This is a genomic window from Mesorhizobium sp. WSM4822 (genome assembly GCF_055811155.1).
The window spans coordinates 53949-169291 of sequence record NZ_JBVVQM010000012.1; the positions used below are offsets into that span (position 1 = coordinate 53949).

Genomic DNA, 115343 nt, shown 5'->3' on the forward strand with positions numbered 1-115343 from the left:
TGCGCTTCCAGATCATGGCCGACGGCCTCTTCCACTTGTTCATGTACGTGTTCGCCGTTGCCGGCACGGTGCTACTGGTGGCGGCGAGGGCAGCAGGCGGGCGGGCCGGAACGACGACCGAGATCCTTCGGCTAGCCTTCATCGGGTTCGGCGTCTGGCATCTGGTGGACGCCATTGTGTTCCATTGGCTGCTCGGCCTGCATCGGATCAAGATGAACAGCGACATGCCGCTCGCCTGGGATATTGGGTGGCTGGTCATCTTCGGAATCGTGCCGCTGCTGTTGGCGCTGGTGCTGCCCAACCGCGATGGACCGGCACGCGGTGCCTCGGCGGCTCTGACCAGCATCGTCCTGCTTGCAGGACTGGCTGCGGGCGCCGGCCCGCTCTTCAACGGTGCCGCCACTTCCGTCATCGTCTTTCGAGCTGGGATGCAACCGGACGCGATGATGCGGGCGGTTCAAGCCGCCGACACCGACCTCAAGTGGGTCGACGCCAGCGGCACCATCTGGGCGGTCGATAGGGTCTCATGGCGCGGGTTGATGACCCTGCACGCGCGCGGCGCCCTGGTCGTCGGCACAACGCCTGTCATTGCCGGATGCCTCGCCTGGACCGATGCCGCTGGTGCGAGCAGTCGCTCCGGCCAGCAGTGAGGCATCCTAGCCCGCTTCCGGAAGGTGGCGGGCTTTTTGTCGGCCGATTGCCACGACTGGTCGAAGGCAAAGAGTGGTACATTGCGGATTGGCAAAGGGTAGATCGAAGAAGAAGAGCTATCAGAAGCCCGCATTCACGAAACGTGAGCGGCTGTCGTCGGTGACGGCTTCGCGCAGCTCATCCGGGGTCTCCGGGATTATCGATTATCAAGAGAATTGCAGCTTGGAAGCCCGCTGCTGAAAGGTGGCGGGCTTTTTAGTGCATTAGTGGAACCTGACATGTCGAGGCAGGTTGGAAACGGCGGCAGCGTCCCCCGCTGCCGGGCCGAGGCCCCAAGCCTTGGCCGGGTCCGCCTCTGCCCGCCAGTAGGGGCGGACCCACTGCAACCTCCGAAAAGGAAGTTTGGATCGCTCTCGATTTCCCTGGCCGAGGATAACACCGGGAAGGCCCGTTACTGCTCCCTCAGTGGCGGGTTTTTCAATGGCAGGCCGGTGAAGCATCACGTCCCGGTTCTCAGCAACCCGTAATGCTACCCTGAATTGCTGGATTTCGCTGCCCTTTGGCATCGCAGACCGTGCATATCAGATCGAGACGGGAGCCAGCCCCAGAACGGGCCAGCTCTGCCAGGATCTCGGTCGGCACTGCGGTGTCGGAAAGGTCGAAGACATAGCCAGCCATCCCACATGAAGTCGAACAGACCGGAAAGGGTTGCTGTACGGTTTTTTGCCAAATGGCGCGAAGCTGATCACGGACGGTGGAACAAAATCGCGCTGTCAAACTTCGGCCGTTGCACTGTTCCCATTCAGTGCTTTCCCCATGAGAACTGCCCGCTGGCCTGGCGGCCGGCGGGCTTTTTTATGTCATGTGCTGCGCGACGGTCGGACCCTATTCGTTTGAACGGCCGCTTCGGTGGCTCAGAGACAAAACGGGTAGCTGTCGAAATAGGCAAGCGCCGACGACAGCGCCGGCACCGGCGAGCCGGCTTCGGCCGCCCTTGCCACGACACGCCGAAGCGACGGGTGTTCCTCCTGCATCAAGGAAACGAAAGCCGACGCCATCAACAGGTTGGTGGCTGCGGCCCCAGTGCCGAATGCTTCTGCCATCGTATCCAGCAGTTGCGAACAGATGATGCAGCCGGCCCGCCAGATCTCGGCGATGACCGGCATCGGCAGGTTCCGGTTGAATTTTTTCGACGCGCCGCTCATCACCGCGAAGCCTTGGGCATAGGCGGCGATCGTGCCGGCAAACAGCGCCAACTCGAGATCCCCAACCGGGCGTCCCTGTCGCCGGAGATTTTGCCCACGCCGCGGCCACAGGACTTTTCGGCGACCAGCCGCTCGTCCTTGATCGACGACAGCACGCGCGCCGCCACCGCCCCCTCAGAACCTGACCGACCATCGCTGCGCCAACTACCGCAACCCTGCCGCTGGAGACCTTTATGGCTGGGAGTTGAAAGATGGGAGAGAGCTGAGTGTCCGGGTGGATGGTCCGCTCGCATGCTCTCGGCGCTGAAAGTTGCAGGCTGCCGCGCCGATAGCGGAGATTGCTGACAGGCGATTCGCCAGATCAGAATCAAGCTCGCCTTCCGTCATCCACTCTTTGGATGATAAAAGGTGCTGGGAGACGAGAAGGTCGGTTAACAAGGCGAACTGAAATTCGCCGAAGATCGGAGAATGTGCATGTCGAAGACCGATGCAGTCAACGCATGCGGTGAAGTCGCCAAATGATAGGCGGTTGTTTCAGGCCGCGGGCGGGCGGTTGGCTTGCCATTGCGCTCCTGGCCCTCTTGCCTGACGGTCCGGCCTTCGCTTTTGAAAGCCCGGATGAAGTTGGCGCAGCTAATCCCCTGAACTGCGGAGCACCTGACGATTATTCCGGGTCGAGCGAACGGGTCAGCAACTTCAGCATCAGCGACAAGCGTCAACCCGTCGGTCCGGTCTTTCGGCAAACTAGAAGCAACGTTCCTGATCGTAGGGTTGCGCTTCTACAGAGCGTACTCACGGACAGATCTGTTTACGCCTCAGCGATTGATGGAGTGTTTGGTTCGCAGACAGCCAGCGCTGTGAAGTCCTTCCAGAGCACATATGGAATACCCGTTGACGGCACAGTGGGGATGCAGACCGGCATTGCACTCGGGCTGCCGTTTTGGGAGGCGAACAAAGCGCGCAGTCTAGCCCCGCCATTTCGCGACGATGCGAAATATCCTGAAGGTACTGAATTCAACTTCAGAAGTCTGGTCGGGATTGGCAATTTCTTTAGCAGCCTACCGGACGCTGCCTATAGTTCCTCAAATGCGCTTACTCGGAGGGCCCTTCGAACAAACAATCCCGGCGCCATCAACATCTCGAAATGGCAGCGAGACAGCATGAGAGGATATGTAGGTTGCACTCTGCCAGACCGGTACGGCAACCAAACTGCCATTTATGAAACCCCAGAGCATGGGGTAGCTGCTTGGGGTTTTCTCCTCCGCAAGATCTATTTCCAGGGAAACAAGGCTAAGGTCACCGTCGGCGACGTTGTGGATAAGTATAGAGGCCACAATTCCCGCGATCCTTATATTGACGGATATAAGAAATATTCGGATGGCGAATTGGTCGAATATTATGAAATCGACCTGTATAGCAATCGTGAACTGGCGCGGCTGGCTATTGCCGCCTACTCGCACGAACTCGGCTCCTGGTATCCTCTCACGGACAAACAGCTTCTGGCAGGCTTTTCAATTACTGATGATTATATTGACTCTGGCGTCAATGACGAAGTCATCGTGTCTTCTGAAGAGATGAATCCGGATCTCTATGTAAAACATCCTGATAGCGAAGGTCCGGCACAGTCGACGGGCTTAACCGCGGCTCAGTTGAGAACGGCGATGCAAAAGTACAGGCCGGCCTACAGGAGCTCGTCGATGCAGAGGATGGACCTCCCGGCGCGATCGCCACGCTCTACCGCGCCGGCCGCATGACCGTACTCACAGCGGGGCGCGCCGATGTCATATCGGGTGAGGCGCTGGGGGTCGATCAATATATGCGCATCGCCAGCATCTCAAAAGCATTCAACGGCGCCATTGCCCTGCACCTCGTCCAGAAGGGCCGGCTCGGCCTCGACGACACCATCGGCCAGCACCTGCCTGATCTGCCGGCGGCATGGTCGGGCCGTCACGGTCCGCCAGATGCTGAACCACACCAGCGGCCTGCCCGACTACTTGCAGTCCAAGGGCTTGGCCGAGCAGGTCGCGACAAATCCTCAAGGCTACGTGCAGCCCATTGAGATCATCGGCTGGGTTCGCAACGACCCGCTCGAGCTTACGCCCGGCACCCAGTATACCTACTCCAACACGGACAACGTCGTCGTCGGGCTGATCGCCGAGGCGGTCACAGGAACGCCCTACGGGACGCTGCTGAAGAACATCGCGTTTGGTCCTGCCGCCCTCGCCCGGACGAGTTTCCCGACGCGCGACATCGCGCTGCCTGCGCCCGCCATCCACGGCTATGTCGTCGCGCCCGGATCCGAGCCGAAAGACGTCACGACCTTCGTCAGCCCAAGCGGTGCGTGGGCGTCGGGCGCGATGGTGTCGACGCCTGATGATTTGTCGACGTTCATACGGGCAGATCTCGGACTGAAGTTCTTCGGCGCTGTCGAGCAGATTGAACAGATGAAGTTCGTGGCCGGCAATTCCAGTCCGCCCGGACCCGGGACGAACGATGCCGGTCTCGGACTGTTCCGCTACACCACGCCGTGCGGTGTCGTTTATGGCCACACAGGCAGTTTCCCGGGCTACACGCAGTGGGCGGCGTCAACCGCCGACGGGACGCGCTCGGTCACCACCACGCTGAACATCGCTGAGCCGGCTGGCGCTTTGATCGAACGCTTGCGGGAGGTTCAGGCTCAGTCGGTCTGCGCTTTGTTGGGGCACTGACGCGTAAGCTTTCGCGGGATGACGGACCCCAACATATTTGCTAATTTGCTAATTTGAGTTTCGAGCAATCCTTGATCTACCCTACCACGACATGTCCGCGAGTTTGATTGATGCCTCTTCGCAAGGCGCTGTCTCAGTGGTTCGACGCAGTACGTCGCGTGTCCATCTGTCTTGCAATCAGTGCCTTCATGGTCGGACCGAGCCTTAGCCAGACGGTCCCCGAGCAGATCGATTCGGTGGTTTCGGATCAGAACGAGATCATCCGACGCTATTCCGCTCCGCGGAAGCCCACCGGCGCCGTCGCAACGACGGCACCCTCGCCAATCGTCACCGTCATGTCGGCGCCGATGACCGCGAAAAACGCCGTGATCTCGTGGAAATGCGAGCCGGAACCGCCGCGCCGTCCGCAAGCACGACATGCAGAAAGATGACGGCGAACTGATAGGCGGCCAGCTCGCGGGTTTCGTTGCCGCGGCTTGCGCCCGGCGTGACGTGCGTGGCCAATTCATCCGGGCCGAGTTCTGCAAGCGGTGCTCCGCTGTCGGCCTCTACGACCTCGAGCTTCTCGAATCGGACATTGCCGCCGGTGACGTTCGTCACTGCAAGTTCGTAGACGATGTGAAGCCTGCCGTCGGAGCCTGGAACCACATGCGGGGGAGCGATGATCTCCGCAACGAGTGGCGTGAGCTTCGGATTGTCGCTGGCCGCGTGCACCCCGGATGGAAATGTTGCCAACAACAGCACAAAGGTCGAAAGGAGCCAAATTGGAACCCGCATTCGAACGCGCCCTCCTGTGCACACGCTGACTTTGCGACGTGAGGTTACGACAATGAAGGCCGGGAGCCAAGGTGGCGTGCGGCACATGGAAGTTTCGCGGACCTGGGCAACCGCGGCCTGAAGTGCTATCGTCGGCATGTCTGCTTTACGGGGACAAAGCTGCCTACGGCCTCCGATGACAGGCAAAACAGCTGCCCCCTACGACTCGTCCCTCTCATCGCGCAAATTAGACACAACGCGGCGGTTCTGCGACCTGCAGGCGGCGTCGGGGCAGTCGCGGACGAGCCTGTCCTTGCCGTAGCCCTTGGCCCACATGCGATTGCGGTCTATGCCGCCCGCGGCGAGGTAGTCCATCACCGCATCGGCGCGCTGCTGCGACAGCGCCGTTTCACTTGCGCCGGGATCGTCGGCGAAACCCTGCAGCTTGAGCAGCCAGCGCGGATGCTTTGCTAACCAGGCGATCTGGGTGTCGAGGGTGGCCTTGGCGACAGAATCGAGCGCAACCGAACCTTGTGTGAAATAGGTGCGGCGGCCGACATTGAGGATAAAATCCTCCTCGCTGCCCGGCTGCACGTTCTGGAAGCCGGCAATCTCGGCGTTGGTGACGTCTGGCGTGGAAGGGGCCAGCGTGTTGCTGGTCGAGCAGGATGCGACAAACACCAGCAGGCTGGCAGCGAGCAGCCGGCGCGTGTTTTCAATCATGCGGTTCATCAGGCGCCAATCATTCGACAGTTGTGGAAGCGGGCGCCTGGTCGGCGATGTGCGGCAGCACCTCCACCGCGGTGCCGATCGGGCACCGCTGGTAGAGGTCGATGATGTCTTCCGGGAACATGCGGATGCAGCCGCTGGAAGCGTCGGTGCCGATGCTCCATGGCTCCAGGGTGCCATGCAGGCGGTAGCCGATGTCGGCGCCGTCGCGGTACAGATAGAGCGCGCGCGGCCCGAGCGGATTGTTGGACGCGCCGCCTGCGACCATCGGCGGTAGGTCCGGCTTGCGCTTACGCATTTCGGGGGGCGGGACCCATCGCGGCCACAGCGCGCGGCGGTCGATCGTCGCGCGGCCGTACCATTTGAAGCCGTCCTTGCCTACGCCGACGCCGTAGCGGATGGCGGTCTTGTTTTCCATGATGAGGTAGAGGAAGTGGTGGCGGGTATCGACCACGACGGTGCCGACCGGCTCGCTGCTGAAATATTTGACGATCTGGCGATGCCACCTTTTGTCGATCTTGGTGAAGTTGGTCTTGCGATAGACAAAATTGTTGTCGCTGGCGGTACCGGCGAAAAAGGATTTCTCCGTCGCGGCTCGAACAATATTGCCGGTTGCACCGACCGCGACCAGCGCCAGGCCGCCGAGCGCCACACCCCTGCGTGATAAAACCATCGGCAATCCCCCATGCCTTAAGTCTGGCGGACCTTAGTTGAGAATGATTTCGCCTCAAAGTGGAAAATGCTGCAGCGGGCCGGATGCGACCCGAAGCCGGACCTTCGATACGCCTCGGATTCACGGGCCGAAGCCAATCCTTGCGACTTCGAGCCTCGAACCTGCCACGCAGTCAGAAGCCGTATAAAGCGATGGCGATTCCGAAGACGATGACGACCAAAATGCCGATGAAGGTCGGTGCGGTTACGATGAAAGCTGCCGGGACCAGGTATAGGTTGCGCCAAGCTAGCGTTGCCGTAACGATCGCGATGATGGGGGAGACCACGAAATAGACCGGGGTACCCCAGTCGTCACCGCCAAAGTCGAGCCCTTGCTCAGCGACCGAAGGCAGCATCGAAAACCAGCCCAGCATGATGCTGCCGGCTAACGCCAGGTTAGTGCCGCGAAGATCGCCTCGAAGAGCCAGCACAAAGGCCGCCATGGCCGCAATCGTCTGGAGCCCGCCTGTCATGGCCGCTGTCCATCCGGCCATCCCGGAGCCCGGGTTTGACACGCCCATGAACACATAGGCTACCAACGACAGACCCAGATACGCCTGCAGCGCCGCCGTTAGAAAGAGAAGCGGCCATACTGCCTTTTCCGCCGCTGATTTGTCTTGCTGCTCCCCGCTTGCCATGTTCTGGTCTCCAAATTCTGGGGCTGCCTCGCCTATCCTGCGGCCTGGTCGGAGCCTGTCTGAAGAAGCGGCTCTCTGCGGGGAGTTCTCACCCGGAGGAGGCGTTTTGCAACCTCACTCCCACGCGAGTCTGGTTCAAAGCGTCTTCAGCAACTATGTCCACATATAGGATCGCAGGAGTTCGCCTCAACGACCGAAACAAGGCGCTTAGCATACGCGGCTCCACTCGGAAATGGAGCTGCATCTGTAGGTTTCCGTAGCCTCAGCAGTTCCAGGGCATCTTCTACCGCGTCGCTCCAGCCATGCGAGAAGGCTGGAGCGTGCGTCGCTCATCAACTCGAACTGAACAGGTCGGCCGGTGTTCTGTTGGATGACCGCTGCGCGCCGGCAGACGGTTGATGAGCGTGGGACCGCAACTAGAATGGCAGCTTTCAGGAATAGATGGGCTACTTTCAGCTCCGGTATTTTGCGGCCGACCAAATTGGCCTAATCCTGCAGGCGTGCGAGACGCCCGCCGTCAAAAACAACGGCTGCGCAGGCCGGATGCCGCCTGATGGCACCTAGGCCCTCCCCAGCGGTCTTAGTTCACGATGCAGGACGGCACCCCTGCGATCGGCTGAATCTGGTCAGCGTGTGCTTCGGGTTCAGGGCGCAAAATCAGGCGGTGTCATTTGCACGGATGGCGGCGAACCAACCACCGCGCCAGGGGCGCCAGATTGTTGGATCTCTACTTCGCGGCTCACACCTTGGTGAGCAGCTTGCATCTCCGGAACAGTGAAAACCGGCACCTCGCCCTTGAAACCCTGGAGCTCAAAGGCGCCCGCCTGGACGACCGGCATCGATGCTCCTGCCGCAAAGCCGGGTCCGAGCACCAGGGGGATGCCCAGCTTCTTGGTCGTGGACTCTAGACGTGCCACGCGGTTCACCGGGGAGCCGATTGCGGTGTAATCGAAGCGTCGTTCGGAGCCGAAATTGCCTACCGAGCAGATGCCGGTCTCGATGGCGACGCCGATTTCGATCGAGCGATGGCCATCCGCAGTGAAGGCGGCATCTTCGCGCTTCACCCGCTCGATCAGGGCAAGACCCGCGTCGAGCGCACGCTCGCGATGATCGGGTTGATCAAGCGGCGCGTTCCAGAAGGCCAGCACCGCATCGCCCATGAACTTGTCGATGGTGCCGTCGCGCTTGAGTATCTCATCGGTCGCAATACCAAGGAAATGGTTGACTACCTTGGCGATCTCATGGGTATCGAGCTGTTCGCTCATCGTCGTGAAGCCGCGTATGTCGCTGATCAGGATTGTGATCTCGCGCTTCTCGCCAGACAGGATTGCCTCGGTGTCCGAGCTTGCGAGGCGCTGCACCACGGAGGGCGACAGATATTGGGAGAACTGTCGCGCCAAGGTGGACCGGCGCTGCTCGCTGCGCCTGTAGAGGACATAGCCTTCGAAGCCCGCAACCATGATCGTTGCAAGCGCCGGCTGCAGCGGGTCATAGAGTGCACCCTGCATGCTGTACTCGAGAGCGCCGAACACAAACGGCGTGACGGCCAGCAGCGCCAGTGCGAGGGCGCCAAGCACGACACGCCCGGCGAGCACTCCGGACAGCCCGATGAAAACGACGGCACTGAGGAGAAACCAGAGCCGCTCAAGCATACGCGCGTGCGTTGGCTCGGCCAGGTAGCGCCCGGCAAGCATCTGGCCAACCGCATCGGCGTGGATGTCCGCTCCTGATCGTGCTGGACTCCTTGGCGTGGGCAGGTACTGCGTCAGTCCCACAGCCGACAGGTCGACAATGGCGATGGCGTCGCGCAGCCGCGGATCGCCATGGCCCGAGAGGATAGTGCTGGCAGACAGGCGGGGCGCATCGGTGGCGGTTTGCCAGAGGCGGATGCTCCCCTCCGGCTCGAGCGGCACAATGGCGCCGGCCATCCTGAGTGCGTCGAACCCGGCTGCATTCATCCGGGCTATGTACCCGTCCTGTCCAGCGTAAAGGCGCAGGAGCTCGAGTGCGAAGGACGGCCACAGCTGCACGCCTTGAGCGGTGTTGCGAAGCCAGAGCAGCGGCACATGGCGCAGTACGCCGTCGGGATCGGGCAAGGTGCGAATCACGCCAAGGCCCGCGGCAGTGTTCGAGAATTCGGCAAGCGAGCCGGTCAAGCCGGTGAAGCCGGGAAGTGTATCGGGTACTTGCCCGACGATCGACCAGCCGGCTTTGGGTTCTGCTTCTGAAACTGTCGCCTCATTGCCTAGGCTGACGGCAAGCGCCGTTCGATTTTTGGCCAGCGCCGCTGCTAAGTGCTTGTCTCCGGCGATGCCTTCAGGCGAGTTGTCGGCCTCGGGGAGTACCAGCGCAAGCCCGACCGCCGCGCCGGATTCGGTGATGCCATCGACCAGATCGGCCAAGAGGCCACGATTCCAGGGCCATCGCCCATGTGCCTTGAGGCTGGCGTCATCTATCGAGACGATCACGACAGGATTGCTCGTCGTCTGGCGTGGGGCGAGAAACTGATAGAAGTCGTACGTCCGCTCACGCAGACGCGACAACGGTGCGTCAAAAGCCAAATGGCAAGCGAGCAGCAGGAGCACGACCACAAGGCCGGATATTTTGCGCCTGCCAGCTTGCCGCCAATCAGCCCAGGGACTACCGACCAAGCGGCTCATCGTGGGGCCAGTCTAATCGCAGTAGTAACAGCAACGCTCACCCTCACACTCGCCCCTCCGCCCCCCGCTGCCCGCAGGTGGCATTGGGCTGTCAGGGAATTCCAAGACCACTCCTGGCAATGCGCCGTCCGTGGACCCGCAGACTTCGAGCGAGCCGCCGAGTGCCGATGCACAAATTGCGCTTACGTCCAACCCAGGACCCGGTGCCCCTGGCAGGCCGGTGCCCGCTATCCGGTCAATACTGTCCAATATCGGGAAGGTGTCGATGCCACCGTAGCCGGTCAGCAGCTTGCCATCTGCCGACGTGCAGGCGTAGCCCGGGTTTGTGATGACCAGCCGTTTGCCACTGATCGTGCAGGTCATGCGGCCGGCGCGCAATATGCCGACAGTCTGGCCGGCTGCCACCAGCACTTCGATGATGCCGCCTCTCGCCCCGAGCACCATGTGCGGCGTCGCAACCTGCATGACGCCCCCTTTAGAAACCTGGCCGCCATAAAAACGTGCCAGGCCGCTGTTCATCCCGATATCGATCTTTCCGGAACCGGAGCCCGGATTGTAGACGAATTCATCGATTGTCAGGCTGGTGTTCGGACCAATCTTGGCGCTCGATTCATCCCGGAACACCAGCATTCCAAGACCGGTGGGGTCACTGCGCAACTGGTCGCCGAGTTCGACGCCAGCACCAACGTTCATTGTCCCACCGTTGTTGCGGACGATGTTGGTCTGATAGGCTGTCATCGACCCGACTGTCTCAGCGGCGGATGGTACCGTGAAAGCAAGGCAGGCGATAAAAAGAGCGATCTGACGGTACCTCATCGAGGCCTCTTTCAATTGAGCGTCAACGTATAGCTCATGAGCATTTCGAACGATTTTCGGTCGCGGTTGGCGATGGCGAAAGTGGTTTCTCGATAGGCGAGATCAACGCTGATCTTCTGGGCTTCAGTCAGCTGAAAATCGCTTTCCGAGGCAATGCGCCAGAAGTCGCTCTTAATATTTGTGCCGATGCCGACCGAGAGATCGGGAATGTCGCTGTGGCCGGCCGAGAAGGCGATCTGGTGTGACCATGCGAAAAGATCCGGTACGTTCATCAACAGGCCGCCATAGCGGACCTCGCCTGAGTAGCTGCGGCCGATTTCTCCAGATCCGGAAGCGAAGTCGTTCGAGCCGACAAAGCGCAGTCCGAGCGCCTGGCCATTGCGGAAGCGGTAGCTGCCGCCTGCCTCATAGAAGACCCTGCTGTCGGCGAAAATGCCTTGCGAGGCGCTTAGATCGATGTAGCCGCCACCGGCGAAGAGCGTCGTTTCGACCGTCGGTCGAACGAGGAAACGTCCACCAAGGCCAATGCCGGTTTCCTGAATATCGCTGTCGAAACGGTCTGTAACGGTAAATGCGGAGAGCAGCAGGCGAAGCGAATCGATCCCACTATTGGGCAGCCCCTTGTCCCAGGTAATCGCTGCGTTGCCGTGGACAAAAGTCTTATCGCTACCCGGAACCGACAGGTCTTCCGTGAAAAAACGCTCTGTCGCCGTCAACGACCCTGAAAGCACCAGCGCGTCGGCACTTGGCGTGCCGAGGTCCCACCGGACAAAGCCTTCCGCCCGCCCGTAGGGCGAGACGAAGCTTTCCTCGTCCTGCGCCCCGCCCGGCGCAAAATTGGTGAATGCGCTGAGTACGCCGCCGGTCAGGGCGAGTTCCCAGGTGACGCCACGCAACGCACGATCGATCCGGCCGAGGAGGCGAACAGCTTCCTGCTGCTCACCCGCGGTCAGACCACCGACTTCGATGCCGTACTGCACCTGCCGCCGGGCCAATTCATAGGAGCCGACATGATAGTACAACCGGCTGGCGGCAAGCCGGGCGCGCGCATCGCGGGGGTATTGGATCAGATACTGCTCGATTGAGGAGATCGCCTGATCGTATTGGCCCGCGTTGACCGCAACCGTGACGAATTGGGCGAGCGTTCCATTGTCGGCCGGACTGGCGATGCGGGCCGAAAACGCATCGTCATAGGCCGTAAAAAGACCTTGTGCGCCGGCCGGCAATACCCCGCTAAAAAGCAGCGCTGCGGCGAAGCCGAAAATCGTGCGAGACGAAGATTGCATGCCGAGAACCCACCCCGACCGGACTAGTGCGAAGGAATCGCATGACTACAAGAAAAAAGGCGACTGAACTGCCACCAGATCACGCGAGCCTCAGCAGCTGTTGCAGCTGCGCAACAAGCTAACAGGCTTATTCCTATTTTTGGCTGCGCTGGTCGCAAAAACGTCTGCTTGGAGTTGCTGGACGTAATTGAAGGATTCGGCACCAGTAGCAAACAACCAGATCCTGAGTGGCGGATCGCAAACCGACGAGGTTAATATTGCTTGCGCGATTCTGCGCGTGTTCTGGTCACTGAATAGGCTTCAAGGTCATCCACGGCCTATCCAAAGGTCTTCCGGCGCGTTGCGCAAGGGGTCAGAGAGCTGCCGGAGGGTGCTTCTCACGATGCGTGCGCGATGCGGCCTGGCTCTCGCAATTCGCTGAACGCGACGAGATCAGCTTGTTGCCCCAATTTCCCAGGAACGTACCTCGCTACAGCACGAGTATGGTGGCCAGCCCCAGCATCAGGCCCATGCCTACAATATCGGTCAAGGTGGTGAGGAAGATCGCCGAAGCGACCGCCGGGTCGGCGCCGACCCGGCGCAGGCCCAACGGGATCAGCACGCCGGAGATTCCAGACATGAGGCACGATCCGGACATGGCAAGCAGGATCACAAGTGCTAACATGGGCGCTTGGGCCGCCGACTCCGGTTGCCTCGAGGCGTAGAACCACATCGCCGCAGCCGCAAGAAGGCCGACAAGCAAGCCGTTGGCGATCCCGAGCGCGCCCTCTCTCACCACCAAGTGCAGCTTCGGTCGTTTGTCCACATCCCCCAGCGCAAGGCCACGCAGCGTCATAGCCAGTGCTTGGCAGCCCGTGTTTCCGCTCTGCCCGGCCAAGACCGGGAGGAATGCCGCCAGCGTGACGATCTTCTCGATGGTTCCTGTGAACGAACTGACCACGAATGCGGCCATGAAGGCCGTCAGGAGGTTCAACTGCAGCCACGGATGACGCTTCAAGAAGGCTGAAAACAGCGGCGTGAAAGAGCGCTCCTCCTTCTGGACACCTACCATTTGGCCAGACTGAGCGGAAATCTCAATGACTTGCTGCTCGAACAAGCGCCAGCCGCGAACCTGCCCGAGCAGCCGGTTCTCCGCGTCCACCACCGGATAGACAGGGTAGTGACGCCGTACCGCTGCCTTGCAGGCGTTGCTCAAAGAGAGACCTACATCAAGAGCGAACGGCTTGGGCAGCATGATCTGGTCGACAATGGCGTCCGGTTCGCTCAGCATCAGATCGCGCAGGACCACCAGGCCAACCAGTTTATTGCCCTCGTCCGTGACGTAGAGATAAGTGAGTTCGGTCGGCACCTGGGCGCGTCTGACAGCTTCCACCGAGGCAGCAACCGTCGTCCCGACAGGAACGCTGGCGGAAATCGGGTCCATTACCTCGACAAGCGACTCGGGGATCGCGAAATCCTCGCCATCGTCAGGGGGCCTGATGGGCCGCATATGCGATGGCAAATGCTCGGCCACCTTGCGGGCGTGCCCCTCTGGCAACAGCTCTAGTGTGTCGCGGATGAACTCGGGAGACTCTCTGGCCAGCAATTCAGCTGCGTCGTCGGGTGCTCGGGCACGCAGTGTGCGCACCAACTTTTGAACGCCGGTCTCATCTTTCATTCGCTATAACCCCCAGTTGAAGGTCACATAATATGTTAAGTACCGGATCGCACCAGTGTGGAAATACCCAGCTTCTTCCTGCCCCAGCAGTCCGCCTTGGCTCTCGAAGTTACTGCGGCCTAAAACGAGTTGACATACGCCGCCTGACGCAAGCGTCGACCCGGCAGACGCCATTTCACCTGGGTGATCCGGACCGGTCCGGAATTCCTGCCTGAGCGATCAATGGCCGTCCTGGGAAATGCATGTGGGCAATGGCGGGTTGGAGAATCTGATATCGTTGCGCATCGAGAGCTATGGCGCGGTCACTGATGTCTGCTTCTTGGAAGCGGCTGCTAATATCTCAATGACCGAGACGAAGCGCAAAGACGCCATTCGCAAAAGTCTGGTCAGACTGAATGTCTGAGATACGCTTAAGCCAACATCAGGATTCGGCGTGCCGAACGCTCGGCGGTAAGCTGCCGTTCTAGCTTGGCGTCCTCGGGCAAAGTTTCTCTCGTCAGCTCACGACTCCATCCCCCGTCGTTCGCCAGCGAACGGCACTATTCTGATACCCGCCGTCCACCAGGCGGACGACGAACTGGGCTCGAAGTCGACCTGGGACCTGTGCTGCGGTTAAGCATCCCACGTGATGATCGCGGTCGACAACTAGGTCGGCGAATTGGAAACGACCGCCACTCCAGCAAATCTGCTTTAGAGCAAAATTGCACGCCGGCTTACAGGCTGTGCGCAGCAGAGCCAATTCTCTTGCGATGCCGCCCCGCTTACGACAGGATTGCCGCAACTGGAGGTTAGCCTATGACGCCAGACCCCTTGCGGCCCGACCAGCTGCCACTCGACACTCCGCCTGTGCAATACCTGAACCTGGACCCGTCGCTTTATGTACGCGATGATATCTGGCAGCAGGAACGGTGCAGCATCTTCGCGCACACCTGGCAGTTCATGGGGCCTGTCGCCTCGGTCGCGACGTCCGGTCAATACCTTGCCATCGACATCGCCGGCACGCCGATCTTTGCCATCCGGGGCCGGGACGGGACCTTGCGCGGATTTAAGAACGTCTGCCGCCACCGGGGGGCGAAACTTCTGGCCGATGGCGCGGGCAAATGTGGGCTGATCGTTTGCCCCTATCACAAATGGTCCTTTGCCGACACCGGACGGCTGGTGCAGGCCCCATGGTATGGCAAGGATCCCGCGATCATCGCCGAAGACTGGCCGCTGGAGACGGTGCACTTGTCGGAATGGCGCGGGCTGCTCTTCGCGGCACTCGACCCGAAGGAAAGTCTTCTGGATCAACTTGGCTCTCTGCCCGACGAACTGGCGGACGAGCCGTTGGAGACCTATGCCGCCACCGATCAGGCCACCGTCAGCTTTACGGCGAACTGGAAGATCTACACCGACAATTTCGTCGAAGGCTACCACATCCCTGGCACACATCCCTCGTTCTACGCTGCCATCGACTTCGAAGCTTTCCAGACCACCGCCCATCCCGGTTATGTCCGGATGACCGCACCGCCGAAAGACGGTCTGTTCTATCGCGGCAAATGGCTTTGGATGTGGCCGAATTGGACGCTATCGCTTTTCGATGGCGGCATGAACGTTAGCCGGATCAACCCGACCTCACCGCATCACACAGACCAGCATTACCATTTCTTCTTTGCCGATATCGCTGCAGAAGCATCCGAGAGCAGGGCGAAATCTGTGCAAGGCACTCTGGCCGTGGTACGCGAGGACTACGCCATCTGCGCCGATACGCATCGCAACTATGCCGCAGGAGCCTATAGCTCCGGCCCGCTCTCGGGGCGGCATGAGCGGGGAGTGCAGTATTTCCAGGAACGTGTCGCTGCGGCACTGGGGCTGTGAGCGCCCCTGGCGTCCTTGTCCGCCGGATAGCTCGGCGCCGGCACGAGAGCCCTCCGGCCAGTCGAATAGGGCGGGCACGGTAAGACGAGTTACGAGCGTCGTGGCAATCGGAGCTCGCTCAATGCGGAGAGCAGATCGGCGCACGCGGCTTTGACGACCAAGTTTAGCAGGCTGGAGCTGATTGGCCCGATCGGCACCGATTCCGTGAGGCGCGGCTGCTGCTCCGGCAACCCCTGCGTTAAACCAGTCGCACGGCCGGCCGAGCACAGCTATCCGGTGATCTTCTGGCCCGGGCGATCAAGGTTTCGTGGTAAGCGACCAAGGACTTGGCATGAAGTCGCGTGCGATAAGAATGGTAAGCTGGCCGGCCGTGCAACACACCCGAAAACGGCGACTTTGGAACGATACCGGCACAAGCTACGTTACAGCTGGTTGAATTGATATCGGGGCCAGAAATATGAATGAACTGCCGCAGGCGAACGTTGTCGCCTTCAAGAACCCGGAAATGTCCGGCACTGACAGTCCGAATTTTGATTATCAGGATTTTTTCGAGAACGGCGCGGTTGCTCTCCATCTGGTGAGCGAGGATGGCATCATTCTGCACGCCAACACAGCTGAGCTCGACCTCCTCGGTTATCCCGCAGAAGACTATGTCGGCCGGCACATCGCCGACTTCTACCCCGACCGGCCGGTCATCGAGGACATTCTGGAACGCCTCACCAAGGGCGAAAAGATCGCGAGATATCCGGCGCGTCTGAGAGCCCGCGACGGAGCCATCAAGCATGTCGAAATCACCTCGAGCGGCCATTTTCGTGACGGCAAGCTAATCAACACCAGATGCTTCACAGTCGATGTGACCGACTTGGAGCGAGCCCGCACCGAACTGAGGCATCAAGACAATACTTATCACCAGATCCTCGACGCCCTTCCGGTCGCCATCTACACAACTGACCAAGACGGTACGATAACCTATTATAATCGCGCTGCTGCCGAGCTGGCAGGACGGGAGCCTAACGTCGGCAAGGACAAATGGTGCGTGACGTTCAAGCTGTTCACTGCCGACGGCAAGGAACTGCCCCACGACGAGTGCCCAATGGCGATCGCTCTCAACGAAAACCGGCCGGTCCGCAACCAGGAGGCCGTGGCGCAGCGACCGGACGGATCTTTTTTCCCGTTCCTGCCCTATCCCACGCCGCTGCGGGATGAGCACGGCACCCTGATAGGTGCCGTGAACATGCTATTGGACCTGACGGACCGCCAACGTGCCGAAGAGGCCAAGCAGCATCTGTCAGCGATTGTGGAATCCTCGTTCGACGCTATTGTCAGCAAGGATCTCAACACCATCATCAAGAGCTGGAACCAGGGCGCCGAACGGCTGTTCGGCTATACCGCTGACGAAGCGATCGGTCAGTCGGTGACGATGCTGATTCCGGATAACCACCAGGACGAGGAACCTCGTATCCTCGAACGCATTCGGCGTGGCGAACGCGTCGAACCGTTCGAAACCACACGGCAGCGCAGGGATGGCAGCCTGGTTCCGGTTTCGCTGGCGATATCGCCCGTGCGTAACGCAGCCGGGCAAATCGTCGGCGCGTCGAAGATTGCCCGGGACATCACGTTGGCGAGGGAAAGCGAGCAACGCATCCACATGCTGATGCGCGAGGTCAATCACCGGGTGAAAAACCAGTATTCAGTCATCCTGTCGATGATCCGTGAGACCAACAAGCGATCGGAGACGCCAAAGCAATTTGAATACCAGGTGCGCGAGCGCATCATGGCGCTGTCGCGCTCCCACGACCTGCTGGTTGCGGCGGACTGGAAGGGCGCCACGATCAGTGACCTTTTGGCGGCGCAAGCCCAGCCATTCCCACGGGGAGACGTTATCGCCATGTCGGGCCCATTGTTGGTCCTCAATGCCAATGCGGTGCAGTATCTCGGGATCGCTTTCCATGAACTGGCTACCAACTCGGCCAAATATGGCGTCCTCTCAGCGGATAAGGGCCAGATCTCAGTCATATGGACCATTACCGGGTCCGGTGCTTCGAGGCTCCTCCATCTCACCTGGGCTGAAACCGATGGGCCGGAAGTTCAGAGCATCGGACAGGGCGGCTTTGGAACCGTGGTATTGAAGCGGGTGGCACCTGCGGCAGTGGGGGGACAGGGAAAGCTTGAGCACGGCCCGCATGGGGTCACCTGGAGCTTGGAAGCCCCGTTGACCGCCGTGGAGCCGGCCGTTGCAAACAGGGGCTAGCCGTCAACGTTTCGACCTCGGCCGCCTTTGCCTTCATCTGTGGCGCCCTGGTCGGGCGGTCACCAGTAGATTCGCTTGCTGCGACCTTTATCGAGGCGGGAAACCCCAGTGTTGCCGCCCTGACCTTCAAATCGGTCATGTCGTCCCATGCCTGAGGCGACTTGTCACAAAAAGCCGGCGTTACTTCCGATGTTAGATCAGTCACCTGAGCTCGTTGTCATGGGCCGCGGGCTGACGGTCAGCTTCTTGCTTACTAGAAAGTGACCTGTTATCGCAGGCAGGCGAATGGATCTCTGCCTCGCCTTAGGTCCCTCAAAACTTGACCATCAGATTTGCATCGAAGCCGTTTTGCTTCATGGCCGATGCGAACTGGCCCTGATAGGCGAAGCCAAGCTTCGCATAGGGGCTGAGTGCGACGTCGATGCCGGCCTCGATCAACGCTGCATTCCTTGCGATCGGGGCGCCGGCGATGGCAAACGTGTCGGAGCCAGCGAAGGCGAAGGTGGAGATCGGTGTAACGTCGCCAAATGCATGGCGCCAGGCAAGTGTACCGCGCGCCGTGACAGTGGTGCCGCCGAGATCGAAGTTGCTGGATGCCCTAAGGCCGAGGGTGGTGAACGTCACATCGGTGTTGGTGCTGGACGCCGTCAGGGCCGCGGCACCGCCTGTCTCGCTGAAGCCGTCGGTGTGGAGTGTCACGTAAGAAAGTCCGGCGAATGGTTCGAAACCGAACTGCCCGGCCTTCAGGTCATAGGCGATCTCACCAAAGGCCTGTGCGGTGGCGGCATCATAATCGGCGCTCAGACTGTTATCCAAGCCGGCGAAGGCGACGTGGCGGCCCATTGAGATGTCGTGCCAGGTGTAGGCCGCGCCGGCGCGAAGGCCAAAAGCGCCCCATTGGCCACCGCCATAGAGGCCGAGATGCCAGTTCTGGCTGTCGCCCGAGGACGCGCGATCATCGACATTGAAGCTCGAATGGCTGAAGCCGGCGATGACGCCTGCCCGCCAGTTATCGCCGAAGGCGCTGTCGATGCCGGTGAGGAAACCGCCGGTGGAAGACGAGATCGGCGCAGCATTGCCATCGCCGTCATTGTCGCGCCATGAGCCGAAGGCGGTTGCCCAGGCGGCGGCGCGATCCGTGGTGGCCGGCAACAGCATGCCATGGATGGCTTCATTGGATTTGCTGCCTCCCTGCGCCACCTCGCCATAGGCGATGACAGGCGCATCGCTGGCCGCGACCGTGCCGAAGGCCGAACGGATGCGCGCATTGACGGCCTCGGCAACGTGCTGGCTATCCTCCACCAGGACGCCATTGGCACTGGGATATCCATCGCCCGACAACTGGTCGAAGATCTGGCGTACCGTTTCGTCGTCATTGGCTAGAACAACGACGGCCTGGTAGAGCGCGCTCAGCGATCCGAGCGTCTCGAGCACGCCGGCCGTGCTCTTCTGGTTGAATGTCTGGGCAAAGTCGGTGAAGGCAACGTTGTTGCGATTTAGGGTCAGATTCACGTCGTCGCCATCATAGGCCAGGAACGGATCAAGGAAGGCAAAGTCCGAAGTCACGCTGTCGAACTGACCCGAAACGCCACCGTCGGCCGTGAGGATCGTATAGGTCGAAGACGGCTTGTAGCCGCCGTCGACACCAATATGGGCGACAGAGCCGCCGCCGATGGTCGCCGCGCCGGTTACGTGAACCAGATCGCTGGAACTGCTGGCCGGGTCGACCTCGACCTGCAAGCTGGCGCCAGCGTTGAAGACGAGATCCCCGTCAAGCGTTAGTGTGCCGATAGAGGCGCCTGGCGCCAGTGTGCCGCCACTTTGAACAGTCACCACGCTGCCAGCCCCGGAGCCGACCGTCCCGTGGCCGCCAAGCACGGCACCATTCGTCACATCAAGGTTGCCGCCGAGCCTTGCCCCGGAATGTACGTCGTCCGATCCGATGAGGAGGGTACCGCCGGCCACGGAAGTGGTGCCGGTGAAGCCGGAACCGTCGCCATCATAGGAAAATGTCGCACCCGTCTTGATGAACGTGCCGGTGCCCGAAAGGATGCCGCCATAGCTGCCATCCTGGTCCTGGACAATCGTCAAGGCCTTGGTGCCCAGTTGGACAGTGCCGCCGGAGCCGCTAAGATTGTGGATCGTCATGTCGAGAGCGCCAATACCACTGATGTCGAATACGCCGGCATCGATCTGCAGCGAACCCGGTCCGATCGAGCCCGCTCCCGAGAGCGCAAGCGTGCCGGCCTCGATGGTAGTGCCGCCCGAATAGATGTTGGTTCCGGAAAGCACCAGCGTGCCCGCGCCGGTCTTGCGCAATCCATCGGTGCCCGCGATCACATTGGAGATGGTCGACACATAACCGTTGCTTGCGGCGCTGCCATCGCCGACGCGCACTTCGACCGGCGCCGGATGATCGGCGTCGGCCACCAGCGTCAGCGTGTCGCCGGTTAGCACGTAGCCGCTGGACGCGAACTGCATGCCGGTGGTCTGGACTGCGCCGGCGCTGCCGTCCACCGTTACGGTGCCTGCCTCGCCGCCGAAGACGGCGAAACCGGGCTGCGGCTGCATGGCCGCCGTGAGCGCACCCGTCGCATCGGTCCAATTCGGCGCCATGTTCGACCAACTGCCAGCGCCGCCGCCCATGTGGGTGGCGTCGGCCTGGCCGTTGGCGTTCCAAAGGTTCAGCGTCAGGCCGGTGGTGTTGATGAGATTGATCTGCTTGTCGGCCGTCAGCATTTGGATCGACAGCGTCGATGCGGGCGGAACGGCGCCCAGAGTGAGTCCGCCGTTGCTCTCGGTGAGTGTGCCCGTGTAGTCGACGATACGGTAAAGACCGGGGCCGAAGCCGCCAGCATTGGCGACATCGAGCACGGCTCCGTTGAGCGTCACGTTTCCGTTGACCATGACGCTATCCGCCTGACCGGTCGTAAAATCCGCGCCCGGTGCTGCCGCCTCGTAGGCCAGACGACTGCCCTGCTGCAGGGTCATGTCGCCGTTCACCGTCATCGTCCCGATCGAGGTGCCCGGTGCGATCGTGCCACCCGAAGCGACTGTCGTCGTGCCCACCGTGCCCGAGCCGCCGAGCGTGCCGCCCGTCAGGACGTCGATCGAGGAACTCGAATCGCCAAGCGTTCCGTTTACCAGCAGCACGCCGCCCGAAATCGTCGTCGTCCCGGTGAAGCCGGAACTGTTTCCGGTCAGGATCGTCGTGCCGGCGACCTGTCCGATGGCCCCCGCGCCGGTGATCGCCGGAGAGAACGTGTAGCCCGTCCCGGTATGGTTGAAGGTGAGAGTTCCCGCTCCCGCGCCGAAGCGAACCTCCGCAGCCTGCAGCGTGCCTGGCGCGACGGCCGGCTGCCCAGCGGCCGCACCGATGTTGAGGGTGCCAGTCGAGCTACTCTGAACGGCGATATGGGCAATGCCTGCCCCATTGCCGGTGCTCACTGCGCCGCCATCCGCGACGGTCAGCGTGCCAGTGCCCCCATAACCGACATAGAACGTGCCGCTGTTCTTCCAGGTGGAGCCGGCGCCCGTTACAATGGCCGTGCCGCTCGAGGTCACTCCGATAGCCCCTGTAGCATCGCTGACCAGGCCACCGTTCGCGACGGTCAGCGTGCCGGTGGCGAAATCGCCGACATAAAGGTCGCCGCTGTTGGTCCAGGTGGAGTTCGCGCCCGTTACCGTGGCCGTGCCCGTGGAACCCGGCTGAAATCCGAGGCGGCCGACCGTGTTGGTGACGGCGCCGCCATCCTCGACGTTCAGCGTCCCGTTGCCGGAACGACCGATAAGAAGCTCGCTGCTGTTCGCCCAGGTGGAGCCAGCGCCCGTCACAGTCACCGTGCCGGTGGAGCCAGCGAGGTATCCGATGTAGCCGACCGTGTTGGTCACGGCGCCGCCGTGCTCGACGTTGAGCGTACCATCACCGCTACTGCCTATGTAGAGTACGCCGCTATTCGACCATGTGGAGCCGGTACCCGTCACAGTCGCCGTGCCGGTGGAACCTGCGTTAAATCCGATGTAGGCAACCGTGTTGGTGACGGCGCCGCCATCCTCGACGTTGAGCGTGCCGGTGCCGGAACGGCCGACATAAAGTTCGCTGCTGTTCGTCCAGGCGGAGTCCGCGCCCGTCACCGTCGCCGTGCCGGTGGAGCCAGCGTCGTATCCGATGTAGCCGACCGCGTTGGTGACGGCGCCGCCCTCCTCGACGTCGAGCGTGCCGGTGCCGGAACGGCCGACATAAAGGTCGCCGCTGTTCGTCCAGCTGGAGTCCGCGCCCGTCACCGTCGCCGTCGCCGTGCCGGTAGAGCTTGCGAAAACCCCGATGTAGCCGTCCGTGTTGCTGACAGCGCCGCCGGCCTCCACGTTCAGCGTCGCGGTGCCGGAACTGCCGACATAAAGTGCACCGCTGTTCGTCCAGGTGGAGTCCGCGCCCGTCACCGTCGCCGTCGCCGTGCCGGTGAAGCTTGCGAAAGTACCGATATAGCCATTCGTGTTGCTGACAGCGCCGCCGTCCTCGACGCTCAGCGTCGCGCCGCCGTTAAAGCCGACATAAAGTTCGCCGCTGTTCGTCCAGGTGGAGCCGGTGCCCGTCACCGTCGCCGTGCCGGAGAAGTCCGAGCCATTGCCGATAAAGCCCTGCTTGTTGGTTACGGCACCACCGGCCGCGACGTTCAGCGTGCCGTTGACAGTAAGATCGAGGCTGCTCGTCCAGGTGGAGCCGGCGCCCGTCACCGTCGCCGTGCCGGAGTCGATGGAGCCCGCCGTGTTGGTGACCACGCCGCCGGCCGCGATGGTCAGTGTGCCGGCGCCACCGGCATAGCCGATAAAGAGCCAGCCGCTGTTCGTCCAGGTGGAGCCCGCGCCGGTTACCGTCACCGTGCCGGTAGAACCCGAGTGATATCCGATGTAGCCGTTAAAGTCGGTGACCTTGCCTCCGTCCTCGACGTTCAGCGTGCCGTTGCCGAAAAGGCCGACAGTGAGCTCGCCGCTGTTTGTCCAGGTGGAGCCGGTGCCCGTCACAGTCGCCGTGCCGATGGAGCCAGGGTCACGACCGACAAAGCCGAATGTGCTGGCGACCGTGCCGCCGGCTTCGATGTCCAGCGTGCCGGTGCCGGATTTGCCGACAAACAGCTGGCCCCCTACGTTCCAATTGGGCGATGCGGCGGGGGTCGGATCCACGTCGCCGGAGATCGACACGGATTGGGCCGAAGCGGGAATGCCTGTCGCCAGCGTTGCGAGACTGGTCGCGACCGCCGTGGAAGCCAGAAGCATCCGGATCCGCCTGGTCGATGCCAGGCCGCCCAACAGGGTGACCTTCCTGGAACCGTATTCCATTTCACCCCACCCCTAAATTAGCTACAACTTACACGTTCGCATGGCCAACACAACCCAGGCCACAGGGCACAACATGGCTCAATTTAGCGGCGGGGAGGTGTCGCGATCCAGCTTGCCAAGCACCTCGGCGCAACCGTTGCGACTACGGCGAGCGCCGATTTGGTCAAAGGTCCGCGCGAGGCCGACATCGGACCCGAATTTGCCAACGGACCGATCCGTTGCCCAAGCTGATTCTGCTCTGCCGAAGGCTTGCAATGCTGTCTCTTGAGGCTGAAAGGCAGCGACAAGGTCTCTTTCTAAGGCCAAAGGCGCATGAGTGCGCTCACCGCATCAGGTATCGAGAAAGCCTATGGCACGGTCCGAGTTATTCATGGCGTGTCAGTCGACATTAGGTCAGGTGAATTCGTCATCCTGGTCGGCCCGTCGACGTTGCGCCGAAGTCGCGCGACCTCGCCATGGTGTTCCCGAACCATGCGCTCTACCCGCACATGCCAGCGCGCGAGACCGTGGTCTTCGCGCTGACGTTGAAGAAGACCGACAAAAGCGAGATCGGCGAAGTGGTGCTTGGCCACATTCGAGTGGCTTTAACACGATGCTAATCTAGGTGGCGGCGCTCGACGCCGAATCCTGCCGGACCGCTCGATGTTTTGGGCCACCATCTTTTCCGAGCGCTCAATCGCGAGTTCGTCCCGTTTGAGGCGCTGCTTGACACTTGCGACTTCGGCCGCCATCGCGATTCGGCTTTTCGTGATGTTTGTCATGAGATTGAAACACCGGGAGGGCGGAATCGTTCCTTGACGCCGGCCAGGTGGCGCTCCAGCGATTGCAGCCGCTGGATCAAGATGACGCTCCTCAATGTGCTCCGGAGCTGCCCAAGCGTCTGGTGCGTTCCTTTGCAACCATTTTAGCTTAATCTAATTTAAACTCGGTCAGTCCGAGTTTGCGTATGTTGAAGTTCATCCGGCCGATGTTCCCCACGCTTGTCGAGGTGCCGCCGACAGGGGACAACTGGATTCACGAAATCAAATATGACGGCTATCGTACCCAGGTGATTGTTGAGGACGGCAAGGCCAGAGCGATCACGCGAAGGGGCTACGACTGGTCATCGACGTACAAGACGATTGTCGAGGCGGCGGCAACCATTCCGAAGTCGGCAATCATCGACGGCGAGGCAATCGTCCTTAACGAGAAAGGCGTGTCGGATTTCCATTCGCTGCGATGCGATGGGCGCCGGATCGGATCATCTTCGTTGCCTTCGATCTGCTGCACCATGACGGCATCGATCTGCGTCGCGAACCGTTGCTGGCACGTCGGGAAAAGCTGCTCGAACTCGTCGGCACCGCTAAAGGCGTGATCCAGTACAGCCACCATGTGCATGGCGGCGGGGCTGACTTTTATGCCGCGGTTGATCGGATTGGCCTAGAGGGCATGGTGTCGAAGCGGGAAGAGAGCAGCTATCGGTCAGGCGACACCGAAGCCTGGGTGAAAACGAAATGCTGTGAGGAAGTCGACTTTGAAGTTGCAGGCGTGCAGCGAACGCCCGGTTCGGCTCCACTCGCCTTGATGGCAACCCGCGATGCGGAACGCCGCTACGCCGGCTCGGCAAACATCGCCCTGACCAAAGCCATGCGGGAACGCCTCTATGCCAAGGTGCAAGAGGGGAAAGGCTCGCCACCGAGGGGCGCCGACAAGCCCGATGCCGAATGGATCAAACCTGGCCTTGTCGGACGCGTGAAGACCCTTAAGCGCGAAAATAAACTACGCCACGCCACGCTGCGGGCGATCCGGGAGGCAAAGGCATGACGCATCGCCCACGATGCACATCTCGGGAATCGACCGGTGCGAGGGGTGGCCGGCGCCTGTGGCGGGTTCGACTGTCGGGATGTAGCGATCATCCCAGGCATCTTTTTCGGCTCACGTCTTCGATCTGACGTAGGCGGTAAGAGTGGGGATGCTCAAGTCACTCCAATCGTAGCTCCTACGTGCTACATGTCGCCTCTCCATTTGCCGTTGGACAAAAGGATGGCAATATTGACACCATCGGCATCGCCAGATCTGGCACACTACGAGTGTTGCGAGCAGCACATGAAGCGAAGGTTAAACGGCTGGTGATCACATCGTCATTCGTTGCCATGAGTTACGCTCGCGATATGGACACCGCTGAATTCACTGAGGCTACCGGCGGCGGCATCATCCCAACCGGGATCGGCACTCCAATCTGCCTCGATGAAGGAAAGAGAAGCGCCAATTGATGATGCGCCCATCTGCTCGAGTGTACGACGACTTCTGGTTCGCGTGTCAGCGAGCGTACAGTGCATCTAACCCGGTATCCAAGATCGAGCAGCTGCAAAATACAGTACATACCGAGGAAGCCGGAACCTCCCGTAACCAGCACTTGTTGGGATTGCGTAGAACGTTTGAGAGGTCTGATCATCGGCCATCTGAAGTTGCGGGATTTCCATCGCAGTTTGAGCACTGATTCGATAGCCGACCACGCCCTTCCCGATAGCTTGGTCCTCTCCCCGGAAAAGTACAATCTCATATAGCTGGAAGACATGCTGTCTTCCTTGGCCGAAATGATCTCGCCGTTCAGACTTCCAGGTTCCGGCTCGGTGTGCGCTCTGGAGAAATCCGGCGAAGGCATCCGGGCAAAGTCCTGCTGTGGCTGACAGTCTGCGTTGTGCTTGTCGGCGGCGTCGGCGCTTTGGCCGCAACGACCTCGCTCGCCGGGGCCGTGATCGCATCGGGCACCGTGGTCGTCGAAAGCAACCCCAAAAAGGTGCAGCACCAGACCGGAGGCAAACGAGGAACTGCGCGAACTCGATGGCAAGGAGGCCGAACTCGTCGAGCGGAAGACAGTGGCGCAGGACCAGCTTGCGCTGACCGAAATCCGCGCTCCCCAGTCAGGACTTGTCCAGGAGCGTGCCGTCCAGTCCCCGCGAGACCATCATGCTGATTGTTCCTGAACAGGACAGGTTCGTGGTCGACAGGCATGGTCGCGCCCGCCAGCATCGATGACGTCGAACCCGGACAGCCGGTTTCCATGCGCTTCTCCGCGTGCGACGCAAATACGACCCCGGAATGCAAGGGGACCGTGCAGAGAGTCTCAGCCGATCTGATCAAGGACCAACAGCGCAAGATTTCCTATTTCGTGGGAGGACGACGCTCGACGACCAAAAGCATGCCCGCGTGGAAGGCGGCTACAGCCTGGCATGCCTGCGGAGGTCCACATTTAGACAGGCGATCGCAACGTTTGGTCCTACGTGCTGAAGCCTTGTCGGGCCAGGTTCACCGAGCGTTCCGGGAATAGGTCGTCCTTCGATTGCATTCATTTGATAGGATGCAAGATGCCCGGCACTGCTCTTGTTCTGACCCCCTAATAGGCGCCATCACGAGACCTCATACTGCTGCGCCAGCGAAGCGGAAAGCTGGTCGGCGAAACGTGCAGCGGCCACCGGTAGGGTGCGGCCCTTGAGTTGGCCGACATAGAGCATGCCAGCGGGCACGTCGCGCAAGTCGAGCGGCCGGGAGATCATGTCACCGGTCATCGTCTGGTGGGATAGGCCAATCGGGAAATGGAAGGTGATGATATCCTCTGAGATAGCGTGGTTGCGCAGGAATTCGAAGCTGTCTGACTGAATCACCGGCTCCAGCTGCAGCGATGACGATTGCGCCCCGATGTCGAGCAGGTAGCGCACACCGTAACTTGATGTGGGAAGCGCGATTGGATAGTCGAGGCAAGCGCGCAAGCGCACCGTCTCGTGAGAAGCCAGCGGATGATGGGGCCGCATAACCGCATGCACCGGCTGGTGCACCCGTATTAGTGTCATGAAGGCAGCCAGCCGGGTTGGCTCGTAGACGATGGCAATGTCGGCCGTGTGATCGACCAAGGCACGCTCGGCCTCCTCCCGGTCGCGCAGGTGCACTCCGAAGGTCACATTCGGATGTTCCTTGCGGTAGAGTGAGATCTGCATCGGCAGATGGTAGGGCAATAGCGCCTGGCTGCAGGCGATCGCCACATGGCCGCGCCGGGCGCCAGCAAGGTCTGCAATCTGCGATTTCACGTGCTCCATATCGGATAACTGGTTGCGCATGTGCTGCACTAGAAGTTCGCCGGCGCTGGACAATCGCACGCCGTGAGGCAGTCGCTCGAAAATGGCAACGCCGAGTTCGGCCTCCATCGCCAATATACGCCGATTGAGCGCCGTCGAGGTTATGGCGAGCAATTCCGCGGCGGCGCGGATCGAACCGGTCTTGGCCACCACATCGATATAGTGAGCGGAGTTCAGGTAACGCATCGGCAGCCCCCGGCATCACCGCTGCAATTCTTGCAGCAGGCTGAACAAAACATAGCACAAGACAGCAGCGCCGTCATCGAGGATAATTAATCCTGTCGAAGAAGCATCTTCAAGCGACATTGATTTTTTAAAGACAATGAAAGATGGAATAATGTTTGTTCCACTTTCTTCAACTAATTCATCGATCGAATGGAGCAATCATGCGCCACATATCAATTGTAATATTAGCTTCTCTCGGTCTTGTTGCCCTTGCAAATGTATCGGCGATCGCCGTCGAACAATGTGGCGACGCGACCGCGTCATCTGGCCTGCCAGGTTATAATCATCAATGTGGTGTGACCTCTAAGGACAGCATCGATGAAAGCGCTCTAGCGGACGTAGGCGAGCATAAAAGCTGCGGTTCGGATTGTGCGCAAGTCTACAGTCTTTGTAATACCAGCAGGGGTAGAGACTGTCGCCAAGAGTACAAAATCTGTTCTTGGAACTGCGTCTTTGGTGCGGCAATGACGATTCGCTAGTAAAGAAAACCCGACATTTGAAATTGCGCCGGAGTAGGGTACCAACCCGCATACGTGCGCTGGAGATATCGTAGGGCCACACCCTTACGCTGAGGCCCCGGCGCCTGGCCCGCCCATTGAGGTGGCTCCTTGTGTCAAACGCGCCAACACGTTTCGTTTCAAAGAAGGTTAGCAAGCAGGCGCGCGGCTGCACCATGGTAACTAACGCAGACCTGTTTAGCCATCGGTAGCGAACACCAAGCAGTAAGTTCGGCAACGAGAATGTCGTCGTTCCCATTCACCGGCGTGGTGCTAAGTTGTCCCTGCTTGTTCATCATGATCGCTACGGTTCCGTTTGCGCCATAACCGATAGCTGCCATCCTTTGAATGCGAGTGTCGTCCTCGACGCGAATATCGAACAGAACAGAGCCACCAGTCTTTTCCGCGACGTCAGCCACTCGATCGGCAAACGGCCGATTGATATTGGCGAAAGACTGCTCGAACAAAACCAGTTCAACATACTCCGCCTTCATTGCGTGAGAGTGCGCGGCATGACGCGCAGAACCAATAGGCCATGCACGTCTTATCCACACAAAAACGACCGCCACTGAGGGTGGCCTCTTCCACAGAAAACAACATAATCACCACCCAAACACCTTCGCGCGACAAAGCGTTTAGGCCAGAGATGAGACGTCCTCTTCATTAGGCCTGGAACCACTGGTTTCAGCGCCAGGGTTTCTGTATTGCGGAAATTGTACCCTGAATCGGCTGCGACATCAGAGCTATCTGGTCCAGCCTCGTTCCCGAGGCCAGCTGGGGCGCAATCAGTCGCAGACAACCGTGGGCGAGATTTGGTTCGGTCGGCGCTGGAATGACGCTGCTGTCACTGTTCCCGCTTTAGAGGAAATGTGGCGTCGCCATCCTTCTCGCCTGATAAAACGCGCGGATTGGCGCTTGAGACACCGTCGTTCTTTCCGCCTTTGTGGTGCTCTTCTGATTGGCCTCGCGCGTCTGCTTCAAGCTCCTTGCCGGGGCGCTTGCCAACTTTCTTGTCGACCGATTTTTCCACCATCAGCCTCTCCTTTGTGAAGCAATGGCAACTCTTCGATCGGCCTGAGGTTCCGGGACAATCGGCCATCGGACCGCTGCCGCCCAAAGGCGATTTCGGTCTTCGCGTCCTCCGACCCTGGGCATTTCAGGTCCGTGGCAAAGTTGGACTTCAACGGCCGACATGAGGCGCATTGGAGTCCGGCAGCTTTGGGGCCGTCTGCTGTCCTTCCGGTTTGGGCGCGATGGGCTAGAAGGCTGGCGTTCCCCTTGCGACCCGAGTCGGTCATGTGATGTGGGCGCCAGAACCCCCATAGGCGGACGGTCGACAGCCTTTTGAGGTGAGCGTAACGAGATTCCGTCAACGGGTGGATGCCGAAAGACGGCACCGACCCGAGATCAGTAGCTTTATCCTTTTTTGAATTCTGCGCGGTAAGGTTCCGCGCATGTGGTTGAAGACTTACTTGATCATCACCGGCGTCGGCGCGTTCGTGGCGCTGACAATGCCATGGCTGGTCATCATCGGCAGTTTCCTGATCATCCCGGGGCTCATCCTCGGGTCGATGCCAACGGCCTTCATGTATGGCATCGCTTTCGCGCTGTTCTGCTTGCTGCTTGGAAGTTTCCTTTCAGGCGTTCCTCTGAACGTCATGTCGGGCGCCGCGACGCTGGCACTGTTTTGGACCATCCCCCAGCCAGGCCTCACCTGGGCGAGGGGCATGCTGGCCAGCCTGGAGGAGCCGGACATTCAGTCGAACGCACCGATTGCGCTCAAGGGCGATATTCTCCTCGCCCGACCGTTCGAGGGCCGTTGCGATGCATTGTGCGCGGCCTTGCTCAAGACCCCGGGCGTCACTTCGGTCCGCGTCCAGACCCTTCGCGGTCATTCCTATACCTACCGCGTCGTGCCGGACTCGACGCCCGGAAAACGAAGCACCGTCATCGGGCATGGCCTGCTGGAAGAGCGGCGCTACGATGCCTCCGATCCGCTCGCCCCTCAGCGCGCGCTGGAATCCGAATGGAACCTGATGATGTCAGAGGGCAAGGCGCTGCTGCAAAGCGACGACGCCCCCGAACCCGACTTCACCATCGCTATCGAGGACGGCCCTGCCGCGCCCGATTCCAAGCCCCGATCGGGACGGTTGGATTGGTCGCTCGAACCCTCCGCACCCCACCGCAAGGCGCTCACCATCACCGACGCCGGTGAACAGGTGCTGCTGCGGCAGTCGATCCTGTCGATCTTTGCCCCGGCGGCGCCGTTGCTGATCGGGACTTCGGGCGGGATCGAGAACTTCCGGTTCGGCTGGGCGCGTCTGCGGCTCGGTGACGGAAGGATGTACGCCGAGGTTCCGGTCAACCGGCTGCTGCTCGACCACACCAGCGTTTCGCGCGGCGTGAATATGGAAGCGGCGAAAGCGAGAACGCGCGAGGAACTTGCCAGAGCGCTCGACGATCCGCGTAAGCCGGTGAGCGGTCCCGTGTTCGCGCTCGCCAATCAATGGATGGACTCGTTCCGCGCGAACGACCAGCCGCTCGGCGAAAGCGACCGGCGCCTGCTGGTTCGCGTCTTGGAGGACCCACGGGTGCGATCCCCAGACGGGCTGTGGGCGATCATCAAACAGGTCGATGGCGACTCCGCCGATCTGCGGCGGCTCGCCGCCCGCCGCTACCTCGCGGCCACCGACAAGAAGGAGGCGCGCCACTGGATCAATGCCCTGGCCGGCCTCCCTGTGGGTGCATACACCGATCCTCTGCCCGAAGAGCGCGCGATTCTCGCAGATCCGGCGGTCAGCCGCTTTGCCACCGACCTGATCAAGCGCCAGGGGGACCGCGGCGTCGATGCCGTGCCCGACCTGTTGCGGCTGCTGCGCGAGTACTCCGTCTACGATCCGGGCAAGTATGGCTTCAGCGACCTGACCGCGGCTACCGATGCCGTGCGTAGCGGCTTTCGCCGCATTGGCCCTGCGGCCTCTTTCGCGCGGCCTGAGATCGAGCAGCTCTTGGCTTCGCCGGGTCTGAAGTACCGCTACAAGACGCTCGGCCAGGAAGAATGGGACACGCTGCTGGTCGTCCTCGGGAAGCCTGTCGAAACGCTTACCAAGCCGGAAAACCGAAGTGGAACCGACGCGAGGTACCGCGAGCGCGTCGCTCAACGGGCCGCCAAGCCTTACGACCCACGCCGGGATTGATCGCCGAAACGGGACGAAGAATCTTCGCGGGCAGAGCTAGCCGCTTCGTCCTACCGGTCTTCCGATATTCCATGGTGCGCGACCGTGTGTGGCGGGATCAAATCGAGTAACCCATCGTGTTACTCCTCGGTTTTGATTGGGCACTCGAGAAACGAGAGGTGAAGGCAGAAGCGGGGCCGATAGCGGCAGCTTCCGGCTTCGCGATCAAGGATATCACAAGTTTAACCGCCGCGGGCGGTGTCGCCACCTGCTCTTGCCTCCGCATATTCCGTTGACGAAGTGTTCAAGCGGGAACGATCTGACAGAAAGCGGCGCCAGCCCCCAAATGACGAGATATCAAAAGCGCCTAGCAAGCCCACGGATTCCACTAGAAAACCTTTGGCGGTGCTGCCATCATCAAGCTCTATATTGCCAATGCCCAGGGGCGACGGGATGGCGGCCACAAAGTGGCCGAATGCGTCGGCAGGTAGCCGCCAAACCTCTACCTCGATCGCAGTGCCGCCGTTTTCAACACGGACCAGTCCCGGCTTGGGCGTGGTCTGGCCCGCGAGCTCATATAGCTTGTATGAAGATGCCGTCCTCATTGCCCGGCAGAACCGGGCACCAGCCTCCTTGAGATGGCCATTGAGCGGCATTCCCGAGAGGTGAGCGCCGACCACCACCAACTCGATAGTGCCATCTTCGACTGATGCGCCGACAGGCTGCGCGCTCGGCTGCCGCCAGCCAGTCGCGCCGAGGGTGAGACTGCTCGCGGCATGGAGATCGCGCGCGACGGATGCTACAAGGCCGTCCGCTCCGGCGGCCGCAAGCAGCGTCACGCTCATCGGCAGCCCGTCGTCGCGCTTGCCGGTCGGCACGGCGATGCCGCACATGTCCAGAAGATTGACGAAATTGGTGTAGGTGCCGAGCCGGCTGTTGGTCTCGACGGGATCGGTGAGCACGGTAGCAGTGGTATAGTGCGTTGGGGCGGTCGGCACGCAGAACAGGTCGACCGAGGCGATGACCGGGGCGAGCTTCGCCTTGTAGGCCTGCAAGGCGTAGAGGCCGCGGAAGGCGTCTGCCGCCGACAGGTTACTGGCGCCGCCGATGATCTTGCGCGTCACCGGATGCAAGGCGGCTTCGTTGGCTTCCATGAAATCGCGGATCGCCGCATAGCGCTCGGCCACCCAGGCACCCTCATAGAGTAGGTTGGCGGTGGCGTAGAAATCGCCGAAGGGGATTTCGACCAGCCGGCAGCCAAGCCGCGACAGAATGGCAAGCGAAGCTTCGAAACCAGTCTGCATGGCCGTATCGCCGAAGAATTTGAGCTCCGCTTTTACAGGCACGCCGACGCTCAGCACCGGTTGGCGCGCGGCGAGCGGCTGGACGGCGATGTCACGCGAATAAGGATCGGCAGCGTCGCGCGCGGCGGCAACGGAGAACACCCTATACGCATCATCGACGGTCAGCGCGAACACCGAGACGCAATCGAGCGTGCGGCAGGCCGGCACGACGCCGGCGGCCGACAACGCGCCGACCGTCGGCTTCAGCCCGACGATGTTGTTGAGGCCGGCCGGAATGCGGCCGGAGCCGGCGGTGTCGGTGCCAAGCGCGAAGGAGACGATGCCGCGCGCCGTCGCCACCGCCGACCCCGAGGAGGAGCCGCCTGGCACAAGCGCCTCGTCGATGGCATTGCGCGGGATCGGCCAGGGCGTGCGCACGCCGACTAGGCCGGTGGCGAACTGGTCGAGATTGGTCTTGCCGACGACCAGCGCACCGGCCGCTTTCAGCCGCGCCACAACGGTGGCGTCTTTCTCGGGCCAATAGGTGTATTCGGCGCAGGCGGCCGTCGTGGGCATGCCGGCGACGTCGATGTTGTCCTTGACGGCGAAGGGAATGCCCCAGAGCGGCTTTGTCGCCGGGTCGAACGGACCGAGTGCCGCGGCCTGGGCTAGGAAATCCGCCTTGGCGGCGAGATGGATGAAGATGCCCGGGTCGTCGGCCGCTTCGATGCGGGTAAAGATCGTCGCGATCACATCGCCAACGGCGAGGCCTCCCCGATAGGCTGCGTGAAGGCTCGCTATGTCGAAATGGATATCGCTCATTTCGTCTCCTCCAGAATGATCACCGGCAGGTCCCACTGGATCAGCACGACGCAACCGTCCTTCGTCCACACCGAATGCTCGGTGCCGACCGGGTTCAGGATGACGCTGCCGGCGGGATAGTCGCCGTTCTCGTCGCTCTGGGTGCCTTCCAGCACGACGATGGTTTCCAGCCCGACATGTCGGTGTCGCGGCACGCTGGCGCCGGACCGGTATTTCAGGATCGCGACCGACGGCTCGACCGGCCCGCCCTTCAGCAGCCAGTGCACGCTGATGCCGTCGCGGAAATATTCGAACGCGAGATCGCGCCAGCCGCCGTCGAGCAGGCCGGCAAAGGCAAAATTAGGCATTGGCAATTCCCTCGAGCACCTGGTCGGTCGTTGCCGTCCAGCCGACGATGGCGCTCTGCGCCCGGATCATGGCTAGTGCCGCCGCCTTGAATTCGGGAAAATAGCTTTCCGTCGCGTCTTCGGCGAGCAGGCACTCATAGCCGCGATCATTGGCCTCGCGCATCGTCGTCTGCACGCAGACCTCGGTGGTGACGCCGGCGAAAACCAGCTGCTGTGCGCCGAGCCGCTTCAGCTCGCCACCGAAGCTGGTCGCGTAGAAGGCGCCCTTGCCGGGCTTTTCGATGACGATCTCGCCCGGCAGCGGCGCAAGCTCGTCGAGGATTGCGGTGCCCGGCTCGCCGACGATCAGCACGCGGCCCATCGGCCCGACATCGCCGATGCGGATCGCCGGATTGCCGCGATTGCGCTTGGCCGGCGGCAGGTCCGACAGGTCGGCGCGGTGGCACTCCATGGTGTGGATCACCGGCAGGCCGGCGGCGCGAAAACCTTCGATCAGTTTCTTCACCGTCGGCACGATCGCGGCCACCCGGCTGACGTCGTTGCCAAGGCTGGCGCCGAAGCCGCCGGGCTCGGCGAAATCGCGCTGCATGTCGATGACGACCAGCGCCATCGTCTGCGGCTTGAAGGAGAAGGCGAACGGCTGCGCATCAATCTCCGCCATCAGTGATGTCCCGCCATATGCTCGCCGATGGTCTGCACGCTCGCTTGCGCGATCGGCGTCTCGTAGACCAGCGCGCCGTCCGACATGACGAAAATGCGGTCGGACAGTTCCAAAAGCTCGTCGAGGTCCTCCGACATCAGCAGCACTGCCGCACCCGCATTGCGCGCCTTCATGATGCGGGCGCGGATTTCGGCCACCGCCGAGAAGTCGAGGCCGAAGCACGGGTTGGAGACGATCAGCAGGTCGACCTCGCCGGTCAGTTCGCGCGCCAGCACGGCGCGCTGCACATTGCCGCCCGACAGCGAGGCGATGGGCGAGGATAGCGAGGCGGTCTTGACCTTGAACTGCTCGACCAGCTTGGCGCTGAACGCGCGTATGGCGCTGGCGCTGATCCAGTTCACCGGCCTGCCGTTGCCGTCGATGTCGAAGGTGCGGAAGGAGATGTTCTCGGCCACCGTCATTTTTGGCGCGCAGGCATTCTTCAGCGGCTCTTCCGGGATGAGCCGCACATTGAGCGCGCGCGCCTCGGCCCGCGTCGCCGCATAGGCGGAGCCGCGTACCAGCACCTCGCCACCGTCGCGCGGCCGCTGGCCGGCCAGGACCTCGAGGAATTCCTTCTGGCCATTGCCGGAAATGCCGGCGATGCCGACGATCTCGCCCGAACGCACGCCGAGATTCTCGATGCGGATCGACTTCAGCCCGGTGCGGTCCGGCGCCTTCAGCGATTTGACCTTGAGCACGATCTCGGCATCGGGTTTCGGCGCCGCGCGACTGTCGAGCGCGGCGATCGGCTGGTCGCCGATCATCATCGCCGCCATCGCCTTGTGGTCGAGGTCGGCGACGCGGCCGGTTCCCGTCAGCCTGCCCTTGCGCAGCACGCTGACATCGTCGGCGAAGGCGGTGACCTCATGGAATTTGTGCGAAATCATCAGCACGGTGAGGTCGCCGGCCTTGGTCATGTCGCGCACCAGCCCCAGCACCTCCTGCGCCTCACCGGGCGTCAGCACCGAGGTTGGCTCGTCCAGCACTAGAAAGCTGCGGCCAAGATAGAGCTGCTTGATGATTTCGAGCTTCTGCTTTTCGCCGGCGGCGAGTTCCGCCACCTTAACGTCGAGCGGCAGCTTGAACGGCATGCGCTCCATGAACACGGCAAGGTCGGCTCGTTCCCTACGCCAATCGATAATGCCCGGAACCTTCTCGCGCGAGATGACGAGGTTTTCCGCACCGGTCAGCGACGGCACCAGCGTAAAATGCTGATAGACCATACCGAGCCCGAGCGCCGAGGCGTCGCGCGGACTAGCGATCGCCACCTCGCGGCCATCGACCAGCAGGTCGCCTGATGTCGGGTGATAAAAACCCATCATGCATTTGACCAGCGTCGACTTGCCGGCGCCGTTCTCGCCGAGCAGCGCGTGGAAGGAGCCCGCCGGCACCTTCACCGACACGGCATCCAGCGCCGTGAAGGCGCCGAAGCGCATGGTCATGCCGATGGTCTCGACGCCGACCGCTTTCCTGTCATTCATCGCGGCCTCCTCATGGCAACTGCGCGACAAGCGCCTTGGAATTCGACACCGTGCCGAAAACGCCGCCCTGCATCTTGATCATCTTGATCGCCGCCAGATGGTTGTCGTAGTCGGTCGCCCCGCAGCAATCCTCCAGCATCATGCATTCATAGCCGCGGTCGTTGGCCTCGCGCATGGTGGTGTGCACGCAGACATCCGTGGTGATGCCGGTCAGCACGATGTTCTCGATGCCGCGCTGATTGAGGATGAGCTCCAGGTCGGTGGCGCAGAACGAGCCCTTGCCGGGCTTATCGATGATCGGCTCGCCCTCGGTCGGGTAAAGGTCGGGGATGATGTCCCAGCCCGGCTCGCCGCGCACCAGGATGCGCCCGCACGGGCCAGGGTCGCCGATGCCGGCATTGATGCGGCGCGAGCGCCAGCGCTTGTTGGCCGGCAGGTCGGCGAGATCGGGCCTGTGCCCCTCGCGCGTGTGGATGATGGTGTAGCCCTTGGCTCGCATCGTCGACAGCACCAACTTGATCGGCTCGATCGGTGCGCGCACCAGCGACAGATCGTAGCCCATATGGTCGACATAGCCGCCCGGCCCGCAGAAATCGGTCTGCATGTCGATGATGATCAGCGCCGTGTTGTCGGGCCGCAGGTCGCCATTGTAGGGCCAAGGATAAGGCTCGGCGTCGATCGTATGCTGAGTGACTTCGGCTCTGGCGTTCATCGGCAAAACTCCAGTCATTTGGTGATCGACAATTCGCCCGGCGCGCCCGCAAGCGTTCGTGTCGGCGACGAGGTGGCGATCATGATGATGAGGGTGAGGATGTAGGGAGCGGCGTAGAACATGTAGTAGCCCTGCGTGACGCCGACCGATTGAAGCGCCGGGCCGAGAGCTCCCGCCCCGCCGAACAAAAGCGCTGCAGCAAAGCAGCCGAGCGGGTTCCAGCGCGCGAAGATGACCAGCGCCACCGCCATCAGGCCCTGGCCCGACGAGATGCGTTCGGTCCAGCTGCCGGGATAGTAGAGCGACAGGTAGGCGCCGCCAATGCCGGCCAGCGCGCCACCGACACCGGTGGCGAGCAGCCGCACCGTATCGGGGTTGAGGCCCATGGCGCGTGCCGCGTCCGAACTGTCGCCGACGACGCGCACGATGAGGCCGGCGCGGGTGTTGCGGAACGCCCACCACAGGATGACCGACAGCACCGCGCCGATCAGGAACAGCACGTTGACGTCGAGTGCGGCTTGCACCTGCGGAATGTCGGACCAGCCGCCGAAGGGAATGGCCGGCAGATTGGGCGCCTTCGGCTTGATAAACGGCTTGCCGAAGAAGAAGGCGAGACCCGAGCCGAACAGCATCAGCGCGATGCCGACGGCGATGTCGTTGACTTTCGGGAATCTGCAGATCCAGCCATGGAACAGGCCGAAGCACAGGCCGGCGAAGGCGGCGGCGATGAGGCCGAGCCATGGCGAGCCCGTCATCACCGCCACCGCATAGGCGGTCATCGCACCGAAGACCAGCGTGCCTTCGAGCCCCAGATTGATGCGACCCGAACGCTCGGTGATCGCCTCGCCCAGCGAGACGAAGATGAAGGGCGTCGACACGCGGATGGCGCCGCCGAGCACGGCCAGCGGCACGCCCCAGAGGCCGATCTCGGTCGCGTCCATCAGGCGGCTCCCTTCACGAGATCGGGTCTTTTCCAAAGATCGGGATTGAAGGCCTTGAAGCGGCCGTAGAGGGTTTCGCTGAACAGGATGACGATGAAGATCATGCCTTGCAGCACCAGCACCGTGGCGTCGGGCAGGTCCATGCGGCGCTGTATCAGCCCGCCCGAGGCGTCGATGCCGCCAAGCAGGATGGCGAACGGAATGATGGCCAGCGGATTGTGGCGGGCCAGGAAGGCGACAAGGATGCCGGTGTAACCATAGCCGGCGGAAAGCGAGGCGTTGGCGCTCCCCTGCACGGCGGCGACCTCCAGCATGCCGGCAAGCCCGGCAAAGCCGCCAGCGAGCGCGGTGAAGCCGACGATCAGCGGCCCGACGGCCAGCCCCTGTACCTGTGCTGCCCGCACATTGCCGCCGGCGATGCGCGCGGCAAAACCCCAGCGGGTCTTTTCGATGAGCAACCAGGAGAGGATGCAGGCGACGACACCGACAACCAGCCCCCAATGCACGTCCATGCCCGGAATGTTGCCGATGCGGTAGATGTCCGCCAGCGGCTGCGTTGACGGCTTGTTGAGCGAGGCCGGGTCGCGCAACGGCCCTTCCACCAGCTGGTTCATCAGCGCGATGGCGATGTAGGCCATCAGCAGGCTGGAAATGGTTTCGTTGACGGCCCGATAATGGCGCAGCGCGCCGACGGCACCGATCCAGATGCCGCCGGCGGCCATGCCCGCCACGCCCATGGCAAGAATGACGATTGACGATGGCCCGCCGCTGAGCGCAGTGCCGGCTGCCGCAGCGGCGACGCCGCCGAGCACGATTGCACCCTCGCCGCCGATGACGACGAGGCCGAGCCGGGCCGGCAGGGCCACGCAGAGCGCGGCCAGCAGCAGGGGAGCGGCGCGCGACAGCGAGTTCTGGACCGAGAACCAGGAGCCGAAGCCGCCGCGCCACATGGTCTCGTAGAGCAGGATCGGCGACTTGCCGACGAGCACAATGAACAGGCTGAACAGCGCCATGCCGACGATCAGCGCCGCGAGCGGAATGACCAAAGCCTCCGCCCGCCGCGCAATCCATTCCACCGCCGCCGAATAGGCCTTGGCGCTGAAGAGTGCCGGCATGCCGGCCCCTGTCATCGTGTCCGTCATCGCCCCACCCCCTCAGATCAGGCGGTCGAACCGACGACGCCCTCGACCAGATAATCCATGCTTTCGAGTTCGATCGCGGTCTCCGGGAATGCTTGGCTCGCGGTGGCGACGACAGCCCCCTTGTTGCTCTTCAGCGGTCCCTTGATGACGGCGAAGCCGCCGTTCATCATTTCGGCCAGCGTGGCGTCGAACTGCTTGCGCGCCGGCTCGCCGACGGCGGGACCGAGCGGGCTCATCTTGACGAAGCCGTCGGCCAGGCCACCGCGCGTGAAGTTGGGCAGTGGCGTGCCGGCGATGAGGTCGTCGACGAACATCTTGTAGACCTTGGCCCAGTTCCACTCGGCCCCGGTGAGGTATTTTTCCGGCGCCAGCGGGCTCTGGTTGGCGTGATAGCCGCACACGAAGGCCCCACGGCCGGCGGTCGTCTCGACCACCACTTTCGGGCTATCGACATGGCAGCTAATAACGTCGGCGCCCTGGTCGACCAGTGCGTTGGTGGCTTCCGCTTCCTTGACCGCCAGCGACCATTCGCCGGTGAAAATGACCTGGCAAGTGATGGTCGGATCAACCGAGCGCGCGCCGAGCAGGAAGGAATTGATGTTGAGCAGCACCTGCGGGATCGGCTTGGCGGCGACGAAGCCGAGCTTCTTCGTCTTGGAGGTGTGGCCGGCGACAACGCCGTTGAGATACTGGCCCATACCGATATAGCCGAAATAGGAGCCGGCATTCATCGGGTGCTTGGCCTTGTCCCACATGCCACCGCAATGGCGGAACTGCACGTCGGGGAATTTCGTGCACATGGCCAGCATGTGGGGGTCGAAATAGCCGAACGAGGTCGGGAAGATCAGCGAGGCGCCGTCGAGATTGATCATCGATTCCACCGTCTTCTGGACGTCGACCGTCTCCGGCACGTTCTCCTCCTCGACGATGGAGATGCCCTCGATACCCTTCAACGCCGCCGCCCCTTCGGCATGCGCCTGGTTGTAGCCGTAGTCGTCCTTCGGCCCGACATAGATGAAGCCGACGGTGGCGGCAGCGGCAAAGGCCCTGCTGATGGGGAAGGCAGCGGAGGCAAGCCCGAGTGCGGCTCCAGCGGCGGAGGTCTTGAGTAGCTCGCGGCGGTTAAGCGTGAATCTCGCGGTCATTGTGAATGCTCCCCTGTAAGGACCCTTTCCGGGCCGGTTAACATGCCGTCAACAAAGTGCATGCAATCGCCATGCCAGTTTCTTTGGCGAAATTAATGAATGGAATCAATCGTACCTTTAAAGAGCCTGCTTATGTAGCGGGCAATTGCATGCACTTCTTGCCTTGAAAACAGCCAATTTGACAGGCAGATTAAAATAGAGGCATACAGGGGTATGTTGAGTCGATGGGCCGCTGCGTCGACCCTCCACAAGAAGACGGGGCGGAGGAGATTTGTCGGGGAAGCGCAACTTGATCAGGTCGGGCAAGACCGTGGATCAGATGGTGAGGGCGATCGGGGACCGGATCGTCACCGGCTACCTACGCCCCGGCGAAAAGCTCGACGAGACCTCCCTCGCCGCCCGCTTCGACGTATCACGCACCCCGGTCAGGGAGGCGCTCGGCCACCTCAGCGCCATGGGGCTGGTCGAAAGGCGGCCCAACCGGGGTGCTATCGTGGCTGTCGTGACGCAAGAGCATCTCGCCTCGATGTTCGAGAGCATGGCCGAACTGGAGGCGATCTGCGCGCGCTTCTCGGCCGAGCGCATGACCAGTGCCGAGCGCCGCTCGCTCGAGATCGAGCATCAGGCTTCGGCGCGGATGGTGCAACTGGGCGCCGAGGAGGACTACGAGTATTTCAATACCGAGTTCCACACCCGGCTCTATCGTGGTGCCCACAACCCGCATATCCACGATCTCACCGTGATGACCCGCAGCCGGTTGGCACCCTTCCGGCGCGCTCAGTTCATGCTGCCCGGACGGTTGGCCAAATCCTGGCAGGAACACGAGCTAATCGTCACCGCAATCATGCGCGGAGACGGCGCTGCTGCGGGCAAGGCCGCCAGGGATCATGTCTCTATCGTCAGCGAGGCGAGCGCGGTGTTCGCGGCTGATGGCGGCAAGCCAGTTCGGCGGGACGTGGCCTGAAAATTCCGAACATCCCGAATCTCGGACGATGTCTGCTTCCAGGCGGCGCACAGTATCGCGCAACGGCTGATATGAGGCGCTACGCTGCTCGGCAGCAAGGCTTTGAAGCAGCATGGTCAACCAGACCGATATACGTGCCCCAGTTGGTATTCTACGTCGAGGCGTGAGCGATGAGGGACTAGATGTTTGATCCCAGATTTTGATGGGCATCCTTGTCCTCCGAATCAAGGGATGCGCTATGGGCCAGGTTCTTCATGGGAGCGCCACGACGACAGAGGCGGTCCGTCGAGCGATACAGCATAGTCAAGAGAGCCTGAGGGCGCTGGCGAAGCGCTACGGGGTCAACCAAAAGACTGTTGCCAAATGGCGGGAACGGACCTCGGTGGCAGATTTGCCGACCGGTCCGAGAGAGCCTAGATCGACAGTGCTCTTGCCCGAGGAGGAGGCCGTCATAGTCGCCTTCCGGCGCTACACTCTGTTGCCACTCGATGACTGCCTCTATGCCTTACAACCGACGATCCCACACCTGACGCGCTCATCACTGCATCGCTGCCTGCAGCGCCACGGCATCAGCCGCCTGCCGGACGTAGAAGGCGACAAGCCGGCGAAGAAGAAGTTCAAGAGCTATCCGATCGGCTACTTCCACATCGACGTCGCCGAGGTGCGCACAGAACAGGGCAAGCTGCACATGTTCGTCGCTATCGACCGCACCTCGAAATTCGCCTTCGTCGAACTGCATGAGAAGGCCACCACCGCCATATCGAGAGACTTCCTACTGCGCCTGATCGCGGCCGTGCCCTACAAGGTCCACACTGTCCTCACCGACAACGGTATCCAGTTCACGACGCCCGGCGCCGGCGGTTCGGCCGTGCCATTGATCAAGGAGGCCATCGCAAACGGCGAACGCTTCTGGGCCCATGCCTTCGAATAGGCTTGCGCCACGAACGACATCGAGCACCGAACGACCAAGGCAAGGCATCCGTGGACCAACGGCCAGGTCGAGAGGATGAACCGGACTATCAAGGATGCAACCGTCAGGCGTTTCTATTACGAGAGCCACGACCAACTCCGCCAGCATCTTGCCGACTTCATCTCGGCCTACAACTTCGGTCGCAGGCTCAGACCCTCAAAGGCCTTACGCCCTACGAGTTCATCTGCAAGGCGTGGGCGTCACAACCGGAACGCTTCAAACTCGATCCGCTCCAGCAAATGCCGGGACTAAACAGCTAGAGCACTCCCGCCCTCTAAAGCGATTTTACATCATCCGGAAACTGGGCGCAGATCGAACCACCGAGGCAGAAACGGAGAACGCCAGCTCTGCGGAGTAAGGTACGGACTGCAACAACATTGCGCGACGGCGAAATTCGCCGCCGAAACTACGCTATTGCCGCCGTTTGTACCCTCACTCCCACTCGATTGTTAAAACAGCGTATAAGCCATTGAAGTCACTGGCAAATATTTTTCAGCGCCGTGCAAACTCCGACATTGAGACCATCAAAAAGTTACGCTTTGATTTTGAAGGGGAAATCGCCGCAGAAAATATTTTGAGGTTTCACCAACTATCGACGTCAATCGGACGTTTTTTTGCACTTTGCCGCGCCTAACGGAGCGCCCTACTCCGCTTCGAAAAGTACCGTCAGCGGGCCATTTCACGCCACAACTTGCGCCATTTGGCCCCAAGCGGACAGGGCCGGATGATCCGATCGATAGTGGCGGCCACGGTCGTCAGGATGCATTCCCCTCAGGATCTTCAGGGGGACACCGCCCCGAGCGGGTGACCTTATTCAAGACTTCGTTCTTCGGTCCTATCGGTAAAGCTCGATGTGCGAATCCGAATAGCGCCTCGTGTCTAATGCCCTGCGTCGTAGGTGATCGAAATCCTAGAAGACGGTTCCCTGACAAACAGACCTTCCCCAGGAGACTCGCGAACCGCATCCAGAACCAAACGCTTCGGGATGCCAGCTTTAACGACCAGCGTACTTACAACTTGAGAAACGGATAGAGATGAAGCAGTGGACACTTCGGCAATCGTCGGGGAAGCGCGCTAGACTGACGGCCGCAAACCGCGCTCGAATTCGCCATCAGCAACCCGTTGAGCAAGCCTCTGCGAGATGTCGGCGTAAAAGCCAGGCTGGCTAAGATCCGTTACCGTGACGCCGGCCTTGCCGGCCATATGTGCCGCAATCACATCCAGAAGCGGCTTTCCTGCGCTGTCGGCGCCGACTGCAATCTTCATTGGTCCTTCCTTCCGTTTTTGCTGTTCGTCCGTTCAACGCCTTCAACGGCGTTGGGGACCTTGCTCGGGGCGTGCTCACCAGACATTTCGACCTGCGGCCAACGGTGAGCTTTCTTATATCCTCCCACTGCTTGACATTTGTCGATCTCTAATCGACTATTGTAAAAATCGACATCGAGGAACGAAGACCAGTCGTGTCGATCCGCTCGCGCCAAGGGAGGGTGCCGGGCGTCCATGGGAGAGAGAAATTGGAATTTTTGCTCGAGGTGGAAGGGCTGAAGAAGTCCTTCGGTGGCGTCGCAGCCCTGCGCGAGGGCCGCCTTCAACTTCGCGCCGGCACCGTCCATGCACTCTGCGGCGGCAACGGCGCGGGCAAGTCGACCTTTCTCAAGACCCTGATGGGTATCCTCAAGCGCGATGCCGGCTCGATCCGCCGCCGCGGCAAGGACGTGGAATTCGCAGGCCCGGCCGACGCATTGGCCTCGGGCATTGCCATTATCGAGCAGGAACTCAGCCCCGTCCCTCACATGTCGGTTGCGGAGAACATCTATCTCGGCCGCGAGCCTTCGGCGCGGTTCGGCGGCATCGATTTCCGCGCGATGAACCGGTCCGCGCAGAAGCTGCTGGACGATCTCGAATTCGATATCCGAGCCACGCAATACATGATGACCCTCTCGGTCGCGCAGATGCAGCTCGTCGAGATTGCCAAGGCGCTCAGCCACGATGCCGAGGTCATCTTCATGGATGAGCCGACCTCGGCGATCGGCGAGCGCGAGGCGCAGCATCTGTTTGCGGCGATCCGCCGCCTGCAGGCCCAGGGCCGCGGCATCGTCTATGTTTCCCACCGGCTGTCGGAGATCTTCCAGATCGCCGATTCCTACACGGTCTTTCGCGACGGGGCCTATGTCGGCAGCGGGACGCTGGCCGACATCGACCGACCCGGTCTCATTCGCATGATCGTCGGCCGCGAGCTGTCGGAAGAATACATCAAGACCAACACACCCACCTTGGAAACCGGCCTCGAAGTTGCCGGGCTGAGTTGCCCCAACAAAATCGAGGATATCTCCTTCTCCGTGCGCAAGGGCGAGATCTTCGGCATCTACGGCCTGATGGGCGCCGGACGGACGGAGATCTTCAATTGTCTGTTCGGGCTCGACAAGCCTTCGGCGGGAAGCGTCTCGGTCGACGGAGTGAAGATAGCCGTTTCGAAGCCATCGGATGCCATGGCGCATGGGCTGGCACTGGTCACCGAGGACCGCAAGCTGACCGGCCTCAATCCGAGCGCCTCCGTTCGTGCCAACATTTGCATGGCGAGCCTGCCGGAAATGAGCCCTGCCTTTGCCATGGATCGCGCCCGGGAGGCGCAGGCAAGCCAGCAGATGCAGGAGCGGTTTCAGATCAAGGCGGCGCGCGACACGATGCCGGTTTCCGGCCTTTCAGGCGGCAACCAGCAGAAGGTGGTGCTGGGCAAATGGTTCCTTCGAAATCCGAAGGTCCTTCTTCTGGACGAGCCGACCCGCGGCGTCGACGTCGGCGCCAAGCGTGAAATCTATCGAATCATCTGCGAATTCGCCGCTGTCGGCGGCACGGTGGTCATGATCTCGTCGGAAATCGACGAGGTTCTGGGCATGTCGGATCGGATCATGGTGATGCGCGCCGGCCGAAGCGCCGGCATCTACAGCCGGGAGGAAACGGATGCCCAATCACTCGTCCACCTTTCAACATGAGCAAGGACTGGGTGCCCGTCCGGCAGCAGAGGAGTCAGTAATGTCGGTTGGCGACAAGGAGAATACGAATGGCTGGCTCGGTTCGGAGCAGCGCCGGATGCTGATCCAGGAATACGGCATCTTCCTTGCGTTCCTCATCCTGGCGGCCGTGCTGTCGGTCTCCAACGAGTTCTTTTTGACCGCCGGCAACATCTCCAACGTGCTGTTGCAGACCTCTATCAACGGTGTCCTCGCCATCGGCATGACCTTCGTGATCCTCACGCGCGGCATCGACCTTTCGGTCGGTTCCATCGTCGCGCTTGCCGGCCTCATCAGCGCCAGCTTCGTCACCACATCCGCCACCGCCGGGATTGCAGGCGCGCCCTACCCTGTCGTCTTCGGCCTCGGCATCGGCCTGCTGGTCGGCGTTGCCTGCGGCGCCGTCTCCGGCGTGATTGTGTCGCGGTTTTCCGTGCCGGCCTTCGTGGCGACGCTCGGCATGCTGTCGGCGGCACGCGGACTGACGCTGATCTATGGCGGCGGCCGACCTGTTCCCGCGCTGACGCCGGCCTTTCGCTGGATCGGCACGGGCGACGTCCTTGGCTTGCCCGCACCGGTCATCATTCTGGTGGTGGTGTTCGCCGTCTCCTGGTGGATCCTCAACCGGACCCGCTTCGGCCGTTACATCTATGCCGTTGGCGGCAACCCTCACGCCGCCAGGACCTCGGGCATCAACACGACCCGCATTCAGTTCGTCGTCTATGTCATCTCCGGCGGTCTTGCCGGCCTCGCCGGAATGCTGCTCAGCGCCCGCACCGGCTCCGCGCTGCCGCAGGCCGGCATTGCCTATGAACTGGACGCGATCGCGGCGGTGGTGATCGGAGGAACCAGCCTTTCGGGAGGGGTCGGCCGGGTGACCGGCACGCTGATTGGCGCGCTGATCATCGGCGTCATGAACAACGGCCTCGACCTGATGGGAATCCAATCCTATTACCAGCAAGTGCTCAAGGGCGCCCTCATCGTCGGCGCCGTGATGCTCGACCAGAAGAGAAACTACGGGGCCTAAGCCCCCTTTCGGGATCGGACCTGCACAACGCGTGTCCGTTGATAGGCGAACCATGTCGGTCGCTCACTTAAGGTGGAGGTACGAAATGAAAAGATTGATGATAGCGCTCGCATCCGCGACCGCGTTGTTGGCCTCGCCGGCCATGGCGCAGGAGAAGATCAAGATCGGCGCGGCGCCTTACGGATTGAATGCCGAGTTCATGCAGATCTGGGCGGCAGCGCTTCAGGATCATCCGGCCGTCAAGAGCGGTGAAGTCGAGCTGACGATCTTCGACGGCCGCTATGATGCCCTGGTCCAGCAGGACCAGTTCAAGACGATGGTCACGCAGAAATACAATGCGATCATCTTCGCGCCGATCGATGTCGACGCGGGCGCGGCTGCCGTGCAGTCGGCCGCCGATGCCGGCATCCCGGTTGTCGGCTCGAACACCCGCGTCAATTCCGACCTGCTGGCCTCTTATGTCGGATCCGACGACACGATCTCTGGCTACATGGAAGCCAAGACCGTGCTCGACAAGATCGGCTGCAAGGGCAATGTGGTCATCCTCGAAGGACCAGTGGGGCAGTCCGCGCAGATCTCTCGTCTCGAAGGCAACAAGAAGGCGCTTGCCGAGTGCCCGGATGTCAAGATCCTCGAAGATCAGACAGCAAACTGGTCGCGCGCCGAAGCCCAGACGCTGATGGAAAACTGGCTCACCGCGCACCCCAAGCAGATCAATGGCGTGATCGGCCAGAACGACGAAATGGCGCTCGGGGCGATCGAGGCGATCAAGGCCGCAGGCCTGGACGTGAAGAGCTTCGCCATTGCCGGCATCGACGGCATCACCGATGCGCTGCACGCCGTCAAGGCCGGCGAGATGACATCGATCCTTCAGGACGCGCGCGCCCAGGCACAAGGCGCGCTCGATCTTGCCATCTTCAATGCCAAGAAGGGCGACTACAAACCACAGTCCGACATCTGGGCAACCTACAAGGACATGCCGTGGAAGGACGGCAAGGAGAAGATCTACAATGTGCCATGGACGCCGGTGACGGCGGAAAACGTCGACAAGCTTCTTGCGACGCGCAAGTAACGCAGCCCTGGGGTGTGCTTTCCTGCACACCCCACTTTTCAACAGGCCGAGAAGAGAACCATGACGGATTCAGTACGGGTTGATCTCAACTTTTCACTTGGCGGCAAGGTCGCTCTGGTCACCGGCGGCGCCTCCGGCATCGGCAGTGCGATTGCCTCGGCATTTGCCGAGAAAGGGGCTGCGGTCGGCGTGATCGATATCAATGAATCGGTTGCGCGATCGAAGGCCGACGAACTCGGCAACGGCGCGAAGTCCTTCGTCTGCGATGTGTCCGATCCGCAATCCGTGGAGGCCGTGTTTGCCGCGGCGCAAGCCGCTTTCGGTCACATAGACATCGTCGTCAACAGCGCCGGCGTCGTTATGCTTGCTCCCGCCGAGGAGCTCAGTCTCGATGCCTGGGACAAGACCATCGCCATCAATCTTAAGGGAACGTTCCTTGTGTCCCAGGCCGCGGGACGCGTCCTGATCAAGGCCGGCAAAGGCGGCAAGATCATCAACATGGCGTCGCAGGCCGGCACCGTCGCGATCGACCAGCACGTTGCCTATTGCGCCTCGAAATTCGGCGTCATCGGCCTGTCCAAGACGCTGGCCGCCGAATGGGGCAAGCATGGCATCACCGTGAATACGATATCGCCTACCGTGGTTCTGACCGAGCTTGGCAAAAAAGCCTGGGACGGCCCACGTGGCGAGGCGCTGAAGCAACGCATTCCGACCGGCCGCTTTGCCTTCCCCGAAGAAATAGCCGCCGCGGCGGTGTTTCTGGCATCGAACGCCGCCGACATGATCAACGGCGCCGACCTGCTGGTCGATGGCGGCTACACCATAATCTGACCGGCGCAAGATTGGAGCAACAATGCAGCGGTTTATCAACAATCCCGACGAGGTCGTCGAGGATACGGTCAAGGGCTTCGTCAAGGCGCATGCCGACATCGTCAGGCTCGGCGACAATCCCCGCGTCATCGTCGCCCGCCAGGCGCCGGTCAGCGGCAAGGTCGGCGTCATCACCGGCGGCGGCTCCGGCCACGAGCCTGCCTTCATCGGCTATGCCGGACGCAACATGCTGGACGCGGTTGCGGTCGGCGAGCTGTTTTCGTCGCCGACAGCAAAGAGCTTCTTCGACGCCGCGCGCGAAGCCAATGGCGGCAAGGGTGTCGTCTGCCTGTACGGTAATTATGCCGGCGACAACATGAATGTGAAAATGGCCATCAAGCTCGCCGCCAAGGACGGCATCGAGATCGCAACGGTCGTTGCCAACGACGATGTGTGCTCGGCGGGACCGGATGAGCGCCACAAGCGCCGCGGCGTTGCCGGCGAGATCTTCATGTGGAAATGCGCCGGCGCCAAGGCCGCGGAAAGTGCCGATCTCGCGGACGTGCAGGCAGTGGCGCAAAGGGCGATCGACAACTGCCGCTCGATTGGTGTTGGCCTTGGCCCTTGTACGCTGCCCGCCGTGGGGCACCCCAACTTTCTGATCGAACCGGGCACGATGGAAGTCGGCATCGGCCATCACGGTGAACCGGGCGTCAGGATCGAGCCGCTGAAGCCCGCGGCCGAGATCGCGCGGGACATGGTCAAGATCGTCCTGGACGATCATGACCTTGCGGCCGGAACCGAGGTTGCGATCCTGGTGTCCGGCCTCGGCGCAACGCCGGTCAACGAACTCTACATCCTCAACGGCACGATCGAACAGGAAATCGCCGGGCGCGGATTGAACATCTACAGAACCTACATCGGCAACTATTTCACCTCGCTGGAAATGGTCGGAGCCACGCTCACGGTCATGGCGCTCGACGCCGAACTGAAAAGGCTGCTGGACGTGGACGTCGATTGTCCCGCAAGGCTCTAGGAGACAGACGAATGCAGCACTTTGACAACGCTTCCGCCGGCGACATCGTTCTTTCGATCGCGGATCGGATCATCGAAAATCGGGCCTATCTGAGCGAGATCGACGGCAAGATCGGTGACGGCGACCACGGCGTCAACATGGCCAAGGGCTTCGGCATGGCCGCGGAGCGAATCAGGGGCAACGACGTGTCGCTGGCCACGGCGCTCGATACGCTGGGCACGGTGTTGATGACGGAGATCGGTGGCTCGATGGGACCACTCTACGGCGTCATGTTCACGCAATTCGCCGAAACCATCGAGACATCGCCGTCCATCGACGCAAAGACCTTCAGTGCCATGCTAACCAACGGTCTTGAAGGCGTCCAGGCGATCGGATCCGCCAAGGTCGGCGACAAGACGCTGCTTGATACCCTCGTTCCGGCCATCGAGGCTTTCGACGGCGCCAACGCCGACGGCAAGCCGTTCCCGGAAGCCCTGGATGCGCTGGTTGTCGCGGCCGAAAAGGGTCGCGACGGCACGAAGGATCTGGTGGCGAAGATTGGCCGGGCCAGCCGCCTGGGCGAACGCTCGCTCGGCGTCCTCGATGCCGGCGCCACATCCTGTGCCTTGATCCTGAAGGCCCTGGCGCTTGGTGCCAGGCAGAAACTGCAGCTGTCGGCGACGGCAGGTCGTTGAATTGTGAAGTATGCTCCTCCCGAGCAATGGCTCCCGGCTGACCTTCCAGCCGGGAGCGAGCCAGAGCATGATCCCGAAAAGTGGAATTCGGTTTTCTCGGACAAACGGAAACCATTTGTCCAGAGATCATGCTCAAACAGAGCCAGAGCCCCATCCAGATCGCATCGGGATGGGGCAGGTTCTGGTGCCTGATCGGAGCCAGATTGAGAGTTCGCCCGTTTGCGCTCATCTTGGCGATCGATCTTGGGATTCGGGGAAACCGGGCAGCATGACCGTCAAGACACCATCAGCACGGAAGAACGGAACCGTGCGAGCCGGAGCCGACGCTACGGCTGAACCCATTCCGTTGCGCTATGGCGACGACCCCTATGTCTGGGCCTGCTGGCTCTATTACGAAGATCGCATGACGCAGGGCGATATCGCCGACATCATGGGCATTTCGCGGGCGACGGTGAACAGTTATTTGGCTGATGCGCGCGCCAGGGGGATCGTCAACATTTCCCTCGAGCCATCGCGGCTGAGTTCACTCTCGATCGCGCAGGAACTCAAACGTCACTTCGGCCTGCATGACTGTCTCGTCGTGCCGAGCGACGACAATGCGCGGCCGCTGATCGATCGCCTTGGCGGTGCTGCGGGCCAAGCCCTGAACAAGCTTTTGAAATCCGGCGACACGCTTGCGGTTGCCTGGGGACGAACGGTGCTGGCGATCGGCGAGCAGGCGTCGGTGCCTGCCCTTCAGGACGTCACCGTCGTTCAGGCCACCGGCGGAACGAGCGCCAGTTTTGCTTACACGCCGGAGCTCTGCGCCTCCGCCATCGCCAGCGCGATCAAGGCGAAGCTGATCAACATCACAGCGCCTGCGGTGGTTTCCACGGCCGAAGTGCGCGACATCCTGTTGCGCGAGACGCTCATTGCAAGCCAGTTCGACGCGCTTTCCAAAGCCAACAAGGCGCTGTTCGGCGTCTCTTCGCTACGGCCAAATTCAACGATCCACACCAGCGGCTTCTTTGAATCGGTTTCGTTGCAGCAATATCTCGCCAAGGGTGCGGTGGGCGTGGTTGCCGGCCGCTTCATCGATGGTCAAGGCCATCCGGTGGCCGGCCCGCTCGACGACCGGACGATCGGGATATCGCTGCAGATGCTGAAGTCCATCGGCCTGCGGATCGCGGTTGCCGGCGGTTTCGACAAGGTGCCGGCAATCCTCGCCGCGCTGCGCGGCGGCTACGTCAATGTGCTTATCACCGACGCTGCCACGGGGCGCGGCATCCTGAACGCCGATGGCGTGACAGAGCTTGACCAGAAGCTGTCGCAACGCCCGAAGGTCGACAACAGCGTGGCGCTGCCCAGCAACTTCCGGACCCATATCAAGAAATTCCTGAACGACCCCGACGATGTTGTCGAGGAGATGCTTGACGGCGCGTTGAAAGCCCACGCCGCCTACATCAAGCCGATCAAGGGGTCCCATCGTGCCCTTGTCGCCCGAAACGGGCCGAGGCCAGGCAAGGTAGGGCTTGTCATCGGCGGCGGCACCGGGCATGAGCCCTGCTTTCTCGGCTATGTCGGCAAGGGCCTCGCCGATGCGGTGGCGGTCGGCAACATCTTCTCGTCGCCTCCTCCGGGTCCGATCTTCCAGTGCGCCCAGGCCGCGTCGGGCGGCCAAGGCGTGCTCTTCGTCTACGGCAATTACGCCGGCGACGTGATGAATTTCGAAATGGCGGCCGAGATGGCGGCGGAAAACAGCATCGAGGTGCGGACGGTCGTGACGACGGACGATATTGCCTCCTCGCCGCTGGAGGACAGGGAGGGACGCCGCGGCGTTGCCGGCAACTTCTTCATGTTCAAGATCGCCGGAGCCGCCTGCGACCGCGGCTGGTCGCTCGAGGCCTGCGAGGCAGCAACCCGCAAGGCGAATGCACGGACATTCACTATGGGCGTCGCGCTGGAGCCCTGCTCCCTGCCGCAGACCCGCCGCCACAATTTCGAAATCGGTCCCGACGATATCGAAATCGGCATGGGCATCCACGGAGAACGTGGTGTTATCCGCGAAAAGATGATGAGCGCCGATGAGATCACGGATCGGGTGATGGACCGCATCTTTTCGGAGATGAAACCGGCATCGGGCGACCGAGTCGCGGTGCTGATCAATTCATTTGGGGCGACGCCACTGATGGAGCTCTACATTCTCTTCAGACGCGTCGAGCAGCGGCTGAGTGCCAAGGACATCAAGATAGAGGCGAACTGGGTCGGGCACTATTGCACGTCGCTCGACATGGTCGGTGCGTCGATCTCGATCTTGCATCTCGACACCGAGTTGACGGACTTGTTGCATCATCCTTGCGATACCGCCTTCCTGAGGGTCGGCTGAGAACACAAGACATGCGCCCCACGAAGGGCTGCATCCTGCTTGAACTGGGAGGAACACGATGGCGGACAACGCGGCGCGGCAACTGAGCCGGATGTTCTATCGCATTTCCATCGCCATCGAGGCGGGAAAAGACCATCTCTCGGATCTGGACGGTGCCATTGGCGACGCCGACCACGGCATCACCATGTCCCTCGGCTTCATGGCAGTGAATGCGGAGCTGGCCAAACTCAACCTCGACGACACGCTTCCGTCGGAGGTTTTGACTGCGGCAGCGTCAGCCTTTCTCGATGCGGTCGGCGCATCTACGGGACCGCTTTATGCGACAGCGTTCCGGAGAGCAGCGCAAGCCCTCAAGCAGGAAGATTGCCTTTCATCCACAGGCCAGGCGGCAATTGTCGAGGCAATGACGACCGGCATCATGGAGCGCGGCAAGGGCCAACGCGGCGACAAGACGATGCTGGATGCATGGATTCCTGCAACGGAAGCCGCCGCCAGTGCGCGAGCCCGCGCAGCTTCAAGCATGGAAATGTGGAAAAGCATCCTGGAGGCAGCGGAAGCCGGCGCCAATTCGACACGATCCATGGTCGCTGCGCGCGGCAGGGCCGCCAGGCTGGGCGAGCGATCCCTGGGACACATGGATCCGGGTGCCGCCTCGGCCGTCATCATCCTGCGCGCGATGAAGGACACTTTTGGCGAACCGCAGGGATAGGCGGTTCTGGCGGCCGTGGCAGGCGGCGCACGCCGAACGATGGCCTGTCACCGAGTTAGCCTTTGACCGCTCCAGCGGTCATGGATCCCGATATCTGCCGATACATCACAAGCCCCAGCAATGCCGGCGGCAAGGCGCCCAGCATCATGACCGCGGAAGCGGTTCCCCATTTTACGCCACCGCCGCTTGCGGCGAAGAAGAAGGACGCGCCGACCGTCATCGGGACGGCACGACTGGTTGTCAGCATAAGACCGAAGAGGAATTCGTTTCAGGCGGAGATGAAGGTTGTGACCAGCCGGGCGGATCACCGGCCGGACGATCATCATCATCACCTGCAAGGAGCTTGCGCCATCGACTTTCGCTGCCTCGTCGAGTTCGGCCGGCACATCGACCAGCGGCCACAGACCCCGTTGCGCCCCGATTCAGTCGTTGCAACAAACCTGTGTCCGAGACCAAGCCTTGGCATTACAGTCTCAAACGCTCTCCCTTGGGGTCGTACCAAGGCGTGAGCTGCGCGATAGCGGTGTATCGCTTCCACGCGACTTCGATCTCAAGTGGCGCGGCTGCCAGCCAGGTATCGTCGACGCCGTCCTCGCATTCCATGTAGCCCATGCCGAGCGAGGCCCGATGCGGTGGCCGTTCGGCGCCGACCTTCGCACAGCCGGTTCGGTCCGCATTGGAGGTCGCCCCAGCCGTCCTGCGGATCCGTTCGAGGCAATAGCCGACGGCATCGGCATGGTGCCAGAGAACCGCAAGGAGCAAGGGCTGTTCCTCGACCATTCGGTGGAGGACAATATTGCGATCAGTTCGCTCGACCGCTTCGTGGCGGCAGGCGTCGTCAACCGGACAGAGCGGCGCGATGCAGTTCTGACACAGATGAAACGGCTGGGTCTCAGGCTCAACGCTCTCTCGCTGCCGGTGAAAGCCCTGTCCGGAGGGAACCAGCTCGCGCGATGGCTGCTTCGCGATTCCAGGGTGCTGATCCTTGAGGGCACCCGCGGCGTCGACATCGGCGCAAAACGGGAGATCTACGAGGAGATCGATCAGCTGGCGCGCGCCGGCAAGGCAATCCTCGTCATATCGTCGGACCTACCGGAAGCTATCGGCATAAGCGATCGCCTCCTGGTCATGCGCCAAGGCAGGATCGTGTCCGAACTGATCTCGGAGAAAACCTCCGAAGAAGAAGTGATGCTTTACGCGACGGCACCGCGGCCCGTAGCGGAAACATAGGAGTCCAGCCGTGAACACCGCTCGAGATGAAATCGCCAAGCCAAAGGCGGCCGCTCCCGAACGCGTCCCGTTCGACTTCGCCAAATGGTGGGATCGCGCCGGCATCCTGATGGTGCTGCTCGCGCTGGTCATTCTGATGTCGGCCATCGCGCCAAACTTCAACCGCGTCGATAACCTCCTCAACATTGCGCGCTCCATATCGGTGAACGCCATTCTGGCGGCGGGGATGACGCTTGTCATCCTGACCGGTGGCATTGACCTCTCCGTCGGATCGATCGTCGCCGTTTCCGGCGTGGTCTCCGTCATCGCAGCCATAGCCGGGGTGCCGGCGCCCGCCGCCGTCTGCAAAGGCCTTGCGGTCGGCGCGGCCTGCGGCCTTATCAACGGCGTGCTGACCGCCTATCTTTCGCTCGCGCCGTTCATCGTCACACTCGGCACGATGACGTTCCTGCGTGGCCTCGCCTACACCATCACCGAAGGCCAGCCGATCGTCTCCAGCTCCCTGAATTTCAAGGGCATCGGCAACGGATACCTCTGGGGCATCCCGGTGCCCGTCATCGTGACGGTGGTCGTCTACCTGATCGTCTGGTTCATCCTGGAACGCACGCGCTACGGCCGCCACGTCTATGCCGTTGGCGGCAATGCCGAGGCGGCAAGCTCGCCGGCGTACGCGTCAAGCGGGTCGTCACGTCCGTCTATGTCCTGGCCGGCGCCTGTGCCGGACTTGCGGGCGTTATTTTCGCCGCCCGCGTGATCTCGGCCCAGCCAACGGCCGGCACCGGTTACGAGCTCGACGCGATCGCGGCGGTGGTGCTCGGCGGCACCAGCCTCGCCGGCGGCCGCGGCCGGATCGTCGGCACGCTGATCGGATCGGTGATCCTCGGCGTCCTGCTCAACGTGCCCTTCTTCACCCAGTTGCTGATCAAGGGCGTGGTCATCATCCTAGCCGTCGCCATCGACAGCCTGAAGCAGCGGCCGGGGCTCTTCCAATCCGCAGGAACAGACCTCCCGGCGCATCAGGCCGATAACGTCCAGGCGCCGCCGTTCGCGCCTGGCAGGGCCGACCTCGCCCTTCCCCGCTCACACTCTTGAATTGGAAGAATTCTCCATGACCCTTGCCGTCGCCATCACGGATCCACTTGCCCGCCAGCGCAAGCGCGAACCGATCGTCTTTTCCGTCGCCGCGAACCTACGCAAGCCCCTCTGGTGGGCGCGCGACGAGGCCGGCAAGCGGGTGCTTTACCAGCGCCTGACGCGGGACACCAGGGCAGGCGAAATGCGTTTCATCGCGACCGTGAGTTTCAGCGGCCAGTTGCGGCTAGCGCTGGAAGAACCATGCAAGCCTAATTCAGCCAACATTCCCGGCATCAAGGTCCTAAAAGGCAAGGAGGCTGATTGCTTCGTCCGCCTCGACACCGGCGCATTCGATCTCGAGCTCTGCTCCGGCAGCGCGCAGGGCCTGGGCTCCTCCAAGTGGGGTATCCGCCACTTCCGTTCTTTGGTAGACGATTTCGAGTTGCTGCCCTCCGGCAACAATGCCATCGGCGGTTTCTACGGGCCTTTCTTCACGCCCGAGAACGGACTAATCAACCCTCCCGAGCACACGACCGTCGAGATCGAGACGCTGGAACGCGGCCCAGTTCTCCATCATTACCGCATGCACGGCACGATCCCGGACGGGCTGCTCGACGAACTCAAGGGCAAGCGCTTCTCGATCGACTGGATCTTCACCCACGGGACGCCTTTCTTCCAGCGCCGCTACCAGGTCGATCCCTTCCAGACCGTCATCAATGGCTGCTCGGTCACCAACAAGATCACCGTCGGCGACGAGTTCGAGGGCGGCAGGGGCAAGCTGGTCTTCGACCGCTTCGCCGCCTATGGCGGGACGCGCTACCGCGCGGGGGACCCTTATGCCGGCGAGCTCGTGGCCATGGTGGCCGACACGGTGGCCGATTCGACCAACCAGAGCCGGAAATTTGAGGAATTCCGTTCCAGCCTCAGCGACATCGAATCCGCCCATTGGGATCTCTACTGGCGCCTGTTCTGCAAGTGGGAGGGCGTACTCGGCGAAGACGAGCTGCGTGAACGGTTGGCCCGCGTGCGCGCGGCATGCCATGTGAAGGCCGACCTCACGGATCGCCAGTGGGTGCTGACGGATCGGCCGGTCGACGTGTCGGCGGTCGAGCACGAAACGATATCCCGGCCCGGCCGACAAGACGGTGGAATTCGACACGACTACCGGCCGCGCCATGGTCTGGTGGACGTCGCAGCCATCCGGCGCCTTCCAGATCGTCCAACGGCGCCAGTCCGGCTGGGTGAACTGGGGCAGCAATGGGAGAATGAATGCCCCGAACTGCCTGTCGGTGTTCAAATCAAGACCGCATACGGCCATTTCGCTGATCGGTGGCAATCGGTAGCTGATCAGCTGGAGACGCCCCTGACCGTCAGTGTCCGGTAGATCGGAGCCTAAGCATGACTCCTACTATTCCGGACATAAAATCCGCTTTCGAGCGCGATACGATTCGCCTTCGGCTTGAAGATATCCAGCCGCTTCACCTGTTCACCGAAAGCGCCAGGGAAACTCCCAAATACCAATAGGTCAGCTCGTCCGTCGAGATCGGACTTGTGGAACTGCCCGTGATCGCAAGGGACAAAGACACGCCGGGAAAGTACCTGCTGGTCGACGGCCACATGCGTATCGAGATCTTGCGCGAGATAGGCGCCCCTGAGGTTGATTGTTTGGTCCAACGATGACGAGGCATTCACCTACAACAAACGGGTGAGCCGGCCTGCGGCGACACCACGATTAACAAGTCGCATGCGGATTTCTGCGCGATGGCTAAAAAGATGGGTGGCTGAAATCAGGTCATGTGGCTCGGTAACGACAGGCCCACGGCGTCGCTCCGCCAGCCAGCCGGTAGTTGCCACCGCTTTACCGGTGTTCTCGTAGTGATTGGCCCGTCCTTTGGGTCCGGGCCTTTTCTGCAGCTACTTTGCAGCTACGCGGCGAGATCGGTCCGCGACTTGGCAAGGAGGGCGGGCTTTTCCATGTGACGAAGCGATCGGGTGCCGATTTGGACTCTTATCGCAAAGATGGCTGCAGTTCAGGCGTCCCCCTAGTGATGGATAGGGCAGCCTGATCAATTCACGCCCTTGGGGAACGCCGCAGTGCGACATAGGCGGCACCGTGCCGCCAAGCGACAGAGTTGCTCGAAATTGGGGGCTAGCAGACCTATTGCGCTCTCTGTTTCTTGGCATATGCGGCAATGGCGCACAGCAAAGCCAACGCGGCAGCGTCGCATGCCATCGCACATGCGGGCGAGATAGCAGCGGGGAATTCCGATCTCAGTCAGCTCGCGCGTTCGGACTTCACCCCTTTTTCGCGGGCGAATGACACAGCGCGATGTCGGAGGGATGGCTTAGGCCCGCAGGCCAAGGTCAACGAGCCGCGTCAGGTCGTCGCTGAAGTCGGGGTAATGTCTGAGCGGCTGAAAATCGACAGGTTCGTTGCGTTCAGCCTGCATTGCCGGCGCAGCTGTAGAGCAGCAGCTACCTGATCGGCGAGGCCCTGCAGATGATCGGCGAGGATGCCGAGCGGGTCCGTCATGCTTCCCCCCTCCCCGGAATCGGAACCAAAGCGATAAATGACGGTTTGCTAATGGAGGGATGGCAATCAGGACGCCGAGGAATGGTTGAACTTTTGAATTTGGAAATGGCGGTCGCCAGACAACGCGCGAAGAGAGCCGAACTCTCCCTCAATCAGGCGAAGACGATGCTCGACGGCAAGCACGGGCTTGCGATCAGCCTTGCACTGTGCAGCCGCATAAGAGCCGGGCAGGCCCGAGCGCAAGCAGCCCGCCGGCGGCTGCTGAAGATCACACCCATTGAGGAGTCTAGACCATGATATTGTTCGAACCACTGGACTCGGACGGTCACAAGCGAAGCGTGCTTTACCACGCAGCGCGGTTGTCGATGCTCCATGATCGAACGCTGATGCGATTCGACAAGGTTGACGAAGCGGCCGACAAGGTTGAGCGTGCGGCCGCCGTGCTGGTTGATGTTACCCAGGGCTCTGCCGTCGACGCTTTTCAGGACGCGGTTTTCAGGAATTCGTCGGCGTTCCTTCGCCTCGAAGCGGGTCAGACACTCGGGCTCTGAGTCCCTCGATCGCCGAGGAAGCGGAAGCGATTCCAACCCCGTTCGCCGAGCATCGCTTAAGCCTGCTTGACCCGGCGCGCGTCACGATGGCAGCGGAACGAAAGTCGTTGAACAAGGTTTACCCAACGAAGGGCGTTTTTCCTTTTAAGGGATTCGAAATAAAAACCTCATCTTGGGCGCATTGGCCCTTTGTTTGGCCGCGCCTACGGTCGCTTCGGCGGATGAATTTATCGATCGAATCGACGAACAATGATAACCGAACGTCGCCGCCGAGGCTTCTATCTGCACCAGGCAAGTCCGAGCCCATCGGTTTTCAAGATGGCGTCAATGGTTTCCAGATGTGGGTGGAAATGATGTCTCGCAGTTCCGTGCGTACCGCGCGGAAGAGTGGGCGAAAGTTCGAGGACATTGGTCGCTGCGAGGAGGTCGCGAGGATCAGCTGTCGGGTAATCGGCGGGTCGAATGGCCAGACCTCGATGCGGCCAGCCTCGACAAGGAGATGCACGGAAGCATAGGGCAGAACCGTATAGCCAGTACCTTCCTCGACCAGCAGCAAGGTTGAAGGCATCGCCTCCAGCTCCATCTCGACACGCGGATAGATGCCATGCTCCGCCAGGGTATTATCAATGAGCCGCCGCAGCCCGTGCGGGCGGCTGGGCAGTATCATCGGCAGCTCAGCGAAGATGTTGAGGCCGACTGGCCCGCGCGGCAACACGCGCTCGGACAAGACCGGTCCGATCAGAAACAGTTCGTCATCGGCGAGCGGTTCGGTCAGCACGGAAGGATGGTTCGGCGAATTGTAGAGCACCGCGGCATCGATGCGACCGGCGATCAGCCATTCCAGGATATGGCCGCTGAAGCCTTCGATGACTTGCAGCGCGACATTGGGAAACTCGTTCTTGATCTTCTTGACCAGCGGCACCGTGAGCACGGTGCCGACCGAAGGCGGCACGGCCAGCACCAACCTTCCCTTCGGCGAGGATTTGAGGTTCGAGACGGCATTTTGCGCCAGCCGCATCCGCTCGACGATCTCGTCGGCATGAGCCTTCAAAAGCACGCCCGCCTCGGTCAGCACGACACCGCGGCCGTTGCGATAAAACAGCTCAACGCCGAGCTCCTCCTCAAGTCCGCGAATATGGCGCGTGACCATAGGCTGGGTGACATTGAGGTCGAGAGCGGCCTTTGAGAAGCTGCCAGCCGCACCGACGGCGATGAATACCTGTAGCTGCTTCGTGTCCAACTCTCACCCCAACCGTCCGCTGCTGCAGAGCCTCCGGGCTGACCCATCGGCGTCCGTGTCACATGCCGAACGGGTACTTCTGGCCTCGGACATTCAAGAACACGGCATAGACAGACGTTGTCGCCGTGATGAACAGCCGATTGTTGCGCGGCCCACCAAAGGCCAGGTTCGCAACCATTTCCGGCACCTGAATTTTCCCGATGAGTTCACCTTCGGGCGTATGGCATTGTACGCCATCCCATGCGCTGATCCAGAGATTACCCGCGATATCAACGCGAAAGCCATCTGGAATGCCGGGCGATATGTTTGCGAAGACGCGGGAATTTACCAATCTGTCGCCGTCGACGTCAAACTGCCTGACGTGATGTGGAGCGCTGCGGTCGGTGAGGAAGCCGGAGTCCGAAATATAAAGGTGCTTCTCGTCAGGCGAGAAGGCGAGCCCGTTCGGCATGGAGAAATCATCGGCAACGACTGTGATCATCCCCGACTGCGGATCGATCCTGTAAACGCGGCAGCCAGCCTGCTCCTGTAGGCCCTTGCGCCCGACATAGTCTGAAATGATCCCATAATTAGGATCGGTGAACCAGATGCTGCCGTCGGATTTCACGACCACATCGTTCGGCGAGTTCAAAGGCTTGCCATCGAAAGAGGCGGCCAGCACGGTGATCGAGCCGTCCCATTCGGTACGCACGACGCGGCGCTCCCCCTGCATGCATGTGATCAGCCTTCCGTTGCGATCGCGTGTGCTGCCGTTCGGGTTGCAGACATGGCTTCGGAACAGCGAAACCGCCCCCGTGTCCTCGTCCCATCGCAGCATGCGGTCGTTGGGGATATCGCTCCAGATCAGGGAGCGAAGATCGGCGAAATAGACCGGTCCCTCCGCCCAGCGATTTCCCGAATGGATGGTTTCGAGGAATGCGACCGGATCGATCAGGTCGCCGAACCGCGCGTCGATCATTTCGTAGCAGGACATCGGCCACCTCGCCTATGGCAGCCGGATCGCGACGGTCTTGGTCTCGGTGTAGAGTTGGAGCGCCTGCTCGCCGAGTTCGCGCCCCCAGCCCGATTGTTTGAACCCGCCGAAGGGCATGGTGACGTCATTGAAGTTGTGGCAGTTCACCCAGACCGTGCCGGATTTAATCTTTGCGGCCAGCCGATGCGCGGTGCCCAGATTGTTGGTCCAGATCGATGCGGCAAGGCCATACTCGGTGTCGTTGGCATCCTTGGCGAGTTTGTCCAGGTCCTCGTCGTCGAAAGGCATCGCACAGGCCACCGGTCCGAATATCTCTTCGCGGATCACCGACATGTCCGGCCGCGTCCGGGAAATGACCGTCGGCTTGACGAAATAGCCGACGTCACCCGCACGCCCGCCGCCCGTGACGATCTCGGCGCCGTCACTCCTGCCTTCCGAGATCAGTCGGGTGATGCGTTCCATCTGCTGCTGAGAGACGACGGGGCCAAGCTCCGTCGCAGGGTCAAGCCCGGCGCCGAGCTTCAGCTTTTCGGCGCGCGCCGCGATCCCGGACATGACCTTGTCGTAGATCTTCTTGTGAACGAAGAAACGCGTTCCCGCCCCGCAGCTCTGCCCGGCATTGAAGAATGCCGCGCTCGAGGCGCCGGCCACCGCCATGTCGATATCGGCGTCGCCCAGCACGATGGTCGGCGCCTTGCCACCAAGCTCAAGGCTGACCTTCTTGAGATTGCCGGTCGCGGCGCGAGCGATCAGCCGACCGACTTCGGTGGAACCGGTGAAAGCCACCTTGTCGATATCGGGATGGGCCGCCATCGCCGCGCCAACCGTTTCGCCAAAGCCGGTCAGGATATTGACCACACCTTCCGGAAAGCCGGCTTCCTGAACCAGCTTGCCAAAGTAGAGCCCTCCGAGCGGCGTCTGCTCGGCCGGCTTGAGCACGATGGTGCAGCCGGCCGCCAGTGCCGGCGCCACCTTCCAGGCGAGCATGCTGAGCGGGAAGTTCCACGGGATGATCTGGCCGACGACGCCGACCGGCTCGCGGCGGGTGTAGGCATGCCAGTCGCCCGGTGCGTTGACCGTCATCGTCTCGCCATTGATCTTGGTGGCCCACCCCGCATAGTAGCGGAGCGTCTCGGCCGTGAACGGCACCTCGCCATTGCGGGAATCGCCGATCGGTTTGCCGCTCTCATAGGAATTGAGCGTCGCCAGCATATCGACATTGGCATCGATCAGATCTGCGAGTTTCCAGATCAGCCTGGCGCGCTCGGCCGGCACCATTTTCGACCATGGACCGTCGATCGCCGTTCGCGCGGCCCTGACCGCCAGATCGACATCGGCGCCATCACCGGCCGGCACCTGCGCGATGACCCGGCCATTCGAGGGGTCGATGACGTCCAGCGACCCTCCGGAGGCCGCCGGCAGCCATGCGCTGCCGATCAGCATCGCGTGCTTGCCGCCGACGAACGCCGCCACCTTGGGATCGAGTGGTGGCACGGCATCGAAACGTATGGTCATGATTTCCTCCGAAGGACCCTTCGATCAGCGCTGGACGAACGGCGCGGGAATGGAATTCCCGGCATCGATCCAGATGCTTTTTTCCTGAAGATATTCGTAGATGGCGGTCTGGCCGTTCTCCCGGCCGATGCCCGACTGCTTGTAGCCGCCGAAAGGCGAGAGATAGCTGGTGGCGCGGTACATGTTGACCCAGACGCTGCCGGCCTCGAGCCGCTCGGGCAAGCGGATTGCGCGGCCGAGATCCTGCGTCCACATCCCGGCCGCAAGCCCGTAGATGGTGTCGTTGGCGATGGCCACCGCCTCATCCTCATCCTCGAAGGGAATCACCGACAGCACCGGTCCGAAGACCTCTTCCTGGGAGATGCGCATGGACTGCTTCACGTTGCCGAAGATCGTCGGCTCCACGAACCAGCCATCGGCAATCGATTTGTCCTCGGGTATCTTGCCGCCGAGCAATTGCGCAGCGCCCTCACCGTTGGCGATGCTGATGTAGTCGAGCACTTTCGCGCGCTGGGGCAAGGTGGTGATCGGACCTACCTGGGTCTCGGGATCGAGCGGATCGCCAATCCTCGCGGTCTTTGCGAAGGCGACCAGCTTTTCCGTCACCTGGTCGTAGACGGAGCGCTGCACAAGCGCGCGAGAGCCTGCAATGCAGGTCTGCCCCGTCGCGGCAAAGATTCCGGAAACGAGGCCGGGAATGGCTGCCTCCATCTTGGCGTCGGCGAAAACGATGTTGGCGGATTTACCGCCGAGTTCGAGCGTGACCTTCTTGAGGCCGCCGGCGGCAGCCTGATAGACGCGGCGGCCGGTTGCATCACCACCGGTGAATGCCACTTTCGCGACATCTGGATGGGTGACGAGGCGGTCGCCGATTTCATGGCCGAAGCCGGTGACGATGTTGACGACGCCCTTGGGAAAGCCCGCTTTCTCGAAAAGCCGGCCGAAGAACAACGCCGAGACCGACGAGAATTCCGACGGCTTCCAGACGATCGTGTTGCCGGCCGCGAGCGCTGGAGCAAGCTTCCATGTCGCCAGCATCAAGGGTGAGTTCCACGGTGTGATCGCGGCCACAACACCGAGCGGCTCGCGGCGCGTGTAGTTGAACACGCCCGGCTTATCGATCGGGATGACCCGTCCTTCGATCTTGTCTGCGAGCCCGCCAAAGAAGCGGAACCATTGCGGGATGTATTTGCACTGCATCCGCATTTCATTGATCAGCTTGCCGTTGTCGCGGGTTTCGAGAACGGCCAGGTTTTCGGCCTCCTCCGCCACGAGGTCGGCAAAGCGCGTCATGATCTGCCCACGCGCGCTTGGGATCATCGTCCGCCACTCGCCGCGAAACGCGGCCGCTGCTGCCTGCACGGCCGCATCGACATCGGCTACGCCAGCGCGCGGAACAAGCGCCCAGGCCTTGCCGGTGAAGGGATCGAAGGATTCGAAAAAATCGCCCGACTGCGCGGCGGCCGCGCGGCCGCCGATCAGCATCGAGAGCTTTTCCGTGGCCAGCGGCGGACGGGTTGTCATGCTCCGACTTCCTGCATGGCTTCGCGCGCCACCCGGAAGGAATCGACGCCTGCGGGCACGCCGGCATAGATCACGACCTGTAGAAGGACTTCGCGGATCTCGTCTTTGGTCACGCCGTTGGTCAGCGCGCCCTTCACATGCATCTTCAGTTCGTGCGGACGATTGAGCGCGGAAAGCATGGCGAGGTTCAGCATGCTGCGGGTCTTCTTGTCGAGCGTGTCACGGCCCCAGACAGCGCCCCAGCAATATTCCGTCACGAGTTCCTGCAGCGGACGATTGAAATCGTCGGCGCTGGCGAAGGATTTCTCGACGAATTCGGCGCCCAGAACCGATTTGCGGATTTCAAAACCCTTGTCGAACACGTCTTTGCCCATTGGATGGTCCTTTCCAGTTGCTTGGGAGATCAAAGGCCGGGTGTCGGCCGATATTTGCGGCCCCGCGCGATGACGTGGCCGAGCGAGCCGTTGGTCAGGTAGATCTGCGTCGCCTTGGAATCGTAGGGGACGTTCTCCTGGCCGGGATAGCCGATCAGTTCGCGCACGCGCGGGCTCATGTAGTAGGTGGCAATGGCAATCGTGGTGATCGCCGAGAAGGCTTCGCCATCCTCCTTGTTGAGGCTTTCCAGACGAGCCTCGGCGCCGTTGGCCGGACCGACCGCGATGCCGCGCGCAAAGCCCGGCTTCAGATCAACACGAAAATCCAGCGACTTCTCGACATCGGCGTAGCGGCAGACGTCGCTGAACTTCGGCATCTTGCCATGCGCGGGGATCAGGAAGTCTGCGAGCGCGAAGAAGGTGTTTTCGTTCGACATGTCAGGCCACCTTCTGGTTGCGGCGCTCGGCGATCATGCGGCGCGTGTTGCGCAGCGCGACGGCCATGATGGTCGCCGTCGGGTTGGTAGCGCCCGAGGTCGGGAAGGTCGACGCATCCATGACATAGAGGTTCGGCACGTCGTGGCAGGCGCCCCATTGATCGACGACCGAGCGCTTCGGGTCGTCGCCCATGACGGTGGTGCCTATGAGATGCCAACCGGATTCACGCACCGGCGTCGAAACCAGCGTCTCGATGGCGCCGGCGGCGCGCACCGATTCCAGGCAGCGGTCGATGTTGAACTTCAGCAGCCGGTTGGAATTCTCGTTGACCTTGTAGACGATCTGCGGCGCCGGCAGCCCATCGGAATCCACCAGATCCTTCGACAGCACCACCTGGTTGCTCTCCTCCGGAAGATCCTCGCCGACAATGCCCCAGATCAGCGAGTGGCCGAAGCGGCGCGCTACATTTTCATGCAGGTTGGCGCCCCAGAAATCCTGGAACCGGCCGCTTTCGGCGACATAGACCTTGGACCCGGTCGCGCCGGATACACCGACCGGTCCGCCCGACGGCATGCAGTTCCATTTCGAGCCGCGTACAAAGCCGCGGCTTTCGTCGGTCTCGTAGAATTCCAGCGAATAGACCTGCTGGCCGAAGGGACCGCGCCAGGAATCCAGCGGATCCTGGTAAGAGGCCAGTACGCTTGCAAAGGGATGCATCATCAGCCGCTTGCCGACCATGCCCGACGAGTTGGCAAGGCCGTCCGGTTTCCCGGCTCCTCCCGACATCAGCAGCAGCCGTGGCGTGCCGACGCCATTGGCGCACAGGATGACCACCTTGGCGCGCTGGCGCCGGTCGCGACCGTTTGCATCGACATAGACGACACCGGTCGCCAGCCCCTGGTCGTTGGTCTCGATTTCTTTCACGCGTGCACGGGTGACGAGCCGCGCGCCGGCCTTCAGGGCCAGTGGCCAATGCGACCGGTCGGTCGTCGATTTCGCGCCCTCCGGACAGCCCGTAAGACAGGTTCCGCGACGCACACAGGGATTGAGTTCGCCGAACTTCTCCGACGGGATGGCGTTGCTGCCGGGCCACCAGTGCCAGCCCATCTTCTCCATACCCAGCGCACCGCGCTGGCCGACGGAGCCCATGGGGAGCGCCGGAAAGGGATAGGCGCCGCGCGGCGGGTAGGCCGGATCGCCGGCTAGACCGGAAACGCCCACTTCGCGTTCGATCTCGAGCTGGTAGGGCAACAGGTCTTCGTAGGTGAACGGCCAGTCCTCGGCCACGCCATCCATCGAGCGCACGCGGAAGTCGGACGGCAGGAAATGCATCCATTGCGCGCCGTAGAGGGTCGCGCTGCCACCGACGCCGGCAAACATCAACGGGTTGATATCCGTCGTCGACGTGTCGACGGGATAGTCGTTGGGATTGTCGCGGACGTTGGGATTGGGATGCCAGAGCTTGGTGCTGACAAGCTCGTGTTCCGGACGCGCGCCGGTATAGGCGGCATAGTCCGGCCATTCGCCCTGCTCGAGCACGACGACGGAAATGCCGGCGCGCGCCAGATGAAGTGCGGCGACCGAGCCGGATGGGCCGGCCCCGACGATCACGACATCCACTTCCTCGTCGCGCCTTGCCCGTGCATTGCGATCCGCCAGAACTTCAACGGTCATTTTCTTCCTCCCTTGGGGTCCAATGGCAGCATCGGGTCAGGCGAGCCGCGTCCGGTAAAACGCCGCCGCGCCGATGATGATGACACCCTTGATGATGAGCTGCATCTCGATCGGAAATCCGAGCAGCAGCACGAGATTGTTGATCACCACCAGAACGGCCACGCCAAGCAGCGCCGCAAAGATGTTGCCGCGCCCACCGGTAAGCGCGACCCCGCCCATCACGGCGGCAACGATGGAGTCCAGTTCGTAGCCTTGGCCAACCCAGTTCGAAACGGTGCCGACATAACCGAGCAGGAACAGTCCGCCTATTCCCGCGCAGACCGAGCAGATGACGTAGCAGAGGATGACCACGCGATCGGGCGCGACGCCGTTGAGGAACGCGGCCTTCGGATTGCTTCCGACCATGAAAATCTCACGGCCGAGGCGTGACCGGTGCAGCACGATGCCGAACGCAATTGCCAGAAATGCCAGGGTGATCAGATTGACGGGCACGCCAAAAATCCGTCCGGAGGCCAGAAAGCCCATGCCCGGCGGCAAGGTGCTGATCGGCGCGCCGCCAGTATAGGCGAAACGAATGCCTTGCAGGATGATCATCATCGCCAGCGTTGCGAGAAACGGGCTGACATTGCGTTTGGCGACGAGCCAGCCGTTCACCAGACCCACCGCGGCCGACAGGGCGATCGCGGCGATGAAGATCATCGGAATCGCCTCATTGGTCGTGGCTTTGAAAGCGGTCGCCAGCACGGCCACCGTTGCCATCAGCGAGGCCACGGAGAGGTCCAATCCGCGCACCAGGATGACAAAGGTCTGGCCGACGACGACCATGCCAAGCGGTGCCGCGATCGTCAGCACATTGACCAGGTTGGCCGGCCGCAGAAAGGTTGGTGAAGCGAGAGCCGCAACGGTCATCAGCACGGCCAGGAAGATCATCAGCCCGTAGCGCTCGAAGACTGAGGCCAGGGACATGCCTTGCGATCGCGGCATCGGGGTATCAAGAGGCGCCATCACTATCTCCGCCTTGTGGTGTGGATGCCGACCGCGATGATGATGATGAGACCTTGGATGACCCACTGATAGTAGGACGAGACATTGACGAAGTTCAGCAGGCTGTTGAGCATGGTGACGAGCAGCACGCCGAGGAAAGTACCGAGCACGCCGCCTCTGCCGCCGGCCAGAATGGTGCCTCCGACCACGACTGGCGTGACCGACTGCAGCGTCAGCGCGGCGCCGATGCGCGGGTCGCCAACGCCGGTGCGGGCGGTCAGGAAAATCGCCGCTATGCCGGCGCACAGGCCCGACAGCGCGTAGGCAAGCACCACGATACGATCGACCGGCAACCCATTCAGCCGCGCCGCTTCCCGATCGCCGCCGACGAAGTAGATGCTGCGGCCCGTGCGCGTGCGCTGCAGCCAAAGCCCGGCGAGCGCGAAAATCACCACGAGCACGATGGCGCTGAACGGAATACCGCCGACCTTTGCATAGGCAATATCCGCGAAGGCGCGCGGTACGGAGCCGCCGGGCTCCTTGCGGTACATCAGCGTTGCGCCAAAGATGATCGAGGACATGCCGAGCGTGACGATCAGGGGATGGACGCGCAGCACGACCGTCAGCAATCCGTTGAGCGCGCCGACAGCGGTCGCGGCGAGCAATGCCAGCGGCAGTGCAAGCCAGACCAGATCCGGACGCCATTCGAGGAAGTTCGCCAGAAAGACGGTGAGCGCACCGACCAGCGAACCGATCGCCAGATCAATGCCGCCCATCAGCACGACGAACGTCTGACCCAGGCTGACCATGCCCAGCACGATGAGCTGCTGGAACAGATTGCCGATGTTGCGCCAGGTCAGAAACCGATCGGACAACAAGCCGCCGACGACAGCAAGCAGCACCAGCAGCACTGCCACGATCAGATAGGAAAGCAACAGCCGGTTGCGGCGAAGATCCACCGTGATCGCGCTCATCCGACCGGCTCCGCTCGCTGATCCGTTTCCGCCTCGCGGTGCCCGACAGATCGCACGGCGAGATCCATGATCGCCTCCTCGCCGAGTGCATCGCCTTTGATTTCGCCGACGACATGGCCTTGCGCCATGACGAAGACCCTGTCGGAGAGACCGACGATTTCGGGCAGTTCTGAACTGATCATCAGCACACCGACGCCAGAATCCGCCAGCCGTCGCACGATGCGGTAAATCTCCACCTTGGCCCCGATATCAACCCCGCGCGTCGGTTCGTCGAGGATAAGCAGCCTGCTGGCGATCCGCGACCAGCGGCTGAACAGCACCTTCTGCTGGTTTCCCCCAGAGAGATTGCCGATCTTCACGTCAGGCGACGGCGTCGCTACCGAAAAATCCTGGATCTGCTGCATCGCCACAGCACGTTCCTGCTTCCTGTCGATCAGGCCATGTTTCGTTATGCCGTCGAGGTCGGGCGCCACGATATTGGCGGAAATCGGCAGACCGAGAAACAGGCCGTCGTCCTTGCGGCTCTCGGTTAGGAAACCGAGCCCATGCCTTATCGAACCCTTCGGAAGCATTGTCTCAAATGGCTTGCCATCAAATTCGATCACCCCGCTCTCGACGGCTCGCGTGCCGAAGATAGCCTCGGCAACCTCTGTGCGCCCCGAACCGACCATGCCGGCCACGCCGACGATTTCGCCAACCTTGACGTTGAGGCTGACGTCGCGGACGCGCGGACCGGCCTTGAGATTGCGAACTGTGAGCACATCCGGACCGCCCGCCGGTGCCATACGCCGCGGCGGATAGATCTGGCTGAGCCGGCGGCCAACCATTCGAGTGATCATCTCTTCACGCGTGAGCGCGCTTACCGAGCTGGTGCCGACGAGTTGGCCGTCCTTGAGTATGGTCACCGTGTCGGCGATTTCGAATATCTCCTCAAGCCTGTGGGAGACGTAGACGATGCCGACGCCTTCGTTGCGCAGCCTGCGCATGTTCTCGAACAAAAGATCGACCTCGCGGCCAGCGATGACCGCTGTCGGTTCGTCCAGGATGAGAAGCCGCACCCTGCCGACCAGGGCTTTCGCGATCTCGACCATTTGCTGATCGGCAAGCGGCAATTCGTCAATCCTGGCGTGGGTTGGAATATCTACGCCGAGTTGTGCGAGTATTTCAGCGGCGCGGACGTGGCGGGCGCGGTTCGAAATGAGACCAAACCTGCCGCGGGGCTGCGTATCGACCAGAATGTTCTCGGCGACCGAAAGTTCGGGAAAAAGCGCAAGCTCTTGATGGATCGCGTGGATGCCGGCAGCGCGTGCTTCCTTCGGCGACTGCCAGGAAACCGGCTTGCCGAGATAGGTCATGGTCCCGGAATTCGGTTTGGTCACGCCGCCCATAACGCGGATCAGCGTCGACTTGCCTGCGCCATTTTCGCCGAGAAGGGCGTGAATTTCGCCTGGCTGCACGGCGAAATCGACCTTGTCCAGGGGTTTGACTCCAGGATAGTCCTTCTCGATCTGGCTGAGCTCAATAACAGACGCTGACATATCCGGTGCTCGAACTGTTCAATGCACGTCCGGTGCGCGTCCAGGATGGGCGCGCACCGGCTCGCTTGGGAAGCTTACTTCGGATAGTCGGGATTGAATGTACTCGGATTATAGCCGGCGGGCAGCCCGTTGCTTGGCGACAGATCGCCCGGATCGCTCATCCTGACATGGTCGAGCAGATGCCTGTCGCCCTTGACCGAGATCGTATCCGCACCCGGCGACGTGACGACCTGGAAGCTGACCTCGACCTTGTCCGGGACCGAGATGCCCTTGAGCACGTCAAGCGCGGTCTCGATGCCGGTGATGCCCATCGACGTCGGATAATCGATGCCGACCATCTTGATGTTGTGCTGGTTGGCCAGCTGATACATCCGGGCAACGTCGCCGCCGGTCATCGGTGGAAATTCGCCGTCCTTGTAGCCGGCGTCAAGAAACGCTTCGATCGCGCCGTAGCCCTGAAGCGCACTGTCGGCCAGGACGCCGTTGATGGCCTTGCCGTGCTTCTGGATCAGCGCGGCCATCACCGACTTGCCTGTTGCCGGATTCCAGTCGCAATACTGCTTCTCCAGCACCTTGATGTCGGGAAATTTCGAGAACACTTCCTCGTTCGCCTTGATGCGGATTTCCGCGACGCTTGACCCGGCGATGCCGGGCAGCATAACGATGTTGCCCTTGCCGCCCAGCGTCTCGCACAACCACTGCGCCTCGAGACGGCCCAATGCCCAGTCGGATGCCGTGACGTAGGTGATGTAGTTGGCCGGCGTCTTCACCTTGCGATCGACCATGACAACGGGGATGCCTTGTTCGGTTGCGCGTCCGACGACGGAATCGAGCGCGTCCTCAGTCGAGGCGGCAATGAGCAAAATGTCGACGCCCTGGCTGATCAGATCCTGGATATCCGCGATCTGCTTGGAGGGGTCGTCATTGGCGTCGGTGACGAGAAGATGGGCGATCTCGTCGCGATGCTGGCCGGCGGACCAGAGCACGCCATGCTGGAAGGCGACGCGCCAAGCATTGGAAATCGAAGCATTGGAGAACCCGATCGTATAGGGACCCGCCTTCTTCCATTTCGAGGTGTCGACCATGGTGTTCGCATTAGGGTTCCACATCCAGGTGCGCGGCGCGCCATAGTAGCCGGGCTTCGTTTCCGGCTCTGCGGCGACGGCTGCGCTGGTCTGGGCGAGCTGGATGGCCGGTGCGGCGGCCATGGCTGCCGCCACGGCTGGCATTCCCCGTATAAAGCTCTTACGCGAGATCTTGTGGTCTAATATGCTCTTTATTGACATTGGTTCCTCCTCCTGAACGCTCGACAGAGCGTCTAAATTCTCCTCAGACATTCTCGCACGCGAGACAGTATAAACAAACAATAGATGTCTATATCCCGGGCAAATCGCACGACTATTTTCCTGACAACCTCCAATTCAGAAAAATTCGACTGAAAGCGATTTGACGCAAATTAGCAGTCGATTACCCACGATCGTCAATCTGCCGTCTTGTAATAGCTGCTATTACCTTTTTCGCCATTGGGGGCGGCAAGGAATACGACTTATCTAGCAGCCGGTGCCGGGCGCTTGAGGTGCGTTCCGTCGGAGGAGAGGCCGTGAATATTCTTGTTGTCTTGCGCATGATCCCGGATTCCGCGGGCGAGCTGCAGCTCGCCGAGGACGGCCGCAGCATCGATCGGGAATGGCTGGATTTTCAGCTCAACGATTTCGACGATCATGCGCTGGAGGAAGCAATCCTGCTCAAGGAAACCGGCGGCGCGAAGGTAACGGCGGTGGCCGTTGGCGAAGGCGCCAACCGTGTCCTGCAGATGGCTGCCGCACGCGGCGCCGACGAAGTCGTGGCGCTTCAGGCCGAGGAGGACGCCATGATCTCCTCACGTGAGATCGCGGCTTCCATCGCGGCGATGGCGCGGGCAAAGTCGGCCGACCTGGTTCTGTGCGGCGTTCAATCGAGCGAGGATGTCTTCGGCCAGCTCGCGCCCTATGTCGGCGCGCTGCTCGACTGGCCGCATGTGTCGGGAACCAACCGTATCGTTGCGAACGGCGCCGTGCTTCGGGTCACGCAAGAGCGCGGCGCCGGTGTCGCCGTCACCTATGAGTTGGCCACGCCGGCGGTGCTGGGCGTTCAGACAGCGTCGAAGGCGCCACGCTATGTCTCCGGCAGCAAGCTTCGCGAAGCATCCAAGACGCCCATTGGCCGCGCCGCGCCCGAATCGTCAGGCTTCGAGCGTTCCGCCGAGATCATCACATTGCGCCTGCCAGTCCAGGGCGGCTCCGGCGAGAATCTCGGCGGCGATGCCGAGACAGTCGCGGATCGGCTGGTCAGCATCCTGGCAGCCAAGGGCCTGGCGAGGAACTAAGCCATGAAATTGATTGCCTGTACCGAAGGCCACTCCAGCAAGATCGAAGCCTTCTCCCTCGAAATGATCGCCGCGGCGCGTTCGATCGCCCAGGCCGGCGACGAGGTTGTCGCTTTTTTCGCCGGCGGTAAAGCGGAAGCCGCATCCTCTCTCTTCGGTGCCGCCGATCGCCTGATAGTGGCCCGCGCGACAAAAGCGGATGTTATTCCCGCCGAGACCTATGCGGTGCTTCTGCGCGAAGTCGTCACCGCCGAGAGCCCCGGCCTGGTCCTGGTTCCCTATTCGGCAAACGGGCTGGACGTGGCAGCCGACATTTCGGCGCGAACCGGCTGGCCGCTCATCTCCTATGTCAACGAAATCAAGCGGCACGGTGAAAACCTGACGGTTGTCGCGCAGATGTATGGCGGCAAGATACTCGCCGACTGCGAGGTGCAACTGCCCGCCATTCTGATGATCAACCCAGGCGCCTTCGCGGAGGCAGCGCCGGGCCCGATCGCCGCCGCGAGCGTGCAGACGATCGATGCCGAACCCACGCTCGCCAGCGGCAAGGTGAGAATGGTGGCCATCGACGTGCCGGATTATGCCGACGTCGATCTGACGACAGCCGAGAGGATCGTGTGCGTGGGCCGCGGCATCGGCGACGAGGCAAGCATCGACCTTGCGCGCAATCTGGCGACGATGCTGGGGGCGGAGATCGCCGGCAGCCGTCCTGTCGTCGACAATGGCTGGCTGCCTAAGCTGCGCCAGGTCGGCAAATCCGGCCAGAAGGTGAAGCCGAAGCTCTATCTGGCGCTCGGCGTGTCCGGTGCGCCCGAACATCTCGAGGGCATGGCGCAGGCCGAGCTCATCATTGCCGTCAACACTGATCCGAAGGCCCCTATCTTCAATGTCGCGCATTACGGTGCGACCTGTGACCTGTTCGATCTCGTCGCCAATCTGAGCGACAGGCTGCGGGCCGGCTCTGGCCGTTGAGATGGCATCGACCCTGCCACTCTGGATCCTGGTCATCACAGCACTCGCTTTAACGGCCTGGCGCTCGCGCCGTTACGCGGTCGCTCTTGCCAATGCACCGGCAGCGGCCCGCTTCGACCGCCCGATGCTGCGCCTCCAGGGTGTGATGGTCGCCATCGGCATGCACCGGAAAATGCTCCGCAAGCCGCTTTCCGGCGTGCTTCACGCAATCATCTTCATTTCGTTCTTGGTGCTGTTCACCGCCACGATCGATGCCTTCGGCTCGCGGCTGTTTCCAGGGTTCTCACTTGCGCCCATCGGTGGCGAAACCTGGATTGCCGCTCTGCAGGATATCTTTTCGGTGCTGATGCTGGTCGGCGTCGGACTTGCGCTCTATCAGCGTTACGTGCTGCGGCCTGCCCGCTTCGACGGCTCGAGCGGCAGTGATGCGGCAATCATCTATGTGTTGATCGTCCTGATCGTGGCGTCCCTGTTGCTTGAGGCGGCGGCACGCATAGCCGGTGGCGCAGACGGCTCGTGGCGGCCGGTCGCATCGGCACTGGCTGGATTGCTCGATCGTGCCGGCATACCGGCACATCAGGGCGAAGAGCTGTTCTACTGGGCTCACGTCGGCGCCATTCTGGCATTCCTTGTCTATATCCCCGGTTCGAAACATCGGCACATGTTTCTTGCTGCACCCAATATCTACTTCCGCAGCCTCGAACCGCGCGGCCTGGCGCCCGCGGTCCCGGAAGCGCGCGAGGCTCCGGGCATCGACAGCCTGGGACAGTTCGACTGGAAACAGCAGCTCGACCTTCTGTCCTGCACCGAATGCGGCCGTTGTCAGGCGGTCTGTCCAGCCTATGCGGCCGGTCTGCCGCTCAGCCCAAAATTGCTGATCACCGACATGCGTGACGCGCTTGCCGCGGGATCTTCGGCGGCCCCACTGGTCGGCGGCGTGATTTCCGAGGAGACGCTGTGGGCTTGCACCACCTGCCGTGCCTGCATGGAGGCATGCCCGGTCGAGATCGAGCATCTACCCAAGATCATCGACATGCGCCGTCATCTGGTCGACGAAGGCCGTGTCGGCCCCGGTCTGCAGGAGGCGTTATCGAACCTGACCCGTCTCGGCAATTCCATGGGCAAGCCTTCCAAGATGCGGGCCCGCTGGACCAGGGAGCTCGGCTTTCAGGTCAAGGACGCGCGCGAGGAACCCGTCGACGTTCTGTGGTTCGTCGGGGACTACGCCTCCTACGATCCGCGCGTTCAGGAAATCACCCGCAAGGTTGCCGAACTGCTGACCGCAGCCGGTGTCGACTTCGGCATTCTCTTCGATGCCGAGCGCAACAGCGGCAATGATGTGCGGCGTGCCGGCGAAGAAGGTCTGTTCGAAACGCTCGCGCAGTCCAACATCGATAAGATCAAGGCGTGCAGCTTCAACCGGATCATGACCACCGATCCGCATAGCCTGAATGCGCTGAAGAACGACTATCAGCATTTCGGCGCGGCGTTCGAGGTGCTGCACTATACGGCGCTGCTGGCGGAACTCATCGGGGCGGGAAAACTCGACCTGCATGTCGCCGATGGCGCCAGGGTCACCTATCATGATCCCTGCTATCTTGGACGCTACAATGGTGGCTTCGATGCGCCGCGCGATCTGATCCGCGCCGCCGGCTACACGCTTCATGACATGCCGCGCTGCCGCGAGAATTCCTTTTGCTGCGGCGCCGGCGGCGGCCGCATCTGGCAGGGCGACGACGGCGTGACCGAGCGTCCGAGTGAGAATCGTATCCGTGAAGCGCTGAGCCTGGGCGACGTCGCGTACTTCGTCGTCGCCTGCCCGAAGGACAAGGTGATGTACACCGCCGCGATCGATGCGCTCGGCGTGGCCGACAGATTGAAGGCCGTGGACATCGCGGAACTTCTTGTGCCGCGTACAAGCCAGGCGCTCGAAATACCCACGGTGGAAACGACCTGACAGAATGCGATCCAGGAGATCGAGACCAAACACCATTGCATGGGCATCGGCCCTGAAAGAGGAGAGAGCGATCATGTCGACCCTGAAAATCGGCTTTGTTGGCATCGGAAAAATGGGCACGCCGATGGCGACCCGTCTCATCAAGGCTGGTTACGAAGTGACGGTCTACGACGTCGACAGCAAAGCCGTGGCGGAATTGACTAACGCGGGCGCGAAAGCCGCCGCCGGCGCGCGCGATGTCGCCGATATTGCGGAGATCGTTTTTGCCAGCCTGCCCAGCCCGCAGATCCTGGAAAAGGTCGTGCTCGGCGAAGGCGGTATCGCCGAGGGCAAGGCGGTTCGCATCTTCGTCGATATCTCGACGACGGGTCCGCGAATGGCCGCCAAGGTTGCCGAAGGCCTTTCAGCCAGGAGCATCGCCATGATCGACGCGCCCGTCAGTGGTGGATTGAAGGGCGCGCGCAACGGCACGCTCGCCGTCATGGTGTCGGGGCCGAAGGCTGCGTTTGAAACGGCGAGCCCGGTGATCGAGAATTTCGGCCGGATATTCTTCATGGGCGAGGTTCAGGGCTCCGCCCAGACCATGAAGCTTGCCAACAACCTGCTTGCAGCGGCGGCACTTGCGATCTCCTCCGAAGCGGTCGTAATGGGCGTCAAGGCAGGCCTCGATCCCAAGGTGATGATCGACGTCATCAACGCCTCGAGCGGCCGCAACAGCGCCACCGAGGACAAGTTCCCAAAATCCGTCCTGCCGCGCACCTTCGATTTCGGTTTCGCCACAGGCCTGTCCTTCAAGGATGTCCGGCTGTGCGTGGACGAGGCGGAGGCAATGGGCGTACCCATGGTGGTGGGCAGTGCCGTGCGCCAGTTGCTGAGCGTAACGAACCAGCTCTACGGGCCGGACTCCGATTTTACCTGTATGGTCAAAACGGTTGAGACATGGGCGCATGTGGAGGTCGGCTCAGCCCAGACCCCAGATGTCGCCAAAGCGAGCTGATCATGGGTGACTCCGAACGTTATGAAATCCATGCCGTTCGCTACGGTCATTTCGAGCGCCGCTCGGGCGAGAATTTCCTAGGCGGCGATACGCATGACGTTCCCATGCCGCTGGACTACTTCGTCTGGGCGATCGTCGGGCAGAAGCGCACCTTCATCGTCGACACCGGCTTCGACAAGCCGACCGGCGACAAACGCGGACGCAGTGTCGTCAGGCCCGTCGACGACGGCTTGGCGGCAATCGGCATCAATCATGTGGATGTCAGCGACGTCATCATCTCCCACATGCATTACGACCATTGCGGGAACCATCACCTATTTCCGAACGCGACCTTTCACCTGCAGGATGCGGAGATGGAGTTCGCGACCGGCCGCTGCATGTGCCACCATGCCATGCGCCATCCCTTCGAGGCCGAAGACGTCACCACCATGGTGCGGCGCGTCTTTGCGGGAAAAGTTTGCTTCCACGACCCGGAGTCGCAGATCGCGCCAGGCATCACGCTCCACAAGGTTGGCGGCCACTCGCGCGGATTGCAGGTGGTGCGGGTAGAAACCGACAATGGCGCGGTCGTGATCGCGTCCGACGCGGCCCATTTCTACGCCAACATGGAACGCGAAAAGCCTTTTCCCGTCTTCGACCGGCTGAGCGATGTGATCTTCGGGGTCGAGCGTATGAAACAACTCGCCAGTTCCCCCGCTCACATTGTTCCTGGACACGACCCGCTAGTGCTGAAGCGCTTCGCGCGTAGCCGCCAGGATGTAGAGGACATTGTTGCGTTAAACCGACCCAAAGGCTGACGCGTTGCCGTGGCAAGAGGTCTCTGCGGCACATCCCACAGATTTTGGACAACCAAGAGATCTCGTATGAACAAGTTTCCACACTTGTCCGTGCATTGAAACAATCGACGTCCGCTTTTGGAGGATGGCGCGGATCAGCGGAACGGCTGCAATGAGGCGCATTGCGGTCCGACGCCTTTGGGCCGGGAGCGGACTGGCAGCCTCCAGGATGATCTGGCAGAAAACCGACCTTACATCAACATAGTCTCGTTCGCGTCACGCCGGGCCGTCATGGCGACCACGTAGGCCAGCCCTGCGAGGATCAGTGGTAGTAGATGCCACCGTCGACATTGAGCGATTGTCCGGTGACGAACGCCGACAGCTCCGAAGCGAAGAACAGTACCGGCCCGACGACATCCTCTGGCGCGCCAAGACGCTTCAGCGCCGCGACCTCTTCCCAGTGGCGGATCGCGGCCTCGCTGCCCAGATTGTTCTTGCCCATCTCGGTCAGGATGATGCCAGGGCAAATCGCATTGACGGTGACGCCGTCCATGCCGACTTCCTGTGCGAGCACGCGGGTGAGCGTAATCACCACCGCCTTAGTCGCCGCGTAGTGGCCCTGCGTCGGCACGCCTTGGCGGCCGGCGATCGAGGCGATGTTGATCACCCGGCCCGATTTCTTGGCGCGCATATGCGGCAGCACCGCTTGGCACATCATCAGCACGCCCTTGGCGTTGATATCGAAATGCGCGTCCCAGTTGGCCTCGTCGAGGTCCTGGAGCAGGCTGGGCTTCAGGATGCCGGCATTGTTGACCAGCACGTCGATGCTGCCAGCGGCCTTAAGCAACGCCTGCGCCGTCGCTTCGATCTCCTTTTTCTTGCTGACATCCATCGTGTAGACATAGGCCTTGCGGCCGGCCGCCTCGATCTCGCCCCTGGTCACGTCGAGTTCCGCCGCCTGCGACGGCAAATCGGTGATGGCAACATCGAAACCCGCTTCGGAGAGCCCCTTCGCGAGCGCTCTGCCGATACCGCGGCTCGCGCCGGTGACGAGGGCCGTCTTGCCCTTGGCCTCAGGAAGAATGGTCATGCTGCTTCCACCTTTGATGTCTTGACGGGGAGCGAGTTCATCGCCGCCACCGTGTCGTCGAATGAAACGAGTTTGCCGTCGGAACCGAGTCCCATCGCCACCTTGGCGGCGACGGCGCTCGCAAAACGCGCGGATTGCTTGAGGTCCCAACCCTTGACGATGCCGACGATGATGCCCGCGGTGAAGGAGTCGCCGCAGCCCGTGGTGTCGAAGACCTCGACCTCGAAGGCCGGCAGATGAAAATCCTCGCCATGCTCGGGCGAGACATGGACGCCGTCGGCGCCAAGCGTGAGGATGCAGTTCTTCACGCCCCTGGCCTTGAAGAAGGCTGCGACGCGGGCCGGATCTCGGTCATGCGCCATCTCGCCGGCCTCGTCGATGCTCGGCACGAAATAGTCGATATAGTGCAGGCACGGTTCGACCAGCCGCCACGTTTCCGGCGTCGCCTGGATGAGATCGAAGGTGGTGACGCGGCCAAGCTCCTTGGCCCGCCTCAGCAGCCTGACGGTGGGCTCGCCGTCGAAGCGCTTCAGCAGGCCGGTGCCGCCGACATGGACGACGGTGGCGTCGAGTGCGGCATCAAGATCGGCATCGGCGACCTCGAACAAAGTGGCGGTGCCCGGCACATGCAATGCCGGCCGCTCGCCATTCGGCCGCACCGGCAGGATGGTGGAGGACGTCTGGAGGCTGCCGTCGCGGCGTACCAGGCCGCACTCGAGGCCATATTTCTTGAGCTTGGCGAGGAACCAGTCGCCCATGTCGTCGGTGCCGAGCGTGGTGACGGCCCGCGTCTTCAGGCCAAGGATGGCGCAGTCCATGCCGGTCGCGCCGGCCGTGCCGGCGACGGTCATGCGGATCTCCTCGATATAGTCGGCGCGGCCACCTTCGGGGATGCGCGAAACCGGGCGTCCCAGAATGTCGAGGACATAGAAGCCGATCGAGCTGATGTCGAATTGTGGCATGGCTGACTTGACCTTTCGAACTCAATGGGTGGCGCGGCGCAGGCCGAAGCTCACGGCCAGCACCAGGAAGACCAGCACGCCGATGCCGACCTGCTGCCAGTAAAAATTCCAGCCGACGAGCAGCAGCCCGTTCTTGACGATGGCAAGCAACAGCACGCCGAGCAGCGTGCCGACCACCGAGGGCTTGCGCTCGCGGCTGAGCGTCGTGCCTATGAAGGTGGCGCCGATGGCGTCGAGCAGGAAGGCGTTGCCCGACAGGGGCACGTAGGACTTCACCGTCGCTGACAGCAGGATGCCGGTCACGCCCGCCAGCAGCGCACAAAGCACATGCACCATCGACAATTCGCGCGGCACGCGGATGCCGGAATACCAGGCGACGCCGGGCTGCGCGCCCATCGCCTGCACATAGCGGCCGAAAACGGAGCGGTGCAGCAGCACGTGGACCGCGATGGCTGATAAGATCAGCACGATCACCGGTGTCGGCACGCCGAACAGAGCGGTGCGGGCGATGGCGTTGAACTGGTCGCCGGCATAGCCGCTGGTGAGGTAGATCGGCTGGCCGCCGCTGGTGGCAAGCTGCTGCGTGCTCTGGCCGATGAACAGCACGCCAAGCGTCGCCAGGAACGGGCTGATGTTGAGCCTGGTGATGAGAATTGCGTTGAGGATGCCGACGACCAGCGCGGCACCCAGCCCGCCGCCGACGCCGACCATCCCGCCATAGCCGGCGGCGAGCAGCATGACGAAGACCATGCTTGCCATGTCGACGGACACGCCGATGGACAGATCGATGCCGCCGGACGAGATGACAATGGTGAGCCCGAGCGCCACGATCGCCAGCATGACGACATTGTTGACCAGCACGTTGAAGAGGTTCGCCGGCGTCAGGAAGGTCGGGCTCGCCACCGCGAAGAAGACGACGATCGCCGCGAAAGCGACGAGCATGCTGTATTTGGCAAGGAAGGCGCGCAGGCCCATCTTGGCGCGGTCATTGGCCGAGTTGCTCATCGTGAACCCTCCGAGCCGCGGGCAAAGGATGTGATGGCCACCACCAGCAGGATCAGCGCGCCCTGCACGCCGTTTACCCAGTAACTTGAAACGTTGAGCAGTTGGAAGCCGTTGGCGAGCAGGCCGATGAACAACACGCTGAGCAGCGTGCCGCCCATGGTCGGCACGAAGCGGCGGGAGAAGACAGTGCCGAGCAGGGCGGCCGCCAGCACCGACAAAAGCAGTTCGCCGGAGCCGGGCGTGCTGGCCGAGAGCCGCGAAACGGTGAGTATACTCGCCACCGCCGCGCAGAAGCCGCTCAGCACATAGGTGAAGGACACGTAGAACGGCACGCTGAGACCGGCCGCTCGTGCAGCCTCGGGGTGCCCGCCGACCGCGTAGAGCCGCAGCCCGAACGCCGTGACATGGATGATGGCGATGATGATCGCGGAGAACACGATCAGCGCCCAGGCGAGCGCCGAGATGCCGAGGAAGCTCCCAGAGACCAGGAAGCCGAGCAGCGGGGAGGATGCGCCGACGACAGTGTTCTGGGTGAGCGTGAGTTCCATGCCGGCGGCGACGTTGAGCACGGCAAGCGTCGCCAGCAGCGGCAGGATGCCGAGACCGACCACGGCAAGGGCGTTCAGCGCCCCGACGGCCATGCCGACGGCGATGGCCGCGAGGACCGACAGGAAGTCGCCATAGCCCATCGACAACAGCGTCGCGTAGACGGCGGCGCACAGCCCCATATTGGCGGCGATCGACAGGTCGATACCGCCTTCGGTGACATCGGAGCCGCCGCCGATGATGACGGTCGTCATGCCATAGGCGAGTACGCCCAGGATCGCCGACTGCTCGACCACGTTGATGAGGTTGAAGGTCGAGGTGAAGCCCGGCGCGAAGACGACGAAATAGGCCATGATCGCAGCAAAGGCGGCAATCGCGCCGAGACGCACGACGATGGTGGCGAAGCGCCGGCCAGCACTTTTGCCGGTGGCGCGGGTTTCGTCGGACGCGCCGGCCTCGGTGTGGAGAGTTGTCGCGCTCATGCCGCCAACCCATCAGCATTCGAGCGGGCGCCTGACGAGGCCGCGAGCAGCGCGTCGCTGTTCATTGACGGGCCGGAGAAGGTGCCGGCAAGCCGGCCGCGATAGACGACCAGCGCGCGGTCGCAGACGCCGACCAGCTCGAGCAGGTCGGACGATAGAAGTAGGATCGCCGCACCCTCGCCCGCCAGCCGGTTCAACAGATTGTAAATCTCGACCTTGGCGCCGACATCGACGGCCACCGTCGGCTCGTCCAGCACATAGACCCGCGACTGACAGCTGAGCCACTTGGCGATCGCCACCTTCTGCTGGTTGCCCCCGGAGAGTTCGCGCACCAGCGCATCGCGATGCGGCGTCTTGATCGACAGCTCCTTGATCAGCCCATCGACCGCCTGGTTCTCGTTGCCGCGGCTGACCAGACCGTTTCTCGAATAGCGGCGCAGGCTGGCCAGCGAAACATTCTCGCGCACCGACAGGCCGAGCGCCACGCCATGGGCGCGGCGATCCTCGGGCAGCATGGCGATGCCGCTGCGCACCGCCTTGACCGGCGTCGACAGCGACAGCGCCTTCCCCTCGACCTTGATCGAGCCGCCCTCGGCGGTCTTGAGGCCGAACAGGCACTGCACGATTTCCTTGGCGCCGGATCCGAGCAGGCCGGTGAGGCCGACGATCTCGCCGGCGCGAATGTTGAAGCCGATGTTTTCGAAACCGCCGCCGAGACGCAGATTGGCGACTTCGAGCACCGGCGCGCCCAAGACGACGGAACGCTTGGGAAACATCTCGCCGACATCGCGGGCGATCATCATCGAGATGATCTCGTCGATCGATGTCTCGCGCGGGTCGACCATGCCGACGTCGGTGCCATTGCGCATCACGGTGACGCGGTCGCAGAGCTTCTCGATTTCCTGCATGTAGTGGGAAATGAAGACCACCGCGATGCCGTCGTCGCGCAGCCGCCGCAGCACGTCGAACAGACTGTCCACCTCGCGCTTGACCAGGGCCGCCGTCGGTTCGTCGAGCACCAGCACCGAGGCTTTCTGCGCCAGCGCCCGCGTGATCTGCACCACTTTCTGCTGTGCCGTCGTCAGGTCCTTGACCAGGGTTCCCGCCGGCAATTCCATGCCGAAGAACCGCTGCAACAGATCAGCTGCCTTGCGCTCCATGGCGCGGCGGCTGACGAAGGGGCCGAAGCCGATTTCGTGGCCGAGGAACACCGCCTCGCCGACGGTTGCGGTCGGCACCAGCAGCCTGTCCTGATGGATGAAATGCACGCCGAGTTTTTCGACCGATGCCGGCGAAAGGGCGGTAACGGTCTCGCCATTGATGACAATAGTTCCGCTGTCCGGTTTGATGATACCGGCCAGCACCTTGATGATCGTCGACTTGCCGGCGCCGTTCTGGCCGACAAGGCCGAGGATCGAACCGCGCACGATCTCGAGGTTCGCGTTCTCCAGCGCTCGCACCGGACCGAACCGCTTCGATATATTGCTCATCGATACAGCAATTTCACGCTTTGCTGTCTGCATGGCCGTCAACCCTGGTTGATGGTGGCGGGCAGCCATTTCGCTGGATGCCCGCCCGCCGTTTCGCTCAGCCTATTTAACGCCAGCCTTCTCGGCCGCGTCGAGGAACGGTTTTCCCTTTTCGGCGGCATTTTCCTTGTTGATCAGCACCGCGGGCACGAAGGTGAAGGGCGCGACCTTCTGGCCGGCAAGATATCTGGCGGCATTGTCGACCGATGTCTTGCCGATTTCATAGGGCTGCTGCGCTGCCACGGCACCGGCGGACGACTTCGGATCCATCACCATCTTGATGACTTCCGGGCTGCCGTCGATGCCATAGGTCTTGACCTCGTTGCGGCCGGCGGCTTCGACCGCCTGCGTGGCGCCGATCTGCGGCACGTCCCAGCAGGCCCAGACCGCGCCGATCGAGCCCTTCTCGGGCGACTTGGTCAGCATGTCGGTGACGTTGGAATAGGCGCTCTGCACGGTGTTCGGGATGACGTCGCGCAGTTCCGGCTCGACGATCTTCACATCGGGGAACGAGGTCAGCACATATTTCAGCTGGTCGTAGCGGATCTTGCAGACCGGCACGCTGTAGAAGCCGTTGAAGACCAGCACATTGCCCTTGCCGCCCATGTCGGCGACCATCTGCAGAGCGATCTCGGCGCCGATATTGTAGTTGTTGGACGTGGTGTTGTTGATCGCGTGCGGCGTCGCGGTGTCGACGGTGAACAGCGGGATGCCGGCGTCGCGGATCTTCTGCAGCCACGGGTTCAGCACTTCGAGGTTGCCGAGCTGCTCGATGATGGCGTCGGGCTTCTGCGCGATCAGCGTCTGCAGCTGCGCGATTTGCTGCTGGTCCTTGCGGCCGGCATCGAGCGCGATGACTTCGCCGCCGAGCTCCTTCACGCGGTCCTGGATGCCGCGAAACGCCATCAGGTCCCAGTAATGGTCCGTGCCGATGGCGGAAACGCCGATGCGCTTGCCCTTCAGCGACAGTTCCTCGGCACTCACGCTCGAGATGGCAGCCAGGCTGCAAGCCGCCGCCAACCCCAAAGCGAGCGCTTTGACGAGGCCTTTCATTGATCCGGTCATTTCATTTCCTCCCTTGTTGATCGCTCCGGACCTTCCCGGAGGATTCTGTCAGATGACCGCCGCTCAGGCAGCAGCCTCCTTGTCGCGCAGGCCGTAGCTGGCCATGCGGCTGATGACGTTTTCGATCTCTTCCTCGGACAGGATCGGCGGCTCGCCGATCTGAAGGGCGCCGTGATACTGGCGCGCCAGCGTTTCCACCTCGACCGCCAGCCACATCGCCTGGCTGAGGCTGGAGCCGACCGAAATCATGCCGTGCTGTGCAAGCAGGCAGGCCTTGCGGTCGCGCAGCGCCTCCACCGCATGCGCCGAGAGCTCCGCCGTGCCGAAGGTGGCGTAGGGCGCACAGCGAATGTCGCTGCCGCCGGCGACCGCGACCATGTAGTGGATCGCCGGTATCTTCCGGCCCATGATGGCGATGGTCGTGCAGTAGGTCGGATGCGCGTGGACGACCGCGTTGACCTCGGGCCGCGCCTTCATGATGTCGAGATGGAAGCGCCATTCGCTCGAGGGCGGCAGGCGCCCGTCGACCTCGCCGTCCCAGGCCATGAAGACGATGTCCTCGGGCACCAGTGTCTCGTAAGGCGTGCTGGTCGGCGAGATCAGCATGCCTTCGCCATGGCGCCGGCTGACATTGCCTGACGTACCCTGATTGATGCCCAGCGCATTCATCTCGAGGCAGGCGTCGATGATTGCCTGGCGTGCCTCTAGGTCCGAAACGATCATGCGATATTCCAATCCTTGCTCGGCCCGTCACCAGGCCGTGTAGCCGCCATCGATCGACAGGATCGCGCCGGTGACGTAGCTCGACGCCGGCGAGGCGAGAAACAGGATCGCCGAAGCGATCTCGTGCGGCTCGCCGAGCCGGCCCATCGGCGTCATGTCGATCCAGGTGTTGAAGAGTTCGGGGCGCTCGCGCATTTTCAGCGTCATCTCCGTCCCGACATAACCTGGCGCGAGCGCGTTGACGCGCACACCTGATTTTGCCCATTCGACGGCAAGCGCCTTGGTCATCATGTGCACGGCGCCCTTGCTCACCATGTAGGAGGGCGCGGTCTGCGGACGGTTGATGATCAGGCCCGACATCGAGCCGAGATTGACGATCGAGCCCTTCTTGCGGGCGACCATGGAGCGGCCGAAGGCACGCGAGGCCCAGTAGACGCCGTTGACGTTGACATCCATCACCTGGCGCCATTCCTCGTCGGATGTGTCGAGCGCGGTGTTGAGGCGGGCGATGCCGGCGCTGTTGACCAGTATGTCGACCTGGCCGAAATCGCTGACGATCCGGGCGGCTATCGCCTCGACGGCACGTGGATCGGTGACGTCGAGCACGCGGCCATCGACGCTTGCGACACCGGCCCCCTTAAGCGCCTCGGCGGCTGCATCCAGGCCTTGCATATTCATGTCGAGCAGGACGATGCGCGCGCCGCAGGTGCCGAGCGCCTTGGCGGCCTCCAGACCGATGCCGCTGGCACCGCCGGTGACGACGGCAACCTCGCCCGTCAGGTCGAATTGCGACCGGTAGTCCATGCTAATCCTCCATCAGGCGAGGCTTGAACGCGGGCAAAACCTTCCCCTCGACACCAACGTGGCGTCGCAAGCCGATCGATCCTGATAATGCGTTAGGGGTCAGGCTCCTCCCGACCCATGGCAAGGACGTTACAGAAGCTTCCCGGGTTCGTCAATCTGGTTATAACCAGAAAACAGAATGTTTTGACGGATCATATTCAGGTGCGATCGACGCCGTTCACTGTCGCCGACGGCTGCTCGACCGCCATGTGGATGCGGGCGACGGAAGAGTTGTAGAAGGCCTCGTAATATTCGAGCGCCGCACCGTCGGCATCATAGGCGATCGACTCGATTTCGATCAGCGGTGTGTTGGCGGCGACGCCCATCTCCTCGGCCTCTTCCTTGGTGGGCAATGCCGCGCGCAGCCAACGGTCGGCGCGCTTCACCGTCAGGCCGAACACCGCGCGGATGGTGCCGAAAATCGACTGGTTTTCCGAAAGGATGTTTTCGAGCCCCGGCACCCTGTGCCCCGGCAGGCTGATGCGTGTCATGGTGATCGGCGCGCCGTCGGTCATGTAGACGCGGCTGATGCGGACCACGCTGCCATTGGCGGGAATGCCGAAGACTTTGGACTCTTTCTCGCTCGGCGGGCACCGGTAGATTTCGAGCGTGCGCGTCGAGACCTTGTGGCCCTTCGCCGTCAGGTCGTCGAACACGCCGAGATTGGCGGTCATGAAGTCGACATGCTCGCGCGGTGCGGCGACGAACATGCCCTTGCGCGGCATCTTGATGATGCGGCCTTCGCTGGACAGCGAGCCGATCGCGGCACGCACGACCGGACGCGAGACGCCGAAGAAGTCGCACAGCGCCTGCTCGGAAGGGATGCGCGAATTGGCCGCCAGCAGACCGGTGTTGATGGCTTCCTCGACCTGGTTGCGCAATTGCACCCACAGCGGTGCCGCCTCGTCGCGGTTGAGCTCGACCTTGGAGCCGATCGAGCGGAACGCCTCGGCCGCTCCGGCATCTTCCTGGTCGTAGCGAGGACGCCCACGCATTCTGGTCGTTTGTTCCATTTCGGTCCCGCCGCAAAATGATTTGCCGCGACTCAAGAAGCGGCAGCGTCCTCCCTAACGGAGCCCGCCAGCCATATTCATGCTCTCCGGCAAGTTTCGCAACCATAGCATGGCCACGGCTCCAAGAAGCGGCCCGGGAACCAGCAGCAGGAAGGCCCAGCGCCAGCCGCCGACAAGGTCGGCGAAGCGCGGCGTCAACCAGATGGCCAGCACCGTCAGCGCGAAGCCGGCGCCGAGCTGCACCGACAGCGCCGTGCCGACGAAGCGGCGGTCGGCAAGCTCGGTGACGGCAGCTGAAAACTGCGCGGAATCGCCGACCACCGAAATGCCCCAGACGATGGCAACCAGCATGAACAGCCAGAGCGGCCCGGTGAACAGGAAGCCCATGAGCAGTGCGCAGCTTCCCGAGACGATCATCATGCCGGCTGTGGTCGCCGTTCGGCCGATCCGGTCCGACAGATAGCCTCCGAGCAGGCAGCCGAGAATTCCGGACGCAATGATGAAGAAGGTCGATAGCGACGCGGCTGCCGTCGTCCCAACGGCCTGCGCCTCGAAGGCGGCACGCGTATAGGCAAGCAGCCACGCCCACATGGCATAGAGTTCCCACATGTGTCCGAGATAGCCGAGATTGGCGAGCAGCAGCGGCTTTTCGCGAAACACCTGGCCGATGCGCGACGGCTCGAACACCGCCTTTCCGAAGGGATAAGGCCCTTCCCTGGCGAACTGCAGGAACAGCAGTGCGCCGATCGCCGTCGCCAGGCTGGCTGCGGCGACCACCGGCCGCCAGTCGAGCGCGCTCAAGGCGGCGCGGAAGAGATGTGGCAGTGCCGAGCCAATGGTCAGCGCGCCAATGACCGCGCCGAGCGCCAGCCCCCTGTCGCGCGTGAACCAGGTTGCGACCAGCTTCAACGCCGGCGGATAGACCCCGGCAAGTGCTGCGCCGGTGACGATGCGCGCGGCGATGGCACCGCCCGGGTCGGGATGAAACAGCAGGCTGGCATTGGCGAGCGCGGCAACAAAAGCTGCGGCGGCCATAAGGCGGCTGAGCCGCACCAGGTCGGGAAGGTTGACCAGGCTCGCCGCCAGCGCGCCGATCACGAAGCCGACCTGGACGCCGTTGGTCAGCCACGCCTCGGCGCCAGAACCGATAGCCAGTTCCTGCTTCAGCTCGGGCAGGATGGCGGTCGCCGAAAACCAGGTGGTCAGCGACAGAACGACAGCCAGGCAAAGCAGCGACAGCACGCGCCAGCGTTCGCTGTCGGCCGCCATGCCAGGACGGCTGTCGTCCACCGCACTCACGCGCCTAGCAGCGGAACGGTGAACACCGTGGCCGTGCCGGTGAGACAAAGCTCGCCCTGGCCGTTGCGCACTGATGTCTCGATCTTGCAGATCGGCTTGTCAGGGCGCACCTCCTTGACCTCGACGCGTCCGGTGATCTCCTCGTCAACGCCTACGGCCTTGACGAACTTCCAGGCGACTTCAAGGAACACGGTCCCTGGTCCAGGCAGGTCTTCGGCGACCAGCGCATTGAGGATGCCTGAGGTGACGCCGCCCTGGACGATCAATTTGCCGAACACCGATTTCTCGGCCAGCGCGCGGTCATAGTGCAGCGGATTGCGGTCGCCGGTGATGTCGGTGAAGGCCTCGATATCGCTGGCGCGCGTGCGGCGCGTGCGCTCGGCCAAGGCGCCGACTTCCGGACGACCCTTGACCACACCTACCCAGCCATCTTTCGTCTCGGTGCTCATTGCGGCTTCTCCTCTGTTGCGGTTTCCACTGATTTGAAGGCTGGCAGGACGCGACCGCCGATGGCTGTCGGTGCGAGCAGCAGCGCGTCTCCGACGTGCGGTGGCTGCGCGCCGGTCAGGATGAAGCTCAGCATGGTCGGGCCTTCGGCCAATTCGACCAGCCCGACCACATAGGGAGCGGCCGGCAGCCAGCCGGGATGGCCCGGCTTGCCCACTTGCGAAAAGGATTTCAGTCGGCCCTTGCCCGACGCCTCTTTCCAGACCAGGCGCTTGCCCCAGCAATGCGGGCACATCGGGCGCGGATAGAACACGGCCTTGCCGCAGTCCTCGCAGTGCTGGATTTTAAGCTGCCCTTGCGCCGCCGCGTCCCAGAACGGCTGGGTCAGCGTGGTGATCGTCGGACCGGGGGTCTTGAGTGCACTGAGATCGACGGACATCAGGCGGCTCCCAGCACAAGCGCGGTCGCCTCGCTCATCGTCGCGCCATTGCCGGTGACCAGCGCGAGCTCGGCCTTGCCGATCTGGCGTTCGCCCGCCTCGCCGCGCAGTTGACGCACCGCCTCGACGACATGCGTCATGCCGCCGGCAAGGTCGGGCTGGCCGAAGCCGAGCTGGCCGCCATGCGTGTTGAGCGGCTTGTCGCCTTGGTGCGAAAGATCGTGGTCGCGCAGCCACGCGCCAAACTGGCCCGGCGCACAGAGACCGGCGTCCTCGATCGTCGTGGCGACCATGATCGTGTAGCAGTCGTAGAGCGACAGGAGATCCATGTCATCGGCCCTGGTGCCGGACTGCGCGAAGGCCCGCGCCATGGCGCTCTTCAGCGGACCGGAGGTGAGGCAGGGCGCCTGGCTGACCGCGCGATGCGTGACCTTCTCGCCGGCCCCCAGCAAATGCACGGGACGCTTGCGCAGCGAACGCGCGCGCTCGGCCGAGGTGACGACAACTGCCTCGCCGCCGGCGACTGGCATGACGATTTCATAGAGATGCAGCGGCGAAGAGATCATCGGCGAGGCCAGCACCATCTCCACATCCGCCGGCTTGCCGAAGAAGATCGCGTCTGGGTTGAGCTGTGCGTTGGCCCGTGCCGCCGCGGCAATCAGCGCGAAATCCCTGGCGGTCGAGCCATGCGCCGCCATATGCGCCTGCATCAGCAGCGCGTAGGAGATATTGGCGCCCGAAGCGCCGAACGGCACGTCGAACTCGCGGATCGGATTGCGGTTGGGCGATCGCGGTGCAACCTCTTCGCGGTTGTTGGCGAGGACGCACAGCACTGTCTCGCACATGCCGGCCTCGATCGCCGCCGCTGCGCGCCAGACCATGCCGGCACCCGAAGCGCCGCCGAGGTCGACGACATTGGCCATGGCCGGCGCCAGCCCGAGATACTCAGCGACGGTCGCCGGAACATGCTGCGGCGTCTCGCCGACCTGCGGCCCGACCAGCAGCCCATCGATCGCCGCCGGCTCCAGCCCGGCATCGAGCACGGCCAGACGGGAGACCTCGGCGATCATCTCCAGCGTCGCCACGCCGCTGGTCAGGCGTTGCGGTTTCAATTCGCCGATGCCGACGATCGCTCCCTTGGCCCGGATCATGCCGCCTTGCTCCGGTCGAGCGCGCGGTATTCCTCGAGGCATGCGGGATTGGCGAGCGAAGCCATATTCTTCACCGGCTTGCCCTCGAGTGTGGTGCGGGCGGCCCCTTCCACCCTCTTGCCGTTGAGCGTGTAGGGCACGGCCTGCACCGCATGGATGCGGTGCGGCACGTGGCGCGGCGATGCGCCCGCACGAATGGCGCGGCGGATCTGCCCAGCGAACTCAGGCGTCAGCTCAAAACCGTCGCTGAGCTTGACGCAAAGCACGATCTCCTCATCGCCTTCGACCGGCGCGCCGAACACCAGGCAATCCTCGATCTCGGCAAAGGTTTCGCAGACGGCGTAGATTTCGGCCGTGCCGATGCGCACGCCGCCGGGCTTCAACGTCGTGTCCGAGCGGCCATGGATGATCCCCGAGCCATGCAGGCTCACCTCGGCGACATCGCCATGCGTCCAGATTTCCCGGCGTGCGGCGAAATAGGTGGCGTGGTAGCGCGCGTCGCCGTCCTTGCCCCAGAAGGTCAGCGGCATGGACGGGAACGGTTCGGTGCAGACGAGATCGCCCTGCCGGCCGATGACCGGCGCGTTACGCTCGTCCATCACCGCCACCGCAAGGCCAAGCCCCTTCACCGTCAGTTCGCCACGGCGAACGGCGTGGAGCGGCGAACCGAGCAGGAAACAGCCGATGATCTCGGTGCCGCCCGAGATCGAGGCGAAGATCATGTCGTGCTTCACATTCTCGTAGACCCAGTCGAACTGGCCGGGAGAGACCGGCGCGCCGGCCGAAAGCAGCGAGCGCAGCGATGACAGGTCGTGCAAGCGCCCAGGCGCGTAGCCTTCGGCGGCAAGTGTCGCCAGATATTTCGGGCTGGTGCCGAAATGGGTGACGCGTGCGCGCTCCGCCATTGTCCACAGCGGGCTGGCGTCGAGGCCATCAGCGGTCTTCAGGATCGGCGCGCCGTCATAGAGCACAACAGCCGCGCCGCAGGCGAGGCCCGAGATCAACCAATGGTACATCATCCAGGCCGTGTTGGTGTACCAGCTCATCACGTCGCCGGGGCGGACGTCGCCATGCAGCAGATGCTCCTTCAGATGTTGGAGCAGCACGCCCCCGGTGCGATGGACGATCGCCTTTGGCGCGCCCGTGGTGCCCGAGGTGTAGAGCACATAGGCCGGATGATCGAAGGGCACGCGTTCGAACTTCAGCGCACCGTCGCTGCCGAAATCGTCGAAGGCGAGACAGGTCGCCGCGCAGTCCGCCTCTGCGCGCGGCTCGTCGGTCAGCACCAGCGTGGTCACCGTCGGCATCGCCGCAACGATCTCGGCCAACCGATCGGAGATGTCGTGCTTCTTGCCCGCATAGCGGTAGCGCGGTGTTGCAAACAACACCTTCACGCCGATCTGGCCGAGGCGGTCGACGATCGCCGCAGCGCCGAAATCCGGCGAGCAAGACGACCAGACGGCGCCGACCGAAAGCGTCGCCAGAAGCGCCACGAGACCTTCGACACGATTGGGCAGGATACCACCGACGCTGTCGCCCCTCGCCACGCCTGCCGCGCGCAGGCCATGCGCTATCCTGGCGACGCGCCCGCGCAACTCACAGAGGGTGACGGTGCGGAAATGGCCGCTCTCGTCGGCCTCGATGACCGCAACCCGATCATCGTCGCCCCGCAACAGATTCTCCGCGAGATTAAGCGATGCGTCGGGAAAGAATTGGCTCCGCGTCATCGGCGCCTGGTCGTCGCGCAGGAAAGATCGCGTGCCCGGATCGCCGGTCACACCGGCAAAGTCCCACACCGCCCGCCAGAACGCGCCAAGGTCACTGATCGACCAGCGATGCATCGTCTCGTAGTCATGCGGGCTGAAGCCGTTGGCTGTCGCGAAGCGCGCAAGATTCGAGAATTGGAACGCGGCCGGCGCCGGCGTCCAAAGCACGGATGACATGAATTTCCTCCCGGAATGCAGGCCGGCGCGAAGCCGTCATCTTGTCTGCAAGTCACTTTCAGATTATTGGTTATAACCAGAATGTCAAGCGGCGAACACGCCCTCTGTGCCGCACCAATGGAGGACAGGAAATTGCAGGATGCAGTGTACATCGTCGCCGCCAAACGCACGCCGATCGGCAAGCTCAACGGCGCGCTCGCCGGCCTCTCCGCCGCGGAACTGGGTGGGCAGCTTATTCAAGCGATGCTGGCCGAAACCGGGCTTGCGCCTGATGCCGTCGGCGAGGTGATCATGGGCCAGGTGCTGACCGGCGGCGCCGGGCAGAACCCGGCAAGACAGGCATCGCTCAGGGCCGGCCTGCCGGTCAGCGTACCCGCGATGACGATCAACAAGGTGTGCGGCGCTGGCCAGAAATCGATCCATCTTGCCGCGCAGGCCATTCGCTGCGGCGACGCCGATTGCATCATCGCCGGCGGCCAGGACTCGATGACGTCCGCGCCGCATTTTATTCCAGGCATTCGCGGCGGCGTGCGCATGGGCGACCAGATCGTCAAGGATTCGATGATCACCGACGGGCTGTGGGACGCCTTCCATCAGGTCCATATGGGCGTCACGGTCGAGTCCCTGGCGCAGCGTTGCCAGATCACGCGCGATGAGCAGGACCGTTTCGCGTTGCGTTCGCAGGAGAAGGCCGACGCCGCTATCCGCTCGGGAAGGTTCGACGATGAGATTGTCCCTGTCTCGGTAAAGACAAGGCAGGGTGATGTCGTCATCGACCGTGACGAGCATCCAAACCCCTCGACCACCCTCGAAGGACTTGGCCGGCTGAAGCCGGTCTTCGATCCGGCGGGGACAATCACCGCCGGCAACGCCTCCGGGCTCAACGATGGTGCTGCCGCCGTGTTGGTTATGTCGGAGACACGGATGAACGAACTCGGGCTAACGCCCCTCGCCCGAGTTGCGTCCTATGCTTCAGCGGGGGTCGAGCCGATGGATATGGGGCTGGGACCAGTCGCTGCCTCACGCCTTGCGCTGCAGAAGGCCGGCTGGCAGGCGGCCGACCTCGACGCCATGGAGATCAACGAAGCCTTCGCCGCACAGGCCCTCGCCGTCAATCGCGAGATGGGCTGGAACGAGGAGATCATCAACATCAGCGGCGGCGCCATCGCGCTCGGCCATCCGTTGGCCGGGTCCGGCTGCCGCATCGTAGTGACGCTGCTCCACGAGATGACGAGGCGCAAGGCCCGCAAAGGCCTGGCCTCACTTTGCATCGGCGGCGGCCAAGGCGTGGCGATCTGCCTGGAGCGGTGATCCGAGACTCTAAGCAGCTGTCGTGTGAAAGCGGTGCACAATGGCCTGGCCACGCCACCTCCAAGATTTCGACCCGGCGCGAGGATTGCGTAGCGGAAGCCAATCACTGATCGCGCAAATAGAAAGGTAAAAAGAACCGCGAGGATACCTCCGATTGCACCGAAAATGCGCATGCCGAACAGCGTGGGGCCGAACATGGCTAATGCTATCGAGTCAAGGAAGTAGTAGAGATTCGCGCGGCCAAACCAGCCCACACCCACAATGGGTGGCGGCGAAGCGCCCAAAAATTCCATAGCGTTGTTCGCCTGCGCCGCTGCATCTCCATCAACCCTGTGGGGGAAGTCTGCCAGCGCGATGACATAAAGAGCGGCTGCGAGAACGAGGACGCAGCCAACGGCAATCATCTTGGCGAGCGGGCGAGAAGTGCTGCAAGATGGCAAACGGAACGGTTCGCGCACAGCGAACACAATCACGATGGCGAGAATATGCATCGCCAACCCGCTATTGCGGGAGCACCCGCCGGGTTCAAGTGAACGGAAACTTGCCCGATGACCAGGCATGCTAGCGCTCCAACTACCCCGCTGGCACTAAGATACATCGCCTGACGGGCGGCCGTGTTGTGTCGAGCAAAGCGCCTGCGCTTGCCATCAGCGCCCCTCACGCCATCGTCACCCTCTCAAAAAGTTCGACTGCCCACTTTGTCACCCTTCGCCGGATACGCAAGAAGGCCGTTCGCCGCGCGATGACGCCACCATTCTCGAGGCGCAAAGCCTATCATGGCTCGGACCGAACTGTCGTTACGCGAAGGTCCGGAAAAGCGATTGAGTGCGGGCATTTGAAGCGGTCCAAGCATTCCAGCCGCTTTGCGCCCGCGCGGTGCGATGATTCGGCGCGCCTGCATTTGATCAGCTTGAGGAAATAGCGCCGGTCGGTTTGCTCTCAGATGGGGAGGAGGTGGACGTGGTTTGACCCACTCTGCATAGTCGTCGGGCAGCATGTCTTCCAGCTATATGAGATTGTGCTTTTCCGGGGAGAGGCCCAAGCTATCGGGAAGGGCGTGGTCGGCTATCGAATCAGTGCTCAAACTGCGATGGAAATCCCGCAACTTCAGATGCCGATGATCAGACCTCTCAAACGTTCTACGCAATCCCAACAAGTGCTGGTTACGGGAGGTTCCGGCTTCCTCGGTATGTACTGTATTTTGCAGCTGCTCGATCTTGGATACCGGGTTAGATGCACTGTACGCTCGCTGACACGCGAACCAGAAGTTCGTCGTACACTCGAGCAGATGGGCGCATCATCAATTGGCGCTTCTCTTTCCTTCATCGAGGCAGATTTGAGTGCCGATCCCGGCTGGGATGATGCCGCCGCCGGTAGCTCCTACGTGCTACATGTCGCCTCTCCATTTGCCGTTGGACAAAAGGATGGCAATATTGACACCATCGGCATCGCCAGATCTGGCACACTACGAGTGTTGCGAGCAGCACATGAAGCGAAGGTTAAACGGCTGGTGATCACATCGTCATTCGTTGCCATGAGTTACGCTCGCGATATGGACACCGCTGAATTCACTGAGGCCGATTGGAGTGACTTGAGCATTCCCACTCTCACCGCCTACGTCAGATCGAAGACGTTAGCCGAAAAAGATGCCTGGGATTTTGTGAGGCGAAAAGGTGGGCCAGAGCTTACAGCAGTAAACCCGACGGTGATATTGGGGCCGGTCATGTGCCCCGACTATTCTCCGTCAATTTCACTCATCCAACGTATGCTGGACGGAAATCTGCCGTTAGCTCCGAAGCTTTCCTACGGGATCGTGGACGTCCGCGACGTCGCCGATCTACACATTCGCGCTATGACCGATCCTGCAGCAAATGGCGAGCGGTTCGTTGCAATAGCGGGTGAAACGATGAGCATATACGAGATAGCCCGGGTGCTCAGGTCGCGGCTGGGTGCTCATGGAGCAAAAGCGCCGCGATTTGAGATGCCAAACTGGGCGATGCGACTTCTCGCTTTGGTCAGTCCTGCGGCAAATCAAGTGAAATCTGATCTCGGCAAAGAAAGGCGCGCTGGCAATGAAAAAGCGCGCTCCTTGCTTGGATGGTCGCCTCGATCGAACGAAGAGGCAATCATGGCGACCTGTGAAAGTCTGCTAAGGCTTAAACTTGTAAAATAGGAATTTGAGATCGGAAAACAGGTTGGCATGGGCGTTCGGCCGGACTCCGAGACTTTCGACTACGTGATCGTTGGCGCGGGTACCGCAGGCTCTCTTCTGGCCGCCCGACTTGCCAAAGAACCAGGCATTACAGTGTGCGTGCTGGAAGCAGGACCTGGCGACCTCAGGCCAGATGTGCGGGTCCCGGCAGGCTATGTGAAGGCTCTGACACAGCCCTCCATCGGCTGGAACTTCAGATCGCAGCCGATTCCCGAAGGCCAGGCCCTTCCGCTCTATCAGGGCCGGATCGTTGGCGGCTCCTCATCCATCAACGGGATGATCTATGTGCGGGGCCAGCCTGAGGATTTCGACTACTGGGCGTCGCTGGGTCTTCCGGGATGGAGCTACCGCGATGTGCTGCCTTACTTCAAACGAAGCGAAACGCGCATCGGGTTTGGCGACGATACGGTTCGCGGACGCGCGGGCCCGATCACGGTGGGCGACGTGGGCTGGTCGCATCATACATCGGACGCATTTGTCAAAGCTGCCCAAGGGGCGGGATGGGATTGGAACCCAGACTATAACAGCGGCACGCAAGAAGGCGTCGCCTATGTTCAGCAGACGGTGCGACGCGGTTGGCGCGCGACGCCGGCGATCGCGATGCTGCGAACCGCGCTGCGTAGCGGCAGCATCGATCTGAAAACGCGAGCGCGTGCTGTCCAGATCATGTTCGACAAGCAGCGGGCGATCGGTGTCCGCTATGTGCGTTCGCGAGGCGGAGTTGAAAAAACTGTGATGGCGAAGCGCGAGGTCATCCTCTGCTGCGGAGCGATCAACACGCCCCGGCTTCTTCAGGTGTCAGGCGTTGGCGATGGAGAAATGCTTGCAAAGATTGGCGTGCCGGTTGTGCACCACCTCCCCGGAGTCGGCGAAAATCTCAGAGATCATTTTGTCTCCCGCATCGTGATGCGGGCAAGAGATGGCGTGACGACGCTCAATCAGATAGCGCGCGGCCCGAGATTGCTGGCTGAAGGAGTTCGATGGATGCTTGGCCGACCAAGCGCGCTGACGCTTTCCCCGTCGCATGTCTTTCTCTCCTGCCGCTCCGACCCTGAGCTGTCGCGGCCCGATCTGCAATGCATGTTCACCCCCGGCAGCTTTGGCCGGAATCGCGCCGGTCATCTTGACAGCCTTGCGGGAGTAACGGGCGCTTGGTGGCAGCATCGCCCGAAAAGTCAGGGATATGTGCGGGCGCTGACAAAGGACATGTTTGTCGATCCCGAGATTCAGCCGAACTACCTTGCGGCTCTGGCCGATCAGACGACCATGATTTCCGGAATGCGGTTGATGTCAACGCTGTTGACCCGCGTAGAATTGGCTCCGGTCCTTTCCGAAATGATCCAGCCACCAAGCATGCCCGGTACGGACGAAGAGATTCTCGCCTTTTGCCGCGCATCCGGGACCGCTGGCTGCCACTTTGTCGGCACGGCTCGGATGGGTCCGGACGGCGATCCCCTGAGTGTCGTAGACGATCAACTGCGCGTACATGGGATCGAAAAGCTTCGCGTTGCCGACGCTTCGATCATGCCGACGATACCGTCCGCCAATACCTACGCTCCAACAATGATGATTGGCGAGAAAGCCGCAGTGATGTTGCTCAGCTGATTGCGGGCGGAATACCGGATAGCTCGCTTTGAGGCTCGGCAATCAATTGGACCGGAGTGGCCATTACGCAGATGTTGAGCGTCGAAATCGTTTCGGATTCGGCGTCCTTGTTCTTGCGATCAAACCAGTGGATCAGTCGGATACCGGCCGACACCGGATTGAAGCGGTGAAGTGCACTCGAATCTCCCGTGCCGCGTTCCGCGCTTTGCGCCCAGTTTTGCGGAAGCAGCCGCTTTTCGAGCAGCGGCTTCCCAAGCCCGTAGACGATATTGTGGACAAAGGGCATGCAGTAGTGGGTGTGGTTTACGACTTGTCCGATATCGAAACCTGCAGCTTCAACCTCGCCGAGCAAGAGTTCATGATCGTACAGACGCTCATGATTCGCCCATATTCCGGAGAGCAGTCCCGTGCGGATAGGCGTTCCAAGGGTGCGCTCGAGCAACCAATTGATCGGGTCCCACAGGAAAGGATAGTTTGCGTTGGGAACCGTTATCAGCAACAACCCCTCAGGGCGAAGGACGCGGCGCGCTTCTTTCAGGGCGGCGATAGGCATGGGAAGATGTTCGAGAAGTTCCGACATGACGACAGCGTCAAAGCTTTCATCCGGAAAGGGCAGATGGTCGGCGGACACATCCTGGACGACGGCGCCGAAACGCTCAGCCTGAAGCCGCGCTGTGGAAAGTGGTTCAGCGTCTCGTTCCACGCCCACGATTTGGGCGCCTAGCGAATGATAGAGGGGGAAATAAAATCCACGGCCGCAACCGATATCCAGAAGACTGTACGGCTGGCCTAGGAAACGGTCCCAAAGATTGGAACCTATCCATATCGCCCGACGTCGGAAAGCCGGATCCGCCTCGTTCTGAAATATCCGCTCGGCAATTGACCTGCCGCTATTCATTCCCTGCATTCCGCCGCAATCCTCATCTTCGACCCGGGGCAAGGCACATCTAGTCCGCGAGATAAAAAAGTGAAATACACTGAAAATGATGGAAGCGGGAGTGCGGTTGGAAGAGCCAAGGGCTTTGCGCTTTGTCTTACCTACCACCTCCCCAACGTTAGCGGCCTAACCCTGTCGGCACACGAAGTGGCGCTCTACGTCAAAAGTCTCGGTTTTCCAGTCAAGGTATTTGCCGGCCGCGTTCCTGACGATGCCCCGCGCCATGACACGGTCGATGGCCTCGAAATTGTCCGTACTCGCGCGATCTTTAGATTGGGCAAGGCTTTGGTGATGCCCACCTATGCGATGGACCTGTGGCGTTCGCTCGATGACATCGATGTGGTCAATGTGCATCTGCCTTGCCTAGACGCAGCAGCTGTCGCGATCGTGGCGAAGTTGCGCGGACGCAAACTGATCGTCAGCTATATCTGCTGCATGAGCAAGGCGCGCCTTACCGACCGCCTCATGCGCGCGGTTGCCGCCATCCCCCATCTTATCGCCGGTGCCTGCGCCGACACCGTTCAGGTGGTATCGGAAGATTACGCCGCGCAATCAACCTTTTGCCGCATCTTCCGCTCGAAGGTAAAGACTGCGCCGCTTCCGATAGCCCTAAAGCTGTTTCCGGGCGAAGTCTGCCCGCCGAGAAAGGGGCTTCCGAAGGCCGCAGGGCATGTCTACCGCATAGGCTATGTCGGGCGGATCGCTAAACAGAAAACCCTTGAGGTCCTTTTCGACGCAATTCCGCATCTGAAAGGCGAACTCGATGCGCCCTTCGTAATTGATCTGATCGGCCCTGCGTCAGAAGTCGTCGGCGAAACCTATTGGCGCGACATCCTCGAATTGGCGGAAGCATCAGGGGGGACGGTGCAATATCGTGGAACGCTGACGGGGCGTCCCCTCGCAGAAATTTACCAGAGCCTCGACGTGCTGGTATTGCCCAGCATGGACCGGCTCGAATCTTTCGGGCTGGTGCAGGTTGAGGCCATGCTTCGACGGGTTCCAGTCGTCGCCTCCGACCTTCCCGGCATGCGGGTTCCAGTTGAGCGTACGGGGATGGGCAGGCTCTTCCCGCCAGGTAACCCAAAGGCACTCGCCTCCGCCCTAATCGACGTGCTTACCAACGGGCCTGAACATGAGTTGGACCCAGCATCCTTGGACAGGCTCTTTGGCGATGAAGTCGCCTGTGCTCCATACGTCGAAATGCTACAGGCGACATAGCGCAGCTCAAGACATACCAACTCGGCGGCGCGCCCACCAAAAGCGAGCACCGCGAGGGCCAACCAACTCGCATGCTGATTTTCCAGTTGCGGGGCAACTGTTGTCTGGCACATCATGGCCCAACACTGCCTCTACAGTCGAGCATCACTCTGGCATCCCTCTCAACACCTATAGGTCCGTCTGGACTGCGCACGAAGGCATTCGTCGCCGCAGCGTGCCTCGTAATCATCACCTTTGGTGCAATGCTCAGATTGATGGGCACCAATTGGGACGAGGGGGCCAACCTTCACCCCGATGAGCGCCACATGGTTTCCGTCGTTATGGAATCGATGCGAGCCTTCGACGAATTCAAGCCCGGAGAACTGTCTGTCAGCGACACATGGTTTGCCGCCGGCAAATCGCCCCTTGATCCGCGCCGAAAAAATGGCCTTTACGTCTATGGCGAGTTTCCGCACCTTGTCCTTAGCCTGGTGTCGCGTGCCGCGGATGATGGCTGGCCCCAGGTCATGGAACGGGCACGGATTATCGGGTCCGCCATCGACGCGTATACCATCCTGGCAGTGTTCCTTTTGTCTGGCCTTTTGGTGCGAAATTCGATCGCCGGCCTGTGCGCTGCGACACTGTATGCGTTCCTGCCATCGGCAATCCAACAGTCCAACTTTTTCACCGTCGACGTGTGGCTGACATCGGCCTCTATCTGGTGTCTGCTAGCCGCGACGCTGGTGGTGACAACGAAGGGCCACCGTTCGGCTCTTGTCTGGACACTTGTCGCGGGAGGCCTTGCCGGCTTGGCCGCCGCCTGCAAAATTCCAGGCTTTGCGCTTGTTGGAGCAACGTGCCTCGCCGTCATCGCACGTTACGTGCGAGCGGGCAGGGAGCGCCATTTAGCCGATCTTTTGACAGGCCTGTTGCTGAGCTTCGTTGCCGCTGGCCTCATTTTCCGGCTCGCCAGCCCTTTCACGTTCCAAGGGCCTGGATTCTTCGGCCTTGTCCCCACCGAAAACTTTATCAAGGGTTACAAGGAGATGAGCAGGTTGGTGCTGGATCAAGGCTTCCCTCCGAACTGGCAATGGTTCGGGGGCTATGGACCAAGGAACGCTCTTGCCGACCTGGCTCTTTGGGGCCTGGGTTTGCCTACAACGTTTGCCGTTGGCATCGGCGCCATCGTGGCTGTGCGCGATCGGGCGCTCTGGCCGAGCTTGCTACCCTTAGTGGCGGCTACCGCGGTTTTTGCCTTCTACTGGCTTACAGTTCCGAACCCGGCCTTACGCTACGTCTCCCCTGCCCTGCCCGCATTCTGCGTCCTGTCGGCGCTGGCTTTCGCAGCGCTGTTCACGAAGCGATGGACCAGCGCAGTCGCGGTGCTTTGCATTGGCATGGCATGCATCTGGGGCTATGGCATGGTGACCCTACATACCACGACCAACAGTCGCGTTGCCGCCTCCCGGTGGCTATGGCTGAACACCGACAAGGGCACAGTACTCGCTAACGAGACGAATTGGGACGACGGCCTTCCGGTGAATGTCCGTTTACCGGGCTCCAAGGACTTGACGTGGGCAGGACTGGAAGACCATTTCGTCTTTTCAGTCCTTGGTCTTGAAGCGCCCGACACGCGAGAGAAGGCTCTGCAGATCGCAAGGGTTCTCGACCATGCCAATCTGTTGATTATCTCGAGCGAGCGTATGCGTAAGCCAATCATCAATCTCCAAAACCGCTTCCCAATGTCGACCGCCTATTATGCGATGCTGGCAGACGGCAGCCTCTGCTTTGAACCGATCTACCGCTCGAAGTTAGGTTACCCTGTGGCAGGCTTCCAGTTTGACGACACCGGTGTTCAGGAGCCATGGAGCGTCTACGATCACCCGACAGTGGAGATCTACCGAAAGCAGCCCTGCTTCGACGGCAAGAAAGTGGAAACGACGCTACTTCAAGCCTTACCCAAAGGCTGATGGACGAAGGCAGGCGGCGAGTTCCCGCTGGTTAAGGCTCTGACAGCGACGGCTGCGGTGTCGATAGCGCGCCTTATCGCAGCGTCCATATCGATATAGGCATAGCTGCCAAGGCGCCCGAAGAAGGTCACTCCGGGGCGCTGCCGCGCCAATCCAACATAAGCCTCCAGCAACCGCTCATCGGCGGCCAGGCGAAGTGGGTAGAACAGCGCACTGCCACGGACCGCCGATTGCGCATATTCCTTCCAGATAATCGATATCGGCGATCTGTGATTCCGCCAGGGCGACAGGTGCCGGTGCTCGGTCATGCGTGTCCACGGCGTACCAGGGTCAGGGAAATTCATGACAGGACAGCCGAGGCCATCTCCGGTGGTGCGAACTTCCTCGAAACGCAGCGTTCGATAGCCCAGGTCGCCAAGGCAATAGCCGAAATACCGGTCGATCCCTCCACTGTAGAAGGTGTGGTCGAATGTCTCGGTCAATGTTTCGGAAGCAACGCCAAGCCGAAGTTCGATGTTTCGGTGGTCGAGAATGGCAGCGACGATGGCTGTGTAGCCGTCGCGCGGCATCGCCTGCTGCCGATGATGAAAATAATTACTGTCATAGGAAAACCGCAGCGGCAGGCGCTTGAGAATGCTGGCCGGCAGCAATTCCGGTTCAACGCCCCATTGCTTTTCCGTGTAGTGGCGGAAAAACGTTTCATAAAGCCGCTCGCCGACCATCGACAGCGCCTGCTCACGAAAATTGGCGGGATCTGCGATCGGCGGTTGTAAGGTCTTGATGAATTCCTCTGCTTCCGCAGGCACCATTGCACTGCGGAAGAACTGATTGATAGTCAGCAGGTTGACGGGAAGGGAATAAACCTCGCCGCCGACCGTGGCAAAAACCGAATGACGGTAAGGCATCCACTCTCCGAACTTTGCGACGAATGCCCAAATCTCATCGTCGTCGGTGTGGAAAATATGAGGCCCGTAACGATGGATCATGATGCCGGTTTCAGCGTCCTCCGACGTGTGGCAGTTGCCTGCCGGATGATCACGCTCATCAACGACGAGGCAAGACAATCCGGCTTCGGCGAGTTTGCGGGCGATAACCGCCCCGCTGAAGCCGGCACCCACAACCAAAACTCTTCCCAAGCGCTTCCTGCTGTCTAATGTTGTTGTGCTTTTCTCTAAGCTTGTGATAGCAACCTCAGTGTCTGTGGTCGAGCCTTCAAAGGCACGATCACTAGCCGCCGCAATAGCCGGCGTTTCATTGCCGGGAGGTCGCATAGCGCGCTGACGGCCAGTTGTGTCTTTGGTGTGCTGTTCATGCCGATCCTGTCCGTGATCATTCCTGCCTACAATGAAGAGCAGAATATCGAAGGGGCACTCGACGACGTCCTCAAGGACGTCGTCGCTGTCGTGACGGATGTTGAAATAATCGTTGTGAACGACGGCAGCACCGACCGCACGGCCGCGATCGTAAACGACGTCGCTCAGCGCGATAGCAGAATCAGGCTGCTGAACCAGGTCAACAAGGGCCATGGCCCTGCCCTCGCCAACGGCCTGGAGCAAGCGAGAGGCGAATGGCTGTTCGTTCTCGATAGCGACCGCCAGGTCTCGCTCGCTGAGTTTGCCAAGCATTGGGCAATGACGCCCGAATACGAAGCCATACTAGGCCTGAGGCGACCGCGTCACGATCCATTGCATCGCCTTGTTATTTCGTTTTTTATGCGGTTGCTGTTGCGTTTGCAGCTTGGTACGGCGGTAGGCGATGCGGGCGCTCCATACAAGCTCGTGAAGCGACAGATTTGGTTGCAAGCGAGCCAAACGATGCGTGACGACTGTTGGGTTCCGTCTGTTTTGCTGGCGGCACATATACTCTATCGTCGCGATATACGTGCAATCGAAGTGCCCGTCATGCACCAAAAGCGCCCTCACGGCCACTCAACGCTCAATTTGCGCAGGCTCGTGCGTTTTTCGCGCGAAGGTGCAGCTGATATAGCTCACTATCGCAAACGCATGAAAAAGCAAAACGCGGCAGTCCCAGCCCAATGATCGATGCGGCAAGCGTCGGGTCGGCGCTTCTGTTTTGGTTTACAATAAGCGCATGCGGCTTGCTTGCATGGCCATTGGCGGCAGCCTTATTTCCGCAAGATGACGATTTCGGCTTTTTGGCCGCAAAGCCTCTCGCCTGGCTGGTCGGCGCCTATTGCGGGTGGCTTGCAGCCGTCGCAGGCATCCCATTCTGGCGATATGGGTGGATAACCGGTCTACTTGGGCTGTTGGCAGTTTTTGCCCTAACATTTCGAACAAAGCTTCGAATGCCGCCAATCAAAAGGCTTGTGCAGTGGGAGCTCGGCTTTTTGACCCTCCTGATGGTCGGCATTCTCATCAAGGGTAGCGCGGCCGACATTGAGGGCCTCGAGAAGTTTATGGATTTCGGCTTCATCAACGGGGCGCTGCGGGCCTCGTCGATGCCACCTCCCGACCCTTGGTGGATGGGACAGCCGATCAATTACTATTATTTTGGTCACGTCGCTGCGGCATGGCTTATTCAGTTGAGTGGCGTGCCGGCGGATCACGGTTTCAACTTGATGGTCGCAACCGTGTTCGCCTTTGCGGTATCGCTGACCTACCGGATTGTCCGTGGGTGCCTGGGCAAGATGAACGACCGTATCTCGGTTGTGTGCGGGCTCGTGGCGGCATCACTTGTGGCATTCGGCGGCAACTTCCACAGCGTCCTTTATGGACCTTTCCGCGCGCTGTCGCCGACGACTTACAGCCGCGGCTTCTTTTATCCGGATTCCACGCGCTTCGTCGGCTTCGATCCACTAACCGATGACAGGGGCTTCACCGAGATGCCAGCCTACGGCTTCGGTGTCGGCGATTTGCATGCACATGTCCTGAATCTGCCCGTGGCGTTCATGATCCTTATGATCTTTGCTCGCATCGTCGAGCGCGAAACAGGGGCGGCCGCACATTATGGCCTTCGCTGGCGAGAGATCATTATCCTGGCACTCCTTTTCGCGATCTCGGCGATGAGCAACAGCTGGGATGCGGTGTCCTACGGCTTGCTGTTGCCGCTGACAGGGCTCCTTTTGCTGACGCACCGCAAAGGCCGCCGGCTAAGGCTTTTCGTCAAGCTTTCCCTGACTGCCGCGGTGACTGTCGGCCTTGCCTTGGTGCTCGCCTCTCCATTTCTGGTCAGCTTCAAACCGATCGCATCAACCTTGCGCTGGATGGACGGGCGAACTCCGTTCTGGCAACTGGCAGTCCTTTACGGTCATATCGCGCTACCTTGCCTGATTCTTCTGGTTGGCTTGTTCGTGGCCTTCGGCCGCGACCCCCGCTGGAGAGTTGGAGCCTTGCTGGCTCTGTGCGCGCTTTGCCTGATCGCCCTCCCGGAAATCGTCTATGTCAAAGACATTTACGGTGCGGATAACAGGCGTGCGAACACCATGTTCAAACTCGCCTTCGAGGCGCAGCCAATTGCTATGATGGCAAGCATGATTTTGATCGGCCTTCTTTTGCAACGGAAAGGGGTGATCGCCGCTGTGGCTGCGCTCGTTCTTGCGGCTCCATTGCTGGCGACCTTGTCCTATGCCGATGATATCTACCGATATCGGGTTTTCCCGATGAGTGAGCGCACCTTTACCCTCAGCGGTACCGGCTTCATAGTGCGCAGTCGCCATGACGATATGGCGCTGATAGACTGGCTTCGTTCGCAGCCTTCAGACCGTCAAATCATCCTGGTGGAAGCGCCGGGCGACAGCTTCACCCAGAAAAGCAGGCTTTCTGCATTCTCAGGCGTTCCAACGATTGTCGGTTGGCGCGGACACGAATGGCTTTGGCGCGGCGATATTTCCAGCGCCTATCGCCGATATGATGAAGTCGCGGCGTTCTACAATTCCACAACCTTGAGGCAAGCCTGTGCATTGGTCGCACCCTATGGGGTTACCCATGTGGCGATCGGCACTGTCGAGCGCGAGGTGTTCCCAGGTATCAATGCTGACATTTTCAGGCAGCTTGGGCCAATTGTGGTGCAAAGCGGCAACTCAATGATTATTCAGGTCGAACCAGCCAGTTGCGCGAACTGATCCGGGTTTACCTTTGGTAATGTTACGTTATGGTTATTTGCGTTCGCGCACTGATTTGGACGGGGGCCGGGTTGGGCAGGGTTTGGAACAGGCAAAGCTGGTGGTGGCTTGGAGTATGTGTAGCGCTGCTTCTGCTGGCAACGGCTACCGCTGAAGCTCGCAATGTGCCGGGATCCGCGTCTGCCGTGCAATCGCGAATCGACCAGGCTGTTGCGACGTCGCTCATCGACACGACCGCAATAACCGCGCGTGACGCGGCATTGTTTGATCTTTGTCAAAATTATCTGGGGCACGCAAACGCCGATGCCAAGGCGCTGCGCGATCCCTGTGAGTGGGGCATTTCGCTCGGCGGCGGCGTTCGCTACGTCGAAGGTTCCCCGAATGGCTTCGGCTTCGATTTCACCTCTGTGTTCGGAAGCCTTGCCATAGCGCACAAAATCTCCCCGAACGTCACCGTAGTCGCGTCGTTAATTGCTGAGCACGGAAACGGCGATCTCGACTATAACAAGGGCACACTGGACAATCGCGGTGTCGGTGGGCTGGCTGGCGTCATCGTCAAGCTGCATGACACGCTCGATTTTAGCGTCCTCGGTGGCGCCGAGTGGCTGAACTACCGGACGACCAGGTCCGGGGGGACCTATAGAGGCGAATACGACGCGATGCGCTATATCGTCGACGCGCAACTGCAGGGAACTCTGAATTCCGCCAACTATTTCATCGCATACGGCACGGGGCTGCGATACATTCGGCAGGACAACGACGCCTATCAGGAATATTCGGGCGGCAGTCCATTTGCCGCCGTTCCTGGTTCGGGCTTTACGGTTCTCACCGGCCTGGCCGATCTCAAACTGGGCACCAAGCTGCCGGGCCTAACGCCATATGTGCAGGCCACAGGCTACGTGAATTTTCTTGAAAATACCGATTTCGCAGCTTCGTTCGGAGCAGTAACGCCTGAAGACCAGCAGATCTCTGGCAGGCTTGGAATAGGGGCAGATATCGAATTCCTGTCAGGTAAACTCTCGCTGGTTGCCGGCGTTTTCGGTGGTGAGGACGGTTTCCAGGGCGCTGATGGCGGATTCAAGTTCTCGAAGGGGTTCTAAGCGTGACCAGGGCAGCGACACTCAGCGCACTGGGCATGACCGCCCGGACTCGCTGGCCGTCTGCCGATATCGCGATGGTGGCGGCGCGCGTTGCTCTGTCCGGCACGCTTCTTGCCGCCGCAATGTGGCTTTCCTCCGACGAATTCGCCTGGCGCGATCTCGCCGCCATCGGCCCGGGTAGCATCGCGACATGCTTGTTGTTGTCGGGGGTGATCGTGTTCACGCTCGCGTGGCGCTGGCGATACATCGTGGCAACAACCACAGAAGCGCCGACCGTTCCTTCAATGGCGGATTTCAGCGCTTTCACTTGGGTTGGACTGGCGGTCAATCAGCTCGTGCCATCGGTCGTCGGCGGCGATGCGGTGCGGATAACATTGCTGGCACGCTGGGGCATACCGGCCTCGGCTGCGGCAGGCTCCGTGATCGTCGACAGATTTTATGGCGTGCTTGGGCTGCTCGTCGTCTGTCTGGCGGCGGCACCGATGTTGAGCACCGTCCTCTTCTATCCGGCAATGATCAGTTCAATAGTCATCGTGATTGCTGTTATCGCATCTGGCTTACTGGCATGGTGGACTTCGCGGCGCTCGAGCATCTTCCAGCGTTTGTCGACGATGGTGCTTACCGGCATTTCCTGGCGCAGCCTGCTGATTATGGTTCCCGTGGCTATGGCGGGGCATCTGGCCAACATCGCCATGTTCCTCGTCATTGCGCATGCGCTGGGCGCTCAGGCGCCGATATTGCCGACGATTTCCGTGCTTGCAGCCGTCCTGCTCGCGTCGGTTCTGCCCTTTTCGATTGCGGGCTGGGGATTGCGCGAATTCGCGTTGGTAAACGCGTTTACCCATCTCGGCTTAGACCATGACAAGATTGTGCTATCTTCCGTCGCCTATGGACTTTTTGTCCTTGTAACTCAGGCAGCCGGATTTCTCATGATCCTACGGAGAAAACGCACGTGAGCGCCCGGCTTTTCAATCTTCTTGTAAGTGCAGGCCTGTGCGCCGCGCTTCTGCTGGCAGCTGGGACAGCCGTCAAAGCGCAAAGCAACACGCCAACAAACACGCCGACCGACACCGTCACCCCCACCGCAACCAACACGCCAACCGACACCGCTACGCCCACCGTAACCAACACGCCAACCAACACGCCCACCGACACCGTCACCCCCACGGCAACCAACACGCCAACCGACACCGCCACCGCCACCGTAACCAACACGCCAACCAACACTCCGACCGGGACCCTCTCACCGACTGCAAGCAATACGCCTACCCTGTCGTTGACGCCTTCGGCGACCTCCACGCCTGTCGATGTCAATTCAGTTCCCGGCGGGAATTCGAATTTCAGCGTACCCGCCTTGCTTTTCGTCGTCGTTGGCGCCTTGCTGGCACTCATGCTCTGGGCTAGGCAGTCCGACCAGCGAAGATGACGGTTTCGGACTATCGCGCTGGCCAAGCTCCACGACGAGAGCGCCCTTGGCAGTTGATCATTTTAACCCTGACCGTCCTCTTTGCAGGCTTCGTTCTTCTCGAAACGCCTCCAATTGCCGCTCTGTTCGGCATTGTCACGAAGGGTCTGGCGATCGTCGCTGCCTCGCTTCTTTCTCTCATCGGCTTCGATATGGTTCGTCACGGCGTCGAGTTGCGGGACACGGTGTCGGGCCACGCCGTCGCCGTCACGTCGGCCTGTGACGGCAGCGGCCTTATCGTCAGCCTTTTCGCAATGACCGCATGGCTCGGAGGGCGAACGAACACTTTTCCGAAACCCGTTATGGCTATCCTCGCTGCTGTAGTCGTCATCTTCATATTCAACCTCGCCAGGGTGATCGTTCTGTTCCTCTCGATTAGAACGCCCACACTGATGCTGGCGCAGCATCTCTACGTCGCTCCTCTGCTAAGTTCGGTGCTGGTTGCCGTGCTTGCATGCAACGCGCGCGGCTTGCGACTGGCGGACATTTTGCCAAGCTTGAAGATCTGGCTCGCCGTTGCCTGTCTTGGCGCGCTTGCCTGGTATGTTGTCAGCGACAATGTGAGTTGCGTCGTTGCAACGCCAATTTCGAACGCGATGCTTCGGCTAATGCCGTTCGGCGTGTCGCAAAGCATTGCGTGCTCTGAAGCCGGCGCGCTGCTGACGACGACAGGTGTTCTTGCGCTCCAGCCACCCGCCTTTGTCACGACCGGGTTTTACCCGTCGGACTTTACCTTGGCCGCGTCGCTGGTTTTTGCATCGCTGATCGTCGCTTCGCGGGGTGCGGGCTTGCCTATGCCCAGGATGTTGGGAAGGATGGTGTCGACTATCTTGCTCTTCTGTGTTGCCATGACGGTCGCAGCACTCACTATCGGCTATGACGCAGCGACAGCCGCGCAGACCACCACCGTGTCGTTCAATGGCATTGTCGAGACGTATCATGCGCCGTCGCTTTTTCTACTTGGAACTCTGAAGGCCGCGCAAAATATGCTGGTGCATTTCAACCTTTTCGTCCTGCCCTTTGCCATGGCGGGCAGGCATGAGCCGGGAGCCGCAGCGTCTCCGCCATTGACCAGACGTCCGCCCGGTGGTCGACCATCCCGGCGGCGGCGCAGATGACATTAATGCCGCTTAGCGACCGCCACTTGCGGGAGTGGTTGTGGTTTGTCGTCGCGCTCGGGGCGGTGCTGCGAGTCCAGGGATTGGGCTGGGATCATGGGCTGATCCTTAACCCGGACGAGCGGAACATCATCACCGCCGCTGCACGGCTGTCTTATCCAGATCATCTCGTCTCCGACTTCAGCGCCTATAACGGCCTTGCTCTCTATCTGCCACGCTTTTTCGCAGCCTTGATCTCTCCCTTCACCGGTACTCAGGGATCGGATCCGGCCGCCATACAATTTGCCGGACGCGTCCTCTCCGCGCTTTGGTCAAGCTTGACCTTAGTCATCCTCGCGCGCACCGCGCAGCGAAGTTTCAGCCCTCGTGTCGCGCTCTTCGTCGCAGCCTGTGCGGGCGCTTCGCCAGGGCTGATCCAATCAGCACATTTCCTGACTACGGAAGCGGGGCTGATCCTTTGCCTGTGCGTGATGATTCAGCTTTGCCAATTCTACAATCGCGGTGAGATCCCCCTCCTGCGCTTCGCGCTGCTGAGCGGCGCGGTGGTCGGGCTCGGCTTCGGGCTGAAAACGACAGCGCTGGTGTTTGCGCTATGCCCACTCACCGCCGTTGCCTGCTCCATCCGGGCGCGAAACCAAGTCGTAGAGGCAATCAAGGCAGGGGGTGCCGCGACCGTCGTGGTGCTCGTGCTGGCACTCGTCACGACACCGCAACTGTGGGCCACCCCCGACGCCTACTTCGCTACGATGCGTTTCGAGGGCGGTGTCGTACGTGGCACCACAGACGTCTTCTGGACCTACCAATTTGTCGGCACGGTCGGCGGCCTGTTCGAACTTTCTCAACTGCCGTGGCTTCTCGGTCCAATCGTGCCGGCACTGGGTCTGGCCGGCATGGTTGCGCTCGTCCTCGATCTGAGGCGCGGCAACAGAATGGCGCTCGAATATGTTCCAGCACTTGCTCTCGCCATCGTTTACGGCGCGATCGTTTGCAGCTGGCACGCCAAATTCGTACGCTATTTGGCGCCGCTGCTGCCCCTGCTGATCCTGTTCTCAGGCTATTTCATCAGCCAGTTGCGCGTCGGCAGGATCCGGGCCGGAGCCATGCTGGCCACAGGCGTGGTTACGGGACTGGCCGGCTTGATGCAGGCGGCCATCTATCAAAAACCCGACCCGCGCATCGCCGCTTGGGACTGGATGGTGCCGCGCCTAGCCGCAGGCGATGGTGTGGTAGTCGAGCCTGCGGATGTCGGGCCACCATATTGGATCCCAAGCGCCACGCCGCTCACGACCAAGATGCTGCCGTTGCTGGATGTTTCATCGCCCGACAAGATCGCCAGGATGGCCGATGTGCTTGCTGGCAGCAGATGGTTGATCGTGGCCAGCCGTCGGCACTATTCGGTCCTTCCAAGGCTCCTCGGCCGGTTCCCCGAAATGTGCCCATACTACGCTGCTTTGTGGTCAGGGAGACTCGGATATCAGCTTGTGGCTACCTTCCGGCGCCGTCCGGTCTTGCCGCCCCTACTAGACCCTACAGGCCAAGCGGAGGAGACGTTCACGGTTTTCGACAGCCCGCAAGTCTTCATCTTTGAAAAGACGGTGCCGCTTCCAGCCCCGGCACTTGTTTCGGCAATCAGTGATTCCGCGAGTTGCGCGCCGAAGCACTAAACTGCCTGGATGTAAGCCGCCGTCCCAAGGCAGATCAAGACAAGGCTAACCGGATCGGCCGCGGCAAACATAACTGGGTCGCCGCCGATTCTGCCGTCGATTGCGCGTCGCCACAGGTGCAGGAGCCAAAGGCAGACGGCGACCGCCGCGCCCCAGAGCCAAACAGGATCACGATAGTGAAGGACGACGGCATTGCTCCAGGCGAGATAAGCCAAAATCGTAATCACTGTGGCAAAGGCAAAAAAACCGGTGCCCGCCAGCAATGAAGACCTGTGCACATGGGTATAGCCCCGACCCGAGGGCACTGTGGCTGGCGTGCTTATGGAAGAAACCTCATCGATGCGTTTTATCAAGGCCAGCGCCATGAATAGATTTACGCTGAGACAGATGAGCCAAGGCGATAGGGACGTCGCGGTGATCTCGCCGCCGATCAGCAGCCGCCAGACATAGAGTCCGGTAAGGATTGCGACATCCGTCCCTACAAACCGCTTGAAATATCCACTGTATGTAATGGTGGCGACGAGATACGCAGCGACCGCGATGGCCACCGTGACGCCGATCGCCGCTGCCGCCAAAGTGAGCGATGCCGCCGCCATCCCGATCGCAACAGAGAGCGCCCGCTGAGGTTTTATCAGTCGGCCCGCGATCGGACGGTGACGCTTGCGCGCATGTAGCCTGTCAAAGGTCGCGTCCTTGATATCATTGACGATGTAGCCGGCTGAAGCCGCGAGGCTCATCACGACCATACCGACGACGAGCTTTATGCACATGCCGGCAGAAATCGGCGCGTGGGAGAAAATAACAGGTACGACCAGAAGCAGGTTCTTGATCCAATGCGCCGGCCTGATCAGCGAGAACCAAGCCGAAAGACTTGATGCCATTCCCTCGCTATCGGCCGTAGCTGACAAACTTTCCACCCTTTGGTTCGCTGTCCCACGATGACCCCACTCATAGCCTCTCGTGATCAGATTGGCCATGTAACTTGGATCAGACAATCGCAGTCCTCATTCCTCAGACTCCGGCATCTCAAAGCGTGAAATCGACGATCAAGGCTGAATGATCTGAGCCGGGTGCTTCGATTTTTCGAACCGAACGAACGACGACCTTTCCCTTTTGCAAAAGCTGATCGATGGGCAGTCCGGCAAAGCGCAGTAGCGAGGGCAAGCTATACGGGGACCAGGTCGGTCCGACAGAAGGTACGAGCGTGAGCTCGCCTGCCTTGGCGATCCGGCCCGTGGCGGCGCTCCAAGGTGTCGCATTGAAGTCGCCAGCCAGCAAGGCGTTCGCGCCGAGGCGGCCGATTTCTGGTGCCAAAGCCTCTATCTGGTCGCGTTGCGGGAACGGCCATGGCCATTTCAAATGCACGGCAGCAACAGATACTGTTTTGCCGTTGAAGTTGATCGAGGCCGCGGCAAATGATGTGTTGCCGATGCAGGTGGGTGGCCGAGTCGCATCGAATGATCGCCGGGAGAATATTGCCACACCATCGATCGGACGGACGCCGCAAAGGATTTTGTGAGGATAAAGGTCGTCAAGCGAGGCAAGTTCCTCGACCCATTGGTCGTTCACTTCCTCCAAGGTGACGACATCTGCCTTCGTATTTCGGATGACAGCCAGAAGTTCGAAGGGCGTCGGATTGTTGAACCGGACGTTGATCTGTAGCAGGCGGAATATGTGCGCTTTGTCCTGGGACACTGTTTCTCTGGCAAAAATTTGCCCGACCGGGACGTTTGCGGAAATGGCGAGCACGCCGCAAAGCAAAGCGCAAACCCGCGCAGCACGAGAGCCGCTCCATGAAACTAGAACCAAGGACAATACCAACACCGCCGCGAGATGAAGCCGAAAATGGCTGACCGAATCCAGCGCCGGATGGAGCGTATTGAGGAACCCGGCTACGAGCAGCGCCGCCACCACGACTGTCCAAGCTAACAAAAACCGCCTCCGTAGGCGCCGCCATGGCGTTCTCGCCGGGATCATCAGAATGTAACCCTCTTGAAGACGAATTCCGGCTTGGAAGTTATCAACAACATTACCAAGCGCCAGAGCGTGCGGGATAAATCATGTGCGGTTGCTTGCCCTGAGGCGCACGGCGCGATGGCGCTCCGGCTGGACCTCTGGCTGACTGCATTTATTTACATGGCCCCGCGCGGGCGGCAATCATGCTTCCGCTTGTTCCACAGGAAGACGCGTCCGCATCAGATCGGCATATCGTGAGAGGCCGGCCTCCAACGTCACGGTTGCCTGCCAGCCGAGCAGCGCTTTCGCTCGTCCTGGATCACCGACAAATTCATGCACATCGAAACTGCGCGGCGGGGCGATGACGAAACGTCCGCGACCGTTGCCGGCAGCAATTGCACGGTTGGCCAATTCTTCAAGCGAGGTACTCCGGCCAGAAACAAAATGGATTGGCGGCAGCCGCTGTTCACCCGCAAACAGTTGACTCGCCACCGCAGCGACTCCGGGAGCGACATCGTCGATATGGGTGAAATCGAACGCACAATTCGGCCCGTCGAGGCGCAATGTGCCGCCGGTCACCGCCGCGCCTACAAAAGCCGGCACGACCCGGTCGGCATGATCGTTCAAGGCTCCATAGACGCTTGAGAACCGCACAATTGCCGTTTTCAGCCCGGCTCGGCGCGCCTCAGTGACGAGATTCTCTGCCTCATGCTTGGACCGGCCGTAAATGTTGATGGGAGCGAGGGCAATGTCTTCGTTTACAAGCTTTCCCGGCTGGGGACCATAGACTTCCCGACTGCTCGCATAGATGACCCAAGGTTTGAGTCTGCTTTTCAGGGCCGACTGCAGAATGTGACGCGTAGCATCGACATTGACGGATTGACACAGCGCCGGATGACGCTCCGCTTCGACGACGCGCGATACAGCCCCGAGATGGATAATCCCCGTCACCTGCGACGCGGCCGTCTCGACCTTTTCCTGGTCGCATATATCGAACGGGGTATCCGAGCGAAGGTCTGCGAAAAGGACACGGTTGCCAGTTCGCAAGAGCAGTTGGGCCACCGCCTTGCCGACAAGTCCATGCGAACCGGTAACCAGGACAAATTCATCATGCATGCAGTTTCTACCAATGCGCTGTCGACGTCGGGGCCTGGGACTGTAAAGTGGAACCGTGCTTCCGAAGAGAGTAGAGCTGACAAATGCCGGTTGAACAACCTGCGCGAACCACTTTCAGAAATTTCGTATCGGGCGCGCGGGCTTCTACTCGCCCCGAGACGGGCGACGCGGTCGTCAAGAAACGCAATGACAGGATGGCTACGGCAGGGTTGCCCCTAGGTTCAGGACCCATTGCTGTCAGGTGCGCGGTAGATTCCATAGCTGACCTTGACGAGCAGGCCCTCATCACACATGCGAGCTAGATAGTCAGGCCGAGGCGGGCAGCTCTCTCAATTCGCGGCCGCTCCCTACTCCCTGACATGCAGTTAGTAAATAGGCGGGTATGTCTGCCGAGACTGCGGAGCCTATACTTTTCCGAATACACGTCGGCCAAATTTACCAGGATGACTCTCATCACTTGCGGAAATATCCACTTTAGGAGATGCTGATCTAAAGCCTTGGGAGGGCGGGGGATGAAAAGAAAAACGTTGATGGTGCTCGCCGCCATTGTGTCGCTTTGCGGCTGCCAAACAAGCAATCAAGCCGACTACATGCAAATAGGATACGGGCCTAGTTTCGAGGTTGCCCATGCTCAGTGCGAGATGCGCAAAGGATCAGTAGACCAGGGCTACCTTGCAATTGGATCGCCCGCATTTGTCGCGGGTGCTGGGCTCGGCAACGCACTTGGCAATGCGATCGCCGAAGATCAGTACATGAAGAACTGTCTAATCATCAGCGGCTGGAAACTCGCGCCGCATGGCAAGGGCGCCGCAGCTGCCGCCACTGCCGTTGCCACAAGAGCGCCACCAACTCCCTATGGTGTCCAACGCGCCCCTGGCAGTTGGATCAACACGGCCCTTCTGGATTGGTCAGCCGCCAACAACAAATGCGTCGCCGGTGACAAGGCGTCCTGCGCAACTCGAGCCAAGCTCGGTACGCAGCTCAGAGCCGCCGGCGTCAATCCGGCGCCGATCTGATGCACGGGGTTTCCTTGTGAGAGCCTTTGTTAGCCAGAAGAGGCCTCGATCCTGCTCTGGGCCGATCTGATCGGCAATCTTCTGCCGCCAGGTACGATCATAGCGGTGGCCACATGCCTGCGAGACCTGGTTTCCCGGCCGGGGATGGCCGGGCGAGGACATGATTGACAGTTCGCGCAGGTCGCTTTTGCGATCATTGCGCCATGTCGGAAGCGAAACAGCTACAAAGGCGCACGGCAGCGGGACCGTGCGCTAACCATCGTCGAAAAACCCGCTGCGCAGATCAAGGCTCTGCAATCGGCGGCAAGGCCTTGCCTTGAAGGTCTTTGAATAGCACTAGCCGCAAACTGCGCGCTTTAGATTACCCCGCCCGTCCGTTTCGAGGTTCAGCCTCGCGTCGCTGTAGTTGTGAATGACGGCCTGACCTGGCGCGATTACTCTGACGTCTCCTTTGGACCGGACCGGCGCGCCACCTACACGGACATCGTCAGCGGAACTGCCGGTAACGGGAAGGCCGATCTTGTTTTGCAGAGCGGCGGCTCCGCAATCTGATGAATGGCGCGTGGGCGGAGCAATACCAGTGCAGCCGGCCATGATGATCGTGCCCGCGATGAAACTGAAACCGAAACATGACCGCGACTGCATTTGGGGCTGTTCTCCTTTGGGCAGGCATCCGCTCGTGCGCCCATTGACTGTCCTTCTTGTCGGATATTCGAGCGGTTTGGTGCTCATGAACGAAATTTATGACGATATGCAGGCAATGCTTGGAGATGCTTGGCAACCCAGGGACAGGAAATGACGGCGCCGAAATTCCTCTCGACGCTTTACGATGAAGCGCTGGAGAATCAACGGCCATATCCCGAATTTTGCCTCCATGCTGCGCACCACGTGCGCGCTCTACCTAAGCGACAGGCAAGCTCTCGACAGCGAAACCTCGGAGTTGACGAACAAGGCAGCCTGACGCGCGGGCACTGCTCAAAACGCCTGCTAACCGGAAAGCCGAAAACCGCATCGGCCAGTTGAAGACCAACTAGGCCAACGAGACTCGTTCCTCGGGCGACGAGGCGATCCTGTGAGCCGAACCTCCATTGGCGAGCCGTCAACTGTCGATGTTGCGACAAGGCTCTCTAAGATTCCGACCGGAAGAACGCTTGCTCCGAAAGTCTAGAAACTCGGCGTTGCGCCTTAGTGGGGAAGCCCCCCAAAACACAAATATTTCAGCTCCAGGTAATCATCGAGGCCGTATTTCGAGCCTTCCCGGCCAAAACCCGACTGCTTGATGCCGCCGAACGGCGCGACCTCGGTCGAAATGAGCCCGGTGTTGATGCCGACCATGCCATATTCCAAAGCCTCCGCGACGGCCCACACACGGCCCATGTCCTTGGCGTAGAAATAGGCCGCAAGCCCGAATTCGGTATCATTTGCCATCGCAATGACGTCGTTGACGGTTTCGAAGCGGAACAAGGGCGCCAACGGTCCGAAGGTTTCTTCGCGGGCTACCGCCATCTTGGAGGTTACCCCGGTCAGGACCGTCGGCCAGATGTAATTACCGCCAAGAGGATGGTCTGGCCCGCCCGCCACAATGCTGGCGCCCTGAGAGACGGCATTCTCGATGTGACGCCTGACCTTGGCCACGGCGCGGCCGTCCACCAGCGGGCCGATCTCGGTGCCCTCCGCGAAGCCGTCACCGACTTGGAAGGCTTTGACGCGACGCGCAAGCTTGTCGGAGAACTCTTGGTAGATGCCGCTCTGCACGTAAAGGCGATTGGCGCAGACACAGGTCTGGCCAGCATTGCGAAACTTGGAGACGATGGCTCCGTCGACGGCCGCATCGACATCGGCATCGTCGAAGACGATGAATGGGGCGTTGCCACCCAGTTCCA

General features: G+C 61.4%; 95 protein-coding genes and 9 pseudogenes (2 of these 104 cut by a window edge). 45 read left to right on the top strand and 59 right to left on the bottom strand.

All coding sequences use genetic code 11. From position 1 onward, the window contains the following. Positions 1-650, top strand: the 3' portion of a protein-coding gene (locus tag AC0L3E_RS25270) for a DUF2243 domain-containing protein (protein ID WP_473605865.1). The gene continues 157 nt to the left of window position 1, outside the view; 650 of the gene's 807 nt are visible here — the last part of the coding sequence; its start codon lies beyond the left edge, outside the window; its stop codon occupies positions 648-650. Positions 651-1580: 930 nt separating this feature from the next. Here the strand turns inward: AC0L3E_RS25270 and AC0L3E_RS25275 are convergent. Further along, a pseudogene (locus tag AC0L3E_RS25275) lies at positions 1581-2032 on the bottom strand (NADP-dependent phosphogluconate dehydrogenase); the annotation flags it as partial. Positions 2033-2374: 342 nt separating this feature from the next. Here AC0L3E_RS25275 and AC0L3E_RS25280 point away from each other — a divergent pair. Then, positions 2375-3610 (top strand): peptidoglycan-binding domain-containing protein, encoded by a 1236-nt coding sequence (locus tag AC0L3E_RS25280; RefSeq protein WP_164898689.1) that lies wholly within the window; start codon positions 2375-2377, stop codon positions 3608-3610. Beyond that, positions 3607-4564 (top strand): annotated as a pseudogene (locus AC0L3E_RS25285) (serine hydrolase domain-containing protein). The gene AC0L3E_RS25280 and the pseudogene AC0L3E_RS25285 overlap by 4 nt, the downstream one beginning before the upstream one ends. Positions 4565-4897: 333 nt before the next feature. On the opposite strand, the gene AC0L3E_RS25290 reads toward AC0L3E_RS25285, so the two are convergent. The 9 genes and pseudogenes from AC0L3E_RS25290 to AC0L3E_RS25330 all read right to left on the bottom strand — a co-directional run bounded on the left by AC0L3E_RS25290 (position 4898) and on the right by AC0L3E_RS25330 (position 13817). After that, positions 4898-5479 carry a hypothetical protein gene (locus AC0L3E_RS25290; RefSeq protein ID WP_473605866.1) on the bottom strand — a complete coding sequence of 194 codons (582 nt, stop codon included), beginning with the start codon at positions 5477-5479 and terminating at the stop codon, positions 4898-4900. Between the two features lie 60 nt (positions 5480-5539). Next, positions 5540-6052 carry an OmpA family protein gene (locus tag AC0L3E_RS25295; protein WP_127332134.1) on the bottom strand — a complete coding sequence of 171 codons (513 nt, stop codon included), beginning with the start codon at positions 6050-6052 and terminating at the stop codon, positions 5540-5542. Between the two features lie 10 nt (positions 6053-6062). Continuing rightward, entirely contained in the window at positions 6063-6722 is a 660-nt protein-coding gene (locus AC0L3E_RS25300; RefSeq protein ID WP_128308789.1) for a L,D-transpeptidase, read from the bottom strand. A gap of 172 nt (positions 6723-6894) precedes the next feature. After that, positions 6895-7398, bottom strand: coding sequence for a hypothetical protein (locus tag AC0L3E_RS25305; RefSeq protein WP_128308788.1), 504 nt, complete (start codon positions 7396-7398; stop codon positions 6895-6897). A gap of 285 nt (positions 7399-7683) precedes the next feature. Further along, positions 7684-7782, bottom strand: a pseudogene (locus tag AC0L3E_RS25310) (integrase); the annotation flags it as partial. 260 nt (positions 7783-8042) lie between these two features. Beyond that, on the bottom strand, positions 8043-9983 hold the full coding sequence (locus AC0L3E_RS25315; RefSeq protein ID WP_473605868.1) for a CHASE2 domain-containing protein: 1941 nt from the start codon (positions 9981-9983) through the stop codon (positions 8043-8045). Positions 9984-10070: 87 nt separating this feature from the next. Beyond that, positions 10071-10796 (bottom strand): FecR domain-containing protein, encoded by a 726-nt coding sequence (locus AC0L3E_RS25320; RefSeq protein ID WP_189526157.1) that lies wholly within the window; start codon positions 10794-10796, stop codon positions 10071-10073. 89 nt (positions 10797-10885) lie between these two features. Further along, positions 10886-12100, bottom strand: a complete 1215-nt coding sequence (locus AC0L3E_RS25325) for a tetratricopeptide repeat protein (RefSeq protein WP_236383282.1) — start codon at positions 12098-12100, stop codon at positions 10886-10888. A 529-nt stretch (positions 12101-12629) separates the two neighbouring features. Beyond that, positions 12630-13817, bottom strand: a complete 1188-nt coding sequence (locus AC0L3E_RS25330; protein WP_127332122.1) for a magnesium transporter — start codon at positions 13815-13817, stop codon at positions 12630-12632. Between the two features lie 795 nt (positions 13818-14612). On the opposite strand from AC0L3E_RS25330, the gene AC0L3E_RS25335 reads away from it, so the two are divergent. Beyond that, positions 14613-15674: an aromatic ring-hydroxylating oxygenase subunit alpha gene (locus tag AC0L3E_RS25335; RefSeq protein WP_127807746.1), complete on the top strand. Its 1062-nt coding sequence runs from the start codon at positions 14613-14615 to the stop codon at positions 15672-15674. A 457-nt stretch (positions 15675-16131) separates the two neighbouring features. Beyond that, positions 16132-17925, top strand: coding sequence for a PAS domain S-box protein (locus AC0L3E_RS25340; protein ID WP_128309167.1), 1794 nt, complete (start codon positions 16132-16134; stop codon positions 17923-17925). Between the two features lie 312 nt (positions 17926-18237). On the opposite strand, the gene AC0L3E_RS25345 is transcribed toward AC0L3E_RS25340, so the two are convergent. Continuing rightward, positions 18238-23262: an autotransporter domain-containing protein gene (locus AC0L3E_RS25345; RefSeq protein ID WP_473605870.1), complete on the bottom strand. Its 5025-nt coding sequence runs from the start codon at positions 23260-23262 to the stop codon at positions 18238-18240. 455 nt (positions 23263-23717) lie between these two features. Between AC0L3E_RS25345 and AC0L3E_RS25350 the strand changes: the two genes are divergently transcribed. The 5 genes and pseudogenes from AC0L3E_RS25350 to AC0L3E_RS25370 all read left to right on the top strand — a co-directional run bounded on the left by AC0L3E_RS25350 (position 23718) and on the right by AC0L3E_RS25370 (position 26572). Next, positions 23718-23861: a hypothetical protein gene (locus AC0L3E_RS25350; RefSeq protein ID WP_164762814.1), complete on the top strand. Its 144-nt coding sequence runs from the start codon at positions 23718-23720 to the stop codon at positions 23859-23861. A gap of 368 nt (positions 23862-24229) precedes the next feature. Beyond that, a pseudogene (locus tag AC0L3E_RS25355) lies at positions 24230-24418 on the top strand (ATP-dependent DNA ligase); the annotation flags it as partial. 62 nt (positions 24419-24480) lie between these two features. Then, a complete protein-coding gene (locus AC0L3E_RS25360; RefSeq protein ID WP_473605872.1) occupies positions 24481-25065 on the top strand; it encodes an ATP-dependent DNA ligase in 585 nt (194 codons plus the stop codon). A 179-nt stretch (positions 25066-25244) separates the two neighbouring features. Then, positions 25245-25514 (top strand): hypothetical protein, encoded by a 270-nt coding sequence (locus tag AC0L3E_RS25365; protein ID WP_473605873.1) that lies wholly within the window; start codon positions 25245-25247, stop codon positions 25512-25514. Positions 25515-26305: 791 nt separating this feature from the next. Continuing rightward, a complete protein-coding gene (locus tag AC0L3E_RS25370) occupies positions 26306-26572 on the top strand; it encodes a beta-barrel domain-containing protein (RefSeq protein WP_473605955.1) in 267 nt (88 codons plus the stop codon). 79 nt (positions 26573-26651) lie between these two features. On the opposite strand, the gene AC0L3E_RS25375 is transcribed toward AC0L3E_RS25370, so the two are convergent. The 4 genes from AC0L3E_RS25375 to AC0L3E_RS25390 form a co-directional block, all read right to left on the bottom strand. Beyond that, positions 26652-27560, bottom strand: coding sequence for a LysR family transcriptional regulator (locus AC0L3E_RS25375; protein ID WP_127322614.1), 909 nt, complete (start codon positions 27558-27560; stop codon positions 26652-26654). A gap of 15 nt (positions 27561-27575) precedes the next feature. Next, a complete protein-coding gene (locus tag AC0L3E_RS25380; protein ID WP_127322615.1) occupies positions 27576-27758 on the bottom strand; it encodes a hypothetical protein in 183 nt (60 codons plus the stop codon). Positions 27759-28236: 478 nt separating this feature from the next. Continuing rightward, positions 28237-28665, bottom strand: a complete 429-nt coding sequence (locus AC0L3E_RS25385; protein WP_245466439.1) for a hypothetical protein — start codon at positions 28663-28665, stop codon at positions 28237-28239. Between the two features lie 275 nt (positions 28666-28940). Continuing rightward, positions 28941-29129: a hypothetical protein gene (locus tag AC0L3E_RS25390; RefSeq protein ID WP_127322616.1), complete on the bottom strand. Its 189-nt coding sequence runs from the start codon at positions 29127-29129 to the stop codon at positions 28941-28943. Positions 29130-29568: 439 nt separating this feature from the next. Here AC0L3E_RS25390 and AC0L3E_RS25395 point away from each other — a divergent pair, with 439 nt between their 5' ends. Next, complete coding sequence (locus tag AC0L3E_RS25395; protein ID WP_292337441.1) at positions 29569-31293, top strand: hypothetical protein; 1725 nt, start codon at positions 29569-29571, stop codon at positions 31291-31293. 221 nt (positions 31294-31514) lie between these two features. On the opposite strand, the gene atzF is transcribed toward AC0L3E_RS25395, so the two are convergent. From atzF to AC0L3E_RS25435, 8 genes are read right to left on the bottom strand one after another with little or no spacing between them, the layout of a single operon-like run. Continuing rightward, positions 31515-33377 carry an allophanate hydrolase gene (atzF, locus tag AC0L3E_RS25400; RefSeq protein ID WP_473605874.1) on the bottom strand — a complete coding sequence of 621 codons (1863 nt, stop codon included), beginning with the start codon at positions 33375-33377 and terminating at the stop codon, positions 31515-31517. Next, entirely contained in the window at positions 33374-33724 is a 351-nt protein-coding gene (locus AC0L3E_RS25405; RefSeq protein ID WP_127330529.1) for a cupin domain-containing protein, read from the bottom strand. The genes atzF and AC0L3E_RS25405 overlap by 4 nt, the downstream gene beginning before the upstream one ends. Then, positions 33717-34385, bottom strand: a complete 669-nt coding sequence (locus AC0L3E_RS25410; RefSeq protein ID WP_127330531.1) for a cysteine hydrolase family protein — start codon at positions 34383-34385, stop codon at positions 33717-33719. Before AC0L3E_RS25410 ends, AC0L3E_RS25405 begins: the two co-directional genes overlap by 8 nt. After that, positions 34385-35908 (bottom strand): ABC transporter ATP-binding protein, encoded by a 1524-nt coding sequence (locus tag AC0L3E_RS25415; protein ID WP_127321990.1) that lies wholly within the window; start codon positions 35906-35908, stop codon positions 34385-34387. The genes AC0L3E_RS25410 and AC0L3E_RS25415 overlap by 1 nt, the downstream gene beginning before the upstream one ends. A 10-nt stretch (positions 35909-35918) precedes the next feature. Beyond that, positions 35919-36620 (bottom strand): biuret amidohydrolase, encoded by a 702-nt coding sequence (biuH, locus tag AC0L3E_RS25420; protein WP_127321989.1) that lies wholly within the window; start codon positions 36618-36620, stop codon positions 35919-35921. Between the two features lie 14 nt (positions 36621-36634). Next, positions 36635-37561, bottom strand: a complete 927-nt coding sequence (locus AC0L3E_RS25425) for an ABC transporter permease (RefSeq protein ID WP_127321988.1) — start codon at positions 37559-37561, stop codon at positions 36635-36637. Beyond that, positions 37561-38691, bottom strand: a complete 1131-nt coding sequence (locus AC0L3E_RS25430) for an ABC transporter permease (protein ID WP_256747277.1) — start codon at positions 38689-38691, stop codon at positions 37561-37563. The genes AC0L3E_RS25425 and AC0L3E_RS25430 overlap by 1 nt, the downstream gene beginning before the upstream one ends. Positions 38692-38720: 29 nt before the next feature. Next, complete coding sequence (locus tag AC0L3E_RS25435; RefSeq protein WP_128308519.1) at positions 38721-39848, bottom strand: BMP family ABC transporter substrate-binding protein; 1128 nt, start codon at positions 39846-39848, stop codon at positions 38721-38723. A gap of 289 nt (positions 39849-40137) precedes the next feature. Between AC0L3E_RS25435 and AC0L3E_RS25440 the strand changes: the two genes are divergently transcribed. After that, entirely contained in the window at positions 40138-40812 is a 675-nt protein-coding gene (locus AC0L3E_RS25440; RefSeq protein ID WP_127323185.1) for a GntR family transcriptional regulator, read from the top strand. Positions 40813-41050: 238 nt separating this feature from the next. Continuing rightward, a pseudogene (locus AC0L3E_RS25445) lies at positions 41051-42042 on the top strand (IS481 family transposase). Between the two features lie 829 nt (positions 42043-42871). Here AC0L3E_RS25445 and AC0L3E_RS25450 read toward each other — a convergent pair. Further along, a pseudogene (locus AC0L3E_RS25450) lies at positions 42872-43048 on the bottom strand (RpiB/LacA/LacB family sugar-phosphate isomerase); the annotation flags it as partial. Between the two features lie 248 nt (positions 43049-43296). Between AC0L3E_RS25450 and AC0L3E_RS25455 the strand changes: the two are divergent. From AC0L3E_RS25455 to dhaL (AC0L3E_RS25490), 8 genes are all read left to right on the top strand, one after another. Continuing rightward, positions 43297-44775, top strand: coding sequence for a sugar ABC transporter ATP-binding protein (locus tag AC0L3E_RS25455; protein WP_127330533.1), 1479 nt, complete (start codon positions 43297-43299; stop codon positions 44773-44775). Positions 44776-44815: 40 nt separating this feature from the next. Next, positions 44816-45820 (top strand): ABC transporter permease, encoded by a 1005-nt coding sequence (locus AC0L3E_RS25460; RefSeq protein ID WP_127330535.1) that lies wholly within the window; start codon positions 44816-44818, stop codon positions 45818-45820. A gap of 85 nt (positions 45821-45905) precedes the next feature. After that, positions 45906-46892, top strand: coding sequence for a substrate-binding domain-containing protein (locus AC0L3E_RS25465; RefSeq protein ID WP_127330537.1), 987 nt, complete (start codon positions 45906-45908; stop codon positions 46890-46892). Between the two features lie 60 nt (positions 46893-46952). Then, positions 46953-47723, top strand: a complete 771-nt coding sequence (locus AC0L3E_RS25470) for an SDR family oxidoreductase (RefSeq protein ID WP_127330539.1) — start codon at positions 46953-46955, stop codon at positions 47721-47723. Between the two features lie 22 nt (positions 47724-47745). After that, the gene (locus tag AC0L3E_RS25475) at positions 47746-48738 is read left to right on the top strand and encodes a dihydroxyacetone kinase subunit DhaK (protein WP_473605877.1); all 993 of its coding nucleotides are present in this window, start codon (positions 47746-47748) and stop codon (positions 48736-48738) included. 11 nt (positions 48739-48749) lie between these two features. Further along, a complete protein-coding gene (gene dhaL, locus AC0L3E_RS25480) occupies positions 48750-49412 on the top strand; it encodes a dihydroxyacetone kinase subunit DhaL (protein ID WP_127330543.1) in 663 nt (220 codons plus the stop codon). Positions 49413-49680: 268 nt separating this feature from the next. Continuing rightward, the gene (locus AC0L3E_RS25485) at positions 49681-51777 is read left to right on the top strand and encodes a bifunctional sugar-binding transcriptional regulator/dihydroxyacetone kinase subunit DhaK (RefSeq protein WP_128308515.1); all 2097 of its coding nucleotides are present in this window, start codon (positions 49681-49683) and stop codon (positions 51775-51777) included. Between the two features lie 58 nt (positions 51778-51835). Next, a complete protein-coding gene (gene dhaL / locus AC0L3E_RS25490) occupies positions 51836-52486 on the top strand; it encodes a dihydroxyacetone kinase subunit DhaL (RefSeq protein WP_127330547.1) in 651 nt (216 codons plus the stop codon). A 55-nt stretch (positions 52487-52541) separates the two neighbouring features. Here the strand turns inward: dhaL (AC0L3E_RS25490) and AC0L3E_RS25495 are convergent. Continuing rightward, positions 52542-52875: pseudogene (locus AC0L3E_RS25495) on the bottom strand (ABC transporter permease family protein); the annotation flags it as partial. A gap of 76 nt (positions 52876-52951) precedes the next feature. Next, positions 52952-53248, bottom strand: coding sequence for a hypothetical protein (locus AC0L3E_RS25500; RefSeq protein ID WP_245470290.1), 297 nt, complete (start codon positions 53246-53248; stop codon positions 52952-52954). On the opposite strand from AC0L3E_RS25500, the gene AC0L3E_RS25505 reads away from it, so the two are divergent. The 3 genes and pseudogenes from AC0L3E_RS25505 to AC0L3E_RS25515 all read left to right on the top strand — a co-directional run bounded on the left by AC0L3E_RS25505 (position 53222) and on the right by AC0L3E_RS25515 (position 56174). After that, on the top strand, positions 53222-53716 hold the full coding sequence (locus AC0L3E_RS25505; RefSeq protein WP_473605963.1) for a hypothetical protein: 495 nt from the start codon (positions 53222-53224) through the stop codon (positions 53714-53716). The two genes, AC0L3E_RS25500 and AC0L3E_RS25505, sit on opposite strands and share 27 nt — an antisense overlap. Before the next feature lie 226 nt (positions 53717-53942). After that, a pseudogene (locus tag AC0L3E_RS25510) lies at positions 53943-54808 on the top strand (ABC transporter permease subunit). A 16-nt stretch (positions 54809-54824) separates the two neighbouring features. Next, positions 54825-56174, top strand: coding sequence for a hypothetical protein (locus AC0L3E_RS25515; RefSeq protein WP_473605878.1), 1350 nt, complete (start codon positions 54825-54827; stop codon positions 56172-56174). A gap of 993 nt (positions 56175-57167) precedes the next feature. On the opposite strand, the gene AC0L3E_RS25520 is transcribed toward AC0L3E_RS25515, so the two are convergent. Next, positions 57168-57323 carry a hypothetical protein gene (locus AC0L3E_RS25520; RefSeq protein WP_164762717.1) on the bottom strand — a complete coding sequence of 52 codons (156 nt, stop codon included), beginning with the start codon at positions 57321-57323 and terminating at the stop codon, positions 57168-57170. Positions 57324-57404: 81 nt separating this feature from the next. On the opposite strand from AC0L3E_RS25520, the gene AC0L3E_RS25525 reads away from it, so the two are divergent. Together AC0L3E_RS25525 and AC0L3E_RS25530 are read left to right on the top strand one after the other, a co-directional pair. Continuing rightward, positions 57405-57620, top strand: a complete 216-nt coding sequence (locus AC0L3E_RS25525) for a hypothetical protein (RefSeq protein WP_127330549.1) — start codon at positions 57405-57407, stop codon at positions 57618-57620. After that, positions 57617-57874: a hypothetical protein gene (locus AC0L3E_RS25530; protein ID WP_473605880.1), complete on the top strand. Its 258-nt coding sequence runs from the start codon at positions 57617-57619 to the stop codon at positions 57872-57874. The genes AC0L3E_RS25525 and AC0L3E_RS25530 overlap by 4 nt, the downstream gene beginning before the upstream one ends. 313 nt (positions 57875-58187) lie before the next feature. On the opposite strand, the gene AC0L3E_RS25535 is transcribed toward AC0L3E_RS25530, so the two are convergent. From AC0L3E_RS25535 to AC0L3E_RS25585, 11 genes are all read right to left on the bottom strand, one after another. Beyond that, on the bottom strand, positions 58188-59114 hold the full coding sequence (locus tag AC0L3E_RS25535) for a LysR family transcriptional regulator (protein WP_112619573.1): 927 nt from the start codon (positions 59112-59114) through the stop codon (positions 58188-58190). A 58-nt stretch (positions 59115-59172) separates the two neighbouring features. Next, on the bottom strand, positions 59173-60087 hold the full coding sequence (locus tag AC0L3E_RS25540; RefSeq protein WP_127330553.1) for an SMP-30/gluconolactonase/LRE family protein: 915 nt from the start codon (positions 60085-60087) through the stop codon (positions 59173-59175). A gap of 12 nt (positions 60088-60099) precedes the next feature. Beyond that, a complete protein-coding gene (locus AC0L3E_RS25545; RefSeq protein ID WP_473605881.1) occupies positions 60100-61602 on the bottom strand; it encodes an aldehyde dehydrogenase family protein in 1503 nt (500 codons plus the stop codon). 24 nt (positions 61603-61626) lie between these two features. Next, on the bottom strand, positions 61627-63126 hold the full coding sequence (locus AC0L3E_RS25550) for an aldehyde dehydrogenase (protein ID WP_473605883.1): 1500 nt from the start codon (positions 63124-63126) through the stop codon (positions 61627-61629). After that, positions 63123-63500 carry a carboxymuconolactone decarboxylase family protein gene (locus AC0L3E_RS25555; RefSeq protein ID WP_109661499.1) on the bottom strand — a complete coding sequence of 126 codons (378 nt, stop codon included), beginning with the start codon at positions 63498-63500 and terminating at the stop codon, positions 63123-63125. The genes AC0L3E_RS25550 and AC0L3E_RS25555 overlap by 4 nt, the downstream gene beginning before the upstream one ends. A 29-nt stretch (positions 63501-63529) precedes the next feature. Continuing rightward, the gene (locus AC0L3E_RS25560) at positions 63530-63937 is read right to left on the bottom strand and encodes a hypothetical protein (protein ID WP_127330559.1); all 408 of its coding nucleotides are present in this window, start codon (positions 63935-63937) and stop codon (positions 63530-63532) included. A gap of 1 nt (position 63938) precedes the next feature. Continuing rightward, positions 63939-65612, bottom strand: coding sequence for a GMC family oxidoreductase (locus AC0L3E_RS25565; protein ID WP_127330561.1), 1674 nt, complete (start codon positions 65610-65612; stop codon positions 63939-63941). 36 nt (positions 65613-65648) lie between these two features. Beyond that, positions 65649-66617 (bottom strand): ABC transporter permease, encoded by a 969-nt coding sequence (locus tag AC0L3E_RS25570; RefSeq protein ID WP_127330563.1) that lies wholly within the window; start codon positions 66615-66617, stop codon positions 65649-65651. A gap of 2 nt (positions 66618-66619) precedes the next feature. Then, on the bottom strand, positions 66620-67570 hold the full coding sequence (locus tag AC0L3E_RS25575; protein ID WP_127330565.1) for an ABC transporter permease: 951 nt from the start codon (positions 67568-67570) through the stop codon (positions 66620-66622). Further along, positions 67567-69108, bottom strand: a complete 1542-nt coding sequence (locus tag AC0L3E_RS25580) for a sugar ABC transporter ATP-binding protein (protein WP_473605885.1) — start codon at positions 69106-69108, stop codon at positions 67567-67569. The genes AC0L3E_RS25575 and AC0L3E_RS25580 overlap by 4 nt, the downstream gene beginning before the upstream one ends. 74 nt (positions 69109-69182) lie before the next feature. Continuing rightward, a complete protein-coding gene (locus tag AC0L3E_RS25585) occupies positions 69183-70328 on the bottom strand; it encodes a substrate-binding domain-containing protein (RefSeq protein ID WP_473605886.1) in 1146 nt (381 codons plus the stop codon). Positions 70329-70708: 380 nt separating this feature from the next. On the opposite strand from AC0L3E_RS25585, the gene AC0L3E_RS25590 reads away from it, so the two are divergent. The 5 genes from AC0L3E_RS25590 (at position 70709) to AC0L3E_RS25610 (ending at position 76196) form a co-directional block, all read left to right on the top strand. Continuing rightward, positions 70709-71473 carry an electron transfer flavoprotein subunit beta/FixA family protein gene (locus AC0L3E_RS25590; protein WP_236383507.1) on the top strand — a complete coding sequence of 255 codons (765 nt, stop codon included), beginning with the start codon at positions 70709-70711 and terminating at the stop codon, positions 71471-71473. A gap of 3 nt (positions 71474-71476) precedes the next feature. After that, positions 71477-72445: an electron transfer flavoprotein subunit alpha/FixB family protein gene (locus AC0L3E_RS25595; protein WP_236383505.1), complete on the top strand. Its 969-nt coding sequence runs from the start codon at positions 71477-71479 to the stop codon at positions 72443-72445. 1 nt (position 72446) lies between these two features. Next, entirely contained in the window at positions 72447-74402 is a 1956-nt protein-coding gene (locus tag AC0L3E_RS25600; RefSeq protein ID WP_473605888.1) for a (Fe-S)-binding protein, read from the top strand. A gap of 73 nt (positions 74403-74475) precedes the next feature. Next, positions 74476-75399 carry an NAD(P)-dependent oxidoreductase gene (locus AC0L3E_RS25605; protein ID WP_127330577.1) on the top strand — a complete coding sequence of 308 codons (924 nt, stop codon included), beginning with the start codon at positions 74476-74478 and terminating at the stop codon, positions 75397-75399. A 104-nt stretch (positions 75400-75503) separates the two neighbouring features. Further along, entirely contained in the window at positions 75504-76196 is a 693-nt protein-coding gene (locus AC0L3E_RS25610) for an N-acyl homoserine lactonase family protein (protein ID WP_473605889.1), read from the top strand. Between the two features lie 301 nt (positions 76197-76497). Here the strand turns inward: AC0L3E_RS25610 and AC0L3E_RS25615 are convergent, their stop codons facing one another. The 14 genes from AC0L3E_RS25615 to AC0L3E_RS25680 all read right to left on the bottom strand — a co-directional run bounded on the left by AC0L3E_RS25615 (position 76498) and on the right by AC0L3E_RS25680 (position 90712). Continuing rightward, entirely contained in the window at positions 76498-77265 is a 768-nt protein-coding gene (locus AC0L3E_RS25615; RefSeq protein WP_473605891.1) for an SDR family NAD(P)-dependent oxidoreductase, read from the bottom strand. Beyond that, on the bottom strand, positions 77262-78227 hold the full coding sequence (locus AC0L3E_RS25620) for a carbohydrate kinase family protein (RefSeq protein ID WP_473605892.1): 966 nt from the start codon (positions 78225-78227) through the stop codon (positions 77262-77264). Before AC0L3E_RS25620 ends, AC0L3E_RS25615 begins: the two co-directional genes overlap by 4 nt. A 21-nt stretch (positions 78228-78248) precedes the next feature. Beyond that, positions 78249-79232: an ABC transporter permease gene (locus AC0L3E_RS25625; protein WP_128306846.1), complete on the bottom strand. Its 984-nt coding sequence runs from the start codon at positions 79230-79232 to the stop codon at positions 78249-78251. Beyond that, a complete protein-coding gene (locus AC0L3E_RS25630) occupies positions 79229-80260 on the bottom strand; it encodes an ABC transporter permease (protein ID WP_127330583.1) in 1032 nt (343 codons plus the stop codon). The genes AC0L3E_RS25625 and AC0L3E_RS25630 overlap by 4 nt, the downstream gene beginning before the upstream one ends. After that, the gene (locus AC0L3E_RS25635; RefSeq protein WP_128306845.1) at positions 80257-81750 is read right to left on the bottom strand and encodes a sugar ABC transporter ATP-binding protein; all 1494 of its coding nucleotides are present in this window, start codon (positions 81748-81750) and stop codon (positions 80257-80259) included. Before AC0L3E_RS25635 ends, AC0L3E_RS25630 begins: the two co-directional genes overlap by 4 nt. A 102-nt stretch (positions 81751-81852) precedes the next feature. Further along, positions 81853-82854, bottom strand: coding sequence for a sugar ABC transporter substrate-binding protein (locus AC0L3E_RS25640; RefSeq protein ID WP_027035479.1), 1002 nt, complete (start codon positions 82852-82854; stop codon positions 81853-81855). A gap of 63 nt (positions 82855-82917) precedes the next feature. Beyond that, the gene (locus AC0L3E_RS25645) at positions 82918-83577 is read right to left on the bottom strand and encodes an L-fuculose-phosphate aldolase (RefSeq protein WP_127330585.1); all 660 of its coding nucleotides are present in this window, start codon (positions 83575-83577) and stop codon (positions 82918-82920) included. A gap of 27 nt (positions 83578-83604) precedes the next feature. Beyond that, on the bottom strand, positions 83605-84381 hold the full coding sequence (locus AC0L3E_RS25650) for an SDR family NAD(P)-dependent oxidoreductase (RefSeq protein ID WP_127330587.1): 777 nt from the start codon (positions 84379-84381) through the stop codon (positions 83605-83607). A gap of 197 nt (positions 84382-84578) precedes the next feature. Further along, complete coding sequence (locus tag AC0L3E_RS25655) at positions 84579-85415, bottom strand: GntR family transcriptional regulator (protein ID WP_127330589.1); 837 nt, start codon at positions 85413-85415, stop codon at positions 84579-84581. A 72-nt stretch (positions 85416-85487) separates the two neighbouring features. Beyond that, positions 85488-86723, bottom strand: coding sequence for an MFS transporter (locus AC0L3E_RS25660; RefSeq protein WP_245469270.1), 1236 nt, complete (start codon positions 86721-86723; stop codon positions 85488-85490). A 5-nt stretch (positions 86724-86728) separates the two neighbouring features. Beyond that, positions 86729-87181 (bottom strand): MaoC family dehydratase, encoded by a 453-nt coding sequence (locus tag AC0L3E_RS25665; RefSeq protein WP_127330591.1) that lies wholly within the window; start codon positions 87179-87181, stop codon positions 86729-86731. Beyond that, positions 87178-87618 (bottom strand): Zn-ribbon domain-containing OB-fold protein, encoded by a 441-nt coding sequence (locus AC0L3E_RS25670; RefSeq protein WP_127330593.1) that lies wholly within the window; start codon positions 87616-87618, stop codon positions 87178-87180. The genes AC0L3E_RS25665 and AC0L3E_RS25670 overlap by 4 nt, the downstream gene beginning before the upstream one ends. Then, positions 87618-88769: a thiolase family protein gene (locus AC0L3E_RS25675; protein WP_127330595.1), complete on the bottom strand. Its 1152-nt coding sequence runs from the start codon at positions 88767-88769 to the stop codon at positions 87618-87620. Before AC0L3E_RS25675 ends, AC0L3E_RS25670 begins: the two co-directional genes overlap by 1 nt. Then, complete coding sequence (locus tag AC0L3E_RS25680; protein WP_128306844.1) at positions 88766-90712, bottom strand: acetoacetate--CoA ligase; 1947 nt, start codon at positions 90710-90712, stop codon at positions 88766-88768. The genes AC0L3E_RS25675 and AC0L3E_RS25680 overlap by 4 nt, the downstream gene beginning before the upstream one ends. Positions 90713-90793: 81 nt before the next feature. Here AC0L3E_RS25680 and AC0L3E_RS25685 point away from each other — a divergent pair, with 81 nt between their 5' ends. From AC0L3E_RS25685 to AC0L3E_RS25695, 3 genes are all read left to right on the top strand, one after another. Continuing rightward, positions 90794-92023, top strand: a complete 1230-nt coding sequence (locus tag AC0L3E_RS25685) for an acetyl-CoA C-acetyltransferase (RefSeq protein ID WP_128306843.1) — start codon at positions 90794-90796, stop codon at positions 92021-92023. A 1057-nt stretch (positions 92024-93080) separates the two neighbouring features. Beyond that, positions 93081-94196, top strand: a complete 1116-nt coding sequence (locus AC0L3E_RS25690; RefSeq protein WP_473605894.1) for an SDR family oxidoreductase — start codon at positions 93081-93083, stop codon at positions 94194-94196. A gap of 27 nt (positions 94197-94223) precedes the next feature. Beyond that, complete coding sequence (locus tag AC0L3E_RS25695; protein ID WP_473605895.1) at positions 94224-95840, top strand: GMC family oxidoreductase; 1617 nt, start codon at positions 94224-94226, stop codon at positions 95838-95840. Here AC0L3E_RS25695 and AC0L3E_RS25700 read toward each other — a convergent pair. After that, positions 95833-96747 (bottom strand): class I SAM-dependent methyltransferase, encoded by a 915-nt coding sequence (locus tag AC0L3E_RS25700; RefSeq protein WP_473605896.1) that lies wholly within the window; start codon positions 96745-96747, stop codon positions 95833-95835. The genes AC0L3E_RS25695 and AC0L3E_RS25700 overlap by 8 nt on opposite strands. Before the next feature lie 60 nt (positions 96748-96807). Here AC0L3E_RS25700 and AC0L3E_RS25705 point away from each other — a divergent pair, with 60 nt between their 5' ends. Together AC0L3E_RS25705 and AC0L3E_RS25710 are read left to right on the top strand one after the other, a co-directional pair. Further along, on the top strand, positions 96808-97995 hold the full coding sequence (locus AC0L3E_RS25705; protein ID WP_473605897.1) for a glycosyltransferase family 4 protein: 1188 nt from the start codon (positions 96808-96810) through the stop codon (positions 97993-97995). A 305-nt stretch (positions 97996-98300) separates the two neighbouring features. After that, positions 98301-99944 carry a hypothetical protein gene (locus AC0L3E_RS25710; protein WP_473605898.1) on the top strand — a complete coding sequence of 548 codons (1644 nt, stop codon included), beginning with the start codon at positions 98301-98303 and terminating at the stop codon, positions 99942-99944. On the opposite strand, the gene AC0L3E_RS25715 is transcribed toward AC0L3E_RS25710, so the two are convergent. Further along, entirely contained in the window at positions 99923-101062 is a 1140-nt protein-coding gene (locus tag AC0L3E_RS25715) for a UDP-galactopyranose/dTDP-fucopyranose mutase family protein (protein WP_473605899.1), read from the bottom strand. The two genes, AC0L3E_RS25710 and AC0L3E_RS25715, sit on opposite strands and share 22 nt — an antisense overlap. Positions 101063-101254: 192 nt before the next feature. Here AC0L3E_RS25715 and AC0L3E_RS25720 point away from each other — a divergent pair, with 192 nt between their 5' ends. From AC0L3E_RS25720 to AC0L3E_RS25750, 7 genes are all read left to right on the top strand, one after another. After that, positions 101255-101983 carry a glycosyltransferase family 2 protein gene (locus AC0L3E_RS25720; RefSeq protein WP_127332262.1) on the top strand — a complete coding sequence of 243 codons (729 nt, stop codon included), beginning with the start codon at positions 101255-101257 and terminating at the stop codon, positions 101981-101983. Next, positions 101980-104025, top strand: coding sequence for a DUF2298 domain-containing protein (locus tag AC0L3E_RS25725; RefSeq protein WP_473605900.1), 2046 nt, complete (start codon positions 101980-101982; stop codon positions 104023-104025). The genes AC0L3E_RS25720 and AC0L3E_RS25725 overlap by 4 nt, the downstream gene beginning before the upstream one ends. A gap of 185 nt (positions 104026-104210) precedes the next feature. Continuing rightward, positions 104211-105125: an autotransporter domain-containing protein gene (locus AC0L3E_RS25730; protein ID WP_127332266.1), complete on the top strand. Its 915-nt coding sequence runs from the start codon at positions 104211-104213 to the stop codon at positions 105123-105125. 2 nt (positions 105126-105127) lie between these two features. Continuing rightward, positions 105128-106081 (top strand): lysylphosphatidylglycerol synthase transmembrane domain-containing protein, encoded by a 954-nt coding sequence (locus tag AC0L3E_RS25735; RefSeq protein ID WP_473605901.1) that lies wholly within the window; start codon positions 105128-105130, stop codon positions 106079-106081. Continuing rightward, the gene (locus AC0L3E_RS25740; RefSeq protein WP_473605902.1) at positions 106078-106551 is read left to right on the top strand and encodes a hypothetical protein; all 474 of its coding nucleotides are present in this window, start codon (positions 106078-106080) and stop codon (positions 106549-106551) included. Before AC0L3E_RS25735 ends, AC0L3E_RS25740 begins: the two co-directional genes overlap by 4 nt. A gap of 53 nt (positions 106552-106604) precedes the next feature. Continuing rightward, positions 106605-107708: a hypothetical protein gene (locus AC0L3E_RS25745; RefSeq protein ID WP_473605903.1), complete on the top strand. Its 1104-nt coding sequence runs from the start codon at positions 106605-106607 to the stop codon at positions 107706-107708. Between the two features lie 5 nt (positions 107709-107713). Then, positions 107714-109372: an ArnT family glycosyltransferase gene (locus AC0L3E_RS25750; RefSeq protein ID WP_164762697.1), complete on the top strand. Its 1659-nt coding sequence runs from the start codon at positions 107714-107716 to the stop codon at positions 109370-109372. Here the strand turns inward: AC0L3E_RS25750 and AC0L3E_RS25755 are convergent. The 3 genes from AC0L3E_RS25755 to AC0L3E_RS25765 form a co-directional block, all read right to left on the bottom strand. Continuing rightward, positions 109369-110253, bottom strand: coding sequence for a UbiA prenyltransferase family protein (locus tag AC0L3E_RS25755; RefSeq protein ID WP_473605904.1), 885 nt, complete (start codon positions 110251-110253; stop codon positions 109369-109371). The genes AC0L3E_RS25750 and AC0L3E_RS25755 overlap by 4 nt on opposite strands. A 145-nt stretch (positions 110254-110398) precedes the next feature. Then, positions 110399-111283 (bottom strand): endonuclease/exonuclease/phosphatase family protein, encoded by an 885-nt coding sequence (locus AC0L3E_RS25760; RefSeq protein WP_164762695.1) that lies wholly within the window; start codon positions 111281-111283, stop codon positions 110399-110401. Between the two features lie 246 nt (positions 111284-111529). Beyond that, positions 111530-112444, bottom strand: coding sequence for an NAD-dependent epimerase/dehydratase family protein (locus AC0L3E_RS25765; protein ID WP_127330127.1), 915 nt, complete (start codon positions 112442-112444; stop codon positions 111530-111532). Between the two features lie 512 nt (positions 112445-112956). On the opposite strand from AC0L3E_RS25765, the gene AC0L3E_RS25770 reads away from it, so the two are divergent. Continuing rightward, complete coding sequence (locus AC0L3E_RS25770) at positions 112957-113460, top strand: hypothetical protein (protein ID WP_127330125.1); 504 nt, start codon at positions 112957-112959, stop codon at positions 113458-113460. 336 nt (positions 113461-113796) lie between these two features. On the opposite strand, the gene AC0L3E_RS25775 is transcribed toward AC0L3E_RS25770, so the two are convergent. Next, entirely contained in the window at positions 113797-114192 is a 396-nt protein-coding gene (locus tag AC0L3E_RS25775; protein WP_206516838.1) for an I78 family peptidase inhibitor, read from the bottom strand. Positions 114193-114249: 57 nt separating this feature from the next. On the opposite strand from AC0L3E_RS25775, the pseudogene AC0L3E_RS25780 reads away from it, so the two are divergent. Continuing rightward, positions 114250-114421 (top strand): annotated as a pseudogene (locus AC0L3E_RS25780) (ribbon-helix-helix domain-containing protein); the annotation flags it as partial. Positions 114422-114645: 224 nt separating this feature from the next. On the opposite strand, the gene AC0L3E_RS25785 reads toward AC0L3E_RS25780, so the two are convergent. Then, positions 114646-115343 carry the 3' portion of an NAD-dependent succinate-semialdehyde dehydrogenase gene (locus AC0L3E_RS25785; protein WP_127330123.1) on the bottom strand. Its footprint extends 790 nt past the window's final position, so the window shows 698 of its 1488 coding nt (coding positions 791-1488); its start codon lies beyond the right edge, outside the window; the stop codon is at positions 114646-114648.

What these genes read in the sequence shown, in the direction of transcription:
- AC0L3E_RS25750 (WP_164762697.1), top strand. Translation starts at nt 107,714, where the DNA reads ATGCCGCTTAGCGACCGCCACTTGCGGGAGTGGTTGTGGTTTGTCGTC.
- AC0L3E_RS25620 (WP_473605892.1), bottom strand. Translation starts at nt 78,227, where the DNA reads ATGCCACAATTCGACATCAGCTCGATCGGCTTCTATGTCCTCGACATT.
- biuH (WP_127321989.1), bottom strand. Translation starts at nt 36,620, where the DNA reads ATGAACGCCAGAGCCGAAGTCACTCAGCATACGATCGACGCCGAGCCT.
- AC0L3E_RS25645 (WP_127330585.1), bottom strand. Translation starts at nt 83,577, where the DNA reads ATGATCGTTTCGGACCTAGAGGCACGCCAGGCAATCATCGACGCCTGC.
- AC0L3E_RS25405 (WP_127330529.1), bottom strand. Translation starts at nt 33,724, where the DNA reads ATGCCTAATTTTGCCTTTGCCGGCCTGCTCGACGGCGGCTGGCGCGAT.
- AC0L3E_RS25320 (WP_189526157.1), bottom strand. Translation starts at nt 10,796, where the DNA reads ATGACAGCCTATCAGACCAACATCGTCCGCAACAACGGTGGGACAATG.
- AC0L3E_RS25465 (WP_127330537.1), top strand. Translation starts at nt 45,906, where the DNA reads ATGAAAAGATTGATGATAGCGCTCGCATCCGCGACCGCGTTGTTGGCC.
- AC0L3E_RS25475 (WP_473605877.1), top strand. Translation starts at nt 47,746, where the DNA reads ATGCAGCGGTTTATCAACAATCCCGACGAGGTCGTCGAGGATACGGTC.
- AC0L3E_RS25335 (WP_127807746.1), top strand. Translation starts at nt 14,613, where the DNA reads ATGACGCCAGACCCCTTGCGGCCCGACCAGCTGCCACTCGACACTCCG.
- AC0L3E_RS25655 (WP_127330589.1), bottom strand. Translation starts at nt 85,415, where the DNA reads ATGCGTGGGCGTCCTCGCTACGACCAGGAAGATGCCGGAGCGGCCGAG.
- AC0L3E_RS25695 (WP_473605895.1), top strand. Translation starts at nt 94,224, where the DNA reads ATGGGCGTTCGGCCGGACTCCGAGACTTTCGACTACGTGATCGTTGGC.
- AC0L3E_RS25770 (WP_127330125.1), top strand. Translation starts at nt 112,957, where the DNA reads ATGAAAAGAAAAACGTTGATGGTGCTCGCCGCCATTGTGTCGCTTTGC.
- AC0L3E_RS25460 (WP_127330535.1), top strand. Translation starts at nt 44,816, where the DNA reads ATGTCGGTTGGCGACAAGGAGAATACGAATGGCTGGCTCGGTTCGGAG.
- AC0L3E_RS25625 (WP_128306846.1), bottom strand. Translation starts at nt 79,232, where the DNA reads ATGAGCAACTCGGCCAATGACCGCGCCAAGATGGGCCTGCGCGCCTTC.
- AC0L3E_RS25610 (WP_473605889.1), top strand. Translation starts at nt 75,504, where the DNA reads ATGCCGCTGGACTACTTCGTCTGGGCGATCGTCGGGCAGAAGCGCACC.
- AC0L3E_RS25515 (WP_473605878.1), top strand. Translation starts at nt 54,825, where the DNA reads ATGACCCTTGCCGTCGCCATCACGGATCCACTTGCCCGCCAGCGCAAG.
- AC0L3E_RS25640 (WP_027035479.1), bottom strand. Translation starts at nt 82,854, where the DNA reads ATGACCGGATCAATGAAAGGCCTCGTCAAAGCGCTCGCTTTGGGGTTG.
- dhaL (WP_127330543.1), top strand. Translation starts at nt 48,750, where the DNA reads ATGCAGCACTTTGACAACGCTTCCGCCGGCGACATCGTTCTTTCGATC.
- AC0L3E_RS25330 (WP_127332122.1), bottom strand. Translation starts at nt 13,817, where the DNA reads ATGAAAGATGAGACCGGCGTTCAAAAGTTGGTGCGCACACTGCGTGCC.
- AC0L3E_RS25630 (WP_127330583.1), bottom strand. Translation starts at nt 80,260, where the DNA reads ATGAGCGCGACAACTCTCCACACCGAGGCCGGCGCGTCCGACGAAACC.
- AC0L3E_RS25540 (WP_127330553.1), bottom strand. Translation starts at nt 60,087, where the DNA reads ATGTCCTGCTACGAAATGATCGACGCGCGGTTCGGCGACCTGATCGAT.
- AC0L3E_RS25415 (WP_127321990.1), bottom strand. Translation starts at nt 35,908, where the DNA reads ATGAATGACAGGAAAGCGGTCGGCGTCGAGACCATCGGCATGACCATG.
- AC0L3E_RS25600 (WP_473605888.1), top strand. Translation starts at nt 72,447, where the DNA reads ATGGCATCGACCCTGCCACTCTGGATCCTGGTCATCACAGCACTCGCT.
- AC0L3E_RS25700 (WP_473605896.1), bottom strand. Translation starts at nt 96,747, where the DNA reads ATGCAGGGAATGAATAGCGGCAGGTCAATTGCCGAGCGGATATTTCAG.
- AC0L3E_RS25390 (WP_127322616.1), bottom strand. Translation starts at nt 29,129, where the DNA reads ATGGTGGAAAAATCGGTCGACAAGAAAGTTGGCAAGCGCCCCGGCAAG.
- AC0L3E_RS25570 (WP_127330563.1), bottom strand. Translation starts at nt 66,617, where the DNA reads ATGGCGCCTCTTGATACCCCGATGCCGCGATCGCAAGGCATGTCCCTG.
- AC0L3E_RS25300 (WP_128308789.1), bottom strand. Translation starts at nt 6,722, where the DNA reads ATGGTTTTATCACGCAGGGGTGTGGCGCTCGGCGGCCTGGCGCTGGTC.
- AC0L3E_RS25650 (WP_127330587.1), bottom strand. Translation starts at nt 84,381, where the DNA reads ATGGACTACCGGTCGCAATTCGACCTGACGGGCGAGGTTGCCGTCGTC.
- AC0L3E_RS25755 (WP_473605904.1), bottom strand. Translation starts at nt 110,253, where the DNA reads ATGGCATCAAGTCTTTCGGCTTGGTTCTCGCTGATCAGGCCGGCGCAT.
- AC0L3E_RS25565 (WP_127330561.1), bottom strand. Translation starts at nt 65,612, where the DNA reads ATGACCGTTGAAGTTCTGGCGGATCGCAATGCACGGGCAAGGCGCGAC.
- AC0L3E_RS25680 (WP_128306844.1), bottom strand. Translation starts at nt 90,712, where the DNA reads ATGTCATCCGTGCTTTGGACGCCGGCGCCGGCCGCGTTCCAATTCTCG.
- AC0L3E_RS25605 (WP_127330577.1), top strand. Translation starts at nt 74,476, where the DNA reads ATGTCGACCCTGAAAATCGGCTTTGTTGGCATCGGAAAAATGGGCACG.
- AC0L3E_RS25485 (WP_128308515.1), top strand. Translation starts at nt 49,681, where the DNA reads ATGACCGTCAAGACACCATCAGCACGGAAGAACGGAACCGTGCGAGCC.
- AC0L3E_RS25675 (WP_127330595.1), bottom strand. Translation starts at nt 88,769, where the DNA reads ATGATCCGGGCCAAGGGAGCGATCGTCGGCATCGGCGAATTGAAACCG.
- AC0L3E_RS25435 (WP_128308519.1), bottom strand. Translation starts at nt 39,848, where the DNA reads ATGACCGCGAGATTCACGCTTAACCGCCGCGAGCTACTCAAGACCTCC.
- AC0L3E_RS25560 (WP_127330559.1), bottom strand. Translation starts at nt 63,937, where the DNA reads ATGTCGAACGAAAACACCTTCTTCGCGCTCGCAGACTTCCTGATCCCC.
- AC0L3E_RS25595 (WP_236383505.1), top strand. Translation starts at nt 71,477, where the DNA reads ATGAAATTGATTGCCTGTACCGAAGGCCACTCCAGCAAGATCGAAGCC.
- AC0L3E_RS25520 (WP_164762717.1), bottom strand. Translation starts at nt 57,323, where the DNA reads ATGACGGACCCGCTCGGCATCCTCGCCGATCATCTGCAGGGCCTCGCC.
- AC0L3E_RS25345 (WP_473605870.1), bottom strand. Translation starts at nt 23,262, where the DNA reads ATGGAATACGGTTCCAGGAAGGTCACCCTGTTGGGCGGCCTGGCATCG.
- AC0L3E_RS25290 (WP_473605866.1), bottom strand. Translation starts at nt 5,479, where the DNA reads ATGCCGACGATAGCACTTCAGGCCGCGGTTGCCCAGGTCCGCGAAACT.
- AC0L3E_RS25765 (WP_127330127.1), bottom strand. Translation starts at nt 112,444, where the DNA reads ATGCATGATGAATTTGTCCTGGTTACCGGTTCGCATGGACTTGTCGGC.
- AC0L3E_RS25670 (WP_127330593.1), bottom strand. Translation starts at nt 87,618, where the DNA reads ATGTCCGTCGATCTCAGTGCACTCAAGACCCCCGGTCCGACGATCACC.
- atzF (WP_473605874.1), bottom strand. Translation starts at nt 33,377, where the DNA reads ATGAGCGATATCCATTTCGACATAGCGAGCCTTCACGCAGCCTATCGG.
- AC0L3E_RS25375 (WP_127322614.1), bottom strand. Translation starts at nt 27,560, where the DNA reads ATGCGTTACCTGAACTCCGCTCACTATATCGATGTGGTGGCCAAGACC.
- AC0L3E_RS25295 (WP_127332134.1), bottom strand. Translation starts at nt 6,052, where the DNA reads ATGAACCGCATGATTGAAAACACGCGCCGGCTGCTCGCTGCCAGCCTG.
- AC0L3E_RS25340 (WP_128309167.1), top strand. Translation starts at nt 16,132, where the DNA reads ATGAATGAACTGCCGCAGGCGAACGTTGTCGCCTTCAAGAACCCGGAA.
- AC0L3E_RS25555 (WP_109661499.1), bottom strand. Translation starts at nt 63,500, where the DNA reads ATGGGCAAAGACGTGTTCGACAAGGGTTTTGAAATCCGCAAATCGGTT.
- AC0L3E_RS25505 (WP_473605963.1), top strand. Translation starts at nt 53,222, where the DNA reads ATGGTGCCAGAGAACCGCAAGGAGCAAGGGCTGTTCCTCGACCATTCG.
- AC0L3E_RS25615 (WP_473605891.1), bottom strand. Translation starts at nt 77,265, where the DNA reads ATGACCATTCTTCCTGAGGCCAAGGGCAAGACGGCCCTCGTCACCGGC.
- AC0L3E_RS25725 (WP_473605900.1), top strand. Translation starts at nt 101,980, where the DNA reads ATGATCGATGCGGCAAGCGTCGGGTCGGCGCTTCTGTTTTGGTTTACA.
- AC0L3E_RS25305 (WP_128308788.1), bottom strand. Translation starts at nt 7,398, where the DNA reads ATGGCAAGCGGGGAGCAGCAAGACAAATCAGCGGCGGAAAAGGCAGTA.
- AC0L3E_RS25775 (WP_206516838.1), bottom strand. Translation starts at nt 114,192, where the DNA reads ATGAGCACCAAACCGCTCGAATATCCGACAAGAAGGACAGTCAATGGG.
- AC0L3E_RS25360 (WP_473605872.1), top strand. Translation starts at nt 24,481, where the DNA reads ATGCGATGGGCGCCGGATCGGATCATCTTCGTTGCCTTCGATCTGCTG.
- AC0L3E_RS25710 (WP_473605898.1), top strand. Translation starts at nt 98,301, where the DNA reads ATGGTTTCCGTCGTTATGGAATCGATGCGAGCCTTCGACGAATTCAAG.
- AC0L3E_RS25350 (WP_164762814.1), top strand. Translation starts at nt 23,718, where the DNA reads ATGGTGTTCCCGAACCATGCGCTCTACCCGCACATGCCAGCGCGCGAG.
- AC0L3E_RS25550 (WP_473605883.1), bottom strand. Translation starts at nt 63,126, where the DNA reads ATGACAACCCGTCCGCCGCTGGCCACGGAAAAGCTCTCGATGCTGATC.
- AC0L3E_RS25525 (WP_127330549.1), top strand. Translation starts at nt 57,405, where the DNA reads ATGGTTGAACTTTTGAATTTGGAAATGGCGGTCGCCAGACAACGCGCG.
- AC0L3E_RS25370 (WP_473605955.1), top strand. Translation starts at nt 26,306, where the DNA reads ATGCGCTTCTCCGCGTGCGACGCAAATACGACCCCGGAATGCAAGGGG.
- AC0L3E_RS25580 (WP_473605885.1), bottom strand. Translation starts at nt 69,108, where the DNA reads ATGTCAGCGTCTGTTATTGAGCTCAGCCAGATCGAGAAGGACTATCCT.
- AC0L3E_RS25425 (WP_127321988.1), bottom strand. Translation starts at nt 37,561, where the DNA reads ATGGACGCGACCGAGATCGGCCTCTGGGGCGTGCCGCTGGCCGTGCTC.
- AC0L3E_RS25575 (WP_127330565.1), bottom strand. Translation starts at nt 67,570, where the DNA reads ATGAGCGCGATCACGGTGGATCTTCGCCGCAACCGGCTGTTGCTTTCC.
- AC0L3E_RS25530 (WP_473605880.1), top strand. Translation starts at nt 57,617, where the DNA reads ATGATATTGTTCGAACCACTGGACTCGGACGGTCACAAGCGAAGCGTG.
- AC0L3E_RS25665 (WP_127330591.1), bottom strand. Translation starts at nt 87,181, where the DNA reads ATGAGCACCGAGACGAAAGATGGCTGGGTAGGTGTGGTCAAGGGTCGT.
- AC0L3E_RS25410 (WP_127330531.1), bottom strand. Translation starts at nt 34,385, where the DNA reads ATGGCGGAGATTGATGCGCAGCCGTTCGCCTTCTCCTTCAAGCCGCAG.
- AC0L3E_RS25430 (WP_256747277.1), bottom strand. Translation starts at nt 38,691, where the DNA reads ATGACAGGGGCCGGCATGCCGGCACTCTTCAGCGCCAAGGCCTATTCG.
- dhaL (WP_127330547.1), top strand. Translation starts at nt 51,836, where the DNA reads ATGGCGGACAACGCGGCGCGGCAACTGAGCCGGATGTTCTATCGCATT.
- AC0L3E_RS25545 (WP_473605881.1), bottom strand. Translation starts at nt 61,602, where the DNA reads ATGACCATACGTTTCGATGCCGTGCCACCACTCGATCCCAAGGTGGCG.
- AC0L3E_RS25685 (WP_128306843.1), top strand. Translation starts at nt 90,794, where the DNA reads ATGTCAAGCGGCGAACACGCCCTCTGTGCCGCACCAATGGAGGACAGG.
- AC0L3E_RS25635 (WP_128306845.1), bottom strand. Translation starts at nt 81,750, where the DNA reads ATGAGCAATATATCGAAGCGGTTCGGTCCGGTGCGAGCGCTGGAGAAC.
- AC0L3E_RS25720 (WP_127332262.1), top strand. Translation starts at nt 101,255, where the DNA reads ATGCCGATCCTGTCCGTGATCATTCCTGCCTACAATGAAGAGCAGAAT.
- AC0L3E_RS25470 (WP_127330539.1), top strand. Translation starts at nt 46,953, where the DNA reads ATGACGGATTCAGTACGGGTTGATCTCAACTTTTCACTTGGCGGCAAG.
- AC0L3E_RS25280 (WP_164898689.1), top strand. Translation starts at nt 2,375, where the DNA reads ATGATAGGCGGTTGTTTCAGGCCGCGGGCGGGCGGTTGGCTTGCCATT.